Source organism: Glycomyces amatae, assembly GCF_020991375.1.
Taxonomy (GTDB): domain Bacteria; phylum Actinomycetota; class Actinomycetes; order Mycobacteriales; family Micromonosporaceae; genus Glycomyces; species Glycomyces amatae.
The window spans coordinates 54,612-145,393 of record NZ_JAJLQZ010000014.1 but is presented as its reverse complement, the minus strand read 5'-3'; the positions used below and the strand labels follow the sequence as shown (position 1 = coordinate 145,393).

General features: G+C 66.8%; 92 protein-coding genes and 2 pseudogenes (1 of these 94 only partly in view). 60 read left to right on the top strand and 34 right to left on the bottom strand.

Going from position 1 to position 90,782, the window contains the following annotated elements; all coding sequences use genetic code 11:
- Positions 1-179: 179 nt before the first annotated feature.
- A complete protein-coding gene (locus tag LO763_RS20265) occupies positions 180-749 on the bottom strand; it encodes an effector-associated constant component EACC1 (RefSeq protein WP_230787990.1) in 570 nt (189 codons plus the stop codon).
- Positions 746-1,117: a helix-turn-helix domain-containing protein gene (locus LO763_RS20260; RefSeq protein ID WP_230787987.1), complete on the bottom strand. Its 372-nt coding sequence runs from the start codon at positions 1,115-1,117 to the stop codon at positions 746-748. The genes LO763_RS20265 and LO763_RS20260 overlap by 4 nt, the downstream gene beginning before the upstream one ends.
- 216 nt (positions 1,118-1,333) lie before the next feature.
- Between LO763_RS20260 and LO763_RS20255 the strand changes: the two genes are divergently transcribed.
- The 4 genes from LO763_RS20255 to LO763_RS20240 all read left to right on the top strand — a co-directional run bounded on the left by LO763_RS20255 (position 1,334) and on the right by LO763_RS20240 (position 14,943).
- Positions 1,334-1,777, top strand: a complete 444-nt coding sequence (locus tag LO763_RS20255; RefSeq protein WP_230787984.1) for a hypothetical protein — start codon at positions 1,334-1,336, stop codon at positions 1,775-1,777.
- Positions 1,778-2,384: 607 nt separating this feature from the next.
- Positions 2,385-8,345, top strand: a complete 5,961-nt coding sequence (locus LO763_RS20250) for a LamG domain-containing protein (protein ID WP_230787982.1) — start codon at positions 2,385-2,387, stop codon at positions 8,343-8,345.
- Positions 8,346-8,365: 20 nt separating this feature from the next.
- Positions 8,366-14,572 carry an RHS repeat-associated core domain-containing protein gene (locus LO763_RS20245; RefSeq protein ID WP_230787980.1) on the top strand — a complete coding sequence of 2,069 codons (6,207 nt, stop codon included), beginning with the start codon at positions 8,366-8,368 and terminating at the stop codon, positions 14,570-14,572.
- Between the two features lie 68 nt (positions 14,573-14,640).
- Complete coding sequence (locus tag LO763_RS20240) at positions 14,641-14,943, top strand: hypothetical protein (RefSeq protein ID WP_230787977.1); 303 nt, start codon at positions 14,641-14,643, stop codon at positions 14,941-14,943.
- Positions 14,944-15,055: 112 nt separating this feature from the next.
- Here LO763_RS20240 and LO763_RS20235 read toward each other — a convergent pair whose 3' ends face one another.
- From LO763_RS20235 to LO763_RS20225, 3 genes and pseudogenes are all read right to left on the bottom strand, one after another.
- On the bottom strand, positions 15,056-15,829 hold the full coding sequence (locus LO763_RS20235) for a transposase family protein (RefSeq protein ID WP_230787975.1): 774 nt from the start codon (positions 15,827-15,829) through the stop codon (positions 15,056-15,058).
- 185 nt (positions 15,830-16,014) lie between these two features.
- A pseudogene (locus LO763_RS20230) lies at positions 16,015-17,150 on the bottom strand (IS701 family transposase).
- Positions 17,151-17,389: 239 nt separating this feature from the next.
- On the bottom strand, positions 17,390-18,583 hold the full coding sequence (locus tag LO763_RS20225; protein WP_439650308.1) for an IS701 family transposase: 1,194 nt from the start codon (positions 18,581-18,583) through the stop codon (positions 17,390-17,392).
- Positions 18,584-19,523: 940 nt separating this feature from the next.
- On the opposite strand from LO763_RS20225, the gene LO763_RS20220 reads away from it, so the two are divergent.
- Positions 19,524-20,264: a hypothetical protein gene (locus LO763_RS20220; protein ID WP_230787971.1), complete on the top strand. Its 741-nt coding sequence runs from the start codon at positions 19,524-19,526 to the stop codon at positions 20,262-20,264.
- 315 nt (positions 20,265-20,579) lie between these two features.
- On the opposite strand, the gene LO763_RS20215 is transcribed toward LO763_RS20220, so the two are convergent.
- Positions 20,580-21,782, bottom strand: coding sequence for an IS701 family transposase (locus LO763_RS20215; RefSeq protein ID WP_439650309.1), 1,203 nt, complete (start codon positions 21,780-21,782; stop codon positions 20,580-20,582).
- A gap of 221 nt (positions 21,783-22,003) precedes the next feature.
- Here LO763_RS20215 and LO763_RS20210 point away from each other — a divergent pair, with 221 nt between their 5' ends.
- Positions 22,004-23,143: a hypothetical protein gene (locus LO763_RS20210; protein ID WP_230787959.1), complete on the top strand. Its 1,140-nt coding sequence runs from the start codon at positions 22,004-22,006 to the stop codon at positions 23,141-23,143.
- A gap of 182 nt (positions 23,144-23,325) precedes the next feature.
- The gene (locus LO763_RS20205) at positions 23,326-24,201 is read left to right on the top strand and encodes an aminoglycoside phosphotransferase family protein (protein ID WP_230787957.1); all 876 of its coding nucleotides are present in this window, start codon (positions 23,326-23,328) and stop codon (positions 24,199-24,201) included.
- A 7-nt stretch (positions 24,202-24,208) separates the two neighbouring features.
- Here LO763_RS20205 and LO763_RS20200 read toward each other — a convergent pair whose 3' ends face one another.
- Positions 24,209-25,453 carry a helix-turn-helix domain-containing protein gene (locus LO763_RS20200; protein ID WP_255672829.1) on the bottom strand — a complete coding sequence of 415 codons (1,245 nt, stop codon included), beginning with the start codon at positions 25,451-25,453 and terminating at the stop codon, positions 24,209-24,211.
- A 279-nt stretch (positions 25,454-25,732) separates the two neighbouring features.
- Here LO763_RS20200 and LO763_RS20195 point away from each other — a divergent pair, with 279 nt between their 5' ends.
- The 19 genes from LO763_RS20195 (at position 25,733) to LO763_RS20105 (ending at position 39,934) form a co-directional block, all read left to right on the top strand.
- Positions 25,733-26,431 carry a GOLPH3/VPS74 family protein gene (locus LO763_RS20195; RefSeq protein WP_230787953.1) on the top strand — a complete coding sequence of 233 codons (699 nt, stop codon included), beginning with the start codon at positions 25,733-25,735 and terminating at the stop codon, positions 26,429-26,431.
- Positions 26,432-26,464: 33 nt separating this feature from the next.
- Positions 26,465-27,946, top strand: a complete 1,482-nt coding sequence (locus LO763_RS20190; RefSeq protein ID WP_230787951.1) for an APC family permease — start codon at positions 26,465-26,467, stop codon at positions 27,944-27,946.
- A gap of 62 nt (positions 27,947-28,008) precedes the next feature.
- Positions 28,009-28,596, top strand: a complete 588-nt coding sequence (locus tag LO763_RS20185) for an N-acetyltransferase (RefSeq protein WP_230787948.1) — start codon at positions 28,009-28,011, stop codon at positions 28,594-28,596.
- Between the two features lie 178 nt (positions 28,597-28,774).
- On the top strand, positions 28,775-28,963 hold the full coding sequence (locus LO763_RS20180; RefSeq protein ID WP_230787946.1) for a hypothetical protein: 189 nt from the start codon (positions 28,775-28,777) through the stop codon (positions 28,961-28,963).
- A gap of 149 nt (positions 28,964-29,112) precedes the next feature.
- A complete protein-coding gene (locus LO763_RS20175; RefSeq protein WP_230787944.1) occupies positions 29,113-29,376 on the top strand; it encodes a hypothetical protein in 264 nt (87 codons plus the stop codon).
- Positions 29,373-29,819 carry a hypothetical protein gene (locus tag LO763_RS20170; RefSeq protein ID WP_230787942.1) on the top strand — a complete coding sequence of 149 codons (447 nt, stop codon included), beginning with the start codon at positions 29,373-29,375 and terminating at the stop codon, positions 29,817-29,819. The genes LO763_RS20175 and LO763_RS20170 overlap by 4 nt, the downstream gene beginning before the upstream one ends.
- On the top strand, positions 29,816-30,166 hold the full coding sequence (locus tag LO763_RS20165; protein WP_230787941.1) for a hypothetical protein: 351 nt from the start codon (positions 29,816-29,818) through the stop codon (positions 30,164-30,166). The genes LO763_RS20170 and LO763_RS20165 overlap by 4 nt, the downstream gene beginning before the upstream one ends.
- Positions 30,166-30,516 (top strand): hypothetical protein, encoded by a 351-nt coding sequence (locus tag LO763_RS20160; protein ID WP_230787939.1) that lies wholly within the window; start codon positions 30,166-30,168, stop codon positions 30,514-30,516. Before LO763_RS20165 ends, LO763_RS20160 begins: the two co-directional genes overlap by 1 nt.
- 315 nt (positions 30,517-30,831) lie before the next feature.
- Complete coding sequence (locus LO763_RS20155; protein ID WP_230787937.1) at positions 30,832-32,019, top strand: glycosyltransferase family 61 protein; 1,188 nt, start codon at positions 30,832-30,834, stop codon at positions 32,017-32,019.
- The gene (locus LO763_RS20150; protein ID WP_230787934.1) at positions 32,012-33,046 is read left to right on the top strand and encodes a hypothetical protein; all 1,035 of its coding nucleotides are present in this window, start codon (positions 32,012-32,014) and stop codon (positions 33,044-33,046) included. Before LO763_RS20155 ends, LO763_RS20150 begins: the two co-directional genes overlap by 8 nt.
- A gap of 95 nt (positions 33,047-33,141) precedes the next feature.
- Positions 33,142-34,071, top strand: coding sequence for a hypothetical protein (locus LO763_RS20145; protein WP_230787931.1), 930 nt, complete (start codon positions 33,142-33,144; stop codon positions 34,069-34,071).
- Positions 34,072-34,122: 51 nt separating this feature from the next.
- The gene (locus LO763_RS20140; protein WP_230787929.1) at positions 34,123-34,593 is read left to right on the top strand and encodes a hypothetical protein; all 471 of its coding nucleotides are present in this window, start codon (positions 34,123-34,125) and stop codon (positions 34,591-34,593) included.
- Positions 34,594-34,693: 100 nt separating this feature from the next.
- Positions 34,694-35,440 carry a hypothetical protein gene (locus LO763_RS20135; RefSeq protein ID WP_230787927.1) on the top strand — a complete coding sequence of 249 codons (747 nt, stop codon included), beginning with the start codon at positions 34,694-34,696 and terminating at the stop codon, positions 35,438-35,440.
- Positions 35,428-36,324: a S8/S53 family peptidase gene (locus tag LO763_RS20130; RefSeq protein WP_230787925.1), complete on the top strand. Its 897-nt coding sequence runs from the start codon at positions 35,428-35,430 to the stop codon at positions 36,322-36,324. The genes LO763_RS20135 and LO763_RS20130 overlap by 13 nt, the downstream gene beginning before the upstream one ends.
- Positions 36,325-36,340: 16 nt before the next feature.
- Positions 36,341-36,520, top strand: coding sequence for a hypothetical protein (locus tag LO763_RS20125; protein WP_230787923.1), 180 nt, complete (start codon positions 36,341-36,343; stop codon positions 36,518-36,520).
- A 114-nt stretch (positions 36,521-36,634) separates the two neighbouring features.
- Positions 36,635-37,345, top strand: a complete 711-nt coding sequence (locus LO763_RS20120) for a hypothetical protein (RefSeq protein WP_230787921.1) — start codon at positions 36,635-36,637, stop codon at positions 37,343-37,345.
- 109 nt (positions 37,346-37,454) lie between these two features.
- Positions 37,455-37,907, top strand: coding sequence for a hypothetical protein (locus LO763_RS20115; RefSeq protein WP_230787916.1), 453 nt, complete (start codon positions 37,455-37,457; stop codon positions 37,905-37,907).
- Positions 37,908-37,924: 17 nt separating this feature from the next.
- Positions 37,925-38,599, top strand: a complete 675-nt coding sequence (locus tag LO763_RS20110; RefSeq protein ID WP_230787912.1) for an NrtR DNA-binding winged helix domain-containing protein — start codon at positions 37,925-37,927, stop codon at positions 38,597-38,599.
- Between the two features lie 630 nt (positions 38,600-39,229).
- Positions 39,230-39,934, top strand: coding sequence for a hypothetical protein (locus tag LO763_RS20105; protein ID WP_230787907.1), 705 nt, complete (start codon positions 39,230-39,232; stop codon positions 39,932-39,934).
- A gap of 129 nt (positions 39,935-40,063) precedes the next feature.
- Here the strand turns inward: LO763_RS20105 and LO763_RS20100 are convergent, their stop codons facing one another.
- The 4 genes from LO763_RS20100 to imuA' all read right to left on the bottom strand — a co-directional run bounded on the left by LO763_RS20100 (position 40,064) and on the right by imuA' (position 45,778).
- Positions 40,064-40,468 carry a hypothetical protein gene (locus tag LO763_RS20100; protein ID WP_230787903.1) on the bottom strand — a complete coding sequence of 135 codons (405 nt, stop codon included), beginning with the start codon at positions 40,466-40,468 and terminating at the stop codon, positions 40,064-40,066.
- Positions 40,469-40,570: 102 nt separating this feature from the next.
- Complete coding sequence (locus LO763_RS20095; RefSeq protein WP_230787900.1) at positions 40,571-43,744, bottom strand: error-prone DNA polymerase; 3,174 nt, start codon at positions 43,742-43,744, stop codon at positions 40,571-40,573.
- A complete protein-coding gene (locus LO763_RS20090; protein WP_230787899.1) occupies positions 43,737-45,071 on the bottom strand; it encodes a DNA polymerase Y subunit UmuC family protein in 1,335 nt (444 codons plus the stop codon). The genes LO763_RS20095 and LO763_RS20090 overlap by 8 nt, the downstream gene beginning before the upstream one ends.
- Positions 45,068-45,778 carry a DnaE2-dependent mutagenesis accessory factor ImuA' gene (imuA', locus tag LO763_RS20085; RefSeq protein WP_230787897.1) on the bottom strand — a complete coding sequence of 237 codons (711 nt, stop codon included), beginning with the start codon at positions 45,776-45,778 and terminating at the stop codon, positions 45,068-45,070. The genes LO763_RS20090 and imuA' overlap by 4 nt, the downstream gene beginning before the upstream one ends.
- A gap of 212 nt (positions 45,779-45,990) precedes the next feature.
- On the opposite strand from imuA', the gene LO763_RS20080 reads away from it, so the two are divergent.
- On the top strand, positions 45,991-46,779 hold the full coding sequence (locus LO763_RS20080; protein WP_230787895.1) for a protein phosphatase 2C domain-containing protein: 789 nt from the start codon (positions 45,991-45,993) through the stop codon (positions 46,777-46,779).
- Positions 46,780-46,800: 21 nt separating this feature from the next.
- Here LO763_RS20080 and LO763_RS20075 read toward each other — a convergent pair whose 3' ends face one another.
- A complete protein-coding gene (locus tag LO763_RS20075; RefSeq protein ID WP_230787891.1) occupies positions 46,801-47,067 on the bottom strand; it encodes a hypothetical protein in 267 nt (88 codons plus the stop codon).
- A gap of 168 nt (positions 47,068-47,235) precedes the next feature.
- Between LO763_RS20075 and LO763_RS20070 the strand changes: the two genes are divergently transcribed.
- The 3 genes from LO763_RS20070 to LO763_RS20060 all read left to right on the top strand — a co-directional run bounded on the left by LO763_RS20070 (position 47,236) and on the right by LO763_RS20060 (position 52,344).
- Positions 47,236-50,319, top strand: a complete 3,084-nt coding sequence (locus tag LO763_RS20070) for a Tn3 family transposase (RefSeq protein WP_230787884.1) — start codon at positions 47,236-47,238, stop codon at positions 50,317-50,319.
- 581 nt (positions 50,320-50,900) lie between these two features.
- A complete protein-coding gene (locus tag LO763_RS20065) occupies positions 50,901-51,515 on the top strand; it encodes a hypothetical protein (protein ID WP_230787880.1) in 615 nt (204 codons plus the stop codon).
- 172 nt (positions 51,516-51,687) lie between these two features.
- The gene (locus LO763_RS20060; RefSeq protein WP_230787876.1) at positions 51,688-52,344 is read left to right on the top strand and encodes a recombinase family protein; all 657 of its coding nucleotides are present in this window, start codon (positions 51,688-51,690) and stop codon (positions 52,342-52,344) included.
- A 1-nt stretch (position 52,345) separates the two neighbouring features.
- Here the strand turns inward: LO763_RS20060 and LO763_RS20055 are convergent, their stop codons facing one another.
- Positions 52,346-52,819, bottom strand: a complete 474-nt coding sequence (locus LO763_RS20055) for a hypothetical protein (RefSeq protein ID WP_230787873.1) — start codon at positions 52,817-52,819, stop codon at positions 52,346-52,348.
- A gap of 309 nt (positions 52,820-53,128) precedes the next feature.
- On the opposite strand from LO763_RS20055, the gene LO763_RS20050 reads away from it, so the two are divergent.
- Positions 53,129-53,923 carry a hypothetical protein gene (locus LO763_RS20050; RefSeq protein ID WP_230787870.1) on the top strand — a complete coding sequence of 265 codons (795 nt, stop codon included), beginning with the start codon at positions 53,129-53,131 and terminating at the stop codon, positions 53,921-53,923.
- Between the two features lie 42 nt (positions 53,924-53,965).
- Here LO763_RS20050 and LO763_RS20045 read toward each other — a convergent pair whose 3' ends face one another.
- Both LO763_RS20045 and LO763_RS20040 read right to left on the bottom strand, forming a co-directional pair.
- Positions 53,966-54,775, bottom strand: coding sequence for an SDR family oxidoreductase (locus tag LO763_RS20045; RefSeq protein ID WP_230787868.1), 810 nt, complete (start codon positions 54,773-54,775; stop codon positions 53,966-53,968).
- 173 nt (positions 54,776-54,948) lie between these two features.
- Entirely contained in the window at positions 54,949-55,407 is a 459-nt protein-coding gene (locus LO763_RS20040; RefSeq protein ID WP_230787861.1) for a hypothetical protein, read from the bottom strand.
- Between the two features lie 313 nt (positions 55,408-55,720).
- On the opposite strand from LO763_RS20040, the gene LO763_RS20035 reads away from it, so the two are divergent.
- The 8 genes from LO763_RS20035 (at position 55,721) to LO763_RS29145 (ending at position 62,995) form a co-directional block, all read left to right on the top strand.
- Positions 55,721-56,521 carry a hypothetical protein gene (locus LO763_RS20035; RefSeq protein WP_230787855.1) on the top strand — a complete coding sequence of 267 codons (801 nt, stop codon included), beginning with the start codon at positions 55,721-55,723 and terminating at the stop codon, positions 56,519-56,521.
- A gap of 56 nt (positions 56,522-56,577) precedes the next feature.
- Positions 56,578-57,807 (top strand): AlbA family DNA-binding domain-containing protein, encoded by a 1,230-nt coding sequence (locus LO763_RS20030; RefSeq protein ID WP_230787853.1) that lies wholly within the window; start codon positions 56,578-56,580, stop codon positions 57,805-57,807.
- Between the two features lie 1,359 nt (positions 57,808-59,166).
- A complete protein-coding gene (locus tag LO763_RS20025; protein ID WP_369432039.1) occupies positions 59,167-59,922 on the top strand; it encodes a sulfotransferase domain-containing protein in 756 nt (251 codons plus the stop codon).
- A 451-nt stretch (positions 59,923-60,373) separates the two neighbouring features.
- Complete coding sequence (locus tag LO763_RS20020) at positions 60,374-60,538, top strand: hypothetical protein (RefSeq protein ID WP_230787849.1); 165 nt, start codon at positions 60,374-60,376, stop codon at positions 60,536-60,538.
- 230 nt (positions 60,539-60,768) lie between these two features.
- Positions 60,769-61,557, top strand: a complete 789-nt coding sequence (locus LO763_RS20015; RefSeq protein ID WP_230787847.1) for a hypothetical protein — start codon at positions 60,769-60,771, stop codon at positions 61,555-61,557.
- 152 nt (positions 61,558-61,709) lie between these two features.
- Positions 61,710-61,988, top strand: a complete 279-nt coding sequence (locus LO763_RS20010) for a recombinase family protein (RefSeq protein ID WP_230787845.1) — start codon at positions 61,710-61,712, stop codon at positions 61,986-61,988.
- A gap of 33 nt (positions 61,989-62,021) precedes the next feature.
- On the top strand, positions 62,022-62,240 hold the full coding sequence (locus LO763_RS20005; protein WP_230787843.1) for a hypothetical protein: 219 nt from the start codon (positions 62,022-62,024) through the stop codon (positions 62,238-62,240).
- Between the two features lie 137 nt (positions 62,241-62,377).
- Positions 62,378-62,995 carry an HNH endonuclease family protein gene (locus tag LO763_RS29145; protein ID WP_369432038.1) on the top strand — a complete coding sequence of 206 codons (618 nt, stop codon included), beginning with the start codon at positions 62,378-62,380 and terminating at the stop codon, positions 62,993-62,995.
- A 93-nt stretch (positions 62,996-63,088) separates the two neighbouring features.
- On the opposite strand, the gene LO763_RS19995 is transcribed toward LO763_RS29145, so the two are convergent.
- A complete protein-coding gene (locus LO763_RS19995) occupies positions 63,089-63,436 on the bottom strand; it encodes a hypothetical protein (RefSeq protein ID WP_230787839.1) in 348 nt (115 codons plus the stop codon).
- A gap of 697 nt (positions 63,437-64,133) precedes the next feature.
- On the opposite strand from LO763_RS19995, the gene LO763_RS19990 reads away from it, so the two are divergent.
- From LO763_RS19990 to LO763_RS19980, 3 genes are all read left to right on the top strand, one after another.
- Positions 64,134-64,415: a hypothetical protein gene (locus tag LO763_RS19990; RefSeq protein ID WP_230787837.1), complete on the top strand. Its 282-nt coding sequence runs from the start codon at positions 64,134-64,136 to the stop codon at positions 64,413-64,415.
- Positions 64,412-64,753 (top strand): ribbon-helix-helix domain-containing protein, encoded by a 342-nt coding sequence (locus LO763_RS19985; RefSeq protein WP_230787835.1) that lies wholly within the window; start codon positions 64,412-64,414, stop codon positions 64,751-64,753. Before LO763_RS19990 ends, LO763_RS19985 begins: the two co-directional genes overlap by 4 nt.
- 389 nt (positions 64,754-65,142) lie before the next feature.
- The gene (locus LO763_RS19980) at positions 65,143-65,502 is read left to right on the top strand and encodes a hypothetical protein (protein WP_230787834.1); all 360 of its coding nucleotides are present in this window, start codon (positions 65,143-65,145) and stop codon (positions 65,500-65,502) included.
- A 233-nt stretch (positions 65,503-65,735) separates the two neighbouring features.
- Here the strand turns inward: LO763_RS19980 and LO763_RS19975 are convergent, their stop codons facing one another.
- Positions 65,736-66,509 (bottom strand): transposase family protein, encoded by a 774-nt coding sequence (locus LO763_RS19975; protein WP_230787832.1) that lies wholly within the window; start codon positions 66,507-66,509, stop codon positions 65,736-65,738.
- 126 nt (positions 66,510-66,635) lie between these two features.
- Here LO763_RS19975 and LO763_RS19970 point away from each other — a divergent pair, with 126 nt between their 5' ends.
- Together LO763_RS19970 and LO763_RS19965 are read left to right on the top strand one after the other, a co-directional pair.
- Positions 66,636-67,442: a hypothetical protein gene (locus tag LO763_RS19970; protein ID WP_230787831.1), complete on the top strand. Its 807-nt coding sequence runs from the start codon at positions 66,636-66,638 to the stop codon at positions 67,440-67,442.
- A gap of 96 nt (positions 67,443-67,538) precedes the next feature.
- On the top strand, positions 67,539-67,955 hold the full coding sequence (locus tag LO763_RS19965) for a hypothetical protein (protein WP_230787828.1): 417 nt from the start codon (positions 67,539-67,541) through the stop codon (positions 67,953-67,955).
- A gap of 54 nt (positions 67,956-68,009) precedes the next feature.
- On the opposite strand, the gene LO763_RS19960 is transcribed toward LO763_RS19965, so the two are convergent.
- From LO763_RS19960 to LO763_RS19950, 3 genes are all read right to left on the bottom strand, one after another.
- Positions 68,010-68,624, bottom strand: coding sequence for a hypothetical protein (locus LO763_RS19960; protein ID WP_230787827.1), 615 nt, complete (start codon positions 68,622-68,624; stop codon positions 68,010-68,012).
- 379 nt (positions 68,625-69,003) lie between these two features.
- The gene (locus LO763_RS19955) at positions 69,004-69,702 is read right to left on the bottom strand and encodes a hypothetical protein (protein WP_230787824.1); all 699 of its coding nucleotides are present in this window, start codon (positions 69,700-69,702) and stop codon (positions 69,004-69,006) included.
- 5 nt (positions 69,703-69,707) lie between these two features.
- On the bottom strand, positions 69,708-69,953 hold the full coding sequence (locus tag LO763_RS19950) for a hypothetical protein (RefSeq protein ID WP_230787820.1): 246 nt from the start codon (positions 69,951-69,953) through the stop codon (positions 69,708-69,710).
- Positions 69,954-70,280: 327 nt separating this feature from the next.
- Here LO763_RS19950 and LO763_RS19945 point away from each other — a divergent pair, with 327 nt between their 5' ends.
- Positions 70,281-70,811, top strand: coding sequence for an SMI1/KNR4 family protein (locus tag LO763_RS19945; protein ID WP_230787816.1), 531 nt, complete (start codon positions 70,281-70,283; stop codon positions 70,809-70,811).
- A 95-nt stretch (positions 70,812-70,906) separates the two neighbouring features.
- Here LO763_RS19945 and LO763_RS30015 read toward each other — a convergent pair.
- The 4 genes and pseudogenes from LO763_RS30015 to LO763_RS19930 form a co-directional block, all read right to left on the bottom strand.
- Positions 70,907-71,236 (bottom strand): annotated as a pseudogene (locus tag LO763_RS30015) (suppressor of fused domain protein); the annotation flags it as partial.
- 168 nt (positions 71,237-71,404) lie between these two features.
- The gene (locus tag LO763_RS19940) at positions 71,405-71,695 is read right to left on the bottom strand and encodes a hypothetical protein (protein ID WP_230787813.1); all 291 of its coding nucleotides are present in this window, start codon (positions 71,693-71,695) and stop codon (positions 71,405-71,407) included.
- Positions 71,692-71,919: a hypothetical protein gene (locus LO763_RS19935; protein WP_230787808.1), complete on the bottom strand. Its 228-nt coding sequence runs from the start codon at positions 71,917-71,919 to the stop codon at positions 71,692-71,694. Before LO763_RS19935 ends, LO763_RS19940 begins: the two co-directional genes overlap by 4 nt.
- 153 nt (positions 71,920-72,072) lie before the next feature.
- A complete protein-coding gene (locus tag LO763_RS19930; protein WP_230787804.1) occupies positions 72,073-72,336 on the bottom strand; it encodes a hypothetical protein in 264 nt (87 codons plus the stop codon).
- Positions 72,337-72,507: 171 nt separating this feature from the next.
- Here LO763_RS19930 and LO763_RS19925 point away from each other — a divergent pair, with 171 nt between their 5' ends.
- Together LO763_RS19925 and LO763_RS19920 are read left to right on the top strand one after the other, a co-directional pair.
- A complete protein-coding gene (locus LO763_RS19925) occupies positions 72,508-72,768 on the top strand; it encodes a type II toxin-antitoxin system Phd/YefM family antitoxin (RefSeq protein ID WP_230787801.1) in 261 nt (86 codons plus the stop codon).
- On the top strand, positions 72,765-73,013 hold the full coding sequence (locus tag LO763_RS19920; RefSeq protein WP_230787798.1) for a type II toxin-antitoxin system RelE family toxin: 249 nt from the start codon (positions 72,765-72,767) through the stop codon (positions 73,011-73,013). Before LO763_RS19925 ends, LO763_RS19920 begins: the two co-directional genes overlap by 4 nt.
- A 199-nt stretch (positions 73,014-73,212) precedes the next feature.
- Here LO763_RS19920 and LO763_RS19915 read toward each other — a convergent pair whose 3' ends face one another.
- The 3 genes from LO763_RS19915 to LO763_RS19905 all read right to left on the bottom strand — a co-directional run bounded on the left by LO763_RS19915 (position 73,213) and on the right by LO763_RS19905 (position 74,537).
- Entirely contained in the window at positions 73,213-73,467 is a 255-nt protein-coding gene (locus tag LO763_RS19915) for an SMI1/KNR4 family protein (RefSeq protein ID WP_230787795.1), read from the bottom strand.
- Between the two features lie 77 nt (positions 73,468-73,544).
- On the bottom strand, positions 73,545-73,787 hold the full coding sequence (locus LO763_RS19910; RefSeq protein ID WP_230787792.1) for an SMI1/KNR4 family protein: 243 nt from the start codon (positions 73,785-73,787) through the stop codon (positions 73,545-73,547).
- A gap of 150 nt (positions 73,788-73,937) precedes the next feature.
- Positions 73,938-74,537, bottom strand: a complete 600-nt coding sequence (locus LO763_RS19905) for a GIY-YIG nuclease family protein (RefSeq protein WP_230787787.1) — start codon at positions 74,535-74,537, stop codon at positions 73,938-73,940.
- Positions 74,538-74,861: 324 nt separating this feature from the next.
- On the opposite strand from LO763_RS19905, the gene LO763_RS30010 reads away from it, so the two are divergent.
- Positions 74,862-75,758, top strand: a complete 897-nt coding sequence (locus LO763_RS30010; RefSeq protein ID WP_230787784.1) for a helix-turn-helix domain-containing protein — start codon at positions 74,862-74,864, stop codon at positions 75,756-75,758.
- Positions 75,759-76,656: 898 nt separating this feature from the next.
- On the opposite strand, the gene LO763_RS19895 is transcribed toward LO763_RS30010, so the two are convergent.
- The 4 genes from LO763_RS19895 to LO763_RS19880 all read right to left on the bottom strand — a co-directional run bounded on the left by LO763_RS19895 (position 76,657) and on the right by LO763_RS19880 (position 79,593).
- Complete coding sequence (locus tag LO763_RS19895) at positions 76,657-77,022, bottom strand: ASCH domain-containing protein (protein WP_369432037.1); 366 nt, start codon at positions 77,020-77,022, stop codon at positions 76,657-76,659.
- Positions 77,023-77,094: 72 nt separating this feature from the next.
- Positions 77,095-78,102 (bottom strand): hypothetical protein, encoded by a 1,008-nt coding sequence (locus tag LO763_RS19890; RefSeq protein WP_230787779.1) that lies wholly within the window; start codon positions 78,100-78,102, stop codon positions 77,095-77,097.
- 4 nt (positions 78,103-78,106) lie between these two features.
- The gene (locus tag LO763_RS19885; protein ID WP_230787778.1) at positions 78,107-78,706 is read right to left on the bottom strand and encodes an AAA family ATPase; all 600 of its coding nucleotides are present in this window, start codon (positions 78,704-78,706) and stop codon (positions 78,107-78,109) included.
- Between the two features lie 14 nt (positions 78,707-78,720).
- Positions 78,721-79,593, bottom strand: coding sequence for a hypothetical protein (locus LO763_RS19880; protein ID WP_230787777.1), 873 nt, complete (start codon positions 79,591-79,593; stop codon positions 78,721-78,723).
- A 288-nt stretch (positions 79,594-79,881) separates the two neighbouring features.
- Between LO763_RS19880 and LO763_RS19875 the strand changes: the two genes are divergently transcribed.
- Positions 79,882-80,415 (top strand): NUDIX domain-containing protein, encoded by a 534-nt coding sequence (locus LO763_RS19875; protein WP_230787776.1) that lies wholly within the window; start codon positions 79,882-79,884, stop codon positions 80,413-80,415.
- Between the two features lie 149 nt (positions 80,416-80,564).
- Here LO763_RS19875 and LO763_RS19870 read toward each other — a convergent pair whose 3' ends face one another.
- The gene (locus LO763_RS19870; protein ID WP_230787774.1) at positions 80,565-81,650 is read right to left on the bottom strand and encodes a tyrosine-type recombinase/integrase; all 1,086 of its coding nucleotides are present in this window, start codon (positions 81,648-81,650) and stop codon (positions 80,565-80,567) included.
- A 457-nt stretch (positions 81,651-82,107) separates the two neighbouring features.
- Between LO763_RS19870 and LO763_RS19865 the strand changes: the two genes are divergently transcribed.
- The 9 genes from LO763_RS19865 (at position 82,108) to LO763_RS19825 (ending at position 87,228) form a co-directional block, all read left to right on the top strand.
- Positions 82,108-83,142, top strand: coding sequence for a coiled-coil domain-containing protein (locus LO763_RS19865; RefSeq protein ID WP_230787773.1), 1,035 nt, complete (start codon positions 82,108-82,110; stop codon positions 83,140-83,142).
- A 127-nt stretch (positions 83,143-83,269) separates the two neighbouring features.
- Positions 83,270-83,821: a hypothetical protein gene (locus LO763_RS19860; RefSeq protein ID WP_230787767.1), complete on the top strand. Its 552-nt coding sequence runs from the start codon at positions 83,270-83,272 to the stop codon at positions 83,819-83,821.
- Positions 83,758-84,813, top strand: coding sequence for a KGGVGR-motif variant AAA ATPase (locus tag LO763_RS19855; RefSeq protein WP_369432036.1), 1,056 nt, complete (start codon positions 83,758-83,760; stop codon positions 84,811-84,813). The genes LO763_RS19860 and LO763_RS19855 overlap by 64 nt, the downstream gene beginning before the upstream one ends.
- A complete protein-coding gene (locus LO763_RS30295; protein WP_439650307.1) occupies positions 84,714-85,427 on the top strand; it encodes an AAA family ATPase in 714 nt (237 codons plus the stop codon). Before LO763_RS19855 ends, LO763_RS30295 begins: the two co-directional genes overlap by 100 nt.
- The gene (locus tag LO763_RS19845; protein ID WP_230787759.1) at positions 85,424-85,834 is read left to right on the top strand and encodes a hypothetical protein; all 411 of its coding nucleotides are present in this window, start codon (positions 85,424-85,426) and stop codon (positions 85,832-85,834) included. The genes LO763_RS30295 and LO763_RS19845 overlap by 4 nt, the downstream gene beginning before the upstream one ends.
- A gap of 16 nt (positions 85,835-85,850) precedes the next feature.
- Positions 85,851-86,213 (top strand): hypothetical protein, encoded by a 363-nt coding sequence (locus LO763_RS19840; RefSeq protein WP_230787757.1) that lies wholly within the window; start codon positions 85,851-85,853, stop codon positions 86,211-86,213.
- The gene (locus LO763_RS19835; protein WP_230787754.1) at positions 86,194-86,592 is read left to right on the top strand and encodes a hypothetical protein; all 399 of its coding nucleotides are present in this window, start codon (positions 86,194-86,196) and stop codon (positions 86,590-86,592) included. The genes LO763_RS19840 and LO763_RS19835 overlap by 20 nt, the downstream gene beginning before the upstream one ends.
- A 102-nt stretch (positions 86,593-86,694) precedes the next feature.
- Entirely contained in the window at positions 86,695-87,066 is a 372-nt protein-coding gene (locus tag LO763_RS19830) for a hypothetical protein (RefSeq protein ID WP_230787752.1), read from the top strand.
- Between the two features lie 6 nt (positions 87,067-87,072).
- Positions 87,073-87,228 (top strand): hypothetical protein, encoded by a 156-nt coding sequence (locus LO763_RS19825; protein ID WP_230787751.1) that lies wholly within the window; start codon positions 87,073-87,075, stop codon positions 87,226-87,228.
- Positions 87,229-87,251: 23 nt separating this feature from the next.
- Here the strand turns inward: LO763_RS19825 and LO763_RS19820 are convergent, their stop codons facing one another.
- A complete protein-coding gene (locus LO763_RS19820) occupies positions 87,252-87,695 on the bottom strand; it encodes a hypothetical protein (RefSeq protein ID WP_230787749.1) in 444 nt (147 codons plus the stop codon).
- Between the two features lie 249 nt (positions 87,696-87,944).
- Between LO763_RS19820 and LO763_RS19815 the strand changes: the two genes are divergently transcribed.
- The gene (locus LO763_RS19815) at positions 87,945-88,559 is read left to right on the top strand and encodes a hypothetical protein (protein ID WP_230787747.1); all 615 of its coding nucleotides are present in this window, start codon (positions 87,945-87,947) and stop codon (positions 88,557-88,559) included.
- Between the two features lie 1,105 nt (positions 88,560-89,664).
- Here LO763_RS19815 and LO763_RS19810 read toward each other — a convergent pair.
- On the bottom strand, positions 89,665-90,129 hold the full coding sequence (locus LO763_RS19810) for a hypothetical protein (protein ID WP_230787745.1): 465 nt from the start codon (positions 90,127-90,129) through the stop codon (positions 89,665-89,667).
- A 354-nt stretch (positions 90,130-90,483) separates the two neighbouring features.
- Between LO763_RS19810 and LO763_RS19805 the strand changes: the two genes are divergently transcribed.
- Positions 90,484-90,782, top strand: partial view of an HAD domain-containing protein gene (locus tag LO763_RS19805; RefSeq protein ID WP_230787743.1) — the 5' portion only. It continues 274 nt past the right edge of the window; only the first 299 of its 573 coding nucleotides appear in the window; the start codon lies at positions 90,484-90,486; its stop codon lies beyond the right edge, outside the window.

The window sequence follows — 90,782 nt, the reverse complement described above, 5'->3', positions numbered from 1 at the left end:
AGCGACCAGGACGCCCACGGTGAACACCAGCCCCAAGGCGATCAGCAATGACACTTTGACCGGCACCCGCTCACGGTACTGAGTGATGAAACGATGCATCCCTTCGGTCTAGCAAAGAAATGCGTTGGTTACAAGCTGAACCGCGGCCCATCCGTGGTCACCGTCCAAGTGATACTCCATCACTTGAGGGTCTTTCGCGGCGCGGTAATGACCACCTGTGGTTTAGACCGTCGATGCTGCAGCCACTGTGTGATTGAAACGGTCAGCGCTGCCAACGCAGCCACTGAGCCGACGGCAGCCAAGCTGGAATCTACGAAGGCTTCCGACCCTTGCCATGCCAGATATGCTGCACCCACCGCCACGCCCCCGCTCGAGACCATCGCCAGTGTGAGTATCCGATGTTGGTGCTGCCAAATGCTCGCTGCGATTGCCGCCCGACCGGTGTTGTTGCGTTGTTGTCGCGGCAATCGTGTCCGCAGGACCAGTACGACGTTCAGTTCGCGGGCCATCAACGGGAGCCGGACGACACGACTCAACGCGTACAGCAGTTGCGACAGGCCGCTGGGAGTATCACGCAGGTCCCCTTGCCACTCTTCGAGATAGCGCCCGGCGACCTGTTCGTCGCCCAGTCGAGCGGCGGTCCAGTGCAGGAGACGCTGGGCGATCCTTGGTGACCATTCGGCGAGGACCATGAGAGCGGCGGGGATGAGGATCGCGGTCGCGATGACGCCGAGCATTTTGAGGATCATCGGCCCCACGCTCCGCCCAGGCGTGTCATGATCAGTTGTGCGAGCCCTAGCCGTCCGGGTCGGCCGCCGGGTGCGGCGGCAGGCCTGCGGGAGGCGATGAGCGCTCGTGCGGCGTGCACCTGGTCGCCGTGTAGTTCGTAGAACCGGCGGCGTGGCCTACCAAGCCGTGTCTCTTCACTGTCTGGTTCCCACCGGCTGGTGGCCCATCCGTGGTTCTCCAGCCGCATGAGGATCAGCGCGATGCTGCCGCTGGAACGGTCGAGGATCTTGGCTATGCGAAGCCCGTACAGGTCCTGCTCATCGGACAGGAGGACTTCGAGGACGTCGAGTGTGGCCGGGGTGACCCGGAACGGCGGTTTCCCTGTCATGATCTAACTATAGCTAGCTTTAGATAACGATGGAGTCCGGAAACCGGAAGCCATCAGCTGCCGCCGGAGTCCATGGGCGGCGCCTGGATCCGCCCCTCACGCACACGAGTGCATAACCCCAGTTCAGGGACCGAACTGTAGTTGTACATGCCATCCAGCCGCGACAACATTGCGAGCGTCCCCACTCGACCTCACGCCGTGACAAGGACGCCACCGATGACCGCCACCCGCGAACACGTCACCGCCGCCGTCAATGCCGGAGCCGACGCGATCACCACCGGACTCAACCTCGATGAACGCGTCACCGACGTGAGCAACCTCGTCGTGAACGCCGCCTTCACCTCCTGGAGCACCCGGGAGGCGACCTTTGGCGACGTCGTCGCCGCCAACTACACCGACATGCCGGGTACCGTTCGCCGCTGGTGGGGTCGGCAACCGATCAGTCCGCTACTGCGCGTCGACACCAGTTGCGAAGAGGAACACTGCTGTTGGCCGCACCGGTTCTCGCCGTCGCCAAAGACCTTGCTGATCTCATTGGACCTGGCCTCAGTGCCACGGTCTGTGGTTTCGCCGGTAACCGCACGCTCGACCCCGGTTCCCTACGAGAGAAGACTGCGACCTTCCGTCTCGACGCCTCGCGGGCGGCCCCGCCGGACTTGAACGCCTTGCCGCTTTCCGGCCGACGGCCTTGCGCCCGACATCGTATACCTCGCCTGACTGCGCCGGAGCTGCTGCGTCGCAGTCAGGTGCGTCGGAATCCGCTTCGCCGGCCACCACGCTAAGCACGGCGACCTCGTCGAAGCCGCGAAGTATCGGACGATGGGGACGGTCTTGATGGGTGAAGTCATGAATTGGACTCGTTTGTGTGTCCCAAGTTCGGGATGATTATCAAACTGTTATCAAATCTTAAGTGTTGTCGACAAGTCGACATCCGGAGATTCGCGCTCCGTGGTGGATTCTGCTCTCCTGGCTGCGGATTTGATCACGGTTGCTTCAAGGTTTTCTCAGCAACCCTTGAGGAACTACGCCAACGAACGGCGAGCAATAGTCCATTTTGCGGCATCAGTGGGTGGCGGTCTGGTTGCGGATGGTTGACGCGGTCGGTGATGGTTCGTTAGCGTGACGCTCGGTCGCGCGCCGCCCCGTGTGCGTGACCAGCTTCCCCGGCTGCCTAACTGAATGCGAAATCCACATGTTCCATAGCCCCCGCGTTCTCCCCCTACCGCGTCAACACGATGCCCGTGGCTCGCGCTCGCGCCGTGCGGGAGTGTTCGTCCTGGTCGCTGCGACGGCGGCCTCGATCGCATTGTCGGGCAAAGCTGGCGCGGAGGAGATCTCCCCGGACGGGGTCGACTGCGCCGCGGTCGATGATCCGACGTTCGTGGTGGATTCCGAGGCCGCAGGCCTGGAGTTGGCCGCTCGCTGCGGTCGCGGTGTCGACGTGGATGCGCTGCGGCAGTCAACGGCGACGTTCACCGCCGAGGCCGACGGGACCATGACCGCCGAGGTGTACGCGACGCCGCAGTGGACCACTGATGCAACAACGGGTGCTTGGGTCGACATCAACCCGGAGCTGGTCGCCGGCGAGAATGGGATGATCAGTGCCGCAGCGGTGCCGGGGGAGCTGTCAGTGTCCCCGGGCGGGGACGGGCAGCCGTTGGCGAGCCTGACAACCGAAGCCGGCGGCACCCTCGACCTGTGGTGGCCCCAGCCTCTGCCTGAACCGGTCCTGGACGGGGCGCAGGCACGGTATGCAGCGGTGTTCGACGGGGTTGACCTGCTGGTCGAGGCGAGCGCGACTGGGTTCGCCTACCAACTGGAGGTCATGACGCCCGAGGCCGCCGCGAATCCGGAACTGGCTCGAATCGAGGTCGAGCTCGGCGGCACCCTTGAGGTCGCGCAAGACGCGGCGAGCGGGACGGTGACCGCGACCGACCCGTCCACGGGAGAAACCGCATTCGTTGCGGCGAATGCACTGATGTGGGACTCGTCCGTTCCGGCCTCGGCTGACATTCCCGCTGGAGGCCCCATACAGTCCTTCGCCGAGGCGCTGGCGGCGACGGACACCGGCTCGGACATCGACCCGGGTGACCCCGGTCGCGTCGAGGCGATGGAGGTCGCGCTCGAAGGGACGACGCTGGCGATCAGCCCTGACGCAGCATTGCTGGCGGACCCGGCGACCGTGTTCCCGGTCATCATCGACCCGTCCTTTGAGTCAGCGATCAACGCCTGGACAACCGTAGGCAGCGGCCAATACGCGGACTCGACGTGGTGGGATGACGCGGTCTGGCCCCGTTCGGGCGGTCTGCGGATGGGTTTCAACGGCTGGGTCGCCGCTGGTGAAGAGGGCTACGGGATCTGGCGGTCGATGATCCGCTTCGACGTCTCGAACCTCAACTACGCCTCGGTAAGCGCCGCGACCATGTCGCTGACGCTCAAGCACACCGGTGGCTGCGACGCCTACCCGCTGGAGTTGTGGCAGACGACGATCATTTCCAAGGGCGTCACGCCGACCTCGTGGAACTCCACTGCGGACTCCTGGCTCCACGGCGGCGCCCTTGACACGCAGACGGTGGCGAGCGCGAACGCGTCGGGCGGCTGCTCGGTGGCCCATCCGACCCGGGAAGTAACGTTCGCTTCCGAGGCTCTCACTGGTCATATTGATCGCCGTGCGCAGATCCCGTACGACTCGATCACTTTGGGACTGAAGGCGTCTGATGAGGCCAACCGGGAGCAGTGGGTCCGCGCGGACGTGGCGACCGCGCATCTGACGGTGACTTACCAGCCGACGATAGCGGTGCCGAACGACCTGATGGTCAACGGCACGAACTGTCTCGCACCTGAGGGGGCACGGGTCTCCGGGGCGCTGCCGACGTTCTCGGCCACACCGACCTCCAGCGACGGTGCCGCGAACGTGACCTTCTGGGTGCGGGATGCTACCGGGACCACGGTGGCCGAGCACACCAGCGCCACCACGGTCGCCTCCGGGACTCCGTACGAGTGGCAGATGGCGACCGCCCTCCCCGATGGCGCTTATGAGTTCCGGTCCCGCGCCAACACCACGGACGGGGTGACCGCGCGGTACACCACCTGGTGCTCGTTCGAGGTCGATGCCACCATCGATGCGCTGGAGCAGGTCTCGACGACATCACTGACGTGCCCGTACGATGTGGACGCCGGCGAGACGGTGGAGTCGTTCAGCGAAGGCGGCGCACTGCTGCTGGCTGAGGCATGCGGCGTCAGCGTCCCGGTGACCGGCCTGGCCGACTACGCGACCCAGGTGACCGCCGACCCGGCAGGGTTCCTCTCCGCCTCAGTGGAGACCGTGCCCGCTTGGGCGCCCGATGCCTCGGGTGAGTGGGTCGCGATCGACACCGGCTTCACCGAGAACGCCGACGGGACGATCACCACCGCCGCCGCAGTCTCAGACATCACCGTCTCACCCGGCGGTGAGGGCCCGTTCGTGTCCGCGACCGCCCCTGAGGGCGGTTCGGTGTCGTTGACGTGGCCGGGGACGCTGCCTGCTCCGGTGATCGAAGGCGACACCGCGACCTATGCCGAGGTACTGGCCGGAGTCGACTTGCAGGTGACCGCAAGCGTCGACGGATTCACCTACGCCCTGGTCGTCAAGAACGCCGAAGCCGCCGCCAACCCGGCGCTGGCGTCGATGAACATCGGCATCGACGCTGAGGGCCTGACCGTGACGCAGGACGAGGCAGGCGCGGTCGTTGCGACCGACAGTGCAGGAGAACCGCTGTTCACCGCGCCCGGCGCATACATGTGGGACGCCTCGCTCGACCCCGACAGCGAAACCGCTGCGGCCGAAGCGTTCACTGCGACCGCCGAAGACGAGGCCGTCAGCGACCTGGGCCCGGACGATGCGATGCCCGGCATGTACGCCGACGTCGACGTGGCCCTGGCCGACGGGACGCTCACGGTCACGCCGGACACAGCGATGCTTGCCGATCCGGAGGCGCAGTTCCCCATCACGATCGACCCGCCGTTCGTCGGCAAGCGCTTGGCGTGGGCGAACATCTTCGAGAGCCGACCGTCCTCGTCGTGGACGAACGACAAGGACTGGCCCCGCCAGGGCGGCATGCGCGTCGGATTGAACATCTGGGCTTCGTGTGCGCCTGACGCGTGCGGGTTGTGGCGCTCGGTGGTCCGGTTCGACATCGACAAACTCGACGGCAAAGACATCCTCTCGGCCAAGGTCGCGATGACCCAGACCCACTCGGGCGGGTGCGGTTCGGCGAACCTGGCCCTCTACGAGGTCAACCGGAAGCTCACCAACGGAACCACGTGGAACTCGATCACGACGGCTGATGACGAGCACCTGCAGACCAAGTCGGTGGCCTCGTCGAACTCGACGGGCTGCGCGACGAACTACCCCGACCGGGACGTGAACTTCGACGACAGCGAGATCAAGTCACGCCTGCAGACACGGGTGGGCGACCACCTGTCGTGGATGTCGTTCATGGTGCGGTCCTCGGATGAGGGCGACCCGTACGCGTGGCGGCGCATCGACATCAAATCCGTCGAACTCCAGGTCACCTACAACACCCGTGCCGGTGATCCGACAAGTCTGCAAACCAACCGTGAGACCTGCGAGACCGGCGGGTACGCGAGTTCGCCGTGGACCACGGAGGTCCAGCCGACGCTGTCGGGCATCCCGCATGACGCCGACGGAAAGGTCGGCGCCCGCATCGAGATCCGCAAGAAAGGCTCAAGCAGCAACGTCCGCACCTGGTCAACCAGCCGGAACCAGACCGACGGGAAGCGTCAGCCCTGGGTGGTCTCCCCGGCCCTGCCGTCCGGCGAATACCGGTGGCGGATGCAGTCGCTCGACAACTACGCGTCCGGACAAGACAACTACACCAACTACTGGTGCTACTTCCGGGTCGATACGACCGCGCCGGTCGCACCGACGGTGGAGCTGCAAAGCCCTGCTAACCCGCAGGCCGGGCAGGAGGTGACCTTCAAGGTGACCTCCCGAGACGCCCACTCCGGTCTCGCCCGCTTCTGGTACGGGAGGGACGCTGAAGCGCCGCAGGATGATGCGACCGCCGTCGACGGTTCGGCGACCATCACCGTGACCGCACCGGCTGAAGGCGGCCGGGTGTGGCTGTACGTGTGGGCCGAGGACACCGCAGGCAACCGTATGCGCTCACAGGTCGACTTCTACACGCCCAGGATCGTCGCGCCGGCGCCTGCGGCGGCCTGGCGGCTCGACGGCGACGGCTTCGACGACGCCTGGACCCTGGGCGACAACACCGACGATGAGTCGTCGACGAACCACGACCTGAACATGGGCCGCACCTCCGGGTGGGTCGACTCGGGGGCCGCCACCCCGCCAGGCCAAGCCATGCTGTTCGGCGGCTCGGACTGCGTCTCGACCGACGGGTCGGTGGTCCCGACGAATGCCCCGTACACCGTGGCCGCATGGGTCCGCACCGACACGAGCGACACGGGGATTCGCACGGTGCTCTCGCAGTCCGGTGCACACATGACCGGGTTCGCGCTGCGCTACCGTGGCGCCTCCCAGCAGTGGGACCTCATGCTCAACCCGACCGACGTTGCCGACACCAGCTCGGTCGTACGCGCCGCCTCGACCACCGCGCCGGTCCTGAACGAATGGACGCACCTGGCCGCTACGGTCGACCCCGGCTCGAAAGCTATCCAGCTGTGGGTGAACGGTGTCCTGGAGGCGACCAGAACCTTCACGCATGAGGCGTGGGATGCGGCCGGGCCGGTGAACATCGGCTGTAATGCCCGCACTGACACCGGATACCAGAACGGGCATTTCATCGGCGCGATCCAGCATGTCGGTATGTGGACCGGACTGCTCACCGACGCCCAGATCCAGCAGGTCAAAGCCGGGGACCTCCCGGCGGGCCTCGCCGGCGAATGGCTCATGCAAGGCAACGCCGACGACACCTCCATGCAGGCCAACCACCTGACTGTGCCGACGTCGGGAGCGACCTGGGTCGACGACCAGTGGGGACGCACCGCCTCGGCGATCGACCTGGACGGCACTTCGTGTGTCACCGCTGGGGAAGCTACGCAGAACCACGCCGACGCCTCGTTCTCGGTCGCGGCCTGGGCGAAAGTTGACGCGGTGACCGGCGCAGAGCAGCTGGTGCTCGGTGAAGGCGACGCCGCTCGAAGCAAGTTCAAACTTATGGTCAGTGCCACTGGCGCCTGGTCGTTCACCGTCAGCGTCCCTCATGGGACCGGTGCGATGTGGCAATCGGCCACGGACACTGCGGCGGTAGTACCAGGGACTTGGGTGCACTTGATCGGCGTCTACGACCTCGCCGCGAAGCAAGTGCTTCTCTACGTTGACGGCGCACTCGTCGCTACGGGGACGGCTACGGGGGCACCCGATCCCGGCTTCGGAAAAGTCAACATCGGCTGCGGAGGCAATGCTTCCGGCAGCGCGGCTGGAGGGCAGTTCACCGGAGCCATCTCGACCGTGCAGTTGTGGCGCGGCGCATTGGCTACCGGCCAGGTCGCCAACGTCTACGGCGGCAACCCCGCCGCGATCCGGCAGGGGGACTGGCGGTTCGATCGCAACCAGGGCACCGTCGACTCTGAGCAGGGCCACACGTTGACGGTGAACGGGATCCGCAACACCGACTACCGGTGGGGCCAGAACGTCTCCGGCTGTTTCACGTGCTCGCTCCAGCTCACCAGCGACAACGGCTGGGCCAAAACTGAGGACTCGGTGGTACGCACTGACGCCTCCTTCACCATCGCCGCCCGCGTCTGGGTTGACCCGAGGGAGACGGAGCCGCAGTGGCAGACGATCCTGTCGCAGGCCGGCAACGACCGGGTCGGGTTCAACCTGAACTCCCGCTACGACACGACCACCGGCAAGCGGCACTTCCAGTTCGCGATGCCCTCGGCCGACTCCACCGGCTCGGTCACCTGGCACCAGGTCGAATCGCCCGTCGCGGTGACGACCGGGACGTGGTACCACGTCGCCGTCGTTGTCGACATTCCCGCGAAGACGATGACGATGTACATCGACGGCGTCGCCTCCGCCACGGGCGTCGGCACCTCGACGCCCTGGAACGCCGCCGGGCCCCTGTATTTCGGTGCGCACGGACGGGTCAACGTCGCCCCGGTGCAGCCATTCCGGGGCCGGATCGACGACGTCCAAGTCTGGACCTCCACCGTTCATCCCGACCGCCTCGCCGACATGTCCCGCCCCAGCGGCAACTGACCACCTAGGAGTAATTCGCGATGACTGCTCCCCGGCCGTCCTTGGCCGCTGACGGCGCCTGGCTGCATTCCCTGCACCCGGACCTGCGGTTGATCACCCGTGCCACGATCGCGTTCACCGCGATCAGTGCCCTGGGCGCGGGCCTGCTCGCCGTGGCCCCGCTCATGCCCGACTACGGGTCGCCGACCTCGGAGATCAACGCTGACGACCCCGTCGCCGCCGAAGCGTGGGAACCGGGCGCGGCCGAGTGGACCGACCCGTCGGCCGACCAGCGGTGGAGCCCCGCCGACGGCGTCGACCAGATCGCCGCCTCGATCACGGTGGACGCGACTGGAGGCGCCGCCGCCGCGGTATTGGAGGACGCCGTCGCTGAGACGATCGGGGCCAGTGGATTCCTCCTCGCGGTCACCGACACCGGTGACGACAGTACCGTCACCGTCGACTACGGCGATGCCGAAGCGGCTTTCGGCCCTGGCTGGGACGCCCGCGCCGGGGTGCTGCGGCTGCCGGCGTGCGCGGTTACCACGCCGACGGCTGACAACTGCCTGGACGCCGAAGTTGTCGACGCTGACATTGATACCGAGTCCGACACCGTCACCGTCGACCTCGCCGAGGCCGCCTCAAGTGCGACGGTCAGTGTCGCCGCGCCGATGGTCCTCGCCGTGACCGCCACGACGGCGACCGACACCGCCGCGGGGGACTTCACCGCCACGAAGCTCGAATCGATCGGCTCCTGGGAGGCCGGGTCGAACACCGGCGCCTTCACATACTCGGTGCCGATCAGCCTCCCGCCAGCCGAAGGCCCGATCCCCGAGATCGCCCTCAACTACTCCTCTACCCTCCATGACGGGCGCACCTCGGGCAAGAACAACCAGGCCTCATGGGTCGGCGACGGCTGGACCTACGAACCGGGATATATCGAACGGACCTACACCGCCTGCTTTGACGACCTCGGGTCGGGCGCGAACAACGACGAAGACGACTACACCGCCGACCAATGCTGGGACGGCAAGTCCAACCACATCACCGTCTCCCTCAACGGCGTCAACGCCACCCTCCTCAAGGACGACGACTCCGGAACTTGGTATGTCGACTCCGGACAGAACTGGAAGATCGAGGCCCTCGGCGCCGCCGCGACCGCATCGGCGGCGACCAGCGAGTCGTGGACAATCACGACCGAGGACGGCAGCGTCTACACCTTCGGGTCGAGTGCAGCCTCAAGGTTGACCGTCCCGGTCTTCGGCAACCACTCCACCGAGCCGTGCCATGCGTCGGCGTTCAAGAACTCCGACTGCGCCCAGGCCTACCGGTGGCTGATCGACAAGGCCGTCGACACCTCCGACAACATGGCCCGCTACACCTACACGAAGCAGACCGGCGCCTACGGTGTCGCCGCTGACGAGGACAACCGCACCAGCTACGACCGCGCCGCCTACCTTTCCCGCATCGAATACGGGCTCCGCGCCGACGACACCAGTGTCGCCGCGACCGGCCGGATCAACTTCACCGTCACCGACCGGTGCGACTCTGGATGCTACGACTCGGCGAACAAGCCGGTCGAGACCGCCTGGCCCGAGACCCCGTGGGACCTCAACTGTGCCGCCGCGCCCTGCACCACCCAGCTCGCCCCCACCTTCTTCGACACCAAGCGGCTCACGGGCATCACTACGCAGGTCCGCACCGGCACCACCTGGAGGGACGTCGACGCCTGGACCCTCGATTATGAGTTCAAAACGTACGGGTCGGAGAACCAGGTCGTCCTGTGGCTCAAGTCGATCCAGCAGACCGGCAAGACCGGCACCGACATCACCCTGCCAAAGATCGAGTTCGGCGGCTACGCCCTCGAAAACCGCGTCGAAGCCGCCGACCGCATCCAACTGTGGCGGTGGCGGATGTCCTCGATCAAAACCGAGACCGGCGCGGTCATCTCCATCGGCTACTCCGAGCCCGACTGCGCGACTCTGCCGTCCAAGTCGAACAACGCCGAGCGGTGCTTCCCGGTCCTGTCCAAACCCCGCGGCCAGGCCGAGACCGTCGAGGACTGGTTCCACAAGTACGTCGTCACCGAAGTCACCCAGACCGACCCGATCACCCAGCAGCCGTCGGTGTCGACCTTCTACGACTACGCCACCACCGGCTCCAGCACCAACATGCTGTGGGCGTGGGACGATACGGCCCACACCCGCAAACCCGAGCGCACCTACAACCAGTGGCGCGGCTACGCCCAGGTCACCACCCGCCTCGGCGACCCGTCAGCCGGTGCACAAGAGGTCACCCGGTCCCGGTTCTACCGGGGACTGGACAACCAGCCGCTCACCGGCGGCGGGCAGCGGGACGTCACGCTCACCAGCGAGGACGGCACCACCGTCGTCGCCGACCATGAAGCGCTCTCCGGCGAGGTCTTCGAGGAACTCACCTACAACGGCAACCAGGTCCTCCAAGGTGCCCTCACCCGGTACTGGACCGCGAAGGCCGCGACGCAAGCCCATGACGGCGGCTCCTACGACGCCTGGCGCACCGGGACCTCCCGTGAGGACACCCGCCGGTGGCTCACCGGCACCACGTGGCAGCGCACCCGCACCGACACCACCTATGACAGCCTCGGCCGGCCCGAAACCGTCTCCAGCCACGGCGACACCGCCAAGAGCGGCGACGAGACCTGCCAACGCACCTGGTACACCGACTCGGTCGCCAACCATATCCTCAACCTGCCCTCGCGTGACGAAACCGTCGGCCACCTCTGCGACGGCACGACAAGCACGGCGGCTGACATTCTCAGCGCGAACCGCTACTACTACGACACGCACACGGGCCTCGACGACGACCCGACCGATGGCCTGCTGACCCGAACCGCGATCCTTGACACCTGGCCCGCGGGCGGGAGTGCCACTTTCGTCGACACCACCGTCAACATCTACGACGCGCTCGGCCGCGTCACCACGACCACCGATGCCGCCGGACGCGCCACCACGACCGCCTACGTCCCCTCCGGGGCCGGGCCGGTCACGCAGAAAACCACCACTAACAACGCCGGGCATGCCACGGTCACCACCCTTGATCCCGCTTGGGGCGTCGAGACCACGATCGTCGACCCCAACGGCCGCACCCGCGAGATCACCTACGACGCGCTCGGACGCACCGTCTCAGTCTGGGAAGCAGGCCGCACCCGATCGACCGAATCGGCCTCCCGGACGTTCACCTACACTGTCACCGACACCGGCCCCTCAACGGTGACCACGAAAGAACTGGGCGCCAACGACAACTACATCACCACCATCGAGCTGTACGACTCGCTGCTGCGCCCGCTCCAGACCCAGACCGACACCATCAACGACGACCGTCTCGTCTCAAGCAACCGCTACGACACCCACGGCCGCGTCGCCGAGACCCGCGGCCCCGACTACGTCACCGGCGCCCCCGCCACCACCCTCGCCGTTGTTGAAAGGGGCGCCTCCACCAACCGCGTCGAGACCGCCTTCGACGCCGCCGGACGCACCACCGTGCAAGCCCAATACCGCGGGCAAGAAGAACTATGGCGCACCACCACCGCCTACGGCGGCTCCACCGACGGCTACCAGATCACCGTCACCCCGCCCGACGGCGGCACGGCGATCGCCACCATCGAAGACGCCTTCGACCGGACCGCTGAAATCCGCACCTTCCACTCCGGCACCCCCACCGGCACCTTCGACACCCTCATCTACACCTACAGCCCCACGGGTAAGATCACCGAGGTCAGCGACGGCGTCGGCAACGAGTGGTCCTGGGAGTACGACCTGCAAGGCCGCACCACCGCCTCCACCCACCCCGACTCCGGCACCACTTTGGTCGACTATGCAACCGATGGGCAAATCAGCGCGATCACCGACGCCCGCGGCCAGGCCGTCCAGCTCGCCTACGACAACCTCGGACGGCTGACCGAACGCCGCGACAGCGCAGGGAAACTGCTCGCCTCCTGGACCTACGACACCGCCTACGACGGCATCGGGCAACTGGCGACCTCCACCCGCTACGTCGGCGACGACGCCTACACCGAGACCGTCACCTACTACGACGAAGGCGGCCGGGCCGGCGAATACGAGATCACCATCCCCGACGCCGAAGGCGCCCTCGCCGGCACCTACTACGTCTACCAGGCCTACCACGACAACGGTCAGATGTCGGCCCGCGGCTACGACGCCATGGGGTCCATCGGCACCCAGCAGCTGTACTACTACTACGACGACGTCGGCAACCAGACCTCGCTCCTGTCCGACATCAACGGCACCGCCGTGGCCGTCGTCGACGACGCCACCTACACCCCCTACGGCGAGATCCAGACCCGCCGCCTGAACTCCAGCTACAACAACAAGTTCGCCTACCAGGGCTACCAGTACGAGGAAACCACCCGCCGCCTTCAACGGTTTACTTTCGACCACCAGACCACCGCGCCCACCGTCGCCGACACTCGCTACACCTACGACGACGCCGGCAACATCCGCACCGTCGCCGACCTTCCTGCCGACAACCCCGAACGGTGGGAAACCCAATGCTTCACCTACGACGGCCAGCAGCGCCTCACCGAAGCCTGGTCTCAGGAAGGCGACAGCACCTGCGCGACCACCGTCGAGGCCACCGACCTCGGCGGCCCGGCGATGTACCACAACACCTATACCTACGATGCGGCTGGCAACCGCGCCACCGACTCGCTCCTCCTTCCCGGCCACAGCGGCGACACCCGCACCTACACCTACCCAGCGGCAGGCAGCTCGCAAGCGCACGCCCCCACCCAGGTCGCCTCTGACGACGGCACCAACAGTTTCTTCACTTACGACGCGGCCGGTAACCTGCTCTCCCGCGACATCGGCGGCACGATCGCCACCTTCGAATGGAGCGCCGAAGGCCACAACACCGCCATCAGCAAGGGTGGCCTGCAGACCCGCATGGTCTATGACACCGAGGGGCAGCGCATCGTCCGCGACGACGGTGACACCGCCACCCTCTACCTGCCCGAGACCGAGATCGTCTGGAACAAGCAGACCGACACCTTCGACACCACCCGCTACATCCAGCACGCTGGCGACACCATCGCCACCTGCAAAGGCACCTCGATGAGCCTGTGGCGGTTCATCGGCGCCGACCCCCACGGCACCGCCACCCACTCGGTCAACGCCGCTGCCCACTCCGGCGAGAACGTCCGCTACTTCGACCCCTTCGGGCTCACCCGAGGCGAACGCTCCGGCGAATGGTACGGTCAGCAAAGCTATGTCGGCGCCACCGCAGACCCCACCGGGCTCATGCAAATGGGTGCCCGCGCCTATGACCCGCTCTACGGCCGCTTCATCGAAGTCGACCCCCTCCTTGTTGCCAACGACAAGCAGCAGCTCACCGGGTATGTCTACGCTGCCAACAACCCCGTTACCCTCGCCGACCCCACCGGCTTGTTCTGGGGCATCGATGTCAACCCGTTTGATGAACCATTCGATCCCGTAGGTAATTTTCAGGATGCTGCCTCGTCCGTTTGGGAAACGACCAAAGAGTTCGGATCGAACCTGCTAGATGGTGAATACAACGCCGAAATCGGCGGCATCGTCGTCACTGCTTTGGTCATCGGCGGTTGTGCCGCCATTGGCATCGCAACAGCTGGGATCGGTGCCGCCGTCTGCGCGGTCGGAGCCGGAGCGCTTGGTGCCGCCTACACGTCAAATGCCAACGGCAACGACGCCGAGACCGTCGCACGAGACACCGTCATGGGCGGCCTTGCCGGGGGCATCGGCTACGGTACTGGTGCACTCGTCGAACGAGCGCTCGCAGGCAAGGCCGGCCAGGTCGCCGACGACCTCCTCCCAGACAACTCTGTACCGTCGTCCGGGGGAGGTACTTCCGGCTCCACATCAGGAAGATATTCGGGTGCTGGCGCGGTTTCGGGATATGGTAGTGGCGTTCGTTTGCGGACAGATTTGCTCATGAGAGAAGCAAGCTCAATCTTTACTCCGTCAGGGGGCTTGCGACGTTCCGTGATCAACGCGAGCCATATGATTATTAGTGGAGAAAGGCTCGGCAATAAGAATCTAATTGCGTACTTGACTCGCGATGGAAGTTCGATCTCCGACTGGGGTAAATTTGCGACTCCTCGTTTTAATTCGCCCTTTGGGCGCTTTGAGGTTCACTTCTATATGAACCGTCGAACCGGAAGGGTCATATATGACTATGATTACAAGGCAACTAATATTGTGTGGAGGAATTGATGAAAGTTCGGTTTCATAGAGAGATCGGCCCAGAGGGACAGGGGATGCAGGGCGCCCAGGATCTAATAATGGAGCAGGAGTATCACGTGTTGGAGCTCACTATCTCTTGCGAGAGTACCTATCTTAGGCTGCTGGTAGGCCCGAACTCAATGGGAGAAAGTTATTCGGCTCTATATCCTTCATGGGGTTTCGTAACTACTTCAGATTCAATCTCATTGAATTGGCGAATCAAGATAAATGACGAGTCATTGATTTTGATTGGCCCGGAGTCTTGGATGGCCGACGGGTTTTGGGAGAGATACTACGATGGGGAGCCCAAGGCTAGAAAAATTTTTGAGATAGAGTTGAATAAGATTCTTGATGGGCAATGAACATGGCTTGAGTTTTAGCACGACAGCTGTATTTCGTTGTGCTGCTTCTATTGTCGCTGGTAGCGAGATTGTCGGGCGCGGGTTTGGTGGCGGCGCCTCCAGTGAGCTTGTTTCAACTTGTTGAGCGTTCGTAGTCGTTGAGGACTTGGAGGGCTTTGGCGATGTGGGTGGCCCAGGCGGGGTCGCATCGGAGCTGGTCGAGGACCGCCCATTTCTTGAGCTGTGCGAACATTCGCTCGCCGGGCCCGCGAAGTCGGGCGTGGAGGCGGTTGTACTCCTTCTGCCACTCCGGCTTGCCTTTGCCCTTGAAGGGTGTGGCCACCAGGTCGTGGTCGAGTCCGTCGTAGCCTTTGTCGCCCAGGGCGAACAGGTCGTGCTCGCGCAGGAGCCTGGGGATTTGCCAGATTCTGGCGGCCTTGGTGTCGTGGATCGATCCGCGGATCGCACCGGAGATCCACAGCAGGTTCCCTCGTGCGTCGGCGATGGCCTGCAGGTTCATCCCGTGGCGCTTATGTTTCCCGGAGTAGTAGGGCCGGTCGATCTGGTTGCGGTCGATCCGGATCAGGGTGCCGTCGAGGATCACGAACGCCGAGCCGGAGTGCTTCGCGTGTTGTAGGGCGTCGTGGAGGCCCGGCGCGCGGGCGGCGAGGAGGCGAATGGTCTCGCGGGTGCGGCGCCAGGCGGTGGCCGCCGAGATGCCGAACCCTGCGGCCAGGTTCCGTAGCGGGGCGCCTTGGTGCAGGTAGGCGAGGGTGAGCAGGGCTTGGGCGCCGGGATCGAGGACCCGCCAGCGAGAGCCGATGGCTTTGCGGTGGGTGCGGATGAGGCCCGCCACGCGGTTGAGGGTCGAGGTCGACAAGGGCAGCGCGGCAGGGTAGAACAGCATGTGAGCTCCTGGTAGGCAACGGATTTCAGCACCTGCTGTTCTACCAGGGGCTCTCCTGCTACCTGGGGCCAGGATCTTCCAACTCGTCACGACACCTGTTGCACCGCAACAGGACTCAAGCAGATTGAAACAGGCTCAGTGGGCGGCGGCGAGAGCGAGCTGGAGGGTGCGAGCGGGGTGGAGGACTACCGCCAGGAGACGGCGGATCTCGGGGACTGTGAGTCTTCCCAGCTCGCGTGGGCTTTTGGGTCGGTGGCAGCGGTGACAGCGAGGAAGGCGTGGGCGAGCATCGCCATGGTGATGTGCCGGTACCAGCCCTCCCACCTGCGGACTTGGTAGTGGTCGAGGCCGCATTCACCTTTGGCGGCTTGGAAGCACTCCTCGATTGCCCACCGGGCGCCGGCAACCCGGACGATCTCGGCCCGGTCGACCGAGTCGGGGTGGAAGCACAGGTAGTAGGCGATGTCAGTGGGGTCGTCGATCGAGCGGCGCGCTAGCAGGGTGCGGACGAACCCGGCCGGCAGGTCGCCGTAGGAAGGCACGGTGGCCCAGGCCCAGTCGTAGACCCGTTCCCCACGGACTCCGGGGCCGGCGGAGAACCGGTGCCACGCCTCGGCCGGGGCTCGGCCGATGAGGGTGTCGACCCGTCGCTTGCCGTCCAGGTCCTCCACGGTCTGCTTCACGGGGACCTCGACCACATAGGGCATCCTCCGGGCCTCTAGGAAGGCCCGGAACCGGCCGTCGCAGCCGTAGGCCGAATCGGCGGCGACCCATCCGGCCTCGACCCCGGCCGCCAGGGTCCGGCCGATCATGACCTCAGCCAAGCGCGGCTTGGTCAACACGCCTTGGTGCCAACGGCCATCGGGTATGCCGGCGTCGTCGCACCGGTCGCGGTCGGCGATCCAGGATTCGGGCAGGTAGAGCTCGCGGTCAAACAACGCTCGCCCCGCCTGGCTCGCATAGGCGAGGAACACGCCGAGCTGACAGTTCTCGACCCTGCCCGCGGTCCCGGAATACTGCCGCTGCACCCCGGCTGACCTGCGGCCTTTCTTGACGAAGCCGGTCTCGTCGACCACCAGGACACCGTCGGGCCCGGCCAGGTTGCGGCTACATAGGACCGAATCTCGTCGCGGACCGCATCAGCGCTCCACTTCGCCCGGCCCAGGAAGTGCTGCACCCGCCACGGGTCGGCGTCTCCGGCTGCTTCGGCTAGCTGCCAGGAGTTCTTCCGTTCTACCGGTGCCAGCAACCCGACCAGGTACGACCTGGCCCGCCGCCGCAGTTCCACGCGGCTGAACAGGCCCGCAACGAGGGCGAACATGTCATCGAGGCTCGACTTCCACGCCGAGACATCCTCCGCTGCAACATCATCGATCACGAAGGCAATAGTAAAACAGCTGCGGCACAACGAAATACAGCTGTCGTGCTAACACGACAGCTGTATTTCGTTGTGCTGATTCTATTGTCGCTGGTAGCGGGATTGTCGGGCGCGGGTCTGGTGGCGGCGTCGCCAGTGGGCGGCGGCGAGGGCGTGGGTGAGGGTGCGAGCGGGGTGGAGGATTACCGCCAGGAGACGGCGGATTTCGGGGACTGTGAGTCTTCCCAGCTCGCGTGGGCTTTTGGGTCGGTCGCGGCGGTGACGGCGAGGAAGGCGTGGGCGAGCATGGCCATGGTGATGTGCCGGTACCAGCCCTCCCACCTGCGGACCTGGTAGTGGTCGAGTCCGCATTCGCCCTTGGCGGCCTGGAAGCACTCCTCGATCGCCCACCTGGCGCCGGCGGCCCGGACGATCTCGGCTCGCTCGACCGAGTCGGGGTGGAAGCACAGGTAGTAGGCGATGTCGGCGGGGTCGTCGATGGAGCGGCGGGCCAGCAGGGTGCGGACGAACCCGGCGGGCAGGTCGCCGTAGGAGGGGACAGTGGCCCAGGCCCAGTCGTAGACGCGTTCGCCGCGCACCCCTGGCCCAGTCGAGACCCGGTGCCACGCCTCGGCCGGAGCGCGACCGATGAGGGTGTCGACGCGGCGTTTCCCGTCGAGGTCGGCCACGGTCTGCTTGACCGGCACTTCGACCACATAGGGCATGCGGCGGGCCTCCAGGAAGGCCCGGAACCTCCCATCGCGCCCGTAGGCGGAGTCCGCGGCGACCCACCCGGCCTCGACCCCGGCAGCGAGGGCCCGGCCGATCATCGCCTCGGCCAAGCGCGGCTTGGTCAACACGCCCTGGTGCCAGCGGCCTGCGGGGATACCGGCGTCGTCGCACCGGTCGCGGTCGTCGATCCAGGAGGCGGGTAGGTAGAGCTCGCGGTCGATCAACGCGCGACCGGTCGGGGCGGCGTAGGCGAGGAAGACGCCCAGCTGGGAGTTCTCGACCCTGCCCGCAGTCCCGGAGTATTGCCGTTGCACCCCGGCCGACCTGCGGCCCTTCTTGACGAAGCCGGTCTCGTCGACCACGAGCACGCCGTCCGGGCCGGCCAGATTAGCGGCCACATAGGAGCGCAGCCGGTCGCGGAGTGCATCGGCGTCCCACTTCGCCCGGCCCAAGAAGTGCTGTACTCGCCACGGATCGGCGTCCCCGGCCGCCTCGGCCAACTGCCAGGAGTTCTTCCGCTCCACCGGCGCCAGCAGGCCCACCAGGTATGACCTGGCCCGGCGCCGCAACTCCACCCGGCTGAACAGCCCCGCTACCAGCGCGAACATGTCATCGAGGCTAGCCTTCCATGCCGAGACATCCTCCGCCGCAACATCATCCACCATGACAGAAATACTAGATCACTTGCTGCACAACGAAATACAGCTGTCGTGCTAAGGCGCGAGTTGCTTCATCAGTTGGCTAGCTTGTGCCGACGTGGACCGCGCCGGGACCAGGTTTGGGGAACGCCCTGGACCAGCGGCTCAAGAGTCTGACTGTCATGCAGGTTCGCGGCCGAAACTGCCAGTGCGAGCGAGAGCCTGTTGCGGTCGGTGAGGACATAGATCTTGGAACCGGACCTGCCCCGATCAACCGGGTTTGGGCCGGTCAGTGATCCCTCCATTTGGTGCGCAGGCTTGCAGCGTCCACGATCGCCTACGACCAGTCGATGTCGCTGGCGGCGTCGAGCCGGTCGAGGATCGCTCGGTGGAGCTTCGCCACAGCCCGGCCTGGGACCATTTGGCGAAGCGCTGGTGCGCGGTCTGGTGCGAGACGCCAAAGGAAGGCGGCGCACGTACGGTGGCATAGCGCGCCATGTTCGAGTCAACAAAGATCGACGTTGACTCGACAAAGTGCAGCGATGTCTCATCGCGCGCCGGTCCAGCGTGTTTCCATGTATCCAACCGTCAGATCAGGCGAGCTTTGGGGTGAGCTGTCGGCTGTCATACTGGCCACATGCCCCTTCGTGACCCCCCTCTCGCGCAACACGCCGGAACGCCTTCCGACCGGCATCCCAACAACTTGATCCGGACCTCCCTAATTTCTGGTTTGAACGCGCTCGCCTTCGGGATAGGCGGCAACATACTTCACGCCGAATTCGGAAAGCGAGCGTTTGCGGCCGTAATATGCCTGTTCGCGGTAACTATAATAGCGACCGGGCTTCGTCGTCTCCCTGCCCGGGCACCCCTAGTTCGTATCGCGATCCGTGGGCTCTTGGTTATTGCGGCCCTTCTAGCAGTCCTCGGAAGCCTCTTTCTTGCTGATCATTCATCTTACATACTGACAGTGTCTGCAGCGGTCTCAATTTTGGGCTTGCTCGTTACGGTTGGCACTCACGAGTTTGATGCTGCAATACGTGCAATAGCCTGCTATGGAACTTGTATTGGATTGCTCGTATTTATATATACTCACGCCGAAATTTTCTTCGATAATCGTCGTATTTTTATGGCGATTTCATATTTGTGTTTTGCGCTAGCGTGTCTCAGCTTCGATTTTGGGATCCGATTTCGTTCACCGATCTGGATAGGAGTGGCGCTGCTATTTTTCCTTGCAGCCGGTATCTTCTCCTTGCTGCATGAAACTCTAGGGGGCCGAGGAGGTCCGATTTCTGCGGTTATGGGGCTGAGCTTGATTATTGCTGCAACTCTTCCGTGGTTGAACGCCGTGAATTGGAAGGTTGATAGCATGGTAAGTGTGGTTTTTCTGATGATAGGGGTGCCGTTGTTTTGGCTGCCGATGATCTTTCCCACAAGCGTTTTCTCCCTGTTTGGGACGGCAATGATGCTTGCAACGATCGTTGTGTTGGCGCAGTTCGTTCGGACGGGAAACGCGCATTGGGCTGCCTGGATGATGCTTGGTCTTTCCATGGTTGGAGTGTCGTCACGACTCCTTTTCATGGGAAATAGCATCATTGGCTTTATTGGGTTGGTCATTGGAATGCGGACGACTTGGCTCGGCGTAATAATGCTACAGCTCCCATTCATGAAATGGTGGAAGAAGGCCACAACGGAGCCGATTCAGGAATGAGGTAACGAACCTCGGTCTCGAAGTGACATAACTCGAGAACGTCGAAACCCAACAGGACCATGGAGGACGAGATGAGCGCGACTGACCGGTCCTGACGCTTCCAAGGAGCTTGGCGTCCACCTCGTACTTGGCGTTGAGGACGATCGTGTGCTCCCCGTCCTCTTCGGCCAGATGCTCTGCTTAGTTTGACTACCGTAAGTTCTCAAGGTGGTGGTTGTTTCCGCTGGTAGCGAGCTTGTCTAACCTTCTCGCGGATGCGTCGTTGCCAGTTGACAGCGTCGAGGGTCTCGGTGAGGGAGCGGGCGGCGGGGAGGATCAGGCCCAGCAGATGTCGGATGACCGGCGCGCTGAGTCGATCGCGTCCGCTGCTCCTTTTGGGTCGGTCGCTGCGGTGGTCTGCAGGAAGGCGTGGACGAACATCGCCAAGGTGACGTGCCGGTACCACGAGGTCCAGGTGCGGACCTGGTATTGGTCCATCCCGCACTGCTTCTTGGCTTCAGCAAAACAGGTCTCGATACCCCACCGGGCACCGGCGATGCGGATGAGCTGCTGTTTGCCGGTGCCCTCGGGCGCGAAGCACAGGTAATAGGCGATGTCCGCGGGGTCCGTGACCGACCGGCGGGCCAGCACCGACCGGGCATGGCCGGACCGGAGCTCGCCGCCAGGCGGCAGCAGGCCCCAGGCCCAGTCGTACTCGCGCGGACCCCGTTCGCACTCGCCTTGCGACAGCCGTGTCCACGCCGCTGCCGGAGCCTCGGCAATGAGGTTCGCGATCTCCCGTTTCCGGCCCTCGACGTCGACCACGACCTGGCTGCACTTCACCTCCAGCACATAGGAAATGCGCGCTTCCTCGAGGCTGCGGCGGGTGAGATGATCCGAGCCGTACGCCGAGTCGGCGGCCACCCATCCGAAGGCCAGGCCCGCATCGCGCAGCTGGGCGATCATGCGCCGGGCGGTACTGGGCTTGGTGACCAGGCCCTGGTCCAGACGCGCCTGGGTGACACCGACCCTGCGGCACCGGTCGGGGTCACCTATCCACGAGGCCGGCAGGTAGAGCTCTCGGTCCACCAGGGCCCGCCCGCGGGCGCTAACCAGCGCCGCGAACGCCCCGATCTGGCAGTTGTCCACTTTCCCCGAAGTGCCGGTGTACTGCCGTTGCACCCGGGCCGAATAGCGGCCCTGCTTGAGAAACCCGGTGTCGTCGACTACCAGCACCGCATCGGCCCCGCCGATCGTCTCCGAGACCGCCCGGGCGAGCCGATCGCGCACCAGGTCGGCGTCCCACAGCGTCCGCATCAGGAAGTGCTGCACCGTATCCGGCCGCGCATGCCCGACCGCCTCTGCGATCTGCCAGCCGTTCTTCCGCTCGAGTGGCGCCAGCAGCGCCGTCAAGTACTCCCTGGCATGCTTGCGAGTCTCGAACCGGAAGAAGTCATCGGCGATAAGACCGAACCATGCACCCAGGCGATCCCGCCATGAGGCCACCTCAGCAGCCTCAATATCCGCTACCGCACCCACCATGACCAGAAGCTACCCAAATGCCGGCCCCAGCGCCACCGCCAACCTGGGCCCGATGAATCAGAACATCGTTGAGCCACAAGGATACTGACCAACTGTTGGCAATCCGTCACGCCTACTTACGGTAGTCAAACTAGTTGGTCTGCGGCACATGCTTACGTAGCTTGCTGATGCAATGAAACTCCTCGCCGTTCCGGCTCCTCAAAGAGGAGAATGTGTCCATGCTCGATGGCCCCTGGCACCGCGACGTGCCCCGATCGCTTCCCCCACGCTGGGGCCCCAAGGTCACCCCCGCTGCCCGAACGGTCTACCTCGACCAGTGGTGCTACAACCACCTGGCCGATGACCGCGCCGGGAAACCGCGACAACCGGACGAGGCGGGATGCTTCGAGTTCTTCCGGAGCCTCGCGCATGCCGGCTCGGTCGTGTTCGTGCTCTCACGGACGCATTACCTGGAGAACGGGGTGCGCAACGCCGTAGACGCCCGCTGGAGGACCGCGGTGGCCATGGCCGAGCTGTCAGGCTTCAACTCCATTACGGCGGCAGGGCTCGTCGAATGGGACACCGCCGTTGCCGTAGCACGGAGCGTGGGACGTGACGCTGAGGTGCCGCCGCCGAACGTGTTCGGGTGGGGAGTGCACCACTGCTTCTTCGGGCAGGAACCCCCGGAGGACCCCAAAGACGATTGGACGGTCTGGGGCCAGGTACCCGCATTTGTCCACACGCTTCCACCTGACCTCATAACGAAAGTGCATGTTGAATGCGAGCTGGCGCAACTTGCCATGTGGCATCCGAGTCGTTGGCCAGACACCACCTCGACGCCGACTCTTCCCCGTGACGTCGCGGGTGACCTGTTGGTTGAGGAAGCCGAGCAGGATGAGGCACATTTCGCAAGGCTCCAGAGCGACTACCCGCGGACGCCCGCGATGGTGCGCGCGGTTATGGAGGCGCGCTTCCTCCTCACTCCCGAGTGGCGCCATGTTCAGAACGCCTGTGAGCATTTGAGGGTGCCACTACAGACGATTCTTCCTGGGCTGGGGCAGGACCCTGGCGACGATGCAAGGGTGGTCAAACGGAACCGGAAGGCCCTGCGAGCGTTCATCGCGTCCATGCCCATTCAAGGCCGATTCTCGGAGCTGCGGGTCCAATCGCACCTCCAGCAAGGCCGGAAGCGCCGCCCCAGCGACGCGCTCGACTACTTCCAGATCGCCTCAGTGTCGCCGTTTGTCGACTACATGGTCGTCGACGCTCATATGGCTGACCAGGTCCGCAAGGGCGGATTGGACGCGCGACCGGGAGCGATGTTTGTGGCCAGTCTTGCGGCACTGCGGCACCAGCTTGCAAACGATGTCGGAGCGTGAGTGGGGATCGCTGCCGTCTGCGATGCCCTAGCCGTCTCAGGGGGCGCGGGTCGGGATGCCTCCTGCAGCGGCTCCGCGCTGCCATGGCCCGCAAATGCCGTACGCGCAAGCAGCGCTGTGGCTATGCGGCGAGTCCGTTGGTAGCGTTGCCGGGGCCCGCGATCGGAGGAGGCGTGCCCGGCATGTTCACTGAAGCGCTTGCCCGTTCGTTGGCGCAGCAAGCGGCCCGCGAGCTCGGCATCGCCTCCAGGACGTCGCCGCAGCTGATTCGCATGGGCGAGCACGGCATGTTCCGGCTCGGGGGTGGCGCCGTCGCGCGTGTCGCCCGCGGGCTGGCGTGGCAGGCCACTGCTGAACGTGAACTCGCCGTTGCCCGGTACCTCCACGAGTGCGGTGTCCCCACTGGTCAGCCTCTAGCGGAGGCGCCTGTGCTGGTGCACGGTCACCCGGTCACGTTCTGGCGTGAGTTGGACGTTTCCCGCCGTGCCACGTTCCCCGAGATCGGTGCGGTCCTCGCCGCCTTGCACCAGGTGCCGCTACCTGAAAGCCTTGCGCTTCCCGACCTGGATGCGTTCGAACGCGTCGCCGAACGCCTCCAGGACGCCCCCATTGGCGAGACCGACCGTCAGACGCTCCTGGCCGTGGCTGCCGAACTTGCAGCCGCATGGGCCCAGACGGACTTGCCGGCGCGCCGGTGCCTGATTCACGGTGACCCGCACTCAGGCAACGTCGCGTTCGCCGACGATCAGGCGGTCCTGATCGATTTGGAGACCGTATGCATTGGGCCGCCCGAATGGGACCTGGCCCTGCCGGGCACGTACACGGCCTCCCTGCACTGGCTGGAACCGGCCGAATACCAAGGCTTCGTGGCCGCTTACGGCGGCACCGACGTCACGGCCGCCCCGCATTTTCGGCTCCTGCGTCGCATTCGTGAACTGCGCATGACCTCGTGGCTGGCCCAGCACGCTGGCGAGTCGGCGGCCACCGCCGCGCAATTGCGCCACCGTGTCGCCTGTCTGGCCGACGACCGGGTTGAACGGGTCTGGTCGCGCCGCTGACCTGCGCCTAGCGTGCGCTGTCCAAGAGCGCGCGGATGGTCATGAGCTGCCGGGGCCCCTCGTCGGTGCCACTGCGGCGTAGTGCATGGGCCAAATCGTGCAGGTCTTCGTCGAGACGGGCTGAACGGACCGGTCCGGCGGCGGCAATAGCGCGATCGACAACGGCTTCAGCGCCCGGGAGGCGCCACCGGACCGTGAGCGTGGCCAGTTTCGTCGTTGAGAACGCGATGCTGCGCGCATTCGTCGGCCGATGCAACGCGACCGCTTTCCTGAGGCGTCCGGTCGCTTCCTCGACCAGGCGGCCTTCGAGCGCGAGGGGGTAGAGACCGTGTGCGGTGTCGCCCAGGCGCTGCGCCTCGTCGTAATACCACAGCCAGGCCGGGTCGGCGCCCGAAGGACCGGCGGTGAACAGCTCGTCGGCTCGGTCGATGGACTCCAAGACTTTCGCTTCCTGGCCGAGGGCGCCGTAGACACGGGCGCGGACGGCATGAAGCATGCATGCCGAAATGGCCGACCGTGGCCGCTGCCCGGCTTCAGCGGCACCGAGCAGGTCCGCGGCGCGGCGCAGGTCCCCGACCTGCAGCGACTTGCGGATCATGCCGCACATGATGTTGAGCCAGCTGTCGCTGTCACCGGCTTCTTTCGCGATCGACAACGCCGTCGCGAACGACCGCTCCGCATCGGCTTGCAGTCCGGCGTCAGCGGAGGCGAAGCCGCACAGCCGGGCCAGACGCGCGGCCACGCGCATCCACCGGGTCCGCACCGCGGGCGACATCGACGCTTCCCGCAGGCACGCCAGTGCCATGTCCAGTTGCGCGAACGCCATCATGCGGGCGGCGGACCGGCCCCCGGCAGTGTGGTCGAGCTGTTCAAGGTGGGAGATCAAGTGGTCGAGTTGGACGGCGTCAGCGAGCGTGACCTGCCTGGGTACCGGGACGACGGCAACGGTTGCCACATCGGGAAGCGCCGCCCCGGTCAGGTTGGCGTCGGGCGCCACTGGCGCGAGTGGGGCGTCGTCGAGCATCGCGGCCAGGTGTTCGTGCGCAATGCCGAGCACGTCAGCGATCGTCGGCCACATGGTCCACTGCGGCGTTGACGCGCCGCGTTCCCACCGTTTGACCGACGAGACGTCCACGCCCACGCGGGTAGCGAACTGCTCCTGCGTGAGGCGCACGCTCCGGCGTGCGCGGGCAAAAGCCTCACGTCGTTGGTGAGCCACCGTCCCCCTCCATCGACTAGTCCGATCCAACATGGACGTCGCAGGAAAACAGTGATGCCAAGGGAGCCTCGTGGGACTCGACGCCCCCGGAATGCCCCTTGGTTGCACCCCGGAATGCCCTGGTAGGCGGCTGCCCGGAGCGGTTGTATGAGATGCGGCGACCCGAAGGCACCCTGCGAAGTACTGACGGGTCGCTGACTGCTCCCTCCATGATGTAAGGAGCGCTGATGACCGTCAGCCTACGCGCACTGCGCGACTGCCCGCAGGCCGCCGCAGCGGCGCTGCGCGCCAGCGCCCACGGCGGATCCGTGAGTGTCGGGACCTGACATGTACCAGGCCCCGCGCGCCGCGCGCCTGCACCCGACCGACCTCGGCCTGGTCGAACGGTTGTACTTCCTGTACCTCGACGAACTCAAAGGCCACCTCGCCGTCGCCCCCCACACCGCCTCACTCGGACTGATCACAGCCGATCTCATCGGGCTGATCGACAACGGCTACGTCACAGCCCACCCGAAAACCGGCGCCCTGCGCTCCCGCCGCCCCTCGCACGGCCCGCCCGCCTCCCCGCTGGCGCACACCGTATGGGACCGCATCTTGTACGAGGAACCGGCACTGCCCGCCGAAGACTGGCTGCGGTACTGGGCGATCGAGGACTACTTCACCGCCGTGTCCGAGCAAATGGTGTACCGGGGTCTACTGCACCGCACCGCACGGCGAACCTGGCGCGGCGCCGACGTCGTCGCCTACGACCGCGCCCACGTCACCTTGTCCCAAGGGCCCTTCCGTGAACTGCAACGCGCGTTCGCTGACGCACACCACCCGAACCTCACCCACCATGACCTGCGCCTGGTCGCCGTCCTCGACGCGCTCAACCTCACCCGACGCCTCGGCGTCGCACTCGAGGAAGCGCACCTGAACGCCTTCTACCGGCACCTGCCGCCGCCCGTGCACCTCCTCATCACCCACCTGCGCCAATGCACCGGCACCGCTGCCATGACCAACCGCACCTAACGCCCGTCACCCGCTACCGAACAGGACGTACCCATGAGCGCACCCCCCACTACCAGTGCCGTCACCGCCCGGCTCAACGCCAACCGGCTCGGCACCGGACCCCTCGTCGCCTTCGCGCTGTGCGCGGCCACGCCCCTGACCGTCGTCGCCGGTGTCACCACCACCGGCATGGCCTTGACCGGCCAGATCGGCCTCCCGATCGCATTCGTTGCCATCGCCGCCGTCCTGGCGTTGTTCGCCGTCGGCTACACCGCCATGGCCGCCCGCATCCCCAACGCCGGCGCGTTCTACGCCTTCATCGCCCGCGGCATCAACCCCGCGCTCGGCGTCGGCGCCGCCTGGACCGCCTACCTCGCCTACACCGCACTCACCGCTGGCCTGTACGGCCTCATCGGCGTCGCGGCGCCACCGCTCCTGGAATCCTGGTTCGGCCTGACCGTGCCCTGGTGGGTCGCCGCCGGCGCCTGCTGGCTCCTAGTCGCCGTCCTCGGCACCCGCGCCGTCGACCTGAACGGCCGCATCCTGTTCGGCCTGCTCCTCGCCGAAGCCGCCCTCATCGTCGCCGCCACCATCGCCGGTTTCGCGAACCCCGCCGGCGGCCAAATCAGTCTCGAGGCGCTCGACCCGGTCACGTTCGCGACCGCTGGCGGCGCCGGTGCCCTCCTCGCGTTGGGCTTCCTCGGCTCCATCGGGTTCGAAGCGCCCGCGGTCTACGCCGAAGAAGCCCGCGACGCCGCCCACACCGTCCGCCGCGCCGTGTTCTGGTCCCTGGCCGCCCTCGTGGCCCTGTACGCCCCCGCCGCATGGGCCATCACCGTCGCCGTCGGCCCCGGCAACGTCGTCAACGCCGCCGGAACCCACGGCATCGACTTGTACTTCGGCCTCATCGCCGACCATCTCGGCGCACCCGTCGCGAACGCCGCCAGCGTCCTCCTGGTCACCAGCCTGATCGCGGCCGCGATCAGTTTCCACAACACGACGTCGCGGTACATGTTCGCGCTCGGCCGCGAACGCGTCCTCCCCGCCAGCCTGGGCCGCACCATGCCACGCACCGGCGCGCCCGCGCGCGCCTCGCTCGTCCAGTCCACCGTCAGCGCCGCCATCATCATCGGGTACGCCGCCGCCGGACTTGACCCGCTCGTCGACATGTTCTACACGCTCGGCACCGCCGGCGGGTACGCCGTGCTCTGGCTCGTGTGCGTCGCTGCCTTTGCGGTGCTGCGGTACTTCACCGGCGAGCGGTCCTTCGCCCTGTCGGCCGCAGGCCAGTTCGCGGCGGTCCTGGCGGCCGTGTCCTTGAGCGTCATCGTCGTCCTCGCCACCATCGACCTCGGCGACCTCCTCGGCGTCGAACCCGCATCGCCGCTCCCGGTCGTCATCGGCGCGATCATGGCCGCCGTCGCCCTCGCCGGGGTACTCCGCGGCACCTACATGGCCTGGCGCCGCCCCATCGTGTACGAGCGCATCGGTGCCGGTCCGGCCGCCGACCGCGCGAACGTCCCGGCCGGACGGTGACGGCCATGAACACCCGCTCCGCAGCGCCACCGCCCGCGATTCTGCCCCTACAGGGCAACGCCGTGCAGATAGCTGCGCTGATCGCCGCGGCCTTCAGCGACCTGGACGTCACCCACTGGCTCGTTCCCGACGCCGCAGACGGCAACACGCGCGCCCCGCTGCGGCAACGACTCCTCGCCGGACAGTTCGCCATCCTGGTCGACGCCGCCACCCGCTGCGGGCACGTCGACGTCGCCGTTGACGAATCCGGCGGCTGGGTCGGCGCCGCCGTATGGGCCGACCGCACCGGGGCCCCCTTCGCACCCGTTGCCTACGAGACGCGCCTCAAGCAGTTGACCGGTACGCACCTGCCGCGGTTCCAGGCACTCGACCGGGCCTTCGAGGACCACCACCCCACCGATGTGGCCCACCTGCACCTGATGTTCCTGGCGACCGTGCACGGGCGCCAAGGCAGCCCCGCCCGGATCGGCACCACTTTGCTGGCGCACGGCCTGGCCCGCGCCGACCAGAACCACTTGGCCGTCTACCTCGAAGCGGCCAGTGAACGGTTGCGCAACTGGTACCAGCGGTACGACTTCGCGCCGCGCGACCCGATCCGCTTGCCGCACGAGGGCCCCAGCTTGTTTCCGATGCTGCGCCCACCCCAGTAACGACCCGCCCCCCGGGGGGCGGCGTGTCCGTCACATGGCGCGCAAGCCCCCATCGACTGCGACATCACCTTCCCAGATCGCGTCCTGCGGCTGGAGGCGGCAACCTGACCAGGTCGCCGCCTCCAGCCATCCCATGACACCGAAACCGTGCACCATCATCGACTGAGAGACCGCACCCATGGCCCAGCCACCTCGCTTCGCAGCGGACTTCCATGCGACCGGCACCGACGCCGTGTTCAGCAACGGCGACCGGAAGCCCACGCCCTCCCACGACGGCGACCGCGTTGATGCGCCCGAACCGGACACCAGCGGCGACTACCGCGGCCGCCACGCCCGCGCCGACGCCGACGAGGCGTCGCCGTCATGACCGCGATACTGCCCGCCCCATCGGCGCCCACTGCGGCACCCGAACCCCAAGACGCCGCCGAGGACGCCCGACCCGTGGCACCAGCGCCCGGCTTCGCACCCCAGGCGCCCCGTCCCCGCACCCACATCGGTTCCTTCACCTGGTGCGGCATGACCTTCGCCGTCACCGGTCACGATCGGCACTACGTCATCCAGCACTGCCACCGCAGCGGCACGCGCACCGATATTGCCGTCGCCGCACCCGGGCACACCCGCAGCCACCTGTCGTTCCTGCGCACTGGCGCTGACCTGGGCATCGCCCCCAGTGCGGAAATGACTTTCCGTGCGGGCCTGCACGCACAAACGCACGCCATGGCCGACCTCGACGCCCGCACCGCCGACAGCATCGCGGCCCCGCAAGGACGGTCCGCATGACACCACCGGCGACCGTGCTTGCCACCCGCATCCTGACCGCTGCCGCCGTTGGCGCTGCCATCGGCGCACTCGGTGCGACCCTCGCCTGCCACGTCCGGTACACCATGCTCACCTCCCTACCCGGTGTGCATGCCGTGCACCTGCGCTGCGGCCGCGACCACCACCAGGACTGCCCGCCGGACTGCCCACCCGAGTGGACGCGCGCCTTCGCCGTGCTCACCGACGACCACCTGGAACTGTGGCAGTACTACTCCCTGACCTTGCGGGCCTCCCACCGCATTCCGTACGACGCCGTGCCCTGCGACGTGTCCGGTGTGTTCCTCACCGAGTCCGACCGCGGCCCGGTGCGCATCGCACTCGGATCGCCAACGGACCTGAGACACTTCCCCGGTCCGGCAACGACACCGGCCCTGGCGGGGACACGTGCGGGAAGGCCGCAATGACGACGCCAACGCACCTGACCGGCGTGGGCCGCATCGCCGAAATTGACCACCGTGGCCACCGGCTCGGCGTCGACGCCGACGCTGACACGGACGGCCTCGAGCACTACCGCCTGACCGTCCTCGGCGGACACGTCAGCGACACGCCTTTGGGCGTGGTCGGCTTTACCACCGCAGGGGAGACGAACCTGACCGTGGACACGACGCTCGCGGACCGTCTCGGCATCGACCTGACCGATCTGACCGCGCAGGTCGTGCAGCTCGCTGACGTGCGCGCCAGCGCCGCCACCGCCTACTGCCTCGGCATACGGTGGGCCACCGGACCTGACACGGTCACGATCGGCTCCTGATGCGGCGACACTTCCACGCCCTGCTGCTCACCGGTGCCGGTCTGGCCCTCGCCGCTGTCGCCTGCGCACCCCACGCCACCACCACCGCAGCGTTCACCGTAGGCAGCCGCCTCGGCACCGGAGCCGTGCACGCGGCCTTCATTGCCGTGGCCGCCACGCACACCAGCATTGACGCGCTCACCGCGGTCCTTTCACCACTGTGGATCCTGACGGTGACTGCGGCCTACACCGTCACTGCCACCTGGATCGTCAAACAGGGCCCCAACCGGGGCGCCAAATGCGTCCGCGCCGTCATTGCCGTGCAAGTGGCCACCGCTGCCGTCCTCACCGTCATCGTCACCGCCACCTGACCCCGCCGTCCGACAGGAGCGCGCCGCTCATGACCCGTTCACGCCATCGCGCACCCCGTGCCTGGTCGTGAAGGTGTCCTATGCGGCCCGACCGCGTTGCATACCGAAGGAGCACCCCGCTATGACAACCACCATAGCCGCCGGCCTTGACCGGTGCGCCGTGTCCCGCCCGCCCGGCCGGCCCGTCACTGGGCCGTCGTATCCGGTCGCGCTCGACCGTTCGGGTGGAGGACCCGCCCGTGCGGCGGCCGGGGGCCCGGGGCAGGGCCGGGTGCTACTGCAGGGGATCGGGGGCCGGCGGTGACGGCGGCGCCGGTGACCTCGTTGCCGCTGGCGGGGCCCCTGGGGTGGGCGGCGAGTGCCGTGGACTGGATGGCGGCGACCGGCCGTGGCCGCCTGCACCTGTACGAGCAGCCGGTCGTAGTCGACGGTGCGATCCCGATCGTGTGGGGTGAGGAGGCCGGGCAGGCGCCGCCGCTATACCGCCGCTCCTGCGCCCCGGGTGCGGTTGTGGCCGAGCTGCCCGAGGGGACCGTGATCGGCCCTGGCGGCGCGGTGGTCACTAGCGACGGCTGCGTCCTGGCCGACCAGATCGCCGCCGTCGACCGTGCGCCCGCGCGCCACCGGGTGTGGCGCGGCAGTTCCCGGGCCCCGGTCCATCTGCCCGGGACCGCCGCGGTGGTCGCCGCGACCGGCGGCCCCGGTGGCCCCTTCGGGTCCTTCCTCACCGACACGCTGCCGCGCCTCCAACTGATTCGCGACGCCGGCATCGAACCGGACCACTGGATCGTCTCGGGCGCCGAGCAGCCGTGGCATCGCGAGGGCCTCGACGCCGCCGGCATTGACCCCGACGCTGTCCACCTGACCCGATGGGACCGGCCCGTGCGCGCCGAACGGCTCATCGTCCCCTCCCGGCCCGGCCCCGGCCCGGTGATCGCACCGTGGGCGCGGCAGCGGCTGCGGCGCCTGCTGCACGCCCCCGACCGGCGCGGAACCGAACGGCTGCTGCTGTCCAGCACCGCCGCACCGGAGCACCAGCTGGTGAACGAACCGGTCCTGGCAGCCCTCCTTGCCGACTTCGGCTTCACTCGTGTCGTCCTTGAACATCACCATTTCGCGGAGCAGGTCAAGCTCATCGGCCAGGCCCGGTGCATCGTGGCGACCCGCAGCGCGGCCCTGACGCACCTGCTGCACGCGCCCGCCGGCGGCACCGTGGTCGAGATCGCCCCGGGCACCGGCGGCGGCCCCGATATCGGTGCGATCGCCGCTGTAGCCGACTGGGAGCACTACATCGTTCCCGCGGCCATCGCCGACCCGCCCGACGACCTCGACCCCGCCATCGAAGCGCTCGCCGTCGCGCCCGGTGCGGTCCTGGGCGCCCTCGCCCAGACCCTGCCCGGCATCCGGATGCGCCCGCCGCGACCGGCGGCCGGCGCTCGGCTGCGGCACCCGGCCGCGAGACGCCCCGAACCCACCACTGCGGAAGGACCCGCCCGTGCCTGACCAACCCCGACCCGCACCGGCCGCCGCAGCGGCCGCGCACCCGTCGCCGGCAGGACCGGCTCCTGCCGCCACACCCGACGGTGCGCTGCCCGCCGACAGCGCTGACGGCACCGGCCGCACCGATCCGGGCCCGCACGCCTGGGCCGGCGCGCGCATCATCGACGAGTTCACCGTCGAGGGCGTGGAACTGGCCGTCGAATGCACCGGCCGCCTCGGCAACGCCACCCTGGTGATGGTGCGCGCGGACGATCGCGTCGAACCGGTGGTCAGCCTCGACTTCAACCCCGCCGACGGGCGTCTTCGCGACGCCCGCCCCTGCGGCATCGGCCACCAGTACCCCGCTGCGACGATCACCGATTGGACCCGGCGGGCCCAGCCGATCCTGACCGCGTTCGGCACCCTGACCGGCACCATCGACTACCAGCGGCTCCAGCACCAGACGATCACGAACCTCATGAAGTTCAGGCTGCCCGTACCCGAGGCGGTCGCCGCACTCGATGCGGTGGCCCCCTCCGCGGTCTGGTCGTACACCGTGACCCGCGAGGAGGTCGTCGAGGCCTGGTTCCGGTGCCAGGTCGGCTTGTGGACCGGCCACGATCTCCGCACATGGGCGCAAGCGGTCCTGGAGCGCGACGACATTCGCCCTGCGGCGCCCCACGCGAGCGTGATCGAGTCGGTGCTGCGCGACCTGGTCGCAGACCCAGAGCGTTTCGACTCCCGCCAGGCCGTCCGCGACGCCCTCGGGTTCCCCGCCCCGGCCGCTGCCCGGCGCGGCCGTGCCCTGCTGGGCCTGGTGGTCGTGGCACTGGCCGGAGCCAGCGGCGGCCACCTGACCGCGGCCGCAGGCATCGAGCTCGGCGTGCCTTTCCCAGTAGTGGTGCTCGCGATGGTCGCCCTCGTCGAGCTTGCCGTCATCGGCCGGCGTTGGCGCACCGGCGGTCTCGCCGCGGCGATCCTCGCGGTAGGGGACCGGTTCCCAGTGACCGCGGCGTTCACCGTCGGCGTCGGCGTCGGATGGACGGCATGAGTGCACCGAGGCGACCGATGCCCGGCAACGGCCCAAACTGCACCCGCCCGAGTGCGGCACCACGAACCCCACTGTTCTCTGCACTAAGGAACCTGATGACGACCGTTCCCCCGGCTCCCCAGCACGATCGCAGCCCCGAACTGCCCGCGGGCGACCACACCCCGGGGCCGCAACCGTCACCGTTCACCCCGCCGTATGGCCCCGGTGACGCCGCCGTGTCGTCCGGCACCGCATTCGCGCCCCCGCACCCGCTGCAGCGGCGGCGTGGACGGACGATAGCGACCAGCGCGATCACCGCCGTGCTGCTCGCAAGCGCGGGCGCGGCCGCCTACTACCAACTGCGACCGGCCGCACCGAACAGCGACCCGGCCGCAGTAGCCACCGATGCCACCGCGGCCTCGAGCACGACCGAGGTGACCGCTCCGACGATCGTCGCACTCCCGGCTGCTGGCCACTGCATCCCCACTGAATACACGGCTTTCGGCACCGACGGGTTCACCGAGGACGACCCGGGATACCTGGTCGTGCCCTGCGAGGATCCGACCGCGTACTGGCGGGCAGCGTGGACCGACGACAGCGCCACCGGCATTGTCGATGCGAACGGCAAGGTCGATGCGGCGATGCTGCCGCGACCGTGCACCAGCGATACCGTCGAGGAGCAGATCGGCCTCCCCTGGCGCAGCCTGCTGACCGACTACGAACCGGACACGCGCGACCTTAACGCGATCGTCTGCATGGAGGCGATCGACCGCCCCGACGAGCACGGGCGCACCCCGGTGGAGCCCGACATCGGCGACTGCGCCGAGCACGATCCCGACTCGGGCGCGTACTGGACCGTTGCATGCCAGGCGGACAAGCCCCGGATGGCCGTCACCGGCATTGTCGCGCTCGAGGACCCCACCGCGGACGATGACGAACTGGTCGCCCTCGCCAACATCGAATGCCCGGGCCTGACGTTCCTGTCGACCATCACCGACAGCACCGGCACGCCCATCGCCGTGCGCTGCTTCGAAACGACGGGATGACCGCGGCATTACCCGACCGTCACGAGGCGCTACCGCGACCTGGAGGCCCGGATGCTTTCCGCCTACATCTACTACCGCCCCGCGGCGTCCGAGGACGCGCTCGCGGCCTACTTCGCCGCCAGGCTGGACCTCCACCGCGTTGACGCCGAGGCGCCGTTTCCACTGCGGAGCGACCAGTGGTGGGTGCACCTGGTCGACGGCGATGCGGACTGGGACGAGGAGGCCGCGCGGATCGGCATCACCGCTGCAGCGATGGTCCTGGTGGTGTTCGCACCGTCCAAACACCTGCGCGCCGACGTATCGCAGGAGGCGAATGCGGCACTGTGCACCGCTGTCATCGACCAGCTCAACGACACGCCCGGCCTCACCGGGCTCCTCCAGCACGGCGACGCGCAGGTGCTGATCGAACGACCACCGTGCGGCCCGACCCGCATCGACACCAGCCTCGCCGAGGCTCTAGGCCACCACTGCGACCCGATGCGGTCCCCGGGCATTATCGCCGACCTGCCCGATCTGGACTGAATTGGTGAACACCGCCGCGTCTCAACGGCACCGCTGGTGTCCGCAGTGGCCAGCAGACCTGCAACGAACCGCATCACGCCGACCTCAGGAAAGGCCCCACGTGCCCGTCGAACCGAACGACGACGAACGCTTCCGCATACGCGTCCAACGCACCGTCGCGAACTACAGCGACGCCATCACCCCTGCGCTCGCGGCCGCGCTGCACCGGCTCGTGCAGGCTGGCGACCATGAACGCGCCATCGCCGGTCTGGCGGAGACACTCGTGCGCGAACACGTGCACCTGCAGTACACCGACGCCGTCGAGTTCCGGTCGCTGCTGAACACCGCAGCGTCGCACACCCCATCACACCTGCGCGACCTGCTGCTGTTCAACAGGCCGCCCGACGACGGCCACGTCTGCTACCTCCCCGACGGCCCCGCGCCAGCCGTCGCCGCGGCCGCCATGGCCGCCGAGTTCACGGTGCCGCCCGCAGCGATTGCCACCGGCGTTGGTGACGAGTACACCGGTCCCAAACAGCCCCTGGTGTACCTTGCCGACACGGCAGGGCGGCCGCGCGTCACGGTTTGGGCCGCTGATGAGTTCTTCGCGTCTCGTCCCGGTACGACCGCATTGACCGTCGCGACCGCACTGTGTGCTCGACTCGGCTGCCGGGCCCTGCTCGACACGTACGGCATGAACCCTGTCGAGTGGATGCTAGTCACCCCCGAAGGCGGCCGCGGCATGATCAGTGAGCTGCATGAGGACGAGTTGGCTCCCGGCCAGGACTGGGGCGTCGACCTTGCGTACGAGCCGATCTTGGGCGCACCGGAACTGCGCGTGGTTGAGGACCTGCCGTGGTGGGGGTGAACACGGCCGGCACCGACGCCGAGCCGCGACCGCTCGTTGCCGTCTGGCTTCGTCGAGGTTGGACTTGGGCGCTGATCGGCGTCAGCTCCCTGGCCGGCGCCGTCGCGATGCTGGTCGTAGACACCGTTGCGGGGGCCGCCGTCGCGGGCCTGCACTGGTGCACGACCGCAGGTGTGGCCTGGTTCTTGCACTACCCCCGAGGCGTGTACGATCCCGCGACCGGCACCTATGTCCTCATCTGGCCGTTCGGTCTGGCCTGGCGGCGGTATCCCTCGCGGCGAGGCGGCGGCGTGCTCGCAGTGCGCGGCTCCCGCATCGTCGACACGGCACGCCCGTGGCGTGCCATCATCTACCGCAGCGACCTCACCGACACCCACTGGGAGTGCCTCGTCCGCCATGTGCGCGCGCACCAGGAGCGCGCCGTTCCCGGCGATACCGGGCCCGCCCGTCCCCATTTCATCCGACGCCGGCACCGCCTCACCGGCCTCGGGCTCGTCCTTGCCGCGATCACCTGCGCTGTCATCGCGGTCATGGCCATGCCCGCCGCAGCAGACGAAATCGGCCTCGACACGACGAACGCGGGGGCCATCGACCAGATCAACGCCGAGCGGGCATGGGTGACGGTCACGATGGTCGACACCGGCATTGTCGAGTACGACCACGCGTTCCTGACCGATAAGGCCATCCTCGATGGTTCCTCCGTCATGGGCGAGATGGACGCCCACCACGACATCGACGGGCACGGCCCCGGCGTGGCCGCCGCGCTCCACGCGGCCCCGCTGACGATCGCGTTCATCGCAGCCGCGGTTGCCCTCAGCAGCGGTGCGGCAGCCATGGGAGCAACGCGCCACCATCGAGCTCGCAACCGCACACCCCATCCCTGAAGAGAGGACTTCGCTCATGACCGGCGCCCGTGTCACGATCGCCCCCGGCGACCACATGCGACTGGCCGACGCTGCCCGCCGCATAGTCTTGCCCCACTCCCAACCCCGTGGCGCCCTCGAACGCAACCAGGCGGCCGCGACAGCGGTCTACGCGGCCACCGGCGACGAACGGGTCAGCGACCTCCTCGACCGGTGAATGCGAGCTGCTAGAGGAACGGCGCACGCGATGACGATACGACAGGAAAGAAGGCCTACTGGCATGGGTTCTGCAAACCCCCATGAAGCAACCCGGGACCTCCCGGACGTCGGAGTGAGCGCCGGTGCACCGGCCACGGCGCTCCTGCGCGTCGCACTCGTCAGTTGCACGGCCGTCACGGTCGCGGCCTGTATGCCGGGCAGCCTCGGCGGCACGGCCACCGAGACGCCGACCGTGAGCGAGCGCCGCCTCGCCGCAGCCGTCTGGTTCGGCCCGGACGAATCCTGCGACCTGCTCGGGACCGGCGCCGTGCCAACGCTGGGCGCAACCTACGACTACGACGTCCTGGAAGCGACACCCAGCGACACCGGTTGCTCGCACGAGGTTGCCCGCTCCGGTGACGGCGGTGTCGGCGACCGGCGCGTCACGGTCATGGGACACGGGCGGACGTGGGGCGACGACACGGCGGCCGCGCAGGCCGCGTACCTCGATGAAGTGGCAGACCGGGGCTCGTTGCTGTACAACGTTCTTGAACCGGACCTCACCGAGTCGGCGAACGTTGACGGGGACTGGGACGAAGGCCTTGTCGTGTCCGCCCCCAACTGGGAGCTCTACCCCGAATTCCGAATCGCAGTGCGCAAAGGCCCTGTGATCCTCACCTACTGGATCATGCTGCCGTCGAACCGCCCCCACGACACCGAGTGCCTGCCGGACGTCGCTGACGGCTGCGTGATCGGCTACGACATCATCGCCGCCTGGATCCAGGAGGACCTGCTGCCTGAGGCGCTGGCGCAGCTCCAAGCAGCCGGGTACGTCGATTCGTAGGTAAGCACGTGTCGACTCCCGCGTCCGAACTGTCCCGGGTCATAGCGGCAACCGCTGCTCGCTGTCACCCCATCGTCATCGGACCCCGAACCCATGCCAAGGAGACGCTATGGACGCCATTGAGGACGGCAATACCACTGGACCCGACCCGTCTCGCCGCCTCGCCGAAGCGCACGGCGACACGGCAGCCGCCGGACGTGCGGCGCCGATCAAACGGTTGCGCGTGCTCCTACTGCTCCACGCGATCCTGGCCGTTATCGGAGGACTCCCCCTCTGGCTCTCCACCCTCGGCTTCGGTGTCATGGGCGAAAGCGCCACCACTCTCGCCGCCTTGACCGTTGGGTTGCTGCTCGTCCTGGTGCCGACCCCGCCGCTGAACCTCCTGGCCGTCCGCTATCTCGCGCCCCGCCCAGACCGAGCCCGCCGGTACCTCACCGCCGCCGCGGTCCCCGCCTGCATGCAAGCGGCAGCCGCGGCCCTATACGCAACCGGGATCGGCGTCATCGCTGTCGCTCTCGTTGCGGCGTGGCGGCTGCTTTACCCTGGGATGACGCCATGGTGACCAGTACGCCAGTCATAGTGGAAGCCGAGATGGTCGCGGTCGGCGCGATGCCGTCCGGTCTCCACATACTTCTCGAGGCGGCCTCTGAACGCTTCCGCCTGCCCGCGAAGCAGTTCAACGTCGGCGACACTCTTGCGCACGCTCTCGTCCACACCCTGACTCGGGCCGGCCTTGATGACCTCCCCGCCTTGCGCACGTGGAGCGTGCCGGCACCGGCCTGGGCCGGAGCGCACCTGTACACCTCCCACCTGGTCTTCATACCCCAACACCAGGTCGGCGCTCTGCCCGAACCCGCTCGCGGTTTCCAGTGGACACCCGTCACCCAGGCCCTCGCCACCGTGCCTGGTCCGCGCGAACACCAGTTGATCACCGCGGCGCACGCGATGACGCGATGGCTGGTCGAGCACACGGCCGCCGCCATCGGGTTGTGCGCTGAACTGTTCACGCTGGCAGAACTTCGCAGCGTGGTCGAGGCGGTCCTGGGGGTCAGACTCGATCCGGGCAACTTCCATCGGAAGCACACCGGTGCAGGCCATGTCGTGGCGACCGGGGAGCACACCCGCCGCTCGAGCGGGCGACCCGCCGAGTTGTACCAGGCCGCTCCTCAGCAAGCGCCCGATCCGTTCGGCACCCGCATCGACTTCATCCCCACCCACCTGAACACCGCAGATCGGAGCAGTGACCTCTCATGAACATGCCTTCCGGCCCGGGCCCCTGGGCTCCCTGGTCGACCAGACCCCTCCTGCTCGGCATAGACATCGTTACGGTCCTCATCGGCTTGCTGGCGGCGGTTCCGCTGCTGAAGCGTCTCACTCTGGACTACGAATTCGCCGCTCCCGCATCATGGTCCGAGGAGTGCCTGGGCGGCGTTTTGGCAGTGAGCTGCCTGCTGCGGCTGCCGCCCGCTGTTGTACCTACGGCGGCAGTGTCGGCCGTCCCATTCACGACCCTGTGGTGCCGATGCTGTTCGCGGGAACGGGTGGGGAGTATTGGGCGCACGCAGGGATCAGCCGCAACCATTTTGACGAGAAACTGCTGCTCAAGGACCGGTTGCACACCAGTGCAGGAGGGTACTTGTTCTCCATAACGTGTATTCATGATATATCGGATTCGATATAAAGGATATCATTCCGCGCCCTCCCGGTCGGCGATATCCGCCCCCGAACAAGAAGGAAGCCCCAAAGGGGCCCTCATAATGAAGGACTGCCTACATGCATCAGGAACCACGCGCTGCCGACCGGTGTCGGCGCCGTATCCGCAGGCTCGTCACTATCTACAGTCCCATGCTTGCGCACGCCACTGCTGCAGGACTACAGCAGCGCTTGGACGCTGGCGACGGCGAACCGGTCATAGCGGCACTAGCGGAAGCGCTCGTACACGACGGCATCACACTGGAGACCGGTGACGCGGTCGAGTTCCGGTGGCACCTGGCCACTGCCACTGCGGAATCCTCGGCCGCGTCCGAGCTGCGTGACCGGTTGCTGTTCAACGGGCCGCCAAGCGATGGCTACATGTTCTACTTCCACGAAGGACCGCAGCCGGAAGCTGTAGCGGCGGCAGCGGTCGCCGAGTTCGGTGTACCCCCTGAAGCAATCGGCAGAGAACGTGAGGGCGAGTACACCGGCCCGGACGAGCCCATGGTGCTGCTCACCGCGTTCGCCACCATGCCGCGAGTCGACGTCTCCGCCGGGCGCGGCTTCTTTGACCTCGCCGCCGGGGCGAGTGAACTCACCGTCGCGAAAGCTTGGAGCCACCGGCTCGGTTACCGGGCCATGCTGTCGGCGTTCGGACTGCATGAGGACGAATGGGTCCTGGTCACCCCCGAAGGCGGCCACGGCATCGTGGAAGTGCGCGAGAACCCCGATGCTGGCCCAGACGAGGACACTGGTTGGGATATCGCGCACGCGTTCGAGCCGATTCCGGGGGCGCCTGAGCTGCATATCGTCACCGAACCGCCGTGGTGGGACGACGTCGAGGAGGCGTGGGTGCCTGCGCGGCCGTGCGGTCCCGAACCGAACCGGTCGTGAGCGTCGGCGTGGAGCGCTTCCTCCTCACATCATTCCCGGCGCTTCGGGTTGGCTGCTGGTGGGCGACCGTCCCGTGCGACTGCGGGGGCGCAGTGTTCGAGCCATGCCCCCGCCATCATTGCGGGCGACTCAGCATTCACCGCCCCAGTACGAGCCGCTGGAGACGTTGACCGGCACGCTCGGGAAATCGTAGGCGTACCGGCCCGGACCTGGCGCGTAGTGGAAGCACATCGTGTACCAGGTGCTGCCGGTGGTGTAGCGATACCGGAGGTAGAAGTGATCGGACACGGCGCCGTCAGGGATGCCGTTGTTCACCACGCCCCAGACGCTTCCCGAGTAGTAGGGCGTGCCCTGGGTCTTGTAGACCGGGTCGCCGTTGGTGTAGTGGTGATCGTAGAAGCAGACGTAGGCGGGCGGGCAGTCGTAGATGGTGGTGTATCCGGCTTGCGCGGGGGATGCGGCGAGGCTGAGGCCGAGCATGGTGGCGATGGCGATCAGCGCCGTCGCGAACACGCGCTTGGAAGCTCGTAGCATGCAATCACCTTCCGGTAACGGTATGTGAATATGTTTATGGTAAGGGCGATCGCAGACACGGTGGGTCCATGATGTTGGGCGGCATGAGGTGTCACGGCGGCGTCACCGGAAATCACGTGACGGTCCAACAGCCAAGTTCAGATCCAGTTCAGCGAGCTGGTACGCCACGACCATCGGCATGGCGCTCTTGGGAGCGTCGGGGGCCTTCTCGACGGTGCCTTTGATCCGCAGCGCCTTCGCGACCGTGGCCACGGACTGCCATCGCTTCCAGAGCCCTTGGGAACACACCACGTTGGCGATGCCGGTCTCGTCCTCGATACTCAGGAACGTCGCGCCTTTCGCGGTTGAGGGGCGTTGGCGATGGGTCACGATTCCGGCGATCTCGACGCGTTTGCCGTCTTTCATGTGCGGCAGGCGCCGAACGGTGAGAACGCCGTCGGCGTCAAGCATGCTGCGGACGAGTGCCATCGGGTGAGTCTCGACGGAGAGGCCCAGGCCGGTGTAGTCGGCGCGGGCGAGGTCAGCGGCACTCATGCCCGGCAGTGTCGGCGGGGGCGCGGCCGGGCCGGTGCCGGGAATCGTACCGGGCCGCTCATCCACGATGCCCGCGGTCCACAGCGCCCGGCGCCGGTCGGGTTCAAGACTGCCGAGCGCACCGGCGATGGCAAGTTTCTCCAGGCGGCCTTGGTCGAGACCGGCTCGGCGGGCGAGATCGGCCATGGACTGGAAGAGCCCGCCGGCCTCGCGTGCGGCCACGATCCGCCCGGCGGCCGCGGCGCCGAGACCGGTGACATTGTCGAGGCCGAGCCGGAGGTCCGCGACGCCGTGCAGTGGTGGCTTGCACGGGCGGTCGGCCGCGATGAGCGAGGCGACGGGCCCACTGATGTTCACGTCCGGGGCGGCGACGGTGATGCCATGACGCTGGGCGTCGGCGACGAGGCTTGCGAGTGAGTAGAAGCCCATGGGCTGGCTCGCGAGCAGCGCCGCAGTGAACGCGGCCGGGTAGTGGCATTTGAACCAGGCCGAGGCGTACACGAGGTGGGCGAAGGAGGCGGCGTGTGACTCGGGGAAGCCAAAGTCGGCGAAGGACTTGAGCTGCTCATAGATCTGGTCGGCCTGCGCGCCTTCGATACCCCGCTCGGCCATGCCGGTGTACAGCCGCGCCTGCAGCTCCTCCATGCGCTCGGCGGATCGTTTGGCGCCCATGGCGCGGCGCAGCCGGTCGGCCTCGCCGCCGTCGAAGCCGGCGGCCGCGACCGCGATCTGCATCAACTGCTCCTGGAACAGCGGCACGCCGAGGGTTTTCTCGAGCACGGGCATGAGCACGGGGTGGACGAGGTGGCGCCACGGTTCGCCGTGCCGGCGGCGCAGGTAGGGGTGGACCGAGCCGCCCTGGATGGGGCCGGGCCGGATGAGCGCGACTTCGACGACGAGGTCGTAGAAGCACTCCGGACGCAGACGCGGCAGCGTCGCCATCTGGGCGCGGCTCTCCACCTGGAAAACACCCACCGTGTCGGCGCGGCGCAGGAGCCGGTAGACGTCCTCGTCGTCGGGCGGCAGCATCGCCAGGTCGATGTGGTCGCCGTGGAAGTCCTCGGCCAGGTCGACCATGCGGTGCAAGGCCTCGAGCATCCCCAGACCCAAGAGGTCGAACTTCACCAAGCCCGCGGTGGCGGCGCCGTCCTTGTCCCATTGGAGGACCGTCCGGTTCTCCATACGCGCGGGTTCGACCGGGACGATTTCCGATACGGGCTGATCGGTAAGCACCATGCCTCCCGGATGGATCCCCAAGTGTTGGGGCAGGTCCCGCAGCTCGCCCGCGAGCGCCCGCACGTCCGCGGGGATGGCCTCGGCTTCGTCGGGGTCGAGGCCGCTCCATCGGTGGAGGCGTTTGGACCACGCCAGGGCCTGGTTGTGTGCGTGGCCGAGGGCCTTGGCCACGTCGCGGACGGCCGAGCGCGGCCGATACGTGATGATATTCGCGACCAAGGCGGCCCGGTCGCGACCGTACCGCCGGTAGACGTACTGGATGACTGCTTCTCTGCGCCCGGACTCGATGTCAACGTCGATGTCGGGCGGGCCGTCGCGCTCAGCGGAGAGGAACCGTTCGAACAGCAGCCCGAAGGCGACCGGGTCCACATTGGTGATGCCCAGGGCGTAGCAGACGGCGCTGTTGGCCGCTGAGCCGCGGCCTTGGCAGTAGATGTTCTGGCGGCGGCAGAAGGCGACGATGTCGGCGACGATGAGGAAGTACCCGGCGAACCCCAACGCGTTGATGACACGCAGTTCGCGGTCGAGTTGGGCCCACGCGCCGGGCACTCGCTCGGCTTCGGGTGGCCCGTACCGTTCGCGTGCGCCGGCGATGGTCAGTGTGGCCAGGTAGGAGACGTCGTCGTGCTCGGGTGGGACCGGGAAGTGCGGCAGGCGCGGCGCCAACAGTTCGAGGTCGAACGCGCACGCCGCGGCGATGGTGACGGCCTGTTCGACCGCTTCGGGCAGGTCGGGGAAACGCAACGCCATCTCGGCACCACTGCGCAGGTGCGCTCCAGCGTTGGCAGGCAGGTAGGGGTCGGCCTGGTCGAGGGTGCGTCCCGACCTGATGGCGGCCAGTGCCGCGGCGGCTTTGGCGCGGCGGGGCGCCGCGTAGTGGGCATTGTTGGTGGCCACGACCGGGACGCGGCAGCGGCGGGCGAGGGCGGCGAGCGTTTCGATCCGGGCAGTGTCGCCGGGCAGGTCATGGCAGGTGACCTCGACCGCGACATTCCCGGGCCCGAACCGGTCGACCAGCTCACGGAGTGCCCGTTCGGCCGCCTGCGGGCCGTCGGTGTCGAGTGCCGTGTTGAGCAGGCCCTTGCGGCAGCCGGTCAGGACCGTCCACTGTCCGGTGGCGTGCGCGGCCAACCGGTCGAGGTCGTAGCTCGGCAGGTCCTTGACGCCGCCAGCGAGCTTGGCTTCGGTGATCGCGCGCGACAGGCGTCGATAGCCGTCCGGGCTGCGGGCCAGCACCACCAGATGCTCGCCGGCCGGGTCGATGCGGCCGCGCCGAGGCCGAACCGTCCCAAGCCCCAGTTCAGCCCCGAAGACCGTGGGCAGCCCGGCCTCGGCGGCGGCCGCGGCGAACTCGGGGACGGCGTAGAGGCCGTCGTGGTCGGTGATCGCCAGTGCGGTGTGCCCGAGCCGGGCGGCCTCGGCGACGAGGTCGGCGGGAGCGTCGGCGCCGTCCCCGAAGGAGTAGTAGGAGTGCGCGTGTAGCTCCGCGTACGGCGGCTCAGCCATACCAGCCCGCCACGGTCCACTGCTGGTCCTCGCACACCAGAAGCGCGGCGCGGGCGTCGGCGAGGACGACCTGGAGGCGGGTGTAGCGGCGCGAGCCCGGCCCCCACCAGCGTTCGGTCACCGGCCAGGGCCCGGCCCAGGCCGTGATCGGGACCCGGCCGCCGCGGGCGGGGGCGAGGAACGCGGGCGCCGCGGAGACCGTGCCGCGCGCACCGCACACGACCGGCGCCCCGGCGGCGTCGGTGACCGCGACCGGTTCGGCGTCGACGAGGACCGGCGGCGGGCCCACGAGCGCGCCCGGCCACGGCCCGCGCGCCTCGGGCCGGTCGACGGCATCCCACGGCAGCAGCCGTAGCCGCTCGATCAGGTCGCGGCCGCCCGCGTCCTGGGCGCGGACCACGGTGCCGGGGCCGAGCAGCGTCTCGGCATGGCGCAGCGCCCGCTCGGCTTGCACGAGGGCGGGGTTCTTCGACTCCCACAGCCCGCGCCCGGCCTCCAGGAGGCCCATGACGCCCGCCGGGGCGAGCTCGAGACGGGAGATGGCGTCGGTGCCGCCGGCGGCGAGCCAGCCGTCGAGCTGCCAGCGGACCCGGCGGGCCAGGCCCGCGGCGTTGGTGTCGGCGTCGACCGCCCACGTCCGCATCCGGGTGAGACCCGAGGCGGCGTGGGCCGTGATCGTGACCCGCGTGCAGGCCAGGTTCCGTTCGGCGAGCGCGGACAGGAGCCGTTCGGCGAGGGGCCGGGCAGCGAAGGCGGCCTGCTCGACCGACCCGAAGGGTTCGTCGGGTTCGGTGTGGACGGCAAGGTCCTCACTGGGCGCGCGGGGTATGAGGGGGCGTTCGCGTTCGGTTGCGGCGAGCGCCTGGGCGCGGCGGACGGCGGCGCCGAAGCGCTCGGCCACCGCGGCGGGCTCGAGATCTACGAACGCACCAACCGTGTCAATGCCGAGGCGGTGCAGCGTCACGGCAGTCTGCTCCGCGAGCAGACCGGTGCGGACGAGGTCGGTGAGCGGGCGAGGCGCGAGGAACGCGGTGTCGCCGCCGGGCGGGACGATGCGGCCGTCGGCAGCGGCGAGGGTGGCGGCCAGGAGCGTGTCGGCAATACCAATGTCGGCGTCGGCGCCGGTGAGGCCGGAGACGGCGTCGAGAATCGTCTCCGCCAGGGCGGCTTCGTCGCCGTGGCCGGGCAGGCGCAGCGCGGCCGCGGCGGGTCCGAGGACCTCGAGGTGCGCGGCGTGGTCGGTGAGGACGTCGAGCACGGTGTTGAAGCGGACCGGATCGGTGTCGGCGTCGAGGCCGTGGACAAGGAGGACGAGGACGCGGGTCACCGGCGCCTGCGCAGCTCGACCACGTTGGACGCTTCAGGGCGGCCGCCGTAGGGCCAGACGGATTCGCGGGCGCCCCGGCCGGTGCGCCAGGCGGCGGCCACGTCCAGCTCGCACGATCGCAGGGCGCCGTGACCGTACCGGCGGTCTTCGTTGGGGCGCAGGCCTTCCCAGCGGACCCGGGTGACACTCAGGCGGGCGTCCACACCGACCACTGGGCGCGTCTCCCACCAGATCAGCGCCGTCCCAGCGCGGCGGGCCTTGGACGCGAGCCGCCGTGTCTGCGCGGGGGTGAACGCCGCGGAGGGGACGACGAGGGCGGCGAGGCCGTCGGCGAGCGCGTTCGCGGCATCGGCGATGCGGGGCCCGGCCGCGTCGACCAGGGCGATCCGGTCAAGGTCCGCACCGGCCGCGGCCGCGGCGAGCGGGTAGAGCCGGCGCAGGCCTACGACCGCGCACCATGCTCCCGCCGTGGTGGGCCCGGCGAGGAGGCGCCACAGCAGACCGAGCGCGCCCACGGCCCCGGCGCTGATGGCGGCCTGGGCGGCGAGGGCGCCGGAGGGCAGGAGCCGGGAAATGTCGGTGGTGACTGGCAGACTGTGCCGTGCGGGTATCCCCGCCCCGGCGTCCCCCCTCGCCGGGGCGGGAGCCAGATCCCGGGCGCGTTTGAGGCCGAGCTGGGCAACCAGTGCCGCCGGAACTGCGGGCACAGCACTGCCAGACGACATGACAACCCCCGTAGCCCTTGTCGAACACATGTACGGCATCAACATACCCGTACGACAGCATGAGGGGAAGCGCCTTGGCGGCAAGTGGTGACCGGCACGGCCGCGCCGCCCATACGCGAGCCGGGCGCCGCAGCGGGCCTCTGGGGAGCCGTCGGAGGGCCGAATCGGCATGCTGTAGCCGTTACGCTGGAACGATGCTTGCAATAGTGTCTGCGGCGTCCGCGCCCGGGAGCGATGCGGTCCCCAATGAGGACTGGTACGGGTCCGGTGAGGGCTGGGCGGTCGTCCTCGATGGGGTGACGCGCCCGCCCGGCGACGGCTGCCGCCACGACGTGCCCTGGTTCGTCGCCGCGCTCGGCCAGGCGCTGACGCAGGAACTCAGCGCCGGGCGGTGGGGCCTCGATCTGGTCGTGGCCGACGCGATCCGCGAGGTCGCCGCCCTCCATGAGGACACGTGCGACCTGGCGAATCCGCTCACCCCGGCGGCGCAGGTCGCGATCCTCCGGCACCGCGGCGATGATGTCGAGTATCTCGTGCTCGGGGACGCCACGCTCGTCTGGCAGGCCGCCGCCGATGCTGCGCCGGTCGTGGTGTGCGACGACCGGGCCGACCACCTCCCTGCCGCGCCCGAGCCGGTCATGATCGGCGGCGCCCGCCGCTACCCGCTGGAGTACGTCGCGAGCGTCCGCAACCGCCCCGGCGGGTACTTCGTCGCGGCCGCCGATCCCGGCGCTGCCACCGAAGCGCTCCGCGGTACCTTCCCCGCATCACCGGGCGCCCGCGCGGCACTGTGCTCGGACGGCCTGACCCGACTGGTGGGGTGGTACGGCTGGACATGGGAAGGCCTGGTTGATGCCGCAACCACTGACGGCATGCCCGCGCTCATCGACACCGTGCACCAGGCCGACCGGGACCATCCGGCGACAAGCTTGCGTGGCAAGACCAGCGACGACGCCACCGGCGTACTCCTCGTCCTGGACTGAACATCCGCCAGCGCCTTCGCCTCAGCTGACTTTTTCGTAGAAGGCATCCTCTTCAGGGCCGACATCGATGAACCAGGGGTAGAGCCGGAGCTCATCGTCTGCACCGGTGAAGAACACGTCGTCGAGCCACGGTTCAACTGCGCCTTCAGGGGCCTCGAGCGCAATCCACCGTCCTTCGACCGCAGCCGTGGAGCAGTCGACATGGACAACCTCGTCATCTTCCCAGTCATGGAACCCGCGATGGTCGGCGCAGAGCTGCCAGGTGCCGTCGAACGTTCCCGCGGGCACGTCATGGCCGAACCCAGCTCCGAACGTGTCGCCGACGGCGGTGAAGGTGCGGTCTTCCCGGAACTCGATCGTGTGTCCTTTGGCGTCTTCGGGGGTTGAGGAATATCGGAACAGGATCCTCCGTCGGGATCTTTAGGGGCTGATCCGTTGGGCTCGTAGGTTCCTCACATGCCTGTTGAGTTCTTGAGTGATGACGAGGTCGCGAGGTTCGGTCGGTACCAGGAGGATCCGTCCCGGCGGGATCTGGAGCGGTTCTTCTTCCTCGACGACGCGGACCTGCTGCTGGTCGACCGGCGCCGCGCCGACCATGTGCGCCTGGGGTTCGCCCTGCAACTGACCACGGTCCGGTTCCTGGGGACGTTCCTGTCCGACCCGCTCGACGTGCCGTGGCAGGTGGTCGACTACCTCGCGGTCCAGCTCGGCGTTGAGGACCCCTCGGTGGTCAAGCGGTACACCGAGCGGGCCGCGCTGCGGTGGGAGCACGCCGCCGAGATCCGCACCGAGCTGGGCCTGCACGACTTCGCCGACGCCGAGGCCCCGCTGCGGGAGTTCCTGGAGGGCCGGGCCTGGACCCACACCGAGGGCCCGCGGCACCTGTTCGACCAGGCGGTGGCCTGGCTGCGGCATCACCGGGTGCTGCTGCCGGGCGCGAGCGTCCTCGCGCGCTTGGTCGCCGCGGTGCGCCGCGGGGCGGCCGACCGGCTCTACGGGATGATCGCCGAGGCCGCCGCCGGCGCGGACCCCGAACTGCCTGAACGGCTCCGGCGCCTGCTCGCGGTCCCGGTCGGTGCGCGGTACTCCGAACTGGAGCGGCTGCGGCGGCCGCCACGGAAGATCAGCGGCCGGGCGATGAGCGAGGCGCTGCACCGGGCCGAGGACGTGCTGGGGATCGGGGCGCGGAAGGCGCAGGTCCAGGCGGTGCCGACGAACCGGCTCAAGCAGTTGGCCCGCTACGGGCTGACCTCGAAGGCGCCGCTGATCGGTCAGTTGGCCGAGCCGCGGCAGACGGCGACGCTCCTGGCGGCGGCGCGCGCCCTCGAAGAGCACGCCGTCGACGACGCGCTCGACCTGTTCCACGTGCTCATGGCGACGCGCCTGATCTCGGCGGCCAAGCGCGAGGCAAAGGCGGGACGGATGGAGTCGCTGCCGCGCCTGGAGCGGGCCTCGACCACGTTGGCGGCCACGACCAGGGCGTTCGTGGAGTTCCTGGAGTCGGCCGAGGACACGGTTTCGGTGACGGAAGCATGGGCGGCCGTGGAGCAGGTTGCCTCCCGCGCCGAGGTCGTCGGCGCCGCCGACGTCGTCGTCGAGCTCGTCCCCGACGACTCTGCCGGGGAGACGGCCATGCGGCAGCGCCTGGCCGGGAAGTACCAGAGCGTCCGCCCGTTCCTGATCCTGCTTGCCGAGGCCCTGCCGCTGGGATCGACTCCGGCCGCGTCCGACCTGCTGGCCGAGGTGCGCCGCCTGCCCGAGCTGGCCCGCCGCCGCGTCTCCCAGAAGCCGCTGCGCGAGGCCGAGGTCAACGAGGACCTGGTGCCGCGGCTGTGGCACCGGGCGGTCTTCGCCAACCGGGCGCTGCTGCCCGGGGAGGTCGACCGCGACGCCTACGTGCTGTGCATCCTCGAATCCCTGCACCGGGCGCTGCGGCGCCGCGACGTGTTCGCCTCGCCCTCGAACCGGTGGGCCGACCCTAGAGCGCAGCTCCTCGACGGCGCCGAGTGGATCCTGGTGCGCGACGAAGTCCTGACCGCGCTCGGCCTGACCGGCGGCGTCGAAGCGCACCTGGCCGAGGTCTGCGCCGAGCTCGACGCCGGGTGGCAGCAACTGGCCGACCGGATCGCCGAGGCCGGCCCCGACGCCGGGGTGCGGATCGAGGAGGACGCCGAGGGCCGGATGCGCCTGGCCGTCTCCCGGCTCGACGCCCTCGCCGAGCCCGCCTCGCAAGGGGCGCTGCGCGCGGCGGTCGGCGCGATGCTCCCGCGCGTGGACCTGCCCGAGCTGCTGCTCGAAGTCCACGCCTGGACCGGGTGCCTCGACGAGTTCACCAACGTCTCCGGGTCGGCCACGCGATTGGAAGGCCTCCACATCACCGCCGCGGCGCTGCTGGTCGCCGAGGCGTGCAACGTCGGCCTCACCCCGGTGACCAAGGCCGGCGACCCGGCCCTGACCCGGGACCGGCTTTCCCACGTCGCCCAGAACTACCTGCGCGCCGAGACGTTCTCGGCCGCGAACGCGCGCCTGATCGAGGCCCAGGGCGCGATCGCCACCGCCGCGCTGTGGGGCGGCGGCCTGGTCGCCTCGGTCGACGGGCTGCGGTTCGCCGTGCCCGTCGCGACGATCAACGCCGCCCCCAACCCGAAGTACTTCGGGCGCGGCCACGGCCTGACCTGGTTGAACGCCATGAACGACCAGTTCTCTGGGATCGGCGCGACCGTCGTCCCCGGGACCGTCCGCGATTCCCTGTACGTCCTCGACACCCTGCTCAACCTCGACGCCGGACCCGACCCGGAAATGGTCACCTCCGACACCGCCTCCTACTCCGACATGGTCTTCGGGATGTTCCGGCTGCTCGGCTACCGGTTCGCGCCCCGCATCGCCGACCTCGCCGACCAGCGGCTGTGGCGCGCACCCGGACCTGACGGCCTCGACGGCGACTACGGGCCGCTGAACGCGATCGCCCGCCACAAGGTCAACCTCGCCCGCATCCGCACCCGCTGGAGCGACATGGTCCGCGTCGCCGGATCCCTCGTCGACGGGCGCGTCCGCGCCTACGACCTGCTGCGGATGCTCTCGCGCGAGGGCAATCCGATCCCGCTGGGCCAGGCCTTCGCCGAGTACGGCCGCATCGCCAAGACCGTCCACCTGCTCGCCCTCGTCGACCCCGTCGACGAGACCTACCGCCGCCAGATCGGCCGCCAGCAGAACATGACCGAGTCCCGACACCAGCTCGCCCGCCGGATCTACCACGGGCAACGCGGCCAGATGTACAAGTCCTACCGCGAGGGCCAGGAGGACCAGCTCGGCGCGCTCGGCCTGGTCCTCAACGCCGTGGTCCTGTGGAACACCCGTTACATCGACGCGGCCCTCGCCGAGCTCCGCGGCCGCGGCGAGACGGTCAATATCGAAGACGCCGCCAAGCTCACCCCGCTCGGCTTCGAGCACATCAACATGCTCGGCCGCTACGCCTTCACCCCGCCGACCGGAACGGGGCTGCGGCCCCTGCGCGATCCCGCGGCCGATGGCGATCTGTAAATCGTATCCACACGCAACAGAGGACTACTCAAACCACAACGGTACGTGAGGAATGCGATTGCGGAGTCGTCACAGACACATCGGACAGCGCTGACTCGACAGCCTCGATTTGAGGGGGTATCGTGGTCGCAGCAGTCAAGCAGAGCTGCGCATGACAAAGACGAAACGATGAGGACGAGACCCGTACGGGTCTCGTCCTCATCGCGTTACTCCACGTCATGTGATCCGTCCGGGCGCCTAGGAAACGAACCGGACAGATCTCTATTCCTGCAACCACAAGAACGGAGAAACTAATGATCAAGCTTAACGGCTTGAGGAGCGACCGTCATCGATCTGTGACGGGTTTCGTCGCAAAGGCGAAGCGAGTCAGCTCGGCGATGGTGTTCATGGCAGGCCTCGTCAAGGTTGCTGAGGCGGCCGCGGCCGTGTGGGATCGCCTTCTCGGGTAGGCGGCGGAACTGTGGGCACCCGGTTCCATTACGACACCGGGGCCCACAGCCCTTGCTTGCATTCCTGGACCGCGCGCTGAACATCCCGCCAAGATCACAACCAACTTCCTCGTGCTCTCATACGCTGATCTCATGGCGAACAAAGTTCAGCTCGGCAAGCACGTCGAGAAGCTCAACAAGGACCTCGATGACGCAGAGGCGTTCGTCGACGCCGCTGCGGCCAGTGACCTGCGAACCCATAAGCAGCACATGTCCTACGTCTACGACGCGGCGATCCTCAAGGCCTGGGTTGCGTTTGAGCGGTTCATGCTCACCTGCTTGACTGCGGCGATCAATCACGACTCGAAGGCGATCAGTGTCAAGATCGGCATCGAGTTCCCCGTGAACCTCAACAAGCCCGTCTGTGAATACCTAATCACCGGCGGCGGGTTCTTCGACTTCAAGGGCTTCGGCGGGTTGGTAGACAAGACCAAGAAGTTCCTGCCGAACGACCACTGGCTGCCCCGCACCCTCAAACGCGAGAAGGAAGGGACGTCGGTCTACCAGGGGCAAATCGACCGGTTCGCGGCCGTCCGCAACTTCGCTGCCCACGAGAGTCCCCAGAGCAAGAAGCGCTTCCGCGAAGTGACCGGCCAAGAACGAATGCCCACCGCTGGCTCCTGGCTCAAAGTCGGAAGCCGCTTCACAGACATCACCACGACGCTCCGAGAACTCGCCAAAGACTTGGAACGCGAAGCGCGCCGCTGATTGCGCTCCTCGTCAAGAAACGAACGATTCCTGACCGCCGCGGCCGCGAGCGGCAGCCGCGGCGATCCGGGGCCGGTTCGCGGTCAAAAACTCGTTCAAAAACCTGCGGGTCCCGTTGCGGTTCAAGAACCTCGGACCTGCCCTTTGTTGACCGTCGCGTAGGGTGGCGAGGGTGATCGAGACCCCCGCGCCCGCAGACCTCGTCCTCCCCGTTCCCGCCGCTGGCATCGTTTACGGCTACGCGCGCGTGTCAACGCGCGAACAACGGCTCGACTCCCAGATTGAGGAGCTGCGCCGCCGCGGGTGCCGCCGGATCTTCACCGACAAGCTCTCCGGGAAGAACGCCGACCGCCCCGGACTGGCCGAGGCCTTCGACTTCGGGCAGGCCGGGGACCTGCTGATGGTAACCCGGCTCGACCGGCTCGGCCGCTCGCTCCAAGACCTCGTTGTCCTCGTCGACGACCTCAAGCAGCGCCAGATCGGCTTCACCTCCATCAAGGAGTCGATCGACACCACCACCCCCGGCGGGCGCCTGGTCTTCCACATCTTCGCCTCGCTCGCCGAGTTCATCCGCGAACTCATCGTCGAAGGCACCCGCGAGGGCCTGGCCGCCGCCAAGGTCCAGGGCCGCACCGGCGGCCGCCCGACCGTGGTCGACGCCCAGCTCCTGGCCCAGGCACGCGACCTGCTGCCCAACCCCGAGCACTCCATCAAGTCCATCGCCCGCCTGCTCGGCGTCAGCGCCGGAACGCTCTACAACCACATCCCCGACCTCAAAGAGCTGCGCGACGCCGGTCCCCGCGCCATCGAAACGGGCGACCGTGGCTGAGTCACCGCCGCTGAGGATGGTGCAGCCGTACCAGGGTGGTTCTCCTCGGTGCTCCAGCAGAGCCCTCGCGCCAGCTAACCTCCACCTGTTGAGGGAAGGCGTATTCGCGGTCCACCGGGGAGGCCACAATGGCGTTCCACCCGGGCTTGACCTCCTCGCCCTCCGTCACGTCCCAGTCCGAGTCGTAGGCGTCGACGGTGAGATCACACATCGGCTGCTCGCCGGTGTTGATGAAGCGCCAGTGCCGGTCGCTCTGGATGGTGGCCTCGGCCCTCCACGGCCCGAAGTCGACGATCCCGTCGCGTGCAAGCTCGTGGGCGAGTTGCTGTTTCGCCACTAGTGCGCTCGCCTCGGAAGCGTTCGCTGACGCCTGTGCGGAACCGGCGGACTTCACACTGAACACCACGGCAATGATCGCCACCGCAAGGGAGCCAAGGGCGATCGCCGCGGAGACCCAGTCACTCGATAGCTGCATCGACCCACATTAGGCCGCCGCCACGTCAGCGCCGGGTGCGAAGCAGGGGAGGAAGTCTGGCCCGGCGCCAAGGGCACTCGCTTGCGGCCGACGGAGGATCCTGTTCCGATATTCCTCAACCCCCTTCCCAGACGCCGAGGACCGTGTCGATGGGCACCGGTTCGGGAGGGACGTCTTCGTGTGGTGCAGGTCCGCCCCAACCGCCGCAGGCGAGAGCGATGACGGCGATGACGCTGATGGCGGCAATGTGGGCGGGGTGCAGGATGGAGCGGGCAAGGGGCATATGAACTCCGAGGCGCGTCAATATTTTTGAACGTGTTCATTTATCGTGAGCGTAACCTGCTCGCGATTGAGACCGCACCGCTGGATCAACGTCGTGATCGCGACGACAGTGCGCAAGCGGAGCAGCAGCAGCGCGATGATGCCGATGAGCACCAGGTCACTCTTGCGACGAATGCGCTGTTCGCGATCGGGTGCGACCGACTCCCGACCTCAGCCGCGCAGCGCCTGCTCGAGATAGACGGCCGCCGGCGCATACACGCCCGCGGGGATCCGGGCAGCCAGAGCTTCACGGCCGCACCAGGCGACCGCGGCGACCTCCCGCGGCGCGGCCGCAGCCATACGTTCGACTGCGGCTGGGATGTCAAGCCCCGTGTGGTCTACATGCCCTCGGCCGCCTACTGGCCGAAGGCGACCCCGGTCTGGATGCACGACCGGCGCGACGAGATTCTTGCCCGGCTCCGCCGTGACGTGGGCGGAAGCTACGTCATCAAGGAGGACGAGGAGCCCGACCACTCGCCCCGGGCGGCAGTGTTCGGCACTCGTCCCGCCGATCCACCGGATCACGTCAAGGGCGTCATCGTGCTCACCGCCCAGGAATGGGCGACGGTGTTCGGCACCCTCCATGCCGAAGGATCACACCGCGGCGAGTGGGCCGCCGTGCTCCTGGAGCACTTCGACTTCGAGCCTTTCAGCGAATACTCACCGCCCAGGGAAGCCGCCGCGTTCGCAGCCCGCCACAAAGGCAAGACAGGCATGGGGTCCACACCGGAAGCAGCGGTCGACCATCTCCGGAAATTGACCGGTCGGCCGGACCTGCAATGACGCGGTTGACAAGGAAGGCCGATATGCCCGCGGAACGCAGGTTCACCGCACACTGGCGGTAGCGAACGCCTGGGCGCCGCGCAACTGCGTCGACAGCATGCCGCGTGCTTTCGCCGAGTCAAGCCGCACCGTCGCCCCCTCATGTCCTCTCGTGCCCTGGGGCAGATCGTGCGCATCGAGTCCGTCCCGTTTCGCAAGCAGGCACCCCAGGTCGTAGCGGGACATCACGTCGGCCCCGGCCACATGCAGCACCCCGGCACAGTCCAGTTCGCACAGCTCCAACAGCGCACATGCCAGGTCGGTCACGTGCACCGGGCAGCGGACGTCATCGGTAAACAGGACGCCTTCGCCTTCACCACGTGCGAGCGTGCCCACGAACTGCTCGAACGGGGAGCGGCCGTCACCGACAATCCATGACGTCCGCACAATCGCGGCCGCCGGATGCACCTCGGCGATCCCGGCCTCAGCGGCGGCCTTCGCCGCCCCGTACGGTGTCGCCGGCGCCGGCGGACACGTCTCGTCATAAGCATCGCGGCCGCCACCGGAGAAGACCGCGTCAGAGGAGACCTGGATGAAGCGGCAACTGCTCGCAGCGCACTCGGCGGCGATCCCGATCGGTGCGAGCGCCGTCGTCGCCCAGTCGTCCTGCCGGTATGCGGCATTGATGACCGCATCGGGCATGAAGTCGGCGTCGATCTGCGCGAACGCGCGCCGGTCGCGGACGTCAAGGTGCATCAGTCCGTTCGCGCTGGTCGAATACGAGGTGCCGACGACCACGTGACCGCATTCTCGAGCCATGTTCAACAGTTCACGGCCCAGATAGCCGCTGGCGCCGATGATCAGCAATCGCATGGGCTCGAGCATAGGGAAGGATCGAGCCGGGCAACAGGGTCACTGGCGCTGCGTATCGGCAGTGCGCAGCCGGCTGGCACACGTGCCGCGCCGACTGCGCCATCGCCGTGGCTCCCAGCACTCGGACTGCGGTCACCAGGCCCCATGTCGTCATCGCGCGCCGACGGTGCAGGTCAAAGCCATTCGTCAACGATGTAGACGATGAGGCGCACCCCGGCGGCACACCCGGCGAGACCGAGCAGCACCCAGAAACCGCTCGCCCACAGGCGTGACTCGCTGCTGCCGAACGGCCCGGCGAAGTACGGGAGCGTGGCACCCACCGCGTATGCGCCGCTGAGCGTCACCGTGTGCGGCTCTCCATCGTCGTCCACATAGTTTGCTGTCGCCCGGTGCGTGGTCGTGCACTGGTAATGCGAGTCATTTCCCGTTCCCGTCCACCCGCAGTTCGTTTCGCTCCAAGCATCGACCACGGTCGCCTCGTAGTACCGTCCCTCGGTGTCATTGCGATAACCGACCACGATGCCCCCGGCGCAGGAGGCGAACGCCAGCACCGCGAGGACGACGTTCACCGCGATCAGCAGGGGACGCCGTAAGGGGCTCGGCTCTGGAAACTCCGTATGCAAGCCGTCCATGCCGCCCTCCCCTACGAACCTCGTCGCCGCCAGTCATCGCATCATCGTCACACCCCGCTGACGGGAGGGGTCCCGCTGCAATCCGGGGATGCCGCCCCTGGAGTCGCGGGCCTCCCAGCATCGTCCGCCCCATCGGGAAGCACCACGACGAGCGCTCCGTGACCGCCACCGCCTACCGGGGGTCCACCTCCCGCGCTGACTCTCGCCGGGCAGGGCCACAGCGGTGACGCCAATGCCATGGGTCGAACGGACACCATCGATGACACCGTGAAGTGGTATTGACGCGGAATGTGATCGTGTCACAGAATGTGTCATGGCCCACCGATTCCCCTCCCGCACCACGGTCCTCCGCACCCGCCTCCTCATCCCCCTCGCCGCCACCAGCATCGCTATCGGCGCATTCCTGCTGGCCGACTACTACGAAGGACCGCTCCTCGCCGTCGGCTACCTCTGCCTGGCCGCTGGCCTCGGGACCCTCATCGTGTTCCGCAACGGCACGATCGGCCCCGCCTTCAACGCCCGCGACCACCTCCGTCACGGCGAACGGTGCCGACTCTTCCTCCTCGGTTACGCCAGTGCCGCCAGCATGCTCGGCGTCCTCGCCTACAACGGGCTCGTGCCCGACAAGCCCCTGTGGGCCTACTACCTGATTGCCCCCTGGTTCGGTATCGGCGCACTCGTGGGTGTGCTAGTCATGACACGAATCAACCGCAATCCGGCCCGCCGTGGCTGCCCTGGTACCTACGATGACTGCCGCGACTGCGACCTGTCCGTACCGATCGTCGAACTCAAAGCCACCCTTGACCACGTTGCCGAGACCGCGCTCGACCAATGGCTGATCGACCCCGAGACCGGCGTCGAAATCAAGGTCGACCCGAAGCGGTATCTCATCTACCGCCACACCATCGACGACGACGGCCACGAGGTCCACCAGATGTACCTGTTCGGCGCCGTTACCGGCGCCCACGTGGCGCGCCTGGTTCCTATCGTCGCCTATGACGACGGCTTCCGCGACCTCCCCAATCTCGAGGACGACGCCCTGCTCGAGACGTTGAGCATGCAGCCCGACGAGGTGAACGCGTTCCGAGCGCAGATCGCCCGCACACTAGTCTGACCTCGTCTGCCGCCGCTGTTCCACGCTCGCTGTTCCAACCTGAAAGACTGTCGCGCATGGACGACTACACCGCTCTCCACCGCCACCTCGGCCGACCGCGAGGCCCCGTCGACGACGGCCTCCTGGACGCCGCAGTCGAAGCGAAGCTGCGGGAAACGGACGACCTTGACTGGAAGCAGCGACTCCCTCCCATGAAGGGACTTGCGAAAACCGAATTCCCGAAGAACGTGACCGCCTTCGCCAACGCTGGTGGCGGCACCATCGTCTACGGCGTCAATGAAGACAATATGGCCGCAAAGGACCGATTCGACGTCGGCGACTGCACCGAGGCCGACATCCGCACCATACGCAGTGTCGCCGCTTCCAATATCCATCCTCCTATTCTTGGCCTCCGCGTCTATTGCCTGGACCAGAGTGCGAAACGCGCCGTCATGGTAGTGGTTCCCCCGAGCTTGGACCGACCCCACATGATCCTGTGCGATCATCAGCGATTCGGCGCGCCCCTGCGGAACGGCGCCGACACGGTGTGGATGAGCGAACGTGAAATCGCCGAACGATACCGTCAGCGGTTCGCCGAGCAGCGTAGCGCGGTTGAGGCGCTTGACCAGCTTTACGATGGGGCTCGCAGTGGTGCAGGCATCGGATACCGAGCATGGGCATTTGCAATTGCGCGCCCTCGGCTCCCGATTGCGGCACCAGCAGGCCTCAGCAGCGAGCAAGTTCAGGCGATGATCAACGCCGCGAAGGTCGCTTCCGCAACCATGATGCATCGATCTCGTTGGCAGCCGCTTCATGCCGTCGACAGCACGAGGCTCCGCCCCGGGCTTCGCCGGTGGACAGCGAGGAGCCGAAAAGCCAAGTTGGAGGGGCAGGCAAGCATTCACCAAGATGGCGCTGTCACCCTGTCTGCAGATCTCGGGGAAGAGGCAACTGCGGATGGTGAAACCGTCCGCTACGTAGATTCATGGCGTTTGGAATCGCTTGTTGCCAACATCGTGACCCTGACAGCTCAAACCGGTGCACATGTAGGGTCCACCGAGTATGAGATCCGCGTCGGATTGCACTGGCATGACAACCACCAGCTCAAGGTAGTGTCCATCGACGAGTACTTTGACTCGATCGATTTCCAGGATGCACCAATCCTTGACCGATACGACCCTGTCGATGCCACACTCGCGCTCGATACCGGCCCGGAAGATCTCCTTCAGCAGGCGCGCACGATCGCCACTGATTGTATTAATCAGGGTGCTGTCGAGGACTTGGTTGTATTGCGTAAGTCGCTCTAAACATGCGCATTCGCTGCGAAGTGTGGCGAGTTCGCTCTCCCAATCCCAAGGATAGAGTAGATAACCACCGAGAACTTCCTGCACATGCTCGCACACCCAACGCTCCTCGTAACATTCAACCATCCAGTTCGGGCCAATGGCAATAGTAAAGTCTTTCTCCAAATCAGTCCACTGGCGAGCGAAATACTCGGCGTCATCTAGCACGAGGGGCCATGGATCATCGAAATCGTCTCCCCAGTACCTATAAACCCAATCACATCCGCCGTCATCGTAGTCTGGGCATTCATAACCAGAATCGTCGATTGCCCGGTCAAGCTCGTCTGATGATTCGAGGTATAGTCCTGCATCTGGCGCTTCTGAGAACTCAACTGAAGTTGCCTGCGATGACGTAGGATCGCCCTCGGTTTCAGGCTCATCCGTAATGCCCAGAGGCTCGGTCGTGGTTGACGTAGGTGCTTCACCACTTTCAATTGGACTCCTGGAAGTGAAGTCCATACTTGGAGAATCGTTGAATGGTTTAGCTTCGTCATCACTTTGGTCGTCTTGACTCGCTGAGGGGTTGAGAAACAAGCTCACAATCGTAACCAGCAGACTCAAAACGGCAACAATGACTCCCCATCTCATCCAAGCCGAGTCTTTTGCAGCAGAATCTTGATCATTCATTCCCGTATCCAGCGTACCCATTGGTGCCTTATGTGCGGCAGGAAACATCGTTGATAACGATCCAATAGAAGCATCTTCCCGTCGCGGTTAATTCAATGCATCGTGCATCTGGCACCTTGCAAGATGTAAGACACACGTTCGTTGCCAGTACCCGGTTGCAACTCTATAGTCGCAAACCGATAACAGTATGCTGCTGGCTACGTAGGCATCCCAAATGTCAGTCCTCGCCCAGCTCCCGCTGCAAGAAACCGGCAAAGTCTCAGGCCGACAGCGCTTATGAGATTCCCGGCTGCCACCACGCGCTGCGCGAACACTGCGCATCGCACGTCGCGGCATTGAATCCACAGCGGGCTCGACTGCCCCTAGCGGGCCGTCGACCGGTCCATCGCCTGGCCCGCGGACACTGACACCTGATCCTCCAAGGCCGAGCGCCACGGCCATCCATGCCCTGCGTTCCGTGCCCTCGTCGCCGTCATCACTTCCGACAAGGACCTCGCGACTAAGACAGGCTCGTCATGCCGGGAGGCGAAATGCTCCATAGGCGCCTGCTCGCCGATGTGCGTTCTCGGCGCCGTGTACCGCGCGCATGGGCCCTCCCATACGGGCATGGGCATGCAAGATCATTTCCTTGCGTTATCGCCTGGTCGCTCGTAGCGTGCGAGCGTCAACGGTCCACCCCGGACGCACACCGAGCCGATCACGCTCGCGGGCAAGGAGCATCACCGTGACCGCACCCCCCACCCGCTGCCAGAACGTGTTCATGGACAACGCCCGCTGGGATGGCGTCGCGCTCCGCGCAGACGACATCATCATCACCACCCCGCCAAATGCGGCACCACCTGGACGGCCTGCCCCCGCGACGACCGCGTCACCTACCTCAGCATCGGACGCGACCCCCGTAACGTGGCCATCTCGGCCGACAACCACGTCGCCAACATGGACCTGGGCAAGGTCATGGCACTACGGGCCACCGCCGGCGCCCCCGACCTCACCGCGGCGACGGCACCACCGGCGCCGACCCTGTACGAGCGGTTCTGGAACTGGGTGTACACCGACGACGAGCTCATCGACCTCGCCGCGATGCTGCGCCACGTGGCCGGCTTCTGGGAGCGCCGCAGCGAACCCAACATCGTGCTGCTGCACTTCGACGACCTCAAAGCCGACCTCGACGGCCAGATGCGCGCGCTCGCCGCAACCCTGGGCATCACGATCGACGAGCCGGTCTGGCCCGAACTCGTCCGCGCCGCCACCTTCGACGCGGTGCGGAACCGGGCCGCGACGCTCACCCCCGATCAGCCACTGTGGAAGGACCGCACCGTGTTCTTCAACAAGGGCACAAGCGGCCAGTGGCAGACGCTGCTCGACGACGCGGACCTGGAGCGGTACCGGGCCCGCATCAACGAACTCACCACCCCCGAGATCGCCGCCTGGCTACACCGAGACGGCTACTAGGAAACCCTCGGGCAAGGCCGCAGCCCTCGAGGATCCCCCTTCTCTGCTGCGACACCGGACGACGCTGCGCACAGCGCACCACGGTGTAGGAGCAGGCGGCTGGCCGACGTGCGGCAGCGGCGATTGACGGCCAGCCGCTGGCGCCATCGCATACCTCCCCGACGCACTTACCACCCCTGACCGCCGACCGGCACCACCCCGTCTCCCCGGGGAGGCGTGAGCGCTTCCCCGACCTGGCCCCACAGCGGCAGCCTGATCGCCTTGATCGCTCTTGAATCGGCATCGAACAACGCGCAACTCATTTACACCCTGAAGCCGCAGTTCTATCGAGCCGACCGCATCACCTCATCGGAACACGCCGAGGATCGCTCTAAAGGTCCGGTCAACGGATCACGACGGCTCGTGGCGCGACGCTTCGAAGGTCGCAATCGAGCTGGTCCGCGAGGCGAATGTGACCGGCGCCGTCGACAACGGTTTGATCGCCCGTGACCTCACCGGCTGGATGCACGACGCGATGCAGGGCCTCGTGTTCCTCGGCGAACCGATCAACACGGACAGCCTTCACTTTCGGGTCGTGGGCAGGGCGCCTACGTCGGCGGCCACCACCGCGCCCTGACGATGATGCACCAAGGCGTCTGCCGGGCTGTCATCAAGGGCCGTGAGTTGCTCAACCCGCGCACTCGCGAACCTCTCATCTTCGACCGATCGGCACCGGACCGAAGAACAGCCGCTGGTAGTGCTGGTCCCCGTTGGTACTGGAATCTGAGGAAATCCTTGTACCACGATCGGTGTCGTTGGCAGGCACAATGTTGAGGTCATCGTCGACCGAGACCTCTGGAACAAAGAATGACCGATACACCCCTGCCCCCGGCCGAGAAGAAGACCCGTTCGAACGGCGACCAGCCCCGCTGGGCGTGGTGGATGGCTGGGATCGCCATTCCCACCATCGGTATCCTCGTCTCCGTGCTTCTCACGCTTGGATCGAACTCCGAGCAGAACGGCACCGTCACCGACGATTCCGCGGCGGGCGGCACCGAAGCTGAGGGCGATCCCGCGGAGGAAGCCTCATCACTGGCAAGCAGCAGTCATGAGCCGTCGTCACCTGAGTCTGGAAGCACCAACGACAGCGGATCGCCATATGAGCTGGCCCAGAGCGACGTCCCACTGACCATCCAGGCCCCGACCGGATATGCGCCAGTTGCCGCCGCAGGCGGTTGCGGGAACTCCGCCAGAACCCGAATCGATTTCGACAATCTGATCGTCGACACCACCGGCAACGCGGAAATCACTGCGGCGATGCGGTACCAGAACTGCGGCGAGGAAACCTCTCGGCTTGCGATCGAGATGTACGACGGCAATCGCATGGGTGCGAGCAGCATCGAGGAACCGAATGTCGAGGAGTGCCTGCAAGCCGCCCGAAGCGGCAACCTTCCCAACCCGATCACGGTCGAGCAGATTCAGAACGATTCAGTGCTGGTCAAAGACATGCGGTTGTGCATCGAAACCGAAGCTGGGACCGTAGTGCTGCTGCACATCACCGATGTCCAAGCTGTCGAGAGCGGTGGCGACCGAACACTGCGCACGTACACAACGACTGCAACCCAATGGACACTCAGCTACCCGGTCGGGGAGTAGAAGCCTCGCTCTGCACGAACACGAGCGCCCTGCGCATCTGCATGGGGCGAGCGGAGTTCAGACCCTCAACATCCGCCCGGTGTTACGAAATCCGTTGGGAAACACGGGCGTCGGGAAACCTGAACGGCGGCTCCTTTCGCCTCCGATAGCGAGTGGCACTCGGATACGGCCGCGTTTCCACGACGCGACAGAACCTCGCCCGTCAGATCGAAGCGCTCGAGCACGAGGGCCTCCCCGAGAAGCGGATCTTCGTCGACAAGGAAACCGACGCCACCGTCAAGCCCGACGGCAGCAACGCCCTCCTGGCCTACGCCCGCGAGGGCGACACCATCGTCGTTTCCACCCTCGACCGGCTCGGCTGCAACCGCTTCGAAGTCCTCAACCTCGTCCACGATCTCGCCGGGAACGGCATCGGCGTTCGGAACCTCTAGAACCCGACCCTCATCAACACCCTCGACGAGGGTATGGGCCGCCTCGCGTTCGGCATGCTTGCCCGGTTCGCCGAGATGGAACGAACCTTCAACCTCGAACGGCTTCGCCCACGCCCGAGGCGTCGCCGCCCCGGCCGGCCCCGCAAGATGACCGACGACCAGGTCCGCCGCGCCGCCGCCCTCGATGCCGGACACTCCCTCGCCGAAGTCGCCGCCGGCTACGGCACCGCGCTTCGCAAAGCCGGTACATAGTGGAATGCTTCGGGCTAGGGTCAGTGGCGAATCGGCGGCCCGCGCTCCAGCGGACCGCCGCCGCCACGCCACCAAGGAGTACCGTGACCCGCTACCTGCGCACGTCTGGCCGCGCACTCGCGGCTCTCGCCGCCGCCATGCTCGCCGCCAGCCTTACCGCACCAGCGACCGCCCACGCCCAGGCCACCACTGGGGCGACCCTGGCCGAAGCGCTCGCTGCCCTACCGGTCGAGGAGGAGAGCCGCGACGGCTATGACCGGGACTTGTTCCGTCACTGGGTCGATGAGGACAAGGACAAGTGCAACACCCGCGCTGAGGTCCTCATCGCCGAAGCGGTCATGGCGCCCGCGGTCGACGCGAAATGCAAGATCACCGGCGGGCGCTGGTATTCCTACTACGACGACACGTACCTCGACGAAGCAGGCAAGCTCGATATCGACCACCTCGTGCCTTTGGCCGAGGCCTGGGATTCGGGCGCGGCCGACTGGGACAAGGCCCAGCGTCAGGCGTACGCGAACGACCTCGGGCATGACCTCCCGCTGATCGCCGTCACGGCCGGTTCGAACCGGTCCAAGTCCGACCAGGACCCCGGCGAGTGGATGCCGCCCTCCGAGGCGGCCGCCTGCCAGTACGTCTTCGAGTGGGTATCGGTGAAGACCCGCTGGGGCTTGGCGGTCGACGAAGCGGAAGCCGCGGCGCTGGAGGAGATCGTGGCCGACTGCCCCGACGCCGTCGTCACCATCACCGCGCCGTAAGGCCGGCGCTGTCGCGCCAGCACCGGTTGCCGCCGCCCTCGGTCATCGCACCGCCGCATGTGGCCGAGTGCGACGCCCCGGTCCTCCGCTCGGTCAGCCTTTCCAGAACCGCGCAGCAGCCCGAGCGATCCGCTCATGCTGCGCACGGTCGAACCGAGACGCGTACCGGTAGTGCAGCCGCACCACCGGCAGTTCGGCATCGATGCGGAAGACGTTGCCGAGCCACCGCACCGGATGGTCGCCGTCCAGCTCCCACAACTGGACAAGCTTGTCACCGGGGGTGATCGTCATTCTGAGGTGAATATCGGCGGCCTCGATGTCCTCGGATCGGATCCAGCCGATGATCGCAGGATCGGGATATGTTGCGGGTAGTGCGCGTTCCTCGGGGTCGCTCATATCCGGGGTGGCCGTTTCATGCGTTGATGACAATCCGGTGTTCATCATCGCAGATCACGGCGTGCATATGGCAGTCGCACAAGTGGTTGGCGGCGTTGAGCGAGTTCCGCATCTAGCGCCACCACAGGGGCGAACACGAGGCTGTGGTTGCCTGATTTCTCATATAGCCCCTCGCTGAGGAGTGGTACGAAGCCATCGGCTATCGGGGGTTGGGTTGACGTCTGGGACGAGATCCTCAAGTGCGGCTGCGCGTACCTCACCACGCTCAGGTGGCGACGGGTGCAGCGACACCGGGCCTATCAGGAGCTTGCAAACTGCCAGCGTTTTCTCCACGAGCACGCCGTTCAGGAGGACGTTGCCCTTCCCCTGCCATAAGGAGGGCCAGGCGCCGCGTCCGTTGTCATGGCAAGGCCTCTGCGCTGCACCCGCGCTGATGTGAGGTTGTTTGCCGATGACTTCTAGCCAGAGGGGAGGTGCCTGTCAGGGCTCATGGCACCTGCTGTCGGCAACGTGCCCGATCGGGAGAGGAACGCAGCACGCCGATCATCTACAGCATCCCGAACGATACTAATACCCCTTTTATCCATTATTTCAGCGAAAACAGTGTTTCTGGTTGCTGGTGTCTCGGCCGTCAAGGCCGGTGCTGGAAATCGCCAGCGTCCGAACCTCTCCGCATACCGGCAAGCAGCCGCCAAAGACTACCGGTGTACCCCGCGGCGGGGTACGCTCGTAGTATCGGATGATGCCACCGTACGAATGGGCTCCCGGCGCACTGGAGCGCCTACCTGAGGACATCGAACCGTTCGAGGCCCTGCAGGTCGTCATCGACGGCCGCCCGCGACTGCCGCTGCCGGGCATCGCAACGGGCTTCCCGGTCTTGACCGTCATCGGGCGCACCCGCACCGGACGGCCGCTCGCAGTCGTCTGCCGCGACTTGGGCGAAATGACCTGGCAGGTGCTGTTCGTGCGGTGCCTGTCCGACACCGAACTGACATGGTTCACGACCTGGGAGGAGAGGCGATGAGCACCCGAGACGACGACAACGACCTGGCCGTCCAGGCTGCCGCAGACTGGGCCGGGCAGGACTTCTCCACGATCACGCCGCCAGCCCCAGCCGAGCAGCAGCAGCTGCTGAAGCGGCTGCCGAAGGCCGACCCGAACGCACCGATCATGGTCTCACGGTCGCTGCGCCTGTCGACCGATATGGAACGTCAGATCAAAGCGGCCGCTCGCGCCGAAGGGGTGACGGCTTCCGAGTTCATTCGCCGGGCCGTGGAGCGGTCGCTTGCCGGCGCCGATTCGCGTCAGATCAGCCTCGACGCTGCCATCAGGGTCCTCGAAGGCTTGCCGCGCGCCGTCTGACGGTGCAAGGCAGGCCCCGGGCATGGTGGCCGGGGTTGCCCCCTCACGCGAGCGTGATGCACCGCAGATAGGGTCGGTTGCCGCTCGATGACCACCGGCGCACCTGCAGCTGCCGTCCAAGGCGAGCGGCACCACGCGGGAGGAGCAACAACAAGGAAGCAACGAGCACGCACCCGCCGTGAACCCACCAGGCGGTACTGTCATGGTGCAGCCCCGGCCCTCCCCGCCGGTACTTCCTCACCAGAAAGCCTTGGCCATCGCTTCGCCGCCTGCAACCGCTCGCCCCGCACCGCTACGCCACTATGCCGGTCAACGGGCAGCTCGCCGTCGTCCTCATGTGGATGTGGGTTGTTACCGCCGTCTGCACCGGAGTAGGACTGACCACGTTGATGGGCAACGCGTCGCACCAGCTCGACTACGACGGGCATCCACTGCTCAGCGCCGCCGTAACCGCATTCGCGGTACTGCACTGGCTGCAAGTCTGGTTCGTCGCACACGTCACCGTCCGCCTGACCCAAGGTTACGCATGGGCCCGGCGGTGGGCGATCGCGTTGGCCGTTGTCGCGTTCGTGCTCGGTGCGGTGTCCTGGGTGCTCGTGATCGCCGCCCGCTCGGGCGGCGCGGTGCCCGCGCTTCCGGCCGCATGCGGTGGCATGGTGCTGCAAGCGATCATCTTCGGTTTGCTCGTGCCGGGCAACCTTCGCCGATGGGCGAACCGTCAGAAAGCGGCGAACCAGCCCACGTTCTGACGTCCCCGCGGCCGGACGCCACCATTGCACAACCCACTTCGCCGGTCACACCTCCCTTCAAGGGGCACGAGGCATTCGCGAAGGTGTGGTCGACGAAGGCGCCGATGGTGGCCGTCTGTGATCTGAACGCCTTACTCTTTCACGCCGAAATACTTCAGGCAGTTGAGCACTTCTCGGGTCGCAAACCGTTGAGAAAGTGACCGAACGCCAAATGCGCTTGGGCTGAAGTTTTCTCAACCTGACTGCTGCTCTTGATGGTTCAGCGTGGCGTTTGCGCAGGCGATCTGGGTTGCCCGGAAGGGATCACAGCGGAGTTTCCGCAGGACGCGCCACTTCTTGAGCTCGGCGAAGACACGCTCGCCAGGTGCGCGGAGCTGGGCATGGAGGCGGTTGTGCGCCTTCTGATACTCCGGCTTTCCCTTCCCTTTGTGCGGCGTGACGACCAGGTCATGGTCGAGACCCTGATAGCCCTTGTCGGCCAAGGCGAAGAGCCCGAACTCGCGCAGCAACCGAGGCAGCTGCCAGATCCGGGCCGCCTTCGCGTCATGAGTCGACCCGAGCACCGCGCCGGAGACCCAGATCAGGTTCCCGTCCGGATCGGCCAGAGCCTGGAGGTTCATGCCGTGGCAGCGATCCTTGCCTTGGTAGAACGGCCGGTCGGCGGCGAGGCGGTCAGTGCGGATGAGGGTGCCGTCGAGGATGACATGGTCCCGGCCCGAGCGCTTCGCACGCCGAAGCCCCGCCCGCAGTTTCGGCGCCTGGGCGCTGAGCAGGTCGATGGTCTCGTGGATGCGGCGGGCGGCGGTGGCAGTCGAGATGCCGAAGCCGGGTGCGAGTTGTTCGTAAGTGTGGCCTTGGTGCAGGTAGGCGAGGATGAGCAGGGCCTGCCGGCCCGGCTCGGGGACACGCCACCTGGAGCCGATGGCTCGGCAGTGGGCGCGAATGAGGCGGGCGGTGAAGTTCAAGGTCCGGGTCGACAGCGGCAGGGCGGCCTGGTACAACAGCAATCGAAGCTCCTGGCAGACAACGGAAGTAGACAGCTGTTGTTCTATCAGGAGCTTCCTCCTTGCCCCGCAACCGAACTCAACCAGGTTGAGAAGGGCTCACTCGACTCACCCTGCAACAATATGCCAATGGTCCCTCGCAAAGCCCTGCTGTGGTCACTGCTTGCTGCACTCATCTGCGGCGCTGTCGCAGTCGTCGTCGTCACCAGCGTGTGGGGAGGTACGCCGTGGCGCCAGGTGCCTTTCGTCATCGCAAGCCTCCTTATCGGCGCGTTCCTGCCCCTCGTGACAACTGCTGTGGTCCGCCAGGACTCTGGAACACCGTCCAGACAAGCGTCGAAGCAAGACCACACGGCTATGTCCGTGCCGCAGGCACCTTCTCTGTCCTCTCAATCAGACCAGATAAACGCAGTCTCGGAAGCCGGACCCAAGCGCGAGTTCCAACAACGTATTGCCACCATTGACGAAGGAGGGCTGCTCCTCACCGTCGTCCTCATAGTATTTTTGACCTGTGTTGGTGTATCCCTCATGGCTGGCGATCTCTGGCCAGTCGGCATTTGCGCGCTGTCAATTAGCGTGTTGGGTATCGTCTTGATGGCCAATAGTGGCTGGAGGCGGGTTCGGATGGTCCTGAACGCGGATGGCGTGCTGTTGGCATCTCGGGCTCACCAAGTGTGGCTGCCATGGCCTGCGATCGATGCCGTCACCGTGGTGCGCCATCGGCTTGTTCTCGAATCGTCACTACTAACTCACGATGACGCCAACAAGATCGGTGCGCTCCCCCAATTTTCCAGAAGCGGCCATCGTGTTGATCTGAGCTGGACCCCCAGGTCAAGGAAAGTGGTGTTGTTTCGGATCAATGAAATGCCCTACCAGGGGCAAGAGCTTGAAGACGCGATCGAACATTCCTCGGGTCGCTCGTACTTCAGCAAGTGAACGCCGTCTCGACCATAGCGTGCGAGACACTTCTTCTCTGCCTGCAGGAGTACCTCGGCGGTTGGGGCCTGTTCGGCTTCCAGGTACGGTCAAGGCATGGCCCCGGATCCTGACGCGGTTCCGTCCGCGACCGTGCACGCGCTCGACATGCGCTCAACGAACGGGTGGATCCTCGAAGTGATCGACACCCCCGAACACTGCGCCGTCACCGAACCGACCTCCGACCAGGCGATCGCGACGGCACGATCGAAGGTCGCCGCGATCCTCGGCCTCCCGGTTGCGAACATCGAAATACTGATGGCCAACGGCATCTACGACGAGGGCGACGGCACGTGGGCGAAGATCGAGGCCAACCGCGTCGGTGCAATCGCACCCTGGTATTTGCAACGGCGCGATGCTCGGCCGGGTCCAGCCGAGATCGGCGGAGCCGGTCGGCACCGGGCCCCGGTAGGTGAGGCCATGGCGCCACCGCGCGACGCTCACCGCCGCCCACGGCCTGCCGTTCAGCCCTAAATTGAAGCAACTGCGCGAATCGCTCAAAGCCACACACCGCTGCGGCCGGATCGGCTAATCTTCCTCGTTCCTAAGTTCCTCAAGCGAGGGCTCAGGAGTGTTGGACACCCACTCGTCGCATTCCACATATCCTGGCGCCTCGTCGTATTCCCCTCGGTCAGCTGCTTCACCCATGAGTTCCATGCAGCGGGCGTACTCCTCGTCATAGTCGATGAATACCTGAAGCTCTTCCTCAGTGATCGGCTCATTCAGGAGATCGTCGTAGTACTCACAGACTTCATCGGCGGGAGCTATCAGCCAGTCTTCGCACATCTTGTAACCCGGGGGCAACGACTCTTCGGTCGCTGTGAACTCGTCCTCGGGAAACAAGTCGCCGAGATCCCCACCCTCGCCGGATGCTTCCATCTCTCGAGAGATATCTTCCAGCTCCTCGAGGGAATACGCTTTGTCGGGATCGGTGCCGCCCCACATGCATGCAGGGCCGATGTTGCTCTCAAAACCTGGTTCAGTGAACGCGTGCGCCACCCACTCTTCACAAGTCTTCCGCTCAGGCTGCATTGCGATCGTCGCCGCAATAATCCCGATCAGGAGAACCACGGCCGCGCCCGATGCGATGAGAATTCTCTTGCCCTTGACTGAAGTTGCGAAAGAACGGATCCGGTTTTCCATTGTTGCCCCCTCGCCGCCTGAGCCCTCGTGCTGGGGGCGCTTTGCAGCCCGCGAGCCCCAGGCCATCCAGCGCCACGGCAAACCGTCGTGGTCACTCCATTGCCTCAGTGTCCCGCAATGAAATCACCGGTGGACCGAATCCGCGTAAGTTAGAAATCTGGACATTCGGTGTGATTGCGGAATCTGTGGAGCATCGGTCGCTTATCGACCACTCTTGTCAGCATGGTAGGCCTGCTGGGGCCGGACGTCGTTGAACACCCTGCCGTGCTCTGGCCCCGACAACTTGGAGTTGTGGCAGTTGAGAGTGAGCGATTGGGCATCGCGCAAGCATAGGTACGCATGTCCCCGAAACTGGGGGCACGAGGCCTGTCTCCACCGGTTAGGCTGGGGCCCGACGGTGGAGAGGGTAAGCGCGGGCAACGGCGACGCTCAGGCGGATACCAACGCCAGCAGCAAGGAAACCTCCGGCGAGCCACAACATCGATGCGCTACTGGGCCCGGTCTCATCAGTGGCGCGGGCAGCGAGGAGGCCATACGGATCGTATTCGACTTCGATGGTCTCAGGCTTGAGTGGACCGCCGGTGACAAACGAGTCCGGGCCGAACGACCCGGGATCGACTGGGCCTGTGTCGTAGTCGACGGACTGACTGTCGATCCGGTCGGTCACCATGACCGTGACCAGCTCACATGCAAGCGTGTAGGTCCGCTCCCAGTACGTGCCACCACCCCGGGTCTCAACCTCTTCATCGCTGGTGGTGGCCACCGGGCACGCCTCGATGAGGCCGCGCTCGTCCATCGCGTAGTCATACACTCCGAACCACGCCGCCCACACCGCCCCGACCAACGGCCAGACCAGCAGCCACGCCGCCTTGTGCCGGTAACGCACCAGATCGACGACAATGAGCACCACGCCCCAGACGATGCCGAAGCCAATGGCCGCAATCCCATACTCGTCTTCGCGACCGCCGGAGGACGCGCTCGACCACAGGACCCCGAGCACCGTCGCCAGCGCAAGCGGGACTAGTGCGAACTCAATCCATCGATCCGAGACCCGCATCCACGGATGCTTGCGCTTCATTCAGGTCACCTCGATCCCACCGAGATTGACATCGCCTCGGCGGGCGGACCAGTCAGTGCGGTACGACCACCCCACGGCCTGTCACCAAAGTACGCGCAGCTGACCCGCGACAGGCCCATCACTGCAGCGCAGGGTCCGAAGCCCCAGCGCCACAACACGGTTTCGTCAGTACCGGCGAGGGCGTCCGTCATGGGGTACACGGTGTGCTCGCCGTTCGAACTCATCGCCGTCGATTCGATGTCACCAGACATGGGGCGTCTCGTCGAGCACAGGAGGTTCACTCATACTAGTCAGCTGCGCCAGGCACTGCAACGAGTCGAACTCGTTCATGGAACCTCCTCGGCCTGAGCTGCCTCACGGTCGGAAGTGAAGGTCGCCGGGGCGCCGGAGGGGAAGCGTTTGATCAGGTATGCACTCAGGTGCGGGGCCACCTTACCGAGGACCGTCCACACGCACTCTCGTGGTGGCACCGCCCCGCTACGGTGACGATCCGCTCGACTCCGATACCGCCCCGGCGTCGGCGGGCCCAAGCCGCAAACGGCATCCTGGACCTCCGGAACTGAGCGAATGGATCTGCGATGAGCACCAGCGACACCTTGCCGACACTGCTGGCCGCGGCCCTCGACGTCAACGCCCGGCTGCGCGCACTCGAGCCCGGTACCCACGCGAACACGCGCCCGCGCACAGCGAACACCGAAGCGACCCTGCGCACCTACGAAACCGAAACCGGTGAGGCCCTCCCACCGGGCTTTCGCGACTTCCTCCTGGCCGCCGATGGCTGGAAGGCCTGCTATTTCGGCATGGGCCTGTTCGGCCTCCCTGAACTGCGCGGCGGCGGCAACTGGGCCGAAGGCCAGGAGTTGCTGCGCATGTATGAGGACGAAGAGGTGCTGGAGAACATCGGCATTGACCCCGCCAACGTCATGCCGGTCGCGGCCGGGCAGCGGCTCAACCTCATCGTCATCCACCGATCCGCTACCGCCACCCCAGGCCGCGTCGTCTGGATCGACGCCGGCGAAGCGCTCGGCCGATTCGAAGACTTCCGGGCTTGCATCGAGCGCATAGTGGCGGTGAAGCGGCGGCACCTGGACCGCGTTGCCGCGCAATAGTCTTGCTCGCTGTCTTTCGGCCTGTCGCGGTGGCCCTCAGACCACCGGGGCACGGTCGAGATCGGTGACGTCGACGTTGCGCTCCACCATGAGGTCGATGCGGCCCCGACCCGATGGCGGCGCGCGGACTCCAGTTCGTTCTCGCTGATGGGAACCGCCTGGAGCCAGGCCACGGTGCGGTCGCCGGTGCTGAACTGCCGCAGGCCTTCGCTCCACCGAGCGGACGACATGAACACTAGGTGCTGCATCACCGAATCCGGTAGGTACATCGACACGATGTCAAGGAGGATGCGATCGAGGAAGACGAACTCGCCGTCCATGACCTCGAATGCCGCAGTCGCCAGGACGTTCGCGAATGTCGTGACGCTGCTGCGGGCCGCACCGCAGCACTCGACGCGGCCCGGGAAGCCACGCGAGCCGTCCATCAGCGGGTGCGCGGACAAGTCTTACCAGCGCCCCTATTCCTGGCGGTCGTGGTCGTGACGGCGTTCGTCAGCGTGTTTTGGATTCGGATGATCCGATAAGTGAACCGCATGCCGAAGGCCCACAGCCTGTGCTGTGGGCCTTCGGCGGTGGAGACTGCTTACAGGGGATCAGTCCTGCCGCATAATGCGGAATAGGGCGTTCATGACGTTGACCATCGCCTGCGAGTCGGTGCGGCGGCCGTCGGGCTCAAGGTCGGTCTTGTCGCGGGGGGCGATGGTCATGGTGTAGGCCCACAGGCCGTGGCCGATAGGCACGGTGAACGGGTAGCCCGGCCCCTCCTCGGCTTTGCACCGCAGCCCCAGGACCGTGGGGTAGGTGGAGAGGTTCACCATCTCGGAGGAAACGACCAGGACCGTCGCCCCGGTGCTCGGCTTGGCGCAGAGAACGCCGGGCTTCATGCCATGGCCTCGTCGTCGGCGTCATCGGCGCGGTGCTCTGTGGCAAGGGCGTCGGCGCCGGTGGTGTGGACGTAGGCATCGAGGCGGTCGACAGCGCGGCGCATGAGGTAGTCCTCGATGGCGCGGGCCATGAGCGCGGAGTCGGAGATGCCGTCCTCGAGCGCAGCCCGGTGAACGGCGGCGGCTTCCGGCTGTTCAAGCAGCACAGTTTTCTTCACAGTCATGCAGACCAGCATACTGGTGAAATGTTCGGAACAATCACCGGAACAGAATCCGGACCGGTGTCGAGTCGAGTGATGCCGCGCTCCTGGGGCCGGGGCGCTGGTAAGCAACGTGAAAGTGCCGTCCTTGTCGCGGTAGCGACCCTGGCCCTAGCCCTACGAGCCTTGACCCGATGTCGGGTGAGAACACACCGGTGGTTCCCGGTCGGAGGCCATGTCCTGCCGCATCGCGTCCTGCTCGGTGTCGACCATGGCCCTCCACGCGATCGTGTCGGCGTCGGGGCCGTTGTAGGCCTGGATCTGGCGGCGCCGCAGGGCGCGGCGTAGTTCCCGGGCGGCCCAGTCTTCAGGTGAGAGGCCTGCGGCGCCGGCTGCGGCCTGGATCCGGGACACCTGGTCGTCGCTCAGGTGTATGGTCATGCAGGCCATGAAGCCGCCCTCGCAGCGTCACTGCCGCCAGCGTACGACCCGCGCAAGCCGCATGTTGAAAGTCGTTTTCTGGGCGCGGCCGAGTTCGATCATGCCCTGGTGGGCCGGGGCGCCCGAGCCTGAACAATGCAACTGACATGCATGTCATGTTAATATAGTTGCATGACAACTTATACGATTACGGAGGCGCGCCCCAAGCTCGGCGACATCGTGCGTCGCGCGGCCGCGCATCAGCAGACCGTCATCACCGACCACGACCAGCCCATCGCCCTGGTGGTCAACTTCAGCGACTGGGAGGACATGGAGGACACCATCGCGGCGCTGCGCAACCAGATCTCCCGAGCCCAAGGCGTGCAGCCGATCCCGCATGAGGAGGCCAAGCGACTGCTGCGCCAGGCTGCAGCCGATGCGGCAGCCAAGTGAGCTACGACGTCCAGTGGGAACCGGTCGTCGTCACCCAGGTTTCGCGGTTCATGGCGACCCACGGCAGGGGGCTGGAGGAGTTGCTGGCGTTTCTGGACTCGCTTGCAGAGAACCCGCGCCCGACCGGTTCCGTGGCGTGGGGGCCGGAATACCGGCGGGCCCGCATCGGCGCATGGCGGGTGCTGTACCGCGTCGATGAGGCGGTCTGCGTCGTCGGCATCGAGAACGTCAGCCGCACGGGATGATCCCCGAGCCGCCATGCTAGCGCGGCGGCCGATCGCTCGGCCGTTGACACGACAGGATGACGGGTCAGGGTCCTGTGCCGCCTGGCGGCCTCACATGCCCTGATCAGCGGTGGCGTTTCTTGCACCGCTTCGCTCGAGGCTGCTGAACTATCCGCACACGAGCGTTACCAGACCTCTCGCGCGCCGAGCGAGACACGCTTCAGGCCCATTCCAACATCCCGTATTCGCCGATCGCGGTCTGCGCCGGGTCCTCGAGCCGGTCGGCGACATCGGCGAGCATGGCACCAGTTCCGGCCCAATCCGTCGCAACGTAGCCCTCCTCGGCGAGCCACTCCATGACGCAGCCGCGCCGCTCACCATCGCGGAGGTCGACCACGAGCACGTCTCCGCCACCATCCCGACCGATCGGCACCGTGGCAGTACAGAACCCGAACATCCGCTCCCCAGCCGCCATGGCATGCGCACCATCTGCGCCGCAGCACGCTTCATCGGCAAACCGCGAGAGACTGGCGAACTGTTCGCGAACCTCGGCTACCGGCAACGGCCAGTAGAACGGGGGATCGGCGACCAGACGTGGGAGTCGGCGTCGTCGATGCCGTCCATGAGCCCCCACCAGTCAAGCAGATCAGCCGGCAGGGGACGATCTACCGCGTGCCGGGTGCGGTCGATCTCGGCCTTGCCCGCGGTTGGGCGGATCGCCGCCGCGGTCGACGGCGCGTGCTGCGCCGTCCAGTCGGCGATTCGCCGCCACGATCGCTCAACTGGAATGTCCATGGCCGCAGACGATACCCGGTTCGACGAGCTTGCCGTACGTCGAGCATTCCGGGGCCCGTCCAAGACAGCCGGGCTGCTCTACCTCCATCACACACCGAACTGCCCACAACCACTCTGCACTTCCTCACCCACACTAACCGAGACACACTCTTAGTTAATCGCGGGATTTTTAGGCAAGGCTCGTCCCCACACATATCCCCATATTGGAAATGTCAGAAAGAGCAATATTCTGACCGTTCCCCAAAGTATCACTGGATCTTTAGGGGTAAGCAGCATAGCCCCAAAGAGAGAGGGTGTTACAGTCGCCCAAATTATCCAGCGCTTGATATACCATTTCCGGCGAACATCGGGTGGAAGATTTCGAATCGCCTGCTTCCGCTCTTCCCGCTTTTGCTCCTGTTCCTTCCTCTTGCGCTTAAATTCTTCCTGAGTACGCTTTTTTCGTTCTGCCTCCTCACGTCGCTTCTCTTGTTCGTTACGGAACTCAGCGTCGAAGGCTTCCCTGCGTTTGCGAAACTCTGCTTCGATTGCAGGGGAAGCCATGAACCATTCGCCATTGCTACGGATACGAAGGTTGGCGAATTTCGCCTGTAGTTCGCGTTCCACATCCATGCCTGCATTGGGAATGGTTCCGAGGAGTTGAATGGGACGGGGCGAGCCGGTCTGCAGCTCACGGATGCGCGCCTCGATAGAACGGGACGTGTAACCGATCTTGAGGTAGTCACCGTCGCTGAGCAGGTAGACGGTCACGCACTGCCTCGCCGCATGAGTCTCATGGGTCGTTTCACGCATCACAGCGTACAGCTCAACGTCCTCACCGCTGGCAGCCAGGTTCGTAACGATGTGACGACTCAGCCCCATGCGAAGTCTTTATCAGATGATCAATGTAATCTGTCCCTTTCGTCCCTCTCGAGTGGTTTCTTGATCGATGAGCGGTGACATTAGTGCGCCGAGCGGCGCAACCGGGTCTGCCGGGTCGTTCTCGGAGTGGAGCAGCAACCCGAAAGAGCCCGCCAGTCCGGAGCATCGACTGGGAGGCGCCTGGACTGTGTGGGGCCGGATAGGATAGCGAGGGTGATCGAACCCCCCGCGCCCGACGAACTCGTCCTCCCCGTCCCCGATGCCGAGCGTCCCATCGAGAGGACGGCCCGACCCTCACCGGAAGAAGCGCGCGCTTTCAAGGAGGCGTGGCAGTCTCGCCCCGCGTTCGAAGCTCCCACTGAGACGGTCGGTGCCGAGCTGCCTGCACCGGTCTACACCTCCTGGGAGGACTATCTCGCCCGCACGACGGAGCGCAAGCGTCTCGAGTGGTGCCGCGTCAAAGCGAAGACAGCGAACCGTGAACGGCGCATGTCCGGGCGACCGGAGCGAAGCATCACTCCACAAGAGGTGTGGCAGGTCGCCGAAACCGCACAAGGGCGCTGCACGTATTGCGGTTCGCTCGCGCTGGAGGGTCGCCCCACCGGTCACGACGGACGGCCGATGCCGTGGGCGATGGTAGGCCGACGCATCGGATCTCTTGATCACCGGTTGGCGATTGTCGACGGCGGCACGAACGACTGGGAGAACCTGGCTTGGGCGTGTCTGTGGTGCAACGTCTGGACAGCGGAAACGGACCGACAGCCGGGAGCGACTGACCACGGTGCGCTTCAGGATTGTCCCAGCGATGAACCCAAAAGGGAGCACCCGCTGAAACGCGAGGTCACCTACGCATGGAACCTACGCGACGTGATGAGGTCCAAGGGCATGTATGTGACCACCGATCTCGGGCCGCACCTTGCCGATCGGGGCTTCGACTTGTCGGAGGGTCAGGTCCGGCGGCTGGTCTCCCAGGCACCGGAACGGCTGTCGCTGACTCTCCTCGCCGCGCTCTGCGACATCTTTCGATGCACCCCCGCTGACCTGATCACGATCGAATCGCCATCGTCGCCGCCCGCGAGGCCGCTGACATGGAGGAAGTGGTCGACCTGAAACGCTCCCCGACGCCGGTGACTTCGTCCTCGACGAGCGGCTGCCCTTAGCGTTGTTTTAAGACGTTTACTACTCAGATCCCGTCCCGGTCCTGGCGTTGACGCCTCCGGCTGACGTCCTGCGCACCTAGGCCTGGTACTACAAGAACCAGGCCCGCTGGAGCTACAGCATCGCACAGGCCGCGACCGGTCCCTCCGGGAAGCGAACTGGCGCGAGACGCGCACCGATGCCAGCGCTGGCACCGCAGCAGCCTCGGCCATCATTGCGTCGATCCAGGCATGGCCGGAGGCCTGCTACACCGTCGGCGAGCAACTGCACCAGGCCGGGAACATCAACGACCGCGCCGCACGCGACCGGGTCTGGGCAGCGAAAGCTCAGGCTATCGCATTGAGCAAGGCGTGGATGGGACCGCGCAGCGCACTCCTGGACGGCAACACCGGTCTTGAGGCCCATCAATGAAGCCTGCTGGCAAGCAACATGGCATCAGCCGCCATAAGAACCGTTACCTGGACTGAGGATGCGACCTCGCCCGGCGCTGGGCTAGCGTTCCCGACCTCCGGAAGCGGCCGCTGCGGATCCAGATGTTCAAGGTCGCGCGAGGCCTTCACGGCCGCGGGACGGCGATTGTCGCCGCAGTCGAGGCACGGCCCCCGGGCGCGCGGCTGGTGGCCGCCGCGACGAATGAGGCCGAACCGATCTGGGCTGCTTGGGCCGGTAGCCGTACGCCGCCGACGCGCACGTCTCGCCGTTGGTCGTCGCCCCACCAGCGTGAACTGCCGCACCCGGTCGACGGGGTGGGCAGGCACCGTTCATCTTGAACGAGTCCGCCCCGCGCCAGCTCACACGCCGACGTCCCCAACACGAACCGGGTGGGCCGTCGGCGTGTGAGCGGATGCGGTTATGAAACGAGTGCAATGCCGATGGCGAGAACGCCGAGGGCTTCGCGTTCGGGCGGATAGATCTGGCGGATGTTGGCGAGTTGTTCCTCGCGGGTAGCGGTGGGGTTGACCGAAGCGACGGCCTCGTGGTCGAACATGTCCTCGAAGGTCGCGTAGCGGACAATGCGGGTGACACGAGTAAGGACCTCATCGTCACGGCAGCGGAAGCGAATCAGCGAGCCCTCAGTGATCTTGCGCCGAGAGGCATCGTTGACGCGGATTTCAGTGGTCTTGGCACCGGAGGCGATGAGGTCGAAGTAGCGTTTGTAAATACCCATCTCGTGGGCGCGTGGCCGGGTGGCGACGCTGGCAGGGCGAGCGTTCATAAGTCGTCCGAGTTCTTTGACGGTGAAGGACCTGAAAAAGTGCTTGGGGTCGGTCAGCAACTCGCCGACCAGCTACAGCAGGGCGTCAACGTAATGGTCGACGTCGCCGGGCCACGCGGTGGTATCGAGCATCCAAGGCTCGACGTCGGCCGGCAGGGCGGCCGTGCCGCGTTCGCGCAGCAGAGACTTGGAGAGCTTGGCGCCGGTGGGGGCTAGGACCTGCGGGGTGAAGACCCGCATGGGCACTTGCAGGGGCGGGGTGGCCATCGCGCCGAGCGCGCCGTCGACGAGCTGGCACCCGAAGGCCCAGTCGCCGCCCTTGACCATGACCGGGAGGACATTCGCGTCGCGTCCGGCCAGTCGCTCTTTGACGAGGTTGCGGTAAAGCGTGGCGAGGTCGAGGTACGGGGAGTCATCTTCGGGGTCAATGTGGACCTCGTAGTCGCCGTGGTCGAAGCACACCGCGGTGAAGCGGGCGCCGTCTTCGTCGAGGTGGGTCAGGCGGGTCCGCTCGCCGCGCTTCTCGGCCCAACCGCAGTCGGGGCAGGGCAGTCGGGTGTGGATGACGCCGTGCGAGGGCGCCAGCCACCACCGGATCGCTTCGATGTGGTCGAGGCTGCGCAGGAATTCGGCCCGGAACGCCGGGGTGGCCTGCTGGCCCGAGTAGGTCTCCACGACGTAAGCGGTGTCGGTGGCGTCCGAGAGCGAGTCGAAGAACGCCCGGTAGTAGCCGTCGATGATCTCACCGATCCGGTCCTTGCCCAGGGCGTGAACGTAGGTCCGCTGGTAGGCGTGGTGGGTGTCGGGGTCGAGGTCGACCTCGTACGGGGCGTTGTCGAGCGCGCCGAAGCGGACCATCGCCTCGATGCCGAACTCGCGGCGGGCGATCTTGGCGAGCAGGAACGCCGCGGTCTGGACCAGGTTGGTGCCCAGGTGCGGGACGCCGTTGATCTGGGTGCCGACCACGAACTCGATGCGGGCGGGCCGGCGAGCGTGGACGCGGGGGCGCAGCAGGTCGACCGAGCGCAGCAGCGCGTTCGCGAGGATGCTGTTGGGCGATATCAGCAGCGGATCGGACATGTCCTCAATCTCCGTTCCGGTCGGGCTTGGGCAGGCGGAGGTTCGCGCAGATAAAGTCCAGCCGCGCGGCCGCGGATTCGGGGGCAACGAATACCGGCTCGTAGCCGGCGTCGTAGTAGCCCTGGACGACGAGCTCGTGGACGCGGCGGATCTCGCGTTCCTTGGCCCAGACGATGTCGTCGGCGTCCTCGAACCGGTCGAGCGGATCGAGGACGAACACGGTGTCGTAGCGGTAGCGGGCGGTCGCGTCCTCAAGGTCGGGCGAGGGGCGCAGGCCGAAGAAGCCCTCCCAGCCGTACCCGTCGGGGATGCCCCGGTTGTAGAAGCGGATCCCGGCGGTGTGGCCGACGTACTCGGCAACGAAGGCGTCCAGGACCTCGGCAGCGTAGGCGCGGCGGTCCTCTTTGCGCAGGTGGCGACCGAGCCGTTCGCGGTGCTTGCGGTAGATCTCGCGGCCGGGTTCGGCCTCCATGCATGGGAGCCCTGCGGCGATGACGGCCTCGATAAGGTCGTCCTTGCCCGAGCTGGGGCCTCCGGTGATGACGTAGCGCCGCGGGTTCTGGGCCGCGGCGAGGTCGACGGCTCGCTGGAGTTGGCTGGTCATGCGGTTGGTCCTTACTAGTCGATGTCAGTGTTGGTGGTGTGGAAGAACGGTTCGATCCAGGCGTCGGAGAGGGCGATGTCACTGCGGACGGCGGTCAGGAACGCGGTGCGGTCGCTCGCGGCCGCGGCAGCTTGGGTGAGCCGGTCGGCCTCGGGCGCGGCCAGGGCTGGTGCCCATCCGGCCAGGGCTACCAGGGCGTGGGGATCGAGGCCGGTGTCCCAGCCGTCGGTGAAGTCGAGGGCGGCTCGCCGCGTCCGGCCCCATGCCCAGGCCGCGTCGACCGCGTGGGGGACGACCTCGCTGCGGCCTGCGCCGAGGCTGAGGAGCCGCTCGATGGTGAGCAGCTCGGCTCGCAGGGCGTAGATCGCGGCCCACACTGCGGTCAGCGCTGCTTCGTGCTCGGCGACCTCCCACGCGAACGGCTCGGCCGGGATGCGCTGCCGTGCGGTCGCGGCGGTGAGCCGGGGCGCGATCGCGCTCGTGCGGGTGAAGGCCTCGTCGTCGGCGACGAGCGATGCGGCGACGACCTCGACCAGGCGTGGCTCGATGCGTTTGCGAAAGTGGTTGACCTCCATGCCGCACGCGGCTGCGGCCGCGTCCCTCCGGCGGGTGAGGTTCCATCCCGGCTCAGCCGGGGCCATGCCGAACAGGGCCCGGACGGACCTGGAGTGCTTGACGTCGGGGAAGCGGGCGAGGGTGGAGCGCAACAGGCCGTCGAGCGCGGCCCGGCGGCTGGCCTCGTCGGCGGGGTCGGCGGCGCGCGCGGCGACGCCGCGCAGATCGAGGAGCGCGGGGGTGACCGCGTCGGGTGCGGCGGGAAGCCCGCGGCGCAGCAGCGCCCGCAGCGCCTCTGCCACCGCGCCCGGCTCTGGGCTTTTTCTGGTCATGCTTCCAGTCAACCACAGATGCCCAGAAAATGACCAGTCTGGTGCGGCTGCGGCACGTTGCCTGGTGTCGCAGAAAGGCCCTCCGACAGTAATCGGAAAAGAACGCGAAGCGGGGCTTTCTAGGCCCGGTGCTCGGGTAGCTGTCACCAGGCGCAAAGTAGCCGAGCGCAGTCAGGCACAGGTCGTCCAGTAGCAGGCATCGACGGACCTGTTCTCGCCGATGACAGCGGAGCTCGTGTCGCGAGGCATTGCGCGTGTTGCGGTGCGGCCTGCCGCTAGGTTCGCGGGGTGAATGATGCTCCGGAGTTCGAGCAGAGCAAGAACATCGGCTCGGCCGCGCACACCAGGACCATCCCCACCAAGCGCACCGCCGCAACGGTGATCTTCACCGACGACTTGGGGCGCGTGCTGCTGTGCCAGCCGACGTACCAGGAAGTCGCGGAGGCACCGGGTAGGGCCGGCGAGAAGGACGAGCCCCCGGCCGACACTGCCGCCCGCGAGGTCAAGGAGGAGCTGAGCCTGGTCATCGAACCGGGGCGCCTCGTCGCAGTCGACTACGTCCCGCCAAGCGGCACCGCGACGCGGACCGAGGGGATCATCTTCGTGTTCGACGGCGGCCGCCTCACCGAAGCGCAGACCAACGCGATCGTCCTGGACCCCACCGAGTTCAAGTCCTGGTGGTGGTGCACAGTTGACGAGGTTCACGAGCGGATGCACCCGCTCGTCGCCCGCCGGATCGAGGCCTCGCTGACGGCGATCGTCTCCGGCCAGACCCTGTACATGGAGAACGGCTACCCGGTCGGGACCAAGCCCGCCGAATAGCCGTCCTTGCCTCGTGTTCAGGCCGCGCGGCCCCATGCGGCGGCAGGGGCGGCGATGCCGACGAGCTCGCCGGTGGCGAGTCGCGCTCGCCAGGACTCGGCGATGGCCGCAGGCGCGTGGTCCAGGTGCAAGCATCAGCCGAACGCCCTTTACAACCCAACATCGGTCGCGGGGTTGTCGTTCCATCGGTCTTTCTCACGCCGGTACTTGCCAAGCTGGCGCGAGCCTTCGGCCCAGCCGCCGCGGCGGGCGATGGCGCGGTCGTCAGCACTGGAGTCGGTGGCGAGCCCGGCTCTGAGGCCGTGGGCGGTGTAGTGCAGCGCGAGTCCGGCTTCGGTGGCGCGGCGGGTGACCATGTCGCCGATGGCCTGGGCCGACAGGGCCCCGGTGAGGACGTGGCCCCACCGGTTGACCTGCCGCCAGGCGGGATCGCCGGGCCCGGTCGGGGTGGCGCCGGTGCGGAGGAAGTCAAGCCAAGCGGTCCAGGAGCGGACGGGGCAGGTTTCGCGGTGGCGGCCGTAGGGCACGGCGACGGTTCGGCGGGAGGCACGGGACTTCCCGGTCCAGAAGTCGACGTCGATGCCTTCGGGAACCAGGGTCACGTCGCCGATCTGCAGGCGGGCCTGCTCGGAGCGGCGGGACAGGCACGAGTAGGCGAGGGTGAGCAGGGCCCGGTCGCGCAGACCGGCGGCGTCGTCGCCGCAGGTGTCCACGAGCTGGCGCAGCACGGTGACGGTGATGACGGGCGCGGAGCCGCGTTCGGCGCCGCGGGTGCGACCGCCGTTCTCGAACCAGGTTTTCTCAGCGGCGGCAAGGACGGCCTGCGCGTCGGCGGTGATGCCGGGGTAGACGAGCCGGTGCGCTTCGGTGGCCCCGTGGCGGGCGGCGAGGGCGGCGCGCAGGCCCTCGGCGGCGCCGGCGAGGCGGCGACGGACAGTGGCGGCGGGGGCGCCGTTCTCCCACAGCCAGGCGGCGAACTCGACGAACCGCAGGGGGTGCGCCAGCTCGGCCGCGCCGGGGTCAGGGCGGCCGTGGAGAGTGGCCCACCGCTGCCACTTGGCCCAATCTTGGGTGTAGGCGCGTTTGGTGTTTTCGGGGCGGACGGCCTCGCGCACGTCGGCCAGGACCTCGTCGGCGGATCGCCATAGGGCGCGGGTGCGCTCGTCGACGCTGGAGGGGACCGCGGGTGTGCCTGACCCGTCGTGCGGGTCGAATCGCTGTGGCACGGCGTTCACCGGCGGGCCTCCGCCGTGGGAGGGTCCGGGAAATTCCCGCAAGTAATCATGTCGGTGCTGGTACCTTGCCCTACCGCATAACGGACACGTTCCTGGCCTGCATCGGGTGTGGTCTCCCAGCGCTGGCCTCGCGACTGCGGCCGCAAGGTGATTCCCCGTCTCATCCTGCCCTCCTCCTTTTCGGCCTTTGGCCGCGTCGTTCCGGGTCATGGCCACGGTCGGGATGCCGCGGCCGCCTCGATCGAGCGAAACCGCAGGTCAGCGCCCATGCCATGCGCACATAAGCGGCTTTTGCGAGCTTTGACGCCCGCGAGGCGGCGGCCGCGCGCTCATTACTCGATCTTAACCCATGATAAGGGGCGTTATCACGGGCCATCGCTGTGTCATAGATTCAGATTCCGTTATCTTATCTGAGATACAGATTCCTTTATCTCTTTCTTTCTGTTAAGCTGAGGCGATGAACACGCCCGCTTCCCCGGCCCCGCCCCGGTACTGCGCCCGCCGCGACTGCGACAACGAGCTGCCACCGTCCAAGACCAAGCCCCGCAAGTACTGCTCTGACGCCTGCCGCCTCCAGGCCGCCAAGGACAGCCAGAGCGAGCAGGCCACCGGCATGGACGTGGCCATCGCCGACTTCGGCGACCGCGCCGCGGGCGTCGTCGCCGCACTGGAGGCCGGCGAGCCACGCCTGACCGAGATCAAGAACCTCCTGGAGGGCATCGTCGGCACGGTCGGGGCCCTCCAGGCCGGGATCGGAACGGTCGAGTCCGACGCGCTCGCGTACGCCGAGCAGGCCGAGGAACGCGCCCGGCAGGCCGTGGTCGAGCGCGACCGCGCGATCGAGAGCGAGAACGCCGCCTGGGACGCCGCTGCCCGCGCCCGAGGCGACGTCGAGGAGGCCGTCGAGGCCCGCAAGACCGCCCAGAAGGAGCGGAACGAGGCCGTCGCCGACCGGGACGCACAGGTCCGCGAGGCCCGGCAGGAAGTCGCGGCCGCGATGGAGGCCCTGGCCGACCAGCGCGCCGCCGCCGCTCGGGCCGTCGCCGCCGCCGAGACGGCCGCCCGCGACCTTACCGCCGCCGAGGCCCGCGAGAGGGACGCCGCCGCCACAGCCCAGGCTGCCAACGAGCGCGCCCGTGCGGCCGAGCAGGCGCAGTCCGCCGCCGACGCCGCACTCGATGAGGAGCGGCGCAACCATGAGCGGACCGTGCGCGCTCACGACGCCGCCCAGACCCGGGTCGCCGAGCTGGAGACGGCCCGCATCGACCTGGAACGTGCCCTGGCAGGCACCGAGGCCCGCACCAGCGCCGCCGAACGGGCCGCCGACGCGGCCGAACGACAACTGGACGGCGTCAGGACGGACCTGGCTTCAACGAAGGAACTCCTCGCAGCCGCACTCGCCCGTGCCGAATCCGCAGAAGCCCACAATGGTCAGCTGCTCGCCCGCTTGTCACCGACCCCCGGCAAGCCCGAGGCGGACACTGCCAGTTGATACTTGACACCATCGCTGCGGTGACCACCTCACGAACCGCACCGCACCCGTTCGCCACCGCTGCCGACTGCCGCTGGAGCGCATCCTGACGACGAATGCCGCTGACCTGCCTGGTCCCATCAGCCGGTTGTCCATCGACAACCAGGACCGCCTACCGGTGGCGCTCCTGGTCAGCGGCGAGCAGACGGGAGCGACCGCGCTCGCCGGACAGGTCGCGGCCGCGAGCACTTGGACACCGCCAAGCCGTCCTGATGCTGCCGCTCCCGTTTACGCCAGTCCTGGCACTGCTGCGGCACCGTTCCTCCAGGAACAGCTTCAGGCGCCCGATCCGCACTGGGACTACACGTGGGGAAGGCACTGGCTCCGAACCTTCGTTGCCGACCTCAGCGAAACCGTCCCCGATGGCACCGACCCGTTCGACGTACTCCAAGAGATCGGGAAATCCCGGACCGGCCTGTTCGTCGTCGACGGCTTGGAAGCGTTCATCGGTACTGCGAGCGACGACGCCGTACAGACCATGATTCGAGTGCTCCTGCTCGACACCGCTGACCATCTGCGGTCGATACCGGACCGGCCTTTCGGGCTGCTCGTGTTCGTCCGCCGCGAGACGGTGCGATGGGCCGTGCAGCAGAACAGCGCCCAGTTGCTCAACCGCTACTGCGACTACGACCTCGACTGACTCTCCCGCCCCGCTGCATTGAATGGAACCCCACGATGAACGAACCAGCTGAGCCTGGCGCCACCTACACCGCCCGGTGCGTCCTTCACAGCGCCACTGGCGGCACTGGCCGCACTACAGCCGCGGTCATGCTCGCCCGCCACCTCGCTGGGCAGGGCCGCCAGGTGCTCCTGGTGGACTTGGACGTTCGCTCTCCCGGCGGGCGCCTCATGCTCGGTCCCGGCGCGGCCCTACCCCGTTACGGTGTGCTCGACGCGATGGAGGGATCAGCAGCGGCCACAGCGGACTTGGTCGCACCGAGCGCGTACACGCCAGGTGAGGGGACCGGCGCGATCTGGGTGGCGCCGGCCCGCGGCAGCAACCGGCCCCAGCACTCCAGCAGTCTCGTCGCACCCCGCATCGACCGGCTTGCCGCTGCGCTCAACGCATGCAATGCCGCCGTTGCGGAGGCGTCCGGTCGCTACCCCGATGTGGTCCTCATTGACGCCCCCACAGGGATCGACCCGCTCGCCGATACGGCCCTGTGCGACGTGAGCGACTTCGCGTTCTTGTTCGCCGCCGATACCGCCGACACGTGGGACACCTACCGGGACTGGTTCACGAGCCTGCTCACGTCCGGGCAGGCACCAGCGATGCGTGAGCAGCTGCGGGTCGTCGCCGCGATGGCGCCCGGTATCGGTCCGAATGTTGCCGTGCGGCGGCAGTCGCTCCGGGAGCGGGCTTGGGACGCGTTCAGCATCCTCTACGACGACGACATACCCGACCCGGTCACCGGGCGACTGGACCCCAACGTGTTCCATCCGCCGCTCGATGACGAGGCCGCACCGCACTACCCGCTGGAGATCCTGCTGCTGCCGAGCCTCATCGGGCTTGACACTGCCGGCGTCGCCGGATGGCACGAGGGCCGCTTCGTCGAGGCGGCCTTCGACGGCTTCGTCGCGGCCGCCGGGCCGCTGGTGACCGCGCTCCTGCCAGAGCGGCAACCATCATGACGTCAGCACGTTTTCTGCCGCTACTGCGGGCATTGGCGTCCGCAGGCTCAGGGCGTCTACCGGTCGCACTGGTCGCTGGCGGACCCGGCGCGGGAAAGACCGCCCTGACTGAGTATTTGACCGCGTCAAGAACCTGGGAGGCCGCGACCGGTCTCGCGGCCGCCAGTGCTACACCGGTCCATGTGATGCCAGGCAATGCGAGCGCCGCCGTGCTCCAGGCCGCGCTCGCGGCAAAGGCACCGGAGCACGACCATGTCTGGTTCACGCATTGGCTTCGCGCGTTTGCCGTCGAACTCGGCGGGCCGGACACTGCCGAAACCGACCCGATCGAGGCCATGAAGGGGTTCGGACGGTCCGCCCACGGTGTGTTCGTCGTCGATGGATTGGAAGCATTCCGCGGGAGCGCCGATGATCAGACCGTGCAGACGATGATCCATGTCCTGCTGCTGCGTTGCACGGACTACTTCTCGTACTATCCGCGGCGCCCCTTCGGGCTGATCATCCTCGCTCGCCCCGAGACGGTCCGCTGGGCGGCTGGGGCCTACAGCGACCAGCTCTTGGAGCAGTACCGTAGCTTCGCACTCACTCCTGACCCCGAGAAAGCATCGTCATGACCGCTGCCGCTCACTGGGACCGCGCTGACTTCGACCGTGGCGCGCACGTTCCTGGCGACGTCGTCGCCACCTTGGAAGTGCTCCTTGCCGGTGACGACCCCGTCTTCACGGCGTTGCGCGCGCAGATTCCGTTCGCTCGGGTCGTCTCCGGATGCCCGTGCGGGTGCCCTTCAGCAGGACTCGAAGTGGACCGCGAGCAGGTACCGCCGGCGCCCGCTCGAGTTAGCCCGATCGCTCTCACCGCGTATGACGATGACATCCACGACCTCGTCTTGTTCACCGAGGATGGCTACCTGTCAAGCCTCGAGCTTGGTTCTGTCTCGGATGAGGTGCCTGCCTCGTGGCCTGATCCTGCGCTCATGGACCCGCCAGGGAAGCCCTGTGTTCCTCCGAACCGAGAAACCTGAAGTAAGGAGAACACCCGTGGGACTGCAACTTCGCCTGGACCAGCACATCGGTGTCCGTATGCCCGGCATGAACGTCCACCTTCCCCAACGTGCGCAGCTGTGGGACGACGTCGACGGGCACTGGGTCCGGGTCGTGACCGAGTCCGGCCCGGACCGGTACGCCTCGATCATGGACGAACCCGAGGCGGTCATGACGGCGCTAGCGGCACATGACGAGTTCGGAGCGGTCGCAAGCGCAGTGCTCCTGCATCGAGACGCCTCGTGCCCGGGCGGCGAGCGCTTCGCGGTGATCCCGTACGGCGGCAACACCGCACTCATGACCGAGCTGTCCCGAGATGAGGTCGCTGCAATCTGGCCGCATGTGGCCGCGGCGCTGTGACACCGTCGCCGTGCCGAGGCCGGCGGCACTGCTCCTCGCCTGCCGTGCGGTTCAGGAAGTCGCACGCCAGCTCGACGGTGTCCTTCCCGTCGATGCGGAGACGGCGATGTGCGCGGGCCGCTCCAGTTCGTGGGAGTCCGCCGTCCTCGGCAACCTCATCTGGGCCAGCAAGGTAAAGGTTTCAGGAGCAACGGTTCCCGACATCATGATCCAAGTGCTGTTCGACTGGGTCACCGGCGGGCCGACCCGCGCAGGGAGATACATCGAACTCGCCGAAGGCCTCGCCGACATCTGGCGCCCGCGTTCGACGCGGTCGGGATCGGCAATCTCAACCTTGCACCGCTTGAGAACGTCAGCCTCGCCGACTCCGGCAACGTGACCTACAGCGTTCCCGACTGGCTCCTGTCGCGCACCGAGGGTTTCGCCAACCGGGTATGAGTGCTACCTTCCCGCCAACGGTCTTCCCCGTCTGGAGCACGACATGCAACGAGTCGCCCTGCGTGACGCCCACACTGACCTGCTCGGTCTTTTCGAGGAGGTGCACCGATCGGGCACGGCGGTGATACTTGCCGACGACACCGAACGGGCCTTCGCGCAGCTCGCACCCGCAGACGAGGAGACCGCTGGGTTCAGGACAACACTGTCGGATGCACGCGTAAATTTCGACGTGCTCGCGAAACTCGCAGGGGAAGGCAAAGGACGCAACTATGTCATCACGTTCCGCCGTCAACCACTGGTGCGTCTGGAGGCACTGTCATGGCGTGGAGACCGGCCTGAACCGGCGCGCGACGCAACCTTGTGGGACATTGCTGAGCAGGCGATAAGCCAGCGGCTAGCCAAACCGCGTGTGTAGAGCGACTTGACGGTGCACCAGCTCAACGCGATGCTGGGCGCTGGTACACGCCTGGCCTACAACTTGCTCAAAGTGCACGCAGGGCACGGATTCGCTGCCGACCACATCGACCCCGACCAGTTCGATCTGGTCGTCGGGCTCGTCCGCAACCGCTACCGGTGAGCTGCCGTGCCTGGAGCACGCACTCAAAGCTGCAGATGCGGCGGCTCCGCGCGGAGTTCAGCGACGGTTCGCGGGTGGTCAGGCATGAGTTCCTTCAGCCGGACAACGACCTCGGCGGTGGTTCGTTTCGTTTCCAACGCCAACCCGAGCACGGACTCATCGTCCCAATGCTCCCGCAAATAGTCATCTTCTGCGTCGGTCCACGGCTGCCCCGCCTCGCTCTCGTCCACGTATCGCGTCTCCCTGGTAGCAGTAGCGCTCAGCTGCTGCGTCCGATGCTCGGCCGCGAGCGCCAGGTGCAGGTGCGCTTCAGCGACGAACACCTGGTGGTAAGCGAGGCGCTGCTCAACGGTCAACTCCTGAAGTGACGCTGGCAGCCCTTCGGGGCCGTAGCCGCGGAGTGCTTCAGCTTCCGCAAGTCGATGTTCGGCTTTCCACAGGTGCACGGACTCATAGTCGACGCTCATGACCTCGATTGTCCACGGCGCCACCGACTCACGCCAGTCCCGCTTCGGTGGCGCTCGCACGCGTCCGATAGTCCGTGGCTGCGTTGCCGGTCGACACCGCCCGCACCGTGATGCGATGATCGACTTATGGATATCCCCAGGCCAGCGGCGGTCCCGGACCCGGTGAGCAGCATACCGACACAGCGGTACCTGGATATGCCGTCGTATGCCGGAACCGTTCGCGCCGTCTCAGCGGGCGAGCAAACGTGCATGCTGCTGTCGCACACAGTGGTGCGCTGGCCCGACCGGATGAAAACCGGGCTCGTGTTCACGATGACGGCCAGGGCGCGGTCGAAGCCGTACTCATGGCGGCTGTGGGCCACGGTCGAAGTGACCGGAGTCTGCGTCCACAGGCACTTCGATGACATTCCTGCCTGCAAAGCGGGGCATGAACCGTCCCGGATCGAACCAGGCCGGCAGGGTTGGGCGCGCATCAGAAACCACGCGATGCGAGGGAACCAAGCCACGCCGGAAGTCACTGCGGAACGTTGGCGGCATCCATGGACTGTCGTCGATGTCACCTGTATCGAATCAGGTCGCGAACGCCTCCGTACTGGCAGCGCGCCCCGCCAGTACCGCAACGCGATCGAAGCGGAACTCGCCGAGGACAACCGGTATTACGACTGGTTGAAGCTTTCAGCGGAGCAAGCGGGCGACGAACGGACGCCGTCGCAGGACGAAGTGTGGTTCCGCGCGAAGTCCGCGGCGTACAACAGGAAGCTCGGCATGGCGCTCGCGAACGGTGACGACCCCGCGCTCCTGACAGTCAGCGACGCCGAGATCAAAGCGGAAGTGCCGAAATTCGAACGGCGAGCCCGGCAGTGAACCGAGGGGCGACCGACCGCACGTTACCGCCGTTCGCATAGCCAGAGCGACCTTCGGGTCCACCTGGTTCGTCAAATCCCGCAATCCAGTTACGTCGATGCAGCCGCGCGCCGACTTCCGTCTCGCTGTATGTAGTCATCGCGGCAGCTTCTCACAGACGGCAGCGCCGGGCAACCTGGAATCGTGTCGCTCAATCGCCCTTGCGGTAGCAGTTGCCTTCGTCGGGGCCGCCGTCGCGCTTTGGTCACTCCCGGGGACGGCCGGGGTCCGCCGGACCGAACCGTTCAAGTGCGCACTTCCGCAGTGTCGAGGCCGCGTATTTGTCGAGCGCGACCGCTTCGAACACCACCGACCACGCCGCTCGCACCAGCAGGCCCGCGGCAATCCGAAGCAGCAGCCAAGCAACAATCCCTGCCAGAACACCGAGTACGGCGCCATACCAAGCAGGCCACAGCGCCCAGGCTCGGCTACGCCCATGACGGCGAACAGGGACGGGCGGTCACCGCGGGCATCGGTGAGCAGCCGGGTGAAGACTCCTTCGGCACCGCAGTACCGTGATGGCGCAAATGGTGGGACACTCCAGCGCCCGCGGGACCAGTCCCAGCACAGGCGGTGACAGTAGCGGAGGGTCGGAAGGCGCTCGATCATCCACAGTGTGCCGATGCCGTAGGCGACCACAGCGAGAAACGCGAGCGATCCGGCAGCGTCGAAAAACGCGGCCGCCGTGTGCACATCAGCGGCAAACCCGGTCGCTTCAGTTTTTCCCGGTCAGTGGCGTGCGAATGCGATCCAACCGGTGATGAGCCATACCGCGCCTGCGGTGAGCGGGGCCCGCACGGTCTGCGCGTCAGGGAGAAATGAGGGGGACATGAAGCCATCGTCGCATCGCGGCGGCAAGTACCGGGCCCCAGCGGCAGCCTCCCAACGAGTCGGCACCACCCGGCCGGACAGCGAAACAGCACAAGTCCGGCAGTTTCAACCGTGCCCTTGGGGACTGCAGCAGGGCCGCCACGCTCCTGTTTGCCGAGGTTCGCGGCGTACACCTATTTCTTCAAGCAGCCCCAAGGATTAGGAATGGACCAGGCCAGCTGCCGGCAGAGACGTATCAGGCCGACAGTCCTTGCCGCAGTGCTTCGAGTTCACTCATCGGGAAGGGGATCCCGCCCCAGGCCTTCGCGTAGGCTTCGGCACCGCCGCACTGGTCCAGCACCTCTTCGGCCATGAACGCGACGGTGCGGAGATACTCCCTGGTGTCGACTCGTCCATGCCACCGGAGCTTGCCGCCGCTCCACCGGGCGGCCACGGACTGCATATCGGCGAACTGAACTATCTGCATGTACACTTCGCTGCTGGCGCCGCCGTAGAAGAGGCAGGTACCGGAGGGTTCTGCAGGGAGATGAGCGACCGCCGACCGTGAACCTCGCTGCAAGTCGACGGCGGCTTGCACCATGGAACCAAGCCCGTCACCGATGTAAGTGGTGCGCACTTCGATGCTCGCGGTCCCACGGCCGAAGACCAGGTCGGCGGCACCTGCATGCCCCATCTTCCACTGGAGCGAGAACACCGTCATAGGGTCCACCTTGTTGCAGCGTCGGAGGGGCACCGTTCAGGGCCGGGCTGGGTACCCCCTAAGCGTAGGGTCACAGCGCGCGCTGGTGCTGCGCCGGTATCGGTTCGCATGGTCATCACCTGGTGGCTGCGGCCGCACCGCCGGTCACCGATCTGCTCCGTGCCTCAGGCTCAGCGGCCGTGCCTTGCGGCAGACCGCAGCCTGTCGTGAAGAGTGGAGAGCGAGGCAGCGACGTGGTCAGCATCGACTGCCTCGTGAAGGCGCCCCATTCATGTTGCACGGCCTTGACGTCAACCGCCGCAATCGCGTCGGCACCCTCCGCTCCTCGTACCCGCGACAGGAAGAACAAGCCCCATGGCCATCACTCACGGCTGGGACCAGCCGCACGGCTTCGACGCCATCCTCGACCGTGATGACGGCACGGTCATCGTCGCGCTCGACTTCGACGGCGTCGTCAACGCCGCCCGCCCCAAATGGCCGGAACGCCCCCGCAAGAAGCACGTCCGCACCAGCGTGGGCGAATTCTTGATCGTGTGGGCGCCGAGCCTGCGCGACCACATCAAGGCCCTCGCGGTCCAGCTCGTCTGGCTGACCTCCTGGGGGCCCGAAATCCATGTGGTCGAAGACCTCCTCGGACTGCCCCGACTGCCGCA

Excerpts from the sequence above, each read along its gene's own strand:
- LO763_RS20265 (WP_230787990.1), bottom strand. The coding sequence starts at position 749 with ATGATCCTCAAAATGCTCGGCGTCATCGCGACCGCGATCCTCATCCCC.
- LO763_RS20260 (WP_230787987.1), bottom strand. The coding sequence starts at position 1,117 with ATGACAGGGAAACCGCCGTTCCGGGTCACCCCGGCCACACTCGACGTC.
- LO763_RS20255 (WP_230787984.1), top strand. The coding sequence starts at position 1,334 with ATGACCGCCACCCGCGAACACGTCACCGCCGCCGTCAATGCCGGAGCC.
- LO763_RS20245 (WP_230787980.1), top strand. The coding sequence starts at position 8,366 with ATGACTGCTCCCCGGCCGTCCTTGGCCGCTGACGGCGCCTGGCTGCAT.
- LO763_RS20240 (WP_230787977.1), top strand. The coding sequence starts at position 14,641 with ATGGAGCAGGAGTATCACGTGTTGGAGCTCACTATCTCTTGCGAGAGT.
- LO763_RS20235 (WP_230787975.1), bottom strand. The coding sequence starts at position 15,829 with ATGCTGTTCTACCCTGCCGCGCTGCCCTTGTCGACCTCGACCCTCAAC.
- LO763_RS20225 (WP_439650308.1), bottom strand. The coding sequence starts at position 18,583 with ATGGTGGATGATGTTGCGGCGGAGGATGTCTCGGCATGGAAGGCTAGC.
- LO763_RS20210 (WP_230787959.1), top strand. The coding sequence starts at position 22,004 with ATGCTCGATGGCCCCTGGCACCGCGACGTGCCCCGATCGCTTCCCCCA.
- LO763_RS20205 (WP_230787957.1), top strand. The coding sequence starts at position 23,326 with ATGTTCACTGAAGCGCTTGCCCGTTCGTTGGCGCAGCAAGCGGCCCGC.
- LO763_RS20200 (WP_255672829.1), bottom strand. The coding sequence starts at position 25,453 with ATGTTGGATCGGACTAGTCGATGGAGGGGGACGGTGGCTCACCAACGA.
- LO763_RS20190 (WP_230787951.1), top strand. The coding sequence starts at position 26,465 with ATGAGCGCACCCCCCACTACCAGTGCCGTCACCGCCCGGCTCAACGCC.
- LO763_RS20180 (WP_230787946.1), top strand. The coding sequence starts at position 28,775 with ATGGCCCAGCCACCTCGCTTCGCAGCGGACTTCCATGCGACCGGCACC.
- LO763_RS20175 (WP_230787944.1), top strand. The coding sequence starts at position 29,113 with ATGACCTTCGCCGTCACCGGTCACGATCGGCACTACGTCATCCAGCAC.
- LO763_RS20170 (WP_230787942.1), top strand. The coding sequence starts at position 29,373 with ATGACACCACCGGCGACCGTGCTTGCCACCCGCATCCTGACCGCTGCC.
- LO763_RS20165 (WP_230787941.1), top strand. The coding sequence starts at position 29,816 with ATGACGACGCCAACGCACCTGACCGGCGTGGGCCGCATCGCCGAAATT.
- LO763_RS20160 (WP_230787939.1), top strand. The coding sequence starts at position 30,166 with ATGCGGCGACACTTCCACGCCCTGCTGCTCACCGGTGCCGGTCTGGCC.
- LO763_RS20145 (WP_230787931.1), top strand. The coding sequence starts at position 33,142 with ATGACGACCGTTCCCCCGGCTCCCCAGCACGATCGCAGCCCCGAACTG.
- LO763_RS20140 (WP_230787929.1), top strand. The coding sequence starts at position 34,123 with ATGCTTTCCGCCTACATCTACTACCGCCCCGCGGCGTCCGAGGACGCG.
- LO763_RS20125 (WP_230787923.1), top strand. The coding sequence starts at position 36,341 with ATGACCGGCGCCCGTGTCACGATCGCCCCCGGCGACCACATGCGACTG.
- LO763_RS20115 (WP_230787916.1), top strand. The coding sequence starts at position 37,455 with ATGGACGCCATTGAGGACGGCAATACCACTGGACCCGACCCGTCTCGC.
- LO763_RS20100 (WP_230787903.1), bottom strand. The coding sequence starts at position 40,468 with ATGCTACGAGCTTCCAAGCGCGTGTTCGCGACGGCGCTGATCGCCATC.
- LO763_RS20095 (WP_230787900.1), bottom strand. The coding sequence starts at position 43,744 with ATGGCTGAGCCGCCGTACGCGGAGCTACACGCGCACTCCTACTACTCC.
- LO763_RS20080 (WP_230787895.1), top strand. The coding sequence starts at position 45,991 with ATGCTTGCAATAGTGTCTGCGGCGTCCGCGCCCGGGAGCGATGCGGTC.
- LO763_RS20070 (WP_230787884.1), top strand. The coding sequence starts at position 47,236 with ATGCCTGTTGAGTTCTTGAGTGATGACGAGGTCGCGAGGTTCGGTCGG.
- LO763_RS20065 (WP_230787880.1), top strand. The coding sequence starts at position 50,901 with ATGGCGAACAAAGTTCAGCTCGGCAAGCACGTCGAGAAGCTCAACAAG.
- LO763_RS20055 (WP_230787873.1), bottom strand. The coding sequence starts at position 52,819 with ATGCAGCTATCGAGTGACTGGGTCTCCGCGGCGATCGCCCTTGGCTCC.
- LO763_RS20045 (WP_230787868.1), bottom strand. The coding sequence starts at position 54,775 with ATGCGATTGCTGATCATCGGCGCCAGCGGCTATCTGGGCCGTGAACTG.
- LO763_RS20040 (WP_230787861.1), bottom strand. The coding sequence starts at position 55,407 with ATGGACGGCTTGCATACGGAGTTTCCAGAGCCGAGCCCCTTACGGCGT.
- LO763_RS20035 (WP_230787855.1), top strand. The coding sequence starts at position 55,721 with ATGGCCCACCGATTCCCCTCCCGCACCACGGTCCTCCGCACCCGCCTC.
- LO763_RS20030 (WP_230787853.1), top strand. The coding sequence starts at position 56,578 with ATGGACGACTACACCGCTCTCCACCGCCACCTCGGCCGACCGCGAGGC.
- LO763_RS20015 (WP_230787847.1), top strand. The coding sequence starts at position 60,769 with ATGACCGATACACCCCTGCCCCCGGCCGAGAAGAAGACCCGTTCGAAC.
- LO763_RS20005 (WP_230787843.1), top strand. The coding sequence starts at position 62,022 with ATGGGCCGCCTCGCGTTCGGCATGCTTGCCCGGTTCGCCGAGATGGAA.
- LO763_RS29145 (WP_369432038.1), top strand. The coding sequence starts at position 62,378 with ATGCTCGCCGCCAGCCTTACCGCACCAGCGACCGCCCACGCCCAGGCC.
- LO763_RS19995 (WP_230787839.1), bottom strand. The coding sequence starts at position 63,436 with ATGAACACCGGATTGTCATCAACGCATGAAACGGCCACCCCGGATATG.
- LO763_RS19990 (WP_230787837.1), top strand. The coding sequence starts at position 64,134 with ATGCCACCGTACGAATGGGCTCCCGGCGCACTGGAGCGCCTACCTGAG.
- LO763_RS19985 (WP_230787835.1), top strand. The coding sequence starts at position 64,412 with ATGAGCACCCGAGACGACGACAACGACCTGGCCGTCCAGGCTGCCGCA.
- LO763_RS19980 (WP_230787834.1), top strand. The coding sequence starts at position 65,143 with ATGGGCAACGCGTCGCACCAGCTCGACTACGACGGGCATCCACTGCTC.
- LO763_RS19970 (WP_230787831.1), top strand. The coding sequence starts at position 66,636 with ATGGTCCCTCGCAAAGCCCTGCTGTGGTCACTGCTTGCTGCACTCATC.
- LO763_RS19965 (WP_230787828.1), top strand. The coding sequence starts at position 67,539 with ATGGCCCCGGATCCTGACGCGGTTCCGTCCGCGACCGTGCACGCGCTC.
- LO763_RS19960 (WP_230787827.1), bottom strand. The coding sequence starts at position 68,624 with ATGGAAAACCGGATCCGTTCTTTCGCAACTTCAGTCAAGGGCAAGAGA.
- LO763_RS19955 (WP_230787824.1), bottom strand. The coding sequence starts at position 69,702 with ATGAAGCGCAAGCATCCGTGGATGCGGGTCTCGGATCGATGGATTGAG.
- LO763_RS19950 (WP_230787820.1), bottom strand. The coding sequence starts at position 69,953 with ATGTCTGGTGACATCGAATCGACGGCGATGAGTTCGAACGGCGAGCAC.
- LO763_RS19945 (WP_230787816.1), top strand. The coding sequence starts at position 70,281 with ATGAGCACCAGCGACACCTTGCCGACACTGCTGGCCGCGGCCCTCGAC.
- LO763_RS19940 (WP_230787813.1), bottom strand. The coding sequence starts at position 71,695 with ATGAAGCCCGGCGTTCTCTGCGCCAAGCCGAGCACCGGGGCGACGGTC.
- LO763_RS19935 (WP_230787808.1), bottom strand. The coding sequence starts at position 71,919 with ATGACTGTGAAGAAAACTGTGCTGCTTGAACAGCCGGAAGCCGCCGCC.
- LO763_RS19930 (WP_230787804.1), bottom strand. The coding sequence starts at position 72,336 with ATGACCATACACCTGAGCGACGACCAGGTGTCCCGGATCCAGGCCGCA.
- LO763_RS19925 (WP_230787801.1), top strand. The coding sequence starts at position 72,508 with ATGACAACTTATACGATTACGGAGGCGCGCCCCAAGCTCGGCGACATC.
- LO763_RS19915 (WP_230787795.1), bottom strand. The coding sequence starts at position 73,467 with ATGGCGGCTGGGGAGCGGATGTTCGGGTTCTGTACTGCCACGGTGCCG.
- LO763_RS19910 (WP_230787792.1), bottom strand. The coding sequence starts at position 73,787 with ATGGACATTCCAGTTGAGCGATCGTGGCGGCGAATCGCCGACTGGACG.
- LO763_RS19895 (WP_369432037.1), bottom strand. The coding sequence starts at position 77,022 with ATGAACGCTCGCCCTGCCAGCGTCGCCACCCGGCCACGCGCCCACGAG.
- LO763_RS19890 (WP_230787779.1), bottom strand. The coding sequence starts at position 78,102 with ATGTCCGATCCGCTGCTGATATCGCCCAACAGCATCCTCGCGAACGCG.
- LO763_RS19885 (WP_230787778.1), bottom strand. The coding sequence starts at position 78,706 with ATGACCAGCCAACTCCAGCGAGCCGTCGACCTCGCCGCGGCCCAGAAC.
- LO763_RS19880 (WP_230787777.1), bottom strand. The coding sequence starts at position 79,593 with ATGACCAGAAAAAGCCCAGAGCCGGGCGCGGTGGCAGAGGCGCTGCGG.
- LO763_RS19865 (WP_230787773.1), top strand. The coding sequence starts at position 82,108 with ATGAACACGCCCGCTTCCCCGGCCCCGCCCCGGTACTGCGCCCGCCGC.
- LO763_RS19855 (WP_369432036.1), top strand. The coding sequence starts at position 83,758 with ATGGGCCGTGCAGCAGAACAGCGCCCAGTTGCTCAACCGCTACTGCGA.
- LO763_RS30295 (WP_439650307.1), top strand. The coding sequence starts at position 84,714 with ATGGCACGAGGGCCGCTTCGTCGAGGCGGCCTTCGACGGCTTCGTCGC.
- LO763_RS19845 (WP_230787759.1), top strand. The coding sequence starts at position 85,424 with ATGACCGCTGCCGCTCACTGGGACCGCGCTGACTTCGACCGTGGCGCG.
- LO763_RS19835 (WP_230787754.1), top strand. The coding sequence starts at position 86,194 with ATGTGGCCGCGGCGCTGTGACACCGTCGCCGTGCCGAGGCCGGCGGCA.
- LO763_RS19830 (WP_230787752.1), top strand. The coding sequence starts at position 86,695 with ATGCAACGAGTCGCCCTGCGTGACGCCCACACTGACCTGCTCGGTCTT.
- LO763_RS19820 (WP_230787749.1), bottom strand. The coding sequence starts at position 87,695 with ATGAGCGTCGACTATGAGTCCGTGCACCTGTGGAAAGCCGAACATCGA.
- LO763_RS19815 (WP_230787747.1), top strand. The coding sequence starts at position 87,945 with ATGCTGCTGTCGCACACAGTGGTGCGCTGGCCCGACCGGATGAAAACC.
- LO763_RS19810 (WP_230787745.1), bottom strand. The coding sequence starts at position 90,129 with ATGACGGTGTTCTCGCTCCAGTGGAAGATGGGGCATGCAGGTGCCGCC.